This is a genomic window from Croceibacterium selenioxidans (genome assembly GCF_018599195.1).
Taxonomy (GTDB): domain Bacteria; phylum Pseudomonadota; class Alphaproteobacteria; order Sphingomonadales; family Sphingomonadaceae; genus Croceibacterium_A; species Croceibacterium_A selenioxidans.
The window spans coordinates 279,209-394,551 of sequence record NZ_JAHFVK010000001.1 but is presented as its reverse complement, the minus strand read 5'-3'; the positions used below and the strand labels follow the sequence as shown (position 1 = coordinate 394,551).

Here is a 115,343-nt window from a genome sequence, read left to right as displayed (position 1 = left end):
TCGAGCAAGTCGGGCGGAAAGTTCGCGTTGAAGCGGTGATGCCTCCAGCTGTCGGCGACATCGTCCGGCGAGAACCCTCCGGCCTTCGCTACCAGCCGCTTGGCCTTGGCCGGATCGGCGTTTATCTGCGCCGTGGCGTCGATCACTGCGCGCACGAAGCGGACGATCTTCGCGCGCCTGGCCGGATCGGCGAGATGGGCCTCCGTTGTGTTGAGGTTGAACAGCTCCCGATAAACACCATCACCATGGAACTCGATCAGGTCGGCGCCCAGCACCTGGGCCGAATTCTCGCTTTCCGGCTCCCAGATCACCACGGCATCGACCTCTCCTTTGCGCAGGGCTTGCGTCATGGCGGAAAGTGGGGCGATCGGCACCGCCACTATATCGGCGAAGCTCAGCCCCTCTTCCGCCAGCATGCGGTGCAGGAAGTAGCCCGAGCTGGTTTGGGCAATCGTGGCAACGCGCTTGCCCTTGAGGTCGGCGACGCTCTCAATCCCTGCGGAGCGCCGCGCGACAATTCGGTAGAGCCCTTCGCTGACGTTGAGGATGATGCGCAAGTCGGGGTGCCGAACCGAGTAGCGCAGCGCCTGGGTTTCGGCATGAGTGGCGACATCGGCCACGCCTTCCTCGCCAAAACCCGGCACGATCGGCTCGCCGACGAGGTTCGGGATGCCGCCCATCTTCACCGTCGCGACATCGGGATAAAATTCGTCCGCCGCGTAGAGAACGGGCGCGATCTCGAATGTCTGCATGTTGCCATGGATGGCGATGGGCCCGGGAGAACCTTGGGCAAGGGCGGGCGCGGCGACGGTCAGCATGAGCCCGGCCAGCAGCGCCCCTATCATCCTCATGACGGCCCCTCCCCGTTCGTCGCGAGCTTGCGGTTCGACGAGCTCACCCCGAACGGAAGGTGTAGCGGTTGGTTCGATGGGGGCAATCCCCAAGCGGCAGGAAGGGCGCGCGGCTTTGCCGGGCGCGCGAAGCGGCTCGTTCATGAATGTCTCCGTCGATGTGAGGGTGCGCGAGTAGCAGGGGCACTATCGCGATGCTCATCATTTGTGCCATATTAGCGTTTCGATGTCAAGGCTTTTCACCCACTTGGTACATTGCCGGATCTCCACGCAGAACTTGTCTAAGGGAGGATTTCGGGAGTCCTTGCCGCATCGCCCAACGCAGCCTAGCCTCCGCCCATGACCCCGACCGCCTCTCTCGACGACGCCAGCTGGACTTCCGCCGGCCTGGCCCGGCGCGAGGCGGTGCGGGAGTGGCAGGAGTGGGCCGCCCGCACGATCGCCCCGATCGACGTCTGCGTGTTCGATACCGAAAGCTTCGCCGCGCGCTGGTCCAGCCACGGTGTCGGCCAGTTGCGCTTGCTGCGCCTGGAAGCGCCGGCCCAGCGCGTGGTTCATTGCGGCAACGAGGGCAACGCCGGGAAAGCCACGCCCTCGATCCAGTTGGTCTACGCCCGCAGTGGCGCGCTCAAGACCCGGATGGGCGGGAAGCGATTTACCGTCCAGCCGGGGGAGTTCGTGCTGCTCGACAACACCCGCTTCTACCAGATGGAGATGGACACCGCGCACGAGGCGGTCGACCTGATGATGCCGCTCGGCTGGCTCGACCGCTACTTGCCCGATCCGGGCGCGCTGCTGGGGCGTCCGGTGAGCGCGCGCGAAGGCTGGGGCGCGCCGCTCGGCAGTCTGCTCGAGACGATGGCCGAAGGGATCGACCAGACGCCTCTTCCGCGGCCGATGATCGCCGAGCAGGTCGGCGCCCTGCTAACCCTCGCCACAGGCTTCCACGAACCCGCCACCGAAAGCCGGCATCGCGGCCAGCTGGCCCGGCAGATCCTGCGCCGCATCGAAACCGACTTCGCCGACCCCGACCTTTCGCCCGAGGGGCTGGCGGCGGAACTCGGTATCTCCAAGCGCTACCTGCAGACGCTGCTGGCGGGCAGCGGGACCAGCTTCGTGCAGGAACTGACCGCCACCCGCCTCGACCGCGCGAGCGACATGCTGACCGACCCGCGCGCCGGTGGGCTGAGCGTGGGGGAGATCGCCTTCCGCTGCGGCTTCCTCGACCCCGGCTACTTCGCGCGGGCATTCCGCAAACGCTTTGGCAGGACGCCGAGCGAGTGGCGGTTGGCGACGCGAGGGTGAAGATCCTCCCCGAGCTGGCTCGGGGAGGATTGTGACCCAGATCAAATCCCCTCGCTCCCACTCGGTTGTATCCTCGGCCCCACCCCTGCTAAGCAAAGACTACCGGAGAAGGAGCCCCCCATGCCCGATACCGCCGCCGCCAAGGCCAACCTCGAAGCCCAGCTTGCCGAGCTGCAAGGGCGGCTCGATCGCATCGAAACCGACCTCGCCGAACCGCTCAACCCCGACTTGCCCGAACAGGCGACGGAGATGCAGGACGACGATTCGCTCGGTGGCCAGGCCGAACTCGCCGCCCGCCAGATCGCCTCGATCGAGCGCGCGCTGGAGCGGATCGACGAGGGAACTTACGGGGTCTGCGTGCAGTGCGGCGCCGACATTGCCGAAGGCCGTCTGGAAGCCCGGCCCGAAGCGGCGCTGTGCATCGATTGCGCCAGGGGCCAGTAGGACGCGCTCACTGCGCGATAATCCCACCCCTCTTGCGCGGGAATCCTCACATTCAGTTGCGGGCAAGGGCTAGACCTGCAACCCTTCGAAGATGCCCGCCATTCTAGAGACCGCAAAGGTCCGGTGGGCGCTTCCGCGAGAGAGGTTTGCCCACGATGCCCGAAGCCAAGTCCTTCCCCCTGCCCAGCGATCTCAAGGTCGTTCCCGGAACCGAGGCGGCCCAGGCCTCCTATCCCTACTACACCCAGTTCGTGCCCGAAGATGACCAGAAGTTCTGGTTCTATAACTCGATGCACTTCCCAGAGCCGATGCATCACTTCGACATGATCACGGCAGAGGCCGCCTATGTCGCGCTGGGGGCGTTCAACACCCGCGTCCATGTGCTGCCGACCGCAAAGGGTATCGAGCACCGGGTGATCAACGGCCGGGTCTACATCGGCGGCGTCGCGGTGACCGATCCGGCCGAGATCGGCGAGCGGGTCGAGCAGTTCCAGCAGCGCGCGTTCTACTACTACGAGCACTGGGAGAAGCTCTACGACCAGTGGAAGGTCAAGATGAAGACGCTGATCGCAGACGCCCAGGCGCTGCCCAAGCCTTCGCTGCCCGACTACGAACCGATCGAGACGACCCACACCGGCAAGGGCGTCGCCAGCAATCACGCGCTGCTCGACATTTACCAGAAGCAGGTCGAAGGGTACCACCGGATGTGGCACCACCACTTCGAGTTCCTGCTGCTCGGCTACGGCGCCTACATGACCTTCTTCGACTTCTGCAAGAAGGCCTTCCCCGAGATCAGCGACCAGGCGATCAGCCGCATGGTGGCGGGCATGGAAGCCGAGATCTTCCGTCCGGACGAGGAAGTGAAGCGCCTCGCCCGCCGCGCAGTGGAGCTGGGCGTCGACCGGCATTTCACCGACGGCATGAACATCGACCAGGTCCTGGCCGAACTCGAGGCGGTCGGCAACGCGGGCAAGGAATGGCTCGGCGAGCTGGAGACCAGCCGCAATCCGTGGTTCAACGTCAGCAGCGGTGACGGGTTTTACCACTATCACCGAAGCTGGAACGACGACCTCTCACTGCCGTTCGCCGCGCTCCCGGGCTACATCGACAAGATCAAGTCCGGCGCCAACATCGAGAGGCCGACCGAGCAGCTCATTTCCGAGCGCGAGCAGCTGGTGGCCGATTACCGCGAACTGCTCGACACCGACGAGGATCGCGCGACTTACGACCAGCTCATCGGCCTGGCGCACCGCGTGTTCCCCTACGTCGAAGGGCACAAGTTCTACTGCGAGCACTGGTATACCAACCTCTTCTTCAACAAGATCCGCGAGTTCGGCGCCCTGTTGCGCGACCACGGGTTCTGGGAGCGGGAGGAGGACGTGTTCCACCTCACCCAGTACGAAGTCGAAAGCGCGATCATCGACCTGATGCTGAGCTGGGGGATCGGTGCCCCGCCACGCGGGCCGCAGCACTGGCCGGCGATCGTCGCCCAGCGCAAGGCGGCCATCGAGGAATGGGGCAAGCACCCGACTTCGCCCGCGCTCGGCGCCGTACCCGACGTGATCGACGATCCGGCGATCGTCATGCTGTGGGGCATTACCCGCGACAACCTCGATTCCTGGCTGTCCGACGGCGACGAGGACTCCAACGAGCTTAAGGGTTTTGCCGCCTGCTCGGGCGTGGTCGAAGGCACCGCGCGTATCGTCAAGTCGGTCGAGGAGATCGGCCGCTTGCAGCAGGGTGATATCCTGGTCTGCCAGGTGACCAATCCCACCTGGTCACCGATCTTCCAGAAGATCAGCGCCGCGGTGTCCGACATCGGCGGATCGATGAGCCACATGGCCATCGTCGCTCGCGAATACGGGCTGCCAGCGGTGGTGGGCACCGGCAAGGCGACACAGCGGATCAAGGATGGCCAGCGCATCCGCGTCGATGGCGGACGCGGGGTGGTGACGATCCTCGAAGACGAGCCGGTACTGGAAGAAGTGTAATGTCGACCAAGCGCAACTATTCCCCCCTCCCGCTTGCCGGAGGGGCCGGGGGTGGGCCTGTCAGGCCAAACGCCCCGCTATCCCGCACGCACCCACCCCTAACCCCTCCCGCAAGCGGGAGGGGGATGTGACCGCCGTTTCCTGGTTCCGCGAGGTCGGCATCGCCGATCGCCCCACCGTCGGCGGCAAGGGCGGCTCGCTGGGCGAACTGACCAACGCCGGCATCGCCGTGCCGCCGGGGTTCGTGGTCACCACTCACGGGTTCGAGCTATTCCTGGAAGCTCTTGAGGCGCGCGAGCCCGTGCGGTCCAAGGTCGAAGCGCTCGACCCGCACGACCTCGGAGCGGCGACCAAACTGTCCGAAGAACTGCGCCGCCGGGTTATCGAGGAACCGATGCCCGCCGATGTCGAGCAAGCGATCCGCGCCGCCCACGCCGAGCTGTGCCCGAATGCCGAGCCCGTCGCGGTTCGCTCTTCCGCCACCACCGAAGACGCCGAGGACGCGAGCTTCGCCGGTTTGCAGGACACCTTCCTCTGGGTTCTCGATGCCGACCAGATGGTCGCCAAGGTGCGCGAGTGCTGGGGCAGCCTCTACTCGGTCGAGTCCATGACCTACCGCCTCAAGCATTCGTTCCCCGAAGCGGGCGTCGCGATGGCTGTGGTCGTCCAGCAGATGGTCGATGCCATGTGCGCCGGGGTCATGTTCACCCGCAGCCCGACGACCGGCGACAAGTCGGTCATCACCATCGAGGGCGCCTGGGGCCTCGGTAGCGCTGTCGTTTCGGGCGAAGTCACGCCCGACCGCTGGGTGCTGGGCAAGATCACCGGCGAGATCTCGGTTCGCGACATCTCCGACAAGCATGCGCGGCAGGTCCCTGCGCCGGGCGGCGGGATCGAGGAGATCGCCAACGAGGCGGTCATCGCCAACCAGCCTTGCCTCACTGACGACCAGCTCATGGCCCTGCGCGAAGTCGGGCGAAAGATCGAGCGGCACTATGGCAAGCCGCAGGACATCGAATGGGCGCTCGACGAGCACGGCAACGTCTTCCTGCTGCAGAGCCGCCCCGAAACCGTGTGGTCGGCCAAGGATGCCGCCGCGCCGGTCAAGCCGACCGAGGACAACCCGCTCAAGCACGTGATGAGCATTTTCGGGGGCCGCAAGTGAGCCTGACGGCCCGGGACATTGCCGAAATCGCGAAGCTGCTCGACACCTCGCATTTTTCCTCGCTCGATCTGACGGTCGGGGAGTTCAAGCTGCGTATCCGCCGTGATGGAGGCTGGTCGGGACGCGATCTCGACGACGAACCTGTTCGTCCCGCCGAGCAACAAAAGTCACCCTCTTCTGAGCCGCCCCCGCCGCCCTTGGGGCAGGAGGCCGGCGCCGCCCGTGTCGGCGAGGTCGATGTGCCCGCCCCCTTGCTCGGCAATTTCTACACCGCGCCGCGCCCGGGCGACCCGCCGTTCGTGAATGTCGGCGACGCCGTCGATGAAGAGACCGTGGTCGGCATCATCGAGGTGATGAAGCTGATGAACCCGATCCGCGCCGGCGTCTCCGGCACGGTCGTTGCGATCCTGGCCGAGAACGGCACCGCGGTCGAGGAAGACCAGCCGCTGCTCCGCGTCCGGCTGAAGGGGTGAGAATGCAGATGCTGATCCCAGCCGTGCCCGTTCGTGGTGAGCTTGTCGAACCACCACACGGTGCGTCAGCGTCCTTCGACAAGCTCAGGACGAACGGAGCTTGGGAACAGGGTTCGGTTTTCCATCCCTCCTTTCCATTCGTGGTGAGCTTGTCGAACCACCACCCACAGCGCCAGCGTCCTTCGACAAGCTCAGGACGAACGGAAGTGGGGAGGCAAATTTAGATCATGGCCAACATCCAGATCGTCGAAACCTCACTGCGCGACGGCAATCAGTGCCTGTGGGGTGCGCTGGGCGTCACCACCGCGAACACGCTGACCATCGCGCCCGCGATGGAGCGGGCCGGTTATCGCGCGATCGACTTCACCACCTCCACCCACATGGGCGTGGCCGTGCGCTACAAGCAGGAGGATCCCTGGGAGCGGATCCGGGCCATGGCGGACATCTGCCGCAACACCCCGCTGCAGTTCCTTTCGACCGGCTTCCGCTTCATCGCCTGGGAAACCGCGAGCCCCGAGTTCATGGAGCTCGCCTTCCGCACCCTCGCCCGCAACGGCATTCGCCGTTTCGCGCTGGCGGACCCGATGAACGATGCAGCCTCCAATGTCGAAGTGGCGAGGCTGGTCAAGCGCAACGGCGGCGAGCAGGTCGTTGGCGCGCTGGTCTACACCATCAGCCCGATCCACGACGATGCGCACTATGCCGAAGCCGCGCGGATCATGGCGGCGAGCCCGGATATCGAGTCGCTCTACATCAAGGATCCAGGCGGCCTGCTGACGGCCCGGCGCGCCCGCACGCTGATCCCGGCGATCCTGGCCGAGATTGGCGACAAGCCGCTCGAACTGCACAACCACTGCACCATCGGCCTGGCCGAGCCGGCCTGCCTTGAGGGCGCGGAGCTGGGTCTGGCGGCGGTGCAGTGCGCCAGCGGCGGAGCGGCGGACGGGACCTCCAACCCACCGATCCAGCGGATGATCGCCAACTTGCGCTCACTCGGCCATACCGTCGACATCGATGACGAGGCGGTGGCAGAGGTCGCGCAGTACTTCACCGCCCTTGCCGAGGCCGAGGGCCTACCCACGGGGCACCCGATGGCCTTCGACGCCGCCTACCTCCAGCACCAGCTCCCCGGCGGCATGGTCGGCACCATGCGCCGCCATCTGGCCGACCATGGCGTGCCGCACCTCGAAGGCGCGGTGATCGAGGAGATGGGCCGGGTGCGAGAGGAACTGGGCTGGCCAATCGTGATGACCCCGTTCGCGCAGATGCTGCAGACCCAGGCGGTGCTCAACGTCACCGGCAAGGAACGCTACGGCGTGATCCCCGACGAGATCATCCGCTACGCCATCGGCCGCTTCGGACGACCCAACGTGCCGATCGAAGGCGAGGTGCTGGACCGCATCATGGCCAACCCGCGCACCAAGGAACTGGACGCCGAGCCGGGCATGGCCGAACTCTCGGATCTCAGAAGGCGCATCGGGCCGAACCTGTCCGACGAGGAATTCCTCCTGAGGGCGACCATGCCCGCGAACCTCGTCGATGCGATGCAGGCCGCCGGACCCGCTGAGCGCGAGTACGATCCCGCTACCGTGCCGGTGATGAATCTCCTGCGCGAGGTGCTGAAGCGCACGGACGTAACCCAACTCACGGTCGAAAAGGCCGGATTCAAACTGGAAGTCGAAGCATGACGCTGGACCGCCGCCCGAAGGGCTTCATGTTCGACCTCGACGGGACGCTGATCCTCTCCGACCGCAAGCTGGGCGGCTACACCGTCATTCCCGGCGCGGCCGAGGCGCTGGCCGCTCTCGACGAGCGCGGCATCCCCTGGATCGCGATGACCAATGGCAGCGCCTACCCGGCCTCGGTCCAGGCCCCGCGCCTGCGCGCCGTCGGTCTGCCTGTGGCGGACGAGCGATTGTTCACGCCCAACAGCGTGGCCGGAAAGGTCATGCTCCAGCGCGGCTATGCACGCGTGCTGGTGCTGGGCACCCAAGGCGTGGTCGATGCCCTCGAGGAAATGGGTGTGGCCTGCTGCCTGACCGGCTCGCCCGAGGCGGAAAGCGCCGATGCGGTCTATGTCGCCTGGCACCCGGAGTGCACGATGGACCACATCCACGCCGCCTGCTCGCGCGTGCTCGACGGGGCGGCCTTCCTCACCGCCTCGGACGTCCCCTACTTCGCCACCAAGGATGGCCGCTCGTTCGGCTATTCCTGCGCCATCAACGGCGCGATCGCCCGCGTGACGGGCCACGAACCGGAACCCTGCGGCAAGCCGAGCGCGCTGGCTTTGGAGTTGATCGCCGAGGAACTTGGCCTGGCCGAACAGGACGTTGGTGTAGTGGGGGACGATGCCGTCGCGGAAATGCAGATGGCCCGCGCGGGCGGCGCCATCGGCATTGCCGTCACCAGCGGCTCGACCGATCGTGCGCAATGGGCCGCGCAGCCGCCGGAGCGCGCGCCGCATGCGGTGATCGACAACGTCGGGGGTTTGCTGGCGGACGGACTTATCGGCTAGAAGCCGGGCATGAAGCTCGGCCGTCTCAATCACGTGGGCGTGGCGACGCCCGATATCGAGGCCGCCATCGCCTTCTGGCGCGACACGATGGGTGCCACCGCTATCTCCGACCCCTTCGACATGCCGACACAGGGCGTGCGGGTGTGCTTCGTCGATACGCCGAACGCCAATGGACTCTGGGGCACCCAGATCGAGCTGATCGCCCCGCTGGACGAAAGCTCACCGCTGACCGGCTTCCTCGAACGCAACCCGCTCGGCGGGCAGCATCATGTCGCCTTCGAAGTGCCAAGCATCGAGACCGCCCGCACCGATTTCGAAGCCGCAGGCAAGCGCATCCTCGGCCCGACGCGGATCGGGGCGCACGGCACGCCGGTGTTCTTCGTCCACCCGAAGGACATGAACGGCATGCTCACCGAGATCATGGAAACGCCAAGTCATGGCTGACCGCAAGGACTGGCAGGACAAGGCGGCCAAGGAACTCAAGGGCCGCGATGCCGCCTGGCATGTGCCCGAGGGTTTCACCGTCCAGCCGCTCTATACCGCCGAGGACTTGCCGCCCGATCCAGGCCTCCCCGGCTTCGCACCGTTCACTCGCGGCCCCTACGCGAGCATGTACACCGGCCGCCCCTGGACCCTCCGCCAGTACGCCGGGTTCTCGACCGCCGAGGAATCGAACGCTTTCTACCGCCGCAATCTCGCCGCCGGGCAGAAGGGGCTTTCGGTCGCCTTCGACCTCGCCACCCACCGCGGCTACGACAGCGATCACCCGCGCGTGGTGGGCGACGTCGGCAAGGCGGGCGTGGCGATCGATACCGTGCGTGACATGGAGATCCTGTTCGACGGCATCCCGCTCGACCAGATGTCGGTCTCCATGACCATGAACGGCGCGGTGCTGCCGGTGCTGGCGTTCTACATCGTCGCGGCGGAGCGCCAGGGCGTCGCGCAGGACCAGCTTTCGGGGACCATCCAGAACGACATCCTTAAGGAGTTCATGGTCCGCAACACCTACATCTACCCGCCCGAACCGAGCATGCGGATCGTCTCCGACATTATCGCCTATTGCTCGGCGAACATGCCGAAGTTCAACAGCATCTCGATTTCCGGCTATCACATGCACGAGGCCGGGGCGACGGCGGTGCAGGAGCTGGCTTTCACCATCGCCGACGGCAAGGAGTACGTGCGGCGCGCCATCGCCGCCGGGCTGAGCATCGACGCCTTCGCGCCCCGGCTGTCGTTCTTTTTCGGGATCGGCATGAACTTCTTCATGGAAGTCGCCAAGCTACGGGCCGCGCGAACCTTGTGGTTCAAGGTGATGGACGGCCTTGGGGCGAAGGACGAACGCTCAAAGGTCCTGCGCACCCATTGCCAGACCAGCGGCGTGAGCCTGCAGGAGCAGGATCCCTACAACAACGTCATCCGCACCACGGTGGAGGCGCTGGCGGCTGTCCTTGGCGGGACGCAGAGCCTGCACACCAATGCGCTCGACGAGGCGCTGGCCCTGCCGACCGACTTCTCCGCCCGCATCGCCCGCAACACCCAACTGGTTCTCGCCGAGGAGACCGGCGTGACACGGGTGATCGATCCGCTCGGCGGCTCCTATTACGTCGAGGCCCTGACCGCGAAGCTGGTCGAGGAAGCCGAAGCGCTGATGACCGAGGTCGACGGCCTTGGCGGCATGACGGCAGCCGTGGCGAGCGGCATGCCCAAGCGGCTGATCGAAGAAGCGGCGGCCGCCCGGCAAGCGCGTGTCGACCGCGGCGAGGACGCCGTGATCGGGGTCAACCGCTACCCCCTCGACGAACATGCGCGGATCGACACGCTCGAGGTCGACAACCACAAAGTGCGCGACGGGCAGATCGCGCGGATCGGGCGCGTGCGGTCCGGGCGCGACGAGGCGCGCTTAAAATCCGCGTTGGAAGCGCTGACCAAAGGCGCTGAATCTAACGACAATCTCCTCGCCCTCGCGGTCGAAGCAGCCCGCGCCGACGCCACTTTAGGCGAAATCTCAAGCTCCCTTGAGGTTGTCTTCGGACGCTACGGAACGACCCCAGAACCGGTTGCGGGAGTGTACTCGCAGTCCTACGCCGGCGATGCCCGCTACGCCCAGGTCGTGGCGGGCGTCGAGGCCGTCACCCGCCGCCTTGGACGGCCTCCTCGCCTGCTCGTCGCCAAGATGGGTCAGGACGGTCACGACCGCGGTGCCAACGTCATCGCCAGCGCCTTTGCCGACATGGGTTTCCATGTGATCCCCGGCCCGCTTTTCCAGACACCGGGCGAAGCGGCCAATCTCGCCATCGCCGAGGAGGTCGACGCCGTCGGCGCCTCAAGCCTGGCAGGCGGACACAAGACTTTGATCCCCGAACTGGTCCAGGCGCTCAAGGCCGCCGACAAGGCCGACATCAAGGTCGTCGCCGGAGGGGTGATCCCACCGCAGGACTATCAGTTCCTGCGTGACGCGGGCGTGCAGGGAATCTACGGCCCTGGCTCGAACGTGGTCGAATGCGCGGCGGACTTGCTGCGCTTGCTCGGCCACAACATGCCGCCTGCGGGCGAAGGATTGGAAGAGGCTGCGGAATGAGCACTATGAAGTCCCCCTCCCGCTTGCGTGAGGGGTTAGGGGTGGGCCAGAGCGCAGCACCCGGACAGACCCACCCCCAACCCCTCCCGCAAGCGGGAGGGGAGATCGTTGGCGCCCTCCCGCAAGCGGGAGGGGAGATCCGCACCGACTGGACCCGCGAAGAGATCGCCACCCTTTTCGCCCTGCCCTTCACCGAGCTCGTTTTCCGCGCCGCCGAGGTCCACCGCGCCCATCACCGCGCGGGTGAGGTGCAGCTTTGCACGCTGCTCAGCATCAAGACAGGCGGATGCCCGGAGGATTGCGGCTATTGCTCGCAGTCGACCTCCGCCGACAGCGGGGTGAAGGCGACCAAGTTGCTCGACGTGCAGGAAGTGCTCCAGCGCGCGGCACAGGCGAAGGACGCGGGCAGCCAGCGCTTCTGCATGGGCGCCGCCTGGCGCAACCCCAAGGACCGTGACATGCCGGCGATCGTCGAGATCGTGAAAGGCGTGCGGGCGATGGGGCTGGAGACCTGCATGACCCTCGGCATGCTGACCCCCCAGCAGGCCGGACAGCTCGCCGAGGCGGGCCTCGACTACTACAACCACAATATCGACAGCAGCCCCGAATACTACGAACGCGTCATCACCACCCGCACGATGGGCGACCGCCTGGAGACTCTGGCCAATGTCCGAGCGGCGGGGATCAACGTCTGCTCGGGCGGCATCGTCGGCATGGGGGAGACGCGCGAGGACCGCGTCGGCTTCATCCACACCCTCGCCACCCTGCCGCAGCATCCCGAAAGCGTACCGGTCAACGCGCTGGTGCCGGTCAAGGGAACGGTGCTCGGCGACATGCTGGCCGACACCCCGCTCGCCAAGATCGATGACATCGAGTTCGTCCGCACCGTGGCGGCCGCGCGGATCACCATGCCGCTTTCGATGGTACGCCTTTCCGCCGGGCGCGAGGCAATGAGCGAGGCCACGCAGGCGCTATGCTTCCTCGCGGGCGCGAATTCGATCTTCACCGGCGACAAGCTGCTCACCGCGCCCAACGCGGGCGACGATGCGGACGGGGCTCTTTTCGCGAAGCTGGGCCTGGTGCCACTCGCGGGTGAAGAGCCGATGCGGGCTTGCGCGAGGGTCGAGGCGGCGGAGTGATCGCGGCACTGCTCCTGCTTCTTACCCAACCGGACGCGAGCGCCGCGGCGGATAGCGAAGCGCTCGATGACTGCGCCGACCCACAAGCCCAGCAGGACATGAACCGCTGCGCCTATCAGGACTTTCAAAGCGCCGACGCCGCGCTCAACGAGGAATGGGCCACTACCGTCGCCGCGATGAAGGCCGCCGACGCCGAGATCGACCGCGAGCACGACCAGCAGCCCGGCCACTACGAAACTCTGCTCGAAGGCCAGCGCGCCTGGCTCAAATACCGCGACGCGCAGTGCCTGATGGAGAGCTTCGAAGCGCGCGGCGGTTCGATGCAGCCGATGCTCGAAAACTTCTGCAAGACTTATATGACCGAGCTGCGCATCCAGCAGCTGCGGCTGATGACGGCGGGGCCGGAATAACCGATGTTCTCCAAGATCCTCATCGCCAATCGTGGAGAAATCGCCTGCCGGGTGATCCGCACCGCGCGGCGTATGGGGATCGCGACAGTGGCGGTCTATTCGGACGCTGACGCGCGCAGCCCGCATGTGAAGATGGCCGACGAGGCGGTTCATATCGGCCCCTCGCCGGCCGCGGAAAGCTACCTGCGCGCCGACAAGATCGTCGAAGCCTGCAAAGCCACTGGCGCCCAGGCCGTACACCCGGGCTACGGGTTCCTCTCCGAACGGGCGAGCTTCGTCGAAGCGCTTGAGGCGGAGGGTATCGCTTTCATCGGCCCGCCCGCTTCTGCCATCGCGGCAATGGGCGACAAGATCGAGAGCAAGAAGCTGGCGCTCACCGCCGGGGTCAATGTGGTGCCCGGCTTCGTGGGCGAGATCACCGACACCGGGCACGCAGTAAGCATCGCCGCCGAGATCGGTTACCCCGTGATGATGAAGGCCAGCGCCGGGGGCGGTGGTAAGGGAATGCGGCTTGCGTGGTCCGAACAGGATGTGCGCGAAGGCTTCGAAAGCGTGCGACGCGAAGGCCTCAACTCCTTCGGCGACGACCGGGTGTTCATCGAGAAGTTCATCGAGGACCCGCGCCACATCGAAATCCAGCTGCTCGGGGACAAGCACGGCAACCTTGTCTACCTCAACGAGCGCGAATGCTCGATCCAGCGGCGGCACCAGAAGGTGGTCGAGGAAGCGCCCAGCCCCTTCGTAACGCCGGACATGCGAGCGCGGATGGGCGAGCAAGCCATCGCCCTCGCGCAGGCCGTCGGGTATTTTTCCGCCGGTACCGTCGAGCTGATCGTCAGCGGCGCCGATCCGACGGGCGAGAGCTTCTACTTCCTTGAGATGAACACACGCCTCCAGGTGGAGCATCCGGTGACCGAAGCGGTGACCGGGATCGATCTTGTGGAGCAGATGATCCGCGTCGCCGCCGGTGAGCGTCTTCCGTTCAGACAGGAAGACATCGGCCTCAACGGTTGGGCGATCGAGACGCGCGTCTATGCCGAGGATCCCTATCGCGGTTTCCTGCCGAGTATCGGGCGACTGGTGCGCTACAAGTCCCCCTCCCGTTGGCGGGAGGGGTTAGGAGTGGGCCAGAGCGCTAGCTCCACACTCACCCACCCCCAGCCCCTTCCGCAAACGGGAGGGGAGTATATCCGCGTCGATGACGGCGTGGCCGAGGGCGGCGAGGTTTCGATCTTCTACGATCCGATGATCGCCAAGCTCATCACCTGGGCCGGAACGCGCGAGGCGGCGGCGGACCTGCAAGTCGAAGCGCTCGACGACTTCGAGATCGAAGGCCCCGGCCACAACATCGATTTCCTCAGCGCATTGATGCAGCACCCGCGCTTCCGCGCGGGCGACCTCACGACCGGCTTCATCGCCGAGGAATATCCGGACGGTTTCCACGGCGCCCCGGCCGACGAGGAGCGGCGGCGGCTGATCGCCGCCATCGCGGCAGGCAACAGCTTCAGCCGCATGGGGCTGGCCCGCCGAACCTCCGGCCAGATAAACGGCCCCCCTCCGGTCCCCTGCGACTGGACCGTGCGGATCGAGGGGCACGACTACGAGGTCGCCCTGGGCGATGGCCACGCGATGGTCGACCAGCATCGCATCGAGGGCACTTGCGACTGGATGCCCGGCATGCGCACCGCAACCGCCACCGGGCAAGGCGTCCGCCTGGGCCTCAAGGTCGCGCGCGAGGGTTTGGACTGGATCATCACCACGCACGGGCGGCGCCACCGCGCCCGCGCGCTGCCGGCCCGTCTTGCCCCGCTCGCGGCGCTCATGAAGGAAAAGGTCCCGCCCGACCTCTCGCGCCTGCTGCTGAGCCCGATGCCGGGCCTGCTGGTCAGGCTTCACGTGGCGCAGGGTGACAAGGTCGTGACGGGGCAGCCGCTCGCCACGGTCGAGGCGATGAAGATGGAGAATATCCTGCGCGCGCAGAGAAATGGCACCGTCAAGGCCATCGCCGCCGAAGTCGGCATTAGCCTCGCCACCGACGCGGTCATCCTCGAACTGGAGTGACGATGGACTACGCCGAGTACGAACGGGTCTTCAACACTGGCGACGACGAGTTGCTGGTCGAGCGGTTCTTCTGTGACGACGTGAAGTTCTCCGCCGGGTCGGGCGATCGCTCGGGCAAGGACGGATTGCTCGCCTTTCTCCGCTGGGCACACGACGGCGTGCGCGAGGTGATGCGGCCGCAAAGCTGGGTGCTGCAGGGCGACCATCTATTCGCCGAAGTCGACATGGATTTTCACGCGAGCAAGGAGCGGCCGGACTTCCCATTCGGCCACCTGCATCCGGGCGACACGGTGACGGTGAAGTTCCTCGTCCACTACACTCTGCGCGACGGCAAGGTTGCGGCGCTCAAGTCCATGACCTGGCCGCCCGGCAAAGGAGTGACCACCCTGCCCCTTCTCGGCCCACACCCCAGCCAGATGGCCGCCTACGGGGCTTATACCTCCGCCTTCTCGAACGGCGATCCCGAGAGGTACACGCGGTTCTACACCGCTGATGTCGAGTTGCTGCTGGGCTCGGTGCCGCCAATGAAGGGCAAGCAGGCGATCGCCGCTTTCTACACCGCGATGTTCCAGCGCGTGCGCGAGAGCCTGACGGTGCACTCGATCACGGCCACCGAGCAGGAGATCGTCAGCGACACCACCAGCCGCTTCACCGCCATTGCCGATGCGCCGGACTTCGTCGTGGGGCCGCTTAGCAAGGGCGACTACATCGAGGTGCGGGTGATCGTGACCTACACCTTGCGCGATGGCCTGATCGAGCGGATCGCGGTCCAGCGCGCGGGGGAGCCTGTCACGGTGCGGGCCTAGGTCGAAGGACCCGCGCGACCTTTGCCAGACCCTCCACCGTATCCACGTCGAGTAAGGCTCCGGGAGGCGCCTCCCACAGAGAAGCACCGGTGAGCAGCGGTCCCGCACCGCGGTCTCCTGAGAGTGCCATGGCTTGCGCGATCAACGTCCGGTCGAGCAATGCAGGGACGCCGGGCCGCCCGTCATCCTGCCTAGTGGCAGCGGGCGCCGGGGCCGAGGCCAGGCCGCGCAGAAAATCCGGGTCAATCAACGGCATGTCGGCCAGCAGGACGAGCAACGCCTCGTCCCCAGCCTCGAACGCGGCGCGCGCGGCCAGCGCCAGCGAGGAACCGAGCCCGGCTTCCGGCTCGCGATTGACCAGCGCCCGCCAACCCGCGGCAAAGCTAACGCCTTCCGGCCCGGTGACGATCAGGCCCGGCTCGAGCCCGGCCTGCTCCACCGCTTCGATCACCCATCGGCCCAGCGGCTTCCCGGCGCAATCGGTCTCAAGCTTGCCGCCGCCGAACCGCCTGCCGCGACCTGCCGCCAGCACCGCGACCAGCGGCCTAGCCATGCGGGTGAAGTGCCTCGTATTCACCGACGACCCCAGCAAGCACGGATAGGGCCAGCACTCCTGGTTCGCGGCTGTGTGTAATCACGCCCACCGGGCTGCGGATACGGCCGCGCTGCTCGGCCGGCACCCCGGTCGTGGCCAGCCGCTCCAGACGCGTCCGGCGAGCCTCGAAACCGCCCTGGGCGCCAATGTAGAACGCGGGCGTACCGAGGGCCCATTCGAGGATCGCCTGCTCCCACTCATGGTCGTGAAACAGCAGGACCGCGGCCGTCCAGGCGTCGGCTGACAGGCCCGCCGGGCGCCGTCCGAGCGACAGGGCGTCCTTGCCGTGGGCCGACACCTCGATGCCCGCCGCGTCCGCCAGAGACACCAGCGCCTCCAATTCCGGCCCCTCTCCGAACAACTGCAAGCGCAGCGCCGGAATATAGCGCCGGGTGTGCAAGTCACTCGTCATGACCGGCAATTCGAGCGAGGCCGATTGCCGATCGTCCAACAGCGCGATCGCCGCCCTGCAAGCCTCGCGATCGGGCTCCGGATCGATCAGCACGTCGAGCCCGCTTCCGCACGGCAAGCGGAAGTCGATCAGTTCCGACCCGCTCCCAAACCGCTTGACCACCGGTCCGCTCGCTTGGGCAACCTCGCTCGATAACTGCCGTTCGAGGCAGCCATCGGCGAGGCTGCCGGTGATCCTGCCGTCGGGATGCACCGCCAGTTGCGCGCCCAGTCGACGCGAGAAGCTGCCCTCGATACCGACGATCGTGCACAGCCCGACCCCCGGCTCGCAAGCGGCACGCAAGGCCGCGCGGTCGTCAGCCCAGGCGGGTGTACGATCCGCGCGCGCGAGCATCAGCTTTGCGTGGAACCGGCGGCGATAGTGACCGTGCACTGGAAGCTCGCCGGATCGTTCGGGTCGCCCTGCCCCTTGTACTGGGCGAAGGCGGGCCAGGCGCAGAGCGGCCGGGTCATCGGCTCGCGCGGCGGGCCGGCAGGAGCGCCCGGAGGGCCGCCAGCCGCTGTCGGGCGCGTCGCGATGATCTGGTTCGGCGCCTTGCCCGACGTCGCCCACTCGTCAATCACGCCGAGGGTGTCGAAGTCGCTCGGCCCCTCGCCGCCCGAGCAGTGATCCATGCCCGGCGCCATGAACAAGCGGAACTGGTTGCTCGCCTGCTCTGAGGTGAGTGTGGGGCGGAGCCGGTCGTAGAAACCGAGCGAGTTGGTCGCCGGAATCAGCCCGTCGCTCCAGCCGTGGCTCATCAGCAGCTTGCCGCCGCGCGCGAAAAAGGCCTTCAACCCGTCCGCCGGAACGTTGAGAATATCCGCCCCGTATTCGCGCGATCGCTGCATGTCCCGCTGATAGTCGAAGGTCTTCCAGTCCCATCCCTGCTGGTCGCCGAACACCAGCATCGAGAAGTAGGTCAACGCCACCGGGAACGGTTGCGGCCCCTGCGTCAAAGCACCGAGCTGCATCTCGCTGCCAGCGGGCCAGCCCGGCAATCCCGGAGGGCCGTGGTAGATCGCGCGCATGGTCTCCACTTGCGGCGCGGTCAGGCACTGGTCGTTGTCGGCACCGGTGCACTGGATCGTGGCGGGATCGAACTTGCAGGCATCGGGCCGTCCGATCACGCCATCTTCGAGCCCATCGAGCTTGTCGCACTGCGCAACGGCGGCGCGATGCACGGCGGCCATCTTGGGAACCGATACCTTTGCGCCAGGATCCCGATTGGGCTGCCAGCCCGCCCACATCGACTGGGTCATGAGGTCGGTCATGGGATTGGCCGGAGCCATCGCGCTGATCGCGTCGAAATCGTCCGGATAGCGGTGAGCCGCCATCAGGCCCTGGCGTCCGCCGGTCGAGCACGAGTTCCAGTACGAGAGCTTCGGTCCGCTGCCATAGAAGGTGGCGATCGACTTCTTGGCCGTGACCACCATCTGGTGCACCGCGCGATGACCGAAATCGACCAGCTTTTCGGGATGACCGATAGCCCAATCGGCGGTCATGCCGCTGCCGGTGTGCCCGGTGTCGGTCGTCGCCACGGCATAGCCGCGCTTGAGCGGGTCGGCGAGCTGCGAATAGCTGAGTTGCCCGGCCCAGATGCCGTTGCCGATGCCGACGAACTTGCCGTTCCAACCCTTTGCCGGCAGCCAGACTTCGACCTTGATGTCGGAATCGCTGGTCGGAGTGAGCGTCGCCTGTACGCGGCAGAACTGCGGCAGGTCGCGATAGGCGGCATTGGCCACGCCTGGCGGCAGGTTGCCCGGCAGGCCTGGCTGCTGGAATGCGCCCGGTGCGACCAGCTCGGCCGAAGTGACCTTGCCCCCGTCGAGCGCCATCTTGGCCAGGTCACCACAATCCGCCGCCGCGGCGGGTGCTGCGGCCGTCAGCGCAGCTACGGCGCCTCCGCTCAGCAATCCCCGCAACAGTCCCGTGCCCAAAAGCGTTCTCCGCATAGCCGATCCTCCCCTCATTCGGTTTTGGGGATCGTAATAGTCGGGTTTGCCGCGAAGGCCAGAAGCGCGTTTGTCGCAAAATGTCCGTGGGCTTGCTCCGCTCGCCATCTGGCCGCAAAGTCTGTCCCGAAGCCGGCGGTGACCGGAGACAGGGAGAGAGGGGATTTCCGAGATGATGAAACTCAAGCTGCTTGCAGGCGCCGCGGCCATGGCTCTGGCCTTGCCTGCCACCGCCCAGGCGCAGGATTGCGACCGGGCCTGCCTCATCGCCATGGCTGATAACTATGCCGCCGCTCTCGTGGCGCACGACCCGTCGAGGGCCCCGCTCGCCAGCAACGTCGTGACGGTCGAGAACATCAAGAAGATCGGCAGCGGCGAAGGCCTGTGGCGCACGGCGACCGGTGGGCCGACCGAATTTCAGATCCACGTGGCTGACCCGGTCTCGCAGCAGGTGGGCCTACTGGCGATGATGGAAGTCGAGGGCAAGCCGGCGCTTGTCGGCATCCGGCTCAAGCGCGAGGGCGGCAAGATCGTCGAGGCCGAACACATGGTCGCGGGCAACCTCAGCGAGGGGCAGCTTGCCAACTTGCGCACGCCACGTCCGGCGATCATGCGCCCCGTGTCCGAGGAATACGCGGATTCGCGCGGGCGGCTGATCCACATCGGCAAGAGCTATTACGACTCGCTCGACAACAACAACGGCAGCCTGACGCCCTTCTCCGACGACTGCGAGCGGCGCGAGAACGGCTTCCAGACCGCACGCAACCCGATGGTCCGCAACACACCCGGCGGCAACGGCCAGACCGACCCGGCCTTCGCCTACCTCGGTGGGCTTGGTTGCGAGGCGCAGATGGACACCAACATGTGGGAGTACATCGACACCATCGAAAACCGCCGGGTCGATATCGCCGATACGGAGACCGGCCTGGTCTGGGGCATGAGTCACTTCCACCACGACATGAAGGAAGAGCGCTATCGCCTGCTCGGCGTGCCGGGCACCGAGTACCGGGTCATCCGGGCCTCGACCGGGGCAGGCTTCGATATGCCGGCGATCCACATCTACAAGATCTGGGGCGGCCAGATGCACGAGATCGAGGCGATAGGGATCGTCACGCCCTACATGTCGCCGACCGGTTGGGAGAAGTGAGTTAGCTCCCCTCCCGCTTGCGGGAAGGCTGGGGGTGGGCTTGTCAGGCCAAGCGCCGCCTCACCCTACACTCACCCACCCCTACCCCTCCCGCAAGCGGGAGGGGGCTTCCAGTCCTCCGCGAGACAAGCTCGGGGAGGAACTGGTTACGCAAACAGCTTGGTATCGATCGGCAGGCTGCGCACCCGCTTGCCGGTCAGCTTGAACAGCGCGTTTGTCAGTGCCGGGATTACCGGCGGCAGGGCGGGTTCGCCCATGCCGGTCGGCGCGTTGTCGGTGATGACGAACTCTGTGTGGATCTTCGGCGTGATCGGCATGCGCGGTAACTGGTAGTCGTGGAAGTTCGACTGCTTGGCGCCGCCATTTTCGATCTGGACCGCAAGGCCCATCGCCTGGCCGATGCCATCGATGATCGAACCTTCGACCTGGTTGAGCGCGCCGAACGGGTTGATGATGTGGCTGCCCACGTCGCCTGCGGCCCAGACGTTGTGCACCTGGACTTGCTTGCGATCGGACAGGCTCGCTTCGACCACTTCGGCGAAGTAGCCCATGTGGCTGAAGTAGAAGCCGAAGCCGAGCGCATGGCCATCGGCCACGGGCTTGCCCCAGTTGGCCATCGCCATCGCCTTCGTGATGACGCCGCGCATGCGGTCCGGGTTGAAGCCCGGCGACACGCCCATGAAGCCGCGCTCGTCGGGTTCCTTCTCGCGTCCGTCGATCATCTCGAGCAGCAGGGTCGGCAAGTCCTTCCCGGTCTCGACCGCAACCTCGTCAAGGAAGCTCTGCATGACATAGGCCAGTGCGTTCGACGACGGGGCGCGCAGCGCGCCCATCGGCACCCGCGTTTCCATCTGCGTCTGCGCGTAGCGGAGGTTCGGCACATACTTGGCCGGGAAGATGTCCGGCGCCATCGCTGCCGGGTTGTAGGCCCCGGCGCCGGGCAGCGAGAAGGTGACGAAGTGGTCGTCGAACCCGGTGAGCTTGCCGTCGGCGTCGATGGCCGCACGCAGGCGGTGCCAACCGGCGGGGCGATAGAAGTCGCTGCGGACGTCGTCCTCGCGGCTCCAGATAAGCTGGACCGGAGTGCCCGGCACCTTCTGCGCGATGGCCGCGGCCTGATGCATGAAGTCGTTGGTCAGCCGCCGGCCGAAACCGCCACCCATGCGGGTGATATGCAGCCTGACCTTGTCCGGCGTGATCCCGAGCATCTGCGCCACCGAGCCCTGCCCAGCCTGCGGGTTCTGCGTCGGCGCCCAGAACTCGATCGCGCCGTCATCGTGCATCAGCGCGGTGCAGTTCTGCGGCTCCATCGGCACGTGGGCCAGGAACGGATAGAAATACTCCTGGTCGAGCACCTTGGCCGCCGAAGCGAACGCCGCGTCGACATCGCCATGCGAGACGATCGGTTCCTGCGGCTTGCCCGAAGCCATCGCCGCGCGGGCGGTTTCGTCATAGCGCTGGCTCGAATGGTCACCCCACGGGCCGTTGTCCCACTCGATGGTGAGCTTCTCGCGCGCCTTGTTGGCGAGCCACCAGTTGTTCGACAGGATTGCGACACCGTCGACGAGCTGCTCGGCATTGCCGTTGCCCTCGATCACGAAGGCATCGATCACGCCCGGTTCGGCCTTCACCGCATCGAGGTTGGCCGACTTGAGCTTGGCCCCGAACACATGCGAGCGTTCGAACGCGGCATAGACCATGCCGGGAAGCTGGGTATCGACGCCGAAGATCGGCTCGCCCTTCACAACCCGCGGCGAATCGACGCCGCCGATGGCGCGGCCGATGATGTGGAATGCCTTCGGGTCCTTGAGCGTGACCGTGGCAGGGTCCGGCGGCGACAGCTTGGCTGCGTCGCTGGCGAGTTCGCCATAAGTGGCGGAGCGGCCCGACGACACCTCGATGACCTTGCCGAGTTCGGTCTTGAGGCCCTTGGCATCGACGCCCCAGCGCTGCGCGGCGGCGGCCAGCATCATCTGGCGCGTGGCGGCGCCGACCTGGCGCATCGGCATCCAGTTCATCGGCGTCGCAAAGCTGCCCCCGGCGAGCTGCGGGCCGAACCTGGCCGCATCGCTTTCGGCCTGGGTGACGCGCACCTGGTTCCAGTCGGCATCGAGCTCATCGGCGATCAGCATCGGCAGCATGGTCTTGATACCCTGGCCGATCTCGGGATTCTTGCCCACGATGGTGATCGTGTTGTCCGGTGCGATCGAGACGAAGGCGTTGAGCGTCGCCTCGGCGGGTCCGCCCGCGGCCGCCGTCGCCGCGCGGGCGACCATCGGGATCGAGGCGGTCAGCACCAGGCCACCGCCCGCCAGGGCGCTGGCTTTCAGCAGCGTGCGGCGTGAAAGGGTCGCTTGCTCAGACATTGGCCGTCCCCTTTTCCGCGACCACGGCAATCGCATCGCGAATGCGGGTGTAGCAGGCGCAGCGGCAGATGTTGCCGGCCATCGCGGAGTCGATCTGGCTGGCGCTGGGCTTCGGATTGCGGGCGAGAAGCGCGCTGGCGTTCATCAGCTGGCCGGCCTGGCAATACCCGCACTGCATCACGTCTTCTTCGAGCCAGGCCTGTTGCAGCGCGCGGCCGATCTCGGTCTTCTCCAGCGCCTCGATCGTCGTGACCTTGCTGTCCGCACCGATCGAGCCGACCGGGAGCGAGCAAGAACGTTGCGCCACGCCGTCGACGTGGACGGTGCAGGCACCGCACAGCGCCTTGCCGCAACCGAACTTGGTGCCGACCATGCCGAGCTCGTTACGCAGTGCCCAAAGCAGCGGCATGTCTTCCGGAACGTCCAGCTCGCGGACCTCGCCGTTGATGTTGACCCTGTAGGTCATCGAAAAATCTCCCCAAATCGCCGCGTCCCACCAGTACGCTGGACAAAGTCAATCGCTTGTAGCTCAGGACAATTGTTCGGGAAAGCTTGCTCTCTAAGAGAGTGCATTGCTTGACAAGCGGCCCGGGTATCCGGAAGCCATGCATCATGACGAAAGTCACACAGGCTACAACCGTCCTCGCTTCGGATCCCGAAGGCTCGAGTTTCGAGATTTATCGCCATGGCGGTACCACGCGTGAGATCCGCTTGACGGTACATCTTGTGCTGGCGGCGCGGCGGTGGCGCTCGTTGCTGGACGAACAGTTGCGCCTGATCGGCCAGAGCTCCGCCCGCATGGAAGCGCTGGCCGCGATCATCAATTCGCCCTCGCTCAGCGCGCAGGTCGATATCGCCAAGCGCCTGCGGATCGAAGGTCCGACGATGACGCGGATGCTCGACACGCTGGAGAAGGACGGGTTGGTCGAGCGCCTGCCCGACCCGAGCGATCGCCGCAGCAAGTTGCTGCGCCTCACGCACCAGGGCGAGGCGGCGCTGAAGGATATCTTCGAAATCGCCGACACCTTGCGCACGCGGCTGCTCGAAGGCCTGCCTGCCGACAAGGTCGACGAGCTCGATGGATTTCTCGAGCTCTTGATAGGTCGCTTGGACGCCGGGTTACCCTCGCAGGCTGGCTAAGCAATCCTCCCCATCGCTATGCGACAGGGAGGATTTTCTTACTCGCTCCGCCCCCAGTCCTCGTTCGCCCGGGCGATCAGATAATTGTGGATCGCTTCGACATCCTCCTTCTTCAAGAGGTCGGCGAAGCTCGCCATCCCCTTGTCGAGGTAGAGCCCCTCCAGGACGATCTGGTTGAACTTGCTGTGAGTGTCGGCTGTCATGTGCCGCAGGTCCTTGACCCCGCCTATGGCGTTCTGGCCGTGACACACGGCGCAAGTCTGGGCGAACAACTGGGCTCCCGCCTGAATCTGCGCTTCGGACGCCCGCAATGGCGGCGGAGGAGGCACGGCTGCCGTAGCGGCCAAAGGCGGAAGCTGCTTCGTCCCGCCGAGCTTGAACACCAGGAGCCGAGCCTTGGCACGAGGCAGCTCCGTGCCCGATGACTGTTCGATCTGAGCGGCTCCGCCGCCCCAGCCCGCGTTCACCGCCACGTATTGCTCGCCGTCGAGCATGTAGGTGATGCCGCCCGCCACCGGAGCACTCTGGGTCGGGAACTCCCATAGCGTCTTCCCGGTCCGCGCATCGAACGCGGCGAAAGTTTGCTTGGTCGTGCCTTCGAAAACCAGGTCGCTGGCCGTCACGAACACACCGCCGTTGCCATGGCGCGGCAGCTCAACTTGCCAGGCGGCCTGCTGCTTGACCGGATCCCAGGCGGTCAGCCAGGCCTTTTCGATCTTGTTGGCCTCCTCCATCAGCTTCATCCGCTGCTGCAGCACCGGGCCGGAGAACCCGCCCCAGCCGCTGTTCGAGCGCATCGGCTGCGGCTTCCAGTCGGGCTGGAGCGCGTAGACGAAGCCCGACTGGTAGGACGGGAAGTACGCGAGCCCCGTCCGCGGACTATAGGCCATCGGGAACCAGTTATGCGCCCCGCCCGGCCCCGGCATCACCAGCTTGGGGTCAAAGCCGTAGCGCACTGCTTCATTCACGATCGGCCGGCCCTTGTCGTCGAAGCCGGCGTTCCAGTTCTGGATCACATGCGCGGCGGCGCTGATGAACTCGCCCGTCTTGCGGTCGAGCACGTAGAAGAAGCCGTTCTTCGGCGCCTGCATCAACACCTTGCGCGGCTTGCCGTCGATCTGGAGATCGGCGCTGATGATCGAGGCGGTGCAGGTCCAGTCCCACTCCTCCCCCGGGTTCATCTGGTAGTGCCAGGCGTACTCGCCGGTATCGGCCTTGAGCGCCACGATCGAACAGACGAACAGATTGTCGCCCTTGTTCTCCGACCGGTAGAAACGCGCATGCGGCGTCGAGTTGCCAGTGCCGACATAGACCAGGTTGAGCTCGGGGTCGTAGGCGATCGAATCCCATGGGTTGGCCCCGCCGCCAAGCTCCCAGTACTTGTTGCCGAACCAGGTCTCGCGCACCCAGCTCATCACGCCGTCCGACGCCTCTCCGTCCGGCCCGTTGGCCGGATTCCCGGGGGTGAGGAAGAACTTCCACTTCTTTGCCCCGGTTTCGATGTCGTAGGCCGCCACGAATCCGCGCACGCCGAAGTCGCCCCCGGACTGGCCGACAACGACCTTGTCACCGAACACGCGCGGCGCGCCCGTGATCGAATAGGGGAACTCCTTGCCGAAGGTCTGCGTGGTCCAGATCGGCTTGCCGCTGGTCTTGTCGAGCGCGATCAGGCGGCCATCGAGTGTAGCGATGATGACCTTGTTGCCGGACATGGCGAGTCCGCGCGAAACGGGTTCGCAGCAGGCATAGCGGGCCATCTCGCGCGGCACTTGCGGATCGTAAGTCCACAGCCGCTCGCCGGTCTTGGCGTCGTAGGCGATGGTCACGTTGAACGGCAGGATGTTGTAGAGCACCCCGTCCGAATAGATCGGTGTCGCCTCGACCCCGCGGTAGGTGTCGAGATCGTCGTACCAGGCGAGCCCGAGCTTGCTCACGTTCGAAGCGTCGATTTGCGTCAGCGGGCTGTAGCGCTGCGCCGAATAGTCGCGCCCATCGCTCGGCCACTCCCCGGCCTCGGGCGCCGCGAGCGGATCGCTAGCTGCCGCGGTGCTGGCGAAGGTTAGCGAAGCCAGGGAAGCAAGCGCCGCCAGGGCGCCGAGCCAGGCGGCGGGACGATGTCTCAACGGGGTCATGTCAATCTTTCGGAGGTTCGGCGATCGGTTGCGTGCCGTCTGCAAGACGGCCGACCGTGAGCGATTGCTGCTGTTCAGGAGTTCCCGGCGGACGGTGATAGGCCCCGACCTGACCGGTGTCGGGGACCATCGCATGGCCCGTCACCGGGTTCGGATAGTGGAAGGGCACGATGTAGTAGGCCGGATAGGTCAGGTAGACCGTCGAGGGTGGCAGGTCCGGCGGCGGATCGAACTTGTCGGGCCAGGTGTTGTTGAGGGCGTTTTTGCCCCAGCCTTCCCAGTTGGTGTACATCGTGAAGGGCCCGCTGAGGCGGCTGATCCGCCACACGCCGTCCTCGCCCTTCTTGTACTCGTTCTCATAGAGCGGGAGGCCCCAGCCCGCGTTGCTCATCACATAGGCGCGTGAGCGGACCCAGCCGGTCTTGCCGTCGGCCGAGATGTCGGGAATCGGCTGGAACTGCATGTGATTGGCCAGCACGCCTTCCTTCGCGCCGTCCGGACCGAAGGCGGTCTGCATGTATTCGAGCACGCGGTGCTTGCCGAGGAACAGGCCCTTGCCGCCGATCTCCAGCGTGGCGTCGTCGGTGAACAGCTCGCTGAGCTGGGTCCACTGGCCCTTGTCGACGAAGTAGCCGTAGGCCTTCTGCAACCGCTCGATGGCGTTCATGTCTTCCAGCCGCGCGATGCGCGCGTCGAGCTGGTCGAGCTTGTCCTCCGTCGACTGGGCGAGAGCGGGGGCGGCGACCGCGCAAAGCAGGGCGGCAGCCAGGGTCAGCTTCAGAGTCATGGGCGCCCCACCACGTTGTCGGCCGGTTGCTTGATGTCCTTCAGTGACTGGCCGGTCACCGGATGAACGTAGCTGAACGGCGGTATGTAGGCCGAAGGGAAGGTCCGATAGACTTCGGTCGGTGGCCTGTCCGGCGGGAACAGCGCGCTCGGTCCGTCCATCCGCAGGGCGGAGCGCATGAAGCCGAGGTCGTAATCGGTCAGCGCGACGGGATAGAAATGCAGCTTGGAAATCTTCCACGTGCCGCGGTCCTTGACGTACTCGTTTTCGTAAATCCCCACGCCCCACACACCATTGGCGCCAGGCTCGGCGAGCTGAATCATCCCCTGCCAGCGCGCCGTCGCGGTCTTCCCATCCGGCGCGACCGAAATGATCGACTGAAGCTGCATGTGGTTGTTGAGCCGCCCCTGCGCGAGCCCTTCCGGGCCGAACAAGAGCAGCGCGCGACGGATGCGGTCCTGCCCGAGGTAGACCCCGCGCTGGCCGTATTCGAAGCTGCCGTTTGCGGAGAAAAGGTCGGCGACCTCGTTCCACAGGCCCTTGTCGAAGTAGTAGCCGTAGTACGCCTGAAGGTTTTCGATGGCGTCCTGGTCTTCCAGCCGTTCGACGCGTTCACGGTAGGAGGCGAGGCGGGATTCGACCGACTGGGCCTGCGCGCTCACCGGCACGACAGCGGCGCAGAGCGAGAGGGCGGCGGCGCTGGCCAAGGTCAAAGCGCGCATTACCGGACCTCCCTTACTGCGCGGCCCGTCACCGGGTTCGGCGCCTGGAAGGGTGGACGCTGAACGTCCGGGAACGAGGCTAGCGTCGCCGTCGGTCCGCGATCGGGCGGGAACGCCTTCGAGGCTTCGCTCTGCGCCACGCCTTCCCCCTGCCGCAGCCGAGCCCAGCCCTTTTCATAGGGCGCGACGAAGTTGACGTAGAGGTGCATGGACTTGATTTTCCACACCCCGTCTTCCTTGACGTAGGTGTTCTCGTAAATCCCGTCACGCCATTCGGCGTGCTTCTTGTACTGACCGGTCATGCCAAGGTCGCGCCAGCGCGCCGTGGCACTGCGGCCATCAGCGCCCATGTCGACAGCGGGCTGCAAGGTCACCCACTCGTTGAGCTGGCCATAGATCAGGCCCTGCTGGCCGCCGTGCAGCCGCTCGAGGTATTCGCCGATGCGCGCCTTGCCCGCGTAGACGCCGTCGACACCGATCTCGATCGTGCCGTCCTCGGTGAACAGATCTGCCGCCTCGCCCCACAAGCCCCGGTCGACGTAGTAGCCGAAAGCGCGCTGCAGCTTCTTGATGGCGCGCGTGCCTTCGAGCTTTTCCACCCGCTGCGTCAGCGCGGCGATCTCGCTATCGGGGTCGGCCGCTTGCGCGGGCGCCGCCAGCATGAGGACCGCGCACAGCGGTATCGGCCACAGGCCCTTTAGCCGCACGGTGTGCATCCCTCTTCCTCCCCGTTCACCCACTTGTTTGCGCTCATCATAGGCGGCGCGTCCGAGGTGAAAAGCCACAAACGACCAGAGCGCAACAACTTTGAGGAGGTGAATACCGATGGGCGCGTAAGATTCCCGGCTCTGAGACCACTAATCCTTGATCGAGGGTATGCTGCTTGTCGGCAACGGTGGGCCACTGGTCGATTGCGACAAAATCCGACTGGTTCTTGCTTCTGCTGATGTGTATTAATACAGCAAGACAGGTTGATGGGGGCATTGGCTGTGACGATTGGCGCGGTGAGCGAACCCACGAGGGGAGTGCATCAAATTCGCCGTAGCCCTTTGGGCCCGCGTCGCTGCATAAACCGCTTGATGAGTGAGCGCTCACTCACTATCCTTCCGAGCATGAACCGCGCTTCGCCCCTTCCAGCTGCCGAACGGCGCGCCGCAATCGTAGCGGTGACGGAGCGACTGCTGATCGCCAAGGGTGGGGCTGTCAGTACCCGGGAAATCGCCGAGGCTGCGGGAATTGCGGAAGGCACGATCTTTCGGGTCTTCCCGACTAAGGACGCGATCATCGACGCGATCTTCGCGGACGCCTTCGACCAGGAGGCGGCGCGCGCGGAACTGGCGGGGATCGATTGCGGTGGCGACCTCGAATCATGCCTCGTCCAACTCGTCACTTCGCTGCAAAGGCGGATCAAGCGGGTCCTCGCGCTCATTGCCGCCGTCGGATTCCATCAGCCAGAGGGGACCGACAAGGAAAAGTTCCAGGAACAACGCAAGCTCGGGTACGAAGCCGTCGCCGCGCTGCTCCGGCCCCATGCGGATCGGCTGCGGATCGCCCCAGAGGACGCCGCCCGGCATCTCCACGGGCTGGTTCTGGCGATGACACACCCGATGCTCACCGACCGGCCCATTGGCGATCCGGCGGCGATCGTGGACATTGCGCTCAACGGCATCGGCCGGCGGCCATCAGAACCGGAAACCAGAGGATCATGACCCGCTTGTCTCGAAGCTCTTTCCGTCTCCGTCCGCGCAGGACTGCCGCTTTGCTGACGGTGGCGATGAGTTCGCTGGCCCTCGCCAGCTGCGCCCGGCCGGACATCGCTTCGCCCGAGGCTGGCATTTCTGTGCCACAAAACTGGGTCGAGACCGAGCACGGCCAGGCCTCGCTCGACCTCTCGCAATATTGGCAGCTTCTCGACGATCCGCTCCTGACCCAGTTCGTCGAGGCGGCCGTCGCCAACAACCTCGACCTCGCACAGAGCGCGGCACGGCTTGAACAAGCTCGCGCGCAGTTAGCAGGCTCGCGATCCAGCTACTTCCCCTACGTTTCGGCAAGCGGATCGGGGCGGCGTAATTTCAACGACGGCTTGCCCGACGCGAGCGCTTACTCGATCGGGGCGGACGCTTCGTGGGAGATTGACCTGTTCGGTCGCATCGGCGCTGACGTGGCCGCGTCCGAGGCAGACCTCGCGGCTGCGGGTTACTCGCTCGCCGATCTCGAGCGCCTGATCACCGGCCAAGTTGCCCTCGCGACCATCTCGGCGCGAGCGACGGCAATGCAGCTCGCGATCGCGCGCGACAGCCTTCAATCGCAGGATGACAACCTGCAAATCGCCCGCTGGCGGGCCCAGGCGGGGCTCGTCTCTACGCTCGATGTCGAACAAGCCCGGAGCCAGCGAGCCGCAACGGCAGCCAGCATCCCGCAACTTGAAAGCAGCCTCGCCGCGACGGCCAACGCTATCTCGACCCTTATCGGTGAACCGCCGGGCCGGGTTCTGCAGTTGCTCGTGGACTCCGACTTCGTCCCTGTCCCGCCCGATTTGGCGGGTTTCGAGGCACCGGCCGAGGTCCTGCGCCGCCGGCCCGACGTGCGCCAGGCGGAGGCCAATCTGGTCGCCAGCACCGCCCGCATCGAAGGCGCCAAGGCGCAACTCTATCCGCTGATCCAGCTCGGCGGCACGATATCGTCTTCGGCCATCGGCTTCGGCAACTTGTTCGATTTGGTTTCGGGAGGCCTGTTCGGTTCGGTCAGCCAGTTGATCTTCGACGGCGGCCGCACCCAGTCGCAGATCGACAGTTCCAAAGCCGCCGCGGAAGGCTCGCTCGCAGCCTGGCGGCTGTCGATCCTCGGCGCGCTGGAGGACGTGGAGAGTTCGGCCGTCGATCTCGAGAAGTCGCGCGAACGGGTGGTGATCTTCGGGGAAGCCGTGGACGCCGCAAACAATTCGGCCATCCTCGCCCGCAGCCAGTACCAGGCCGGCCTGACCGATTTTCAGAACTTGCTAACTTCTGAGCTACAGCTACGCACCGCCCGCAACGCGGAAGTCGCTTCGCAGGCCGAGCGGGCGAGCGCTTTCGTGCGCCTGACCCAGGCGCTCGGCGGTGGCTGGTCGCCCAGGGAATATCCGCTGCCCGTCAGTGACAGGATCCAATGATGACCGAAATGACCGCAAATCCGACGGCCGGGGCCACGATGTCAGTGGACGAATTCCTCGGAACGACCGAACGCCCCCGTTGGCGTCGTTGGGCCAAGTTCTGGATCCCAGGCGTGATCGTGCTGCTGGTGGCGCTCTACTTCGTCAACCGCGACGAGAAGAAGCCCGAGTATATCACCGAGAAAGTTGTCGAACGCTCCCTCGACATCGAGGTGACGGCAACTGGTAACCTGCGCCCCACCAACCAGGTTGAGGTCGGCTCCGAAGTCTCGGGCCGCATCGACCGGGTCTACGTCGACGTGAACGACCGCGTGTCGCGCGGCCAGGTCCTGGCGCAGATCAATACCGACGTGATCGAGGACCAGATCAAGCAGAGCCAGGCCAATCTCCAGGCCTCGCGCGCCCAGGTCGCCCAGGCCCGCGCGACGCTTGACGTCGATAGCGCCCAGCTGGCGCGCCTGCAGGACGTCTATCGCCTGTCGGACGGCAAGGTCCCCTCGAAGACCGAGATGGAAGCTGCCGAGGCCAATGTCGCCCGCAGCAAGGCCTCGCTCAATTCCGCGCAGGCCAATGTCACCTCGGCCCAGGCGCAGCTTTCTTCGAGCCTGACCAACCGCGACCGGGCGCTGATCCGCTCTCCCGTCTCGGGCGTGGTCCTGGCCCGCCAGGTCGAACCCGGTCAGACCGTGGCGGCCAGCTTCAACACGCCGACCCTGTTCGTCCTCGCCGAAGACCTGTCGCAAATGCAGCTGCGCGTCTCGGTCGACGAAGCGGACGTCGGTGAAGTGAAGCAGGGCCAGAAGGCCACCTTCACCGTCGACGCCTATCCCGGCCGCCAATTCCCGGCGACGGTCGAACGCGTGAACCTGGCGTCGAACAACACCGCGCAGTCCAGCCAGCAACAGCAGCAGGGCCAGCAAGGCAATGCCGTCATCAGCTACGAAGCACGGCTCACGGTCGACAACGCCAACGGCCTCCTGCGCCCGGGCATGACGGCCACGGCCAACATCGCCACCCAGCAGACCGGCAAGCGCATGCTCGTTCCCAACGGCGCCCTGCGGTTCGAGCCCCCGAAGGCAGAGGCCACCGGCGGCGTCCAGCTCAACAACGGCGACGACTTCGGCCTCGAACGCGAGGAAGAGCGCGCCACGATCGGCCGCGGCAGCCGCCAGACCGTGCACATCCTGCAGGCCGATGGCACGCTCAAACCGATCGAGGTCGTCACCGGCCAGAGCGACGGCCGCTTCACGGTCGTCACCTCGAACGAGCTGAAGCCCGGCATGACGGTCGTGACCTCGCTCAAGGCGGACAAGAAGTGACGGGACAGGCGATCATCGAACTGAAGGGGATAACCAAGACCTTCGGCCAAGGGATCGCTGCGTTCCAGGCCCTGAAAGGGGTCGACCTGACCATCGAGCGCGGCGATTTCGTCGCGGTCATGGGACCCTCGGGCTCGGGCAAGTCCACCACGATGAATATCCTCGGCTGCCTGGACTCGCCGACTTCGGGGGTGTTCAAGTTCCTGGGGACCGAGGTGCAGTCGCTGACCAATGACCAGCGCTCACTCCTGCGCCGCAGGTACCTCGGGTTCGTGTTCCAGGGCTTCAACCTGCTCGCCCGTACCAGCGCGCTCGAAAACGTCGAGCTGCCGCTGCTCTATCGCGGTGAGCGCAAGGAACAACGGCGCGAGGCCGCGATGCGTGCGCTCGACCGCGTCGGCCTGGGGCCCTGGGCCGACCACACTCCGGCCGAGCTTTCCGGCGGCCAGCAGCAGCGCGTTGCCATCGCCCGCGCGCTGGTAACCGATCCCGAAGTGCTGCTGGCGGACGAGCCGACCGGCAACCTCGACTCCGAACGCTCAATCGAAATCATGGAATTCCTCACCGAACTCAACGCCACGGGCATCACCATCCTGATGGTCACTCACGAGGCCGAGATGGCGGCTTATGCAAAGACCGTTGTCCACTTCAAGGACGGGCTGGTCGAGCGGATCGAGGCCAACCACCGCCAGGGTGCGCCGGTGGAGGCGAACTGATGTTCGGCACCACGCTTCTCCTCGCGTTCCGCGAGATCCGCCGCCACATCCTGCGCAGCTTCCTGACGACGCTCGGCATCATCATCGGCGTGGGCGCGGTTATCACTATGGTGACCCTGGGCAAGGGCGTCACTGCCGACATCGAAGAGCAGATCAGCTCGCTCGGTTCCAACGTGTTCTTCGTCTTCCCGATCCAGACCGACCGCGGCCAGATCCGTCCGTTCGACGAGCGCGACGTGCAGGCCGTGCGCGAACAGGTGGCGGGGGTGAACTTCGTCGCGGGTCAGGTCGAACGCAATGTCTCCGCGATCCACAACGGCCAGGACTGGCAGACCAAGGTCGAGGGCGTCGGCAACGAGTTCCTCGACGCGCGCGGGATCGAGATCGAGGAAGGCCGCCGCTTCACTGCCGCCGAGCAAACTGCGGGCGCTAACGTCTGCATCATCGGCCCGACCGTGCGCGACGAAATCTTCCTCGCCAACCAGAGCCCCGTCGGCGAGCGCATGCGCCTTAACGACGTGTCCTGCCAAGTGATCGGGGTCTTCGCCACGCGCGGCAGTGTCGGCGGCGGTGGGGATGACGACAACTCGATCTTCATGCCGCTGACCAACGTGCAGCGCCGTTTCACCGGCGATGACAACATCGGCTACATGGTCGTCGCCTACGACGCCTCCTACGACAGCAAGACGATGATCAACGCCATCGTCAAGCTGATGCGCGAGCGCCGGGTGCTGCTGGAAGGACAGCAGAACGACTTCGATATCGTCGATACGGCGCAGATCAACGAGACGGTTGCCGCCACAGTCGGCACGATGACAGTCATGGTCGCCGCGATCGCCGCAATCAGCCTGATCGTAGGCGGCGTCGGGATCATGAACATCATGCTCGTGTCGGTGACCGAGCGAACGCGGGAGATCGGCATCCGCCTCGCCATCGGTGCGCTGGCGCGAGAAGTGCAGTTGCAGTTCCTGACCGAAGCGGTCGTGCTGTGCTGCTTCGGCGGGATCGTCGGCATTCTGCTAGGCTTCGCGCTCTCGTTCGGTCTCTCGACCGCGCTGGGCATCGCCTACGTATTCGACCCGTTCATCAACGTTCTCAGCTTCGTGATCTCGGCCCTGATCGGAATCATCTTCGGCTACTTCCCGGCGCGAAGGGCCTCGAAGCTCGATCCGATCGAGGCGCTGCGGCACGAATGACCGGCCTCATCCAATCGATGTAACGGCATGTAACGAAGGAATTACGGTAATTAACTCCCCTCTCGACAGGGGAGGCCTACAAGGACAGGCGCGGGTTGAGCTGTCACGCCGTCAACTCCGCGGCGTGAAGATCTTCCATACCTCGCGCCACGTCCGGACTGCCTCCCCAAGACGGCCGGACGTGGCGCTTCCTTTTCCCCACACGATGGCCTAGTGCGCCGCCCGTGCAATCCCTGCGATCCTTCCTGCATACGCGTTGGTGGCTGGCCCTGCTCCTGCTGGCAGCCGCGCTCGCGCCGCGTTGGGCGATCCCACAGGGTTACATGGTCGATACCGGCAAGACGCTGACGGTGTCGATCTGCTCGCCCACCGGACATTCGGCCGCGACGGTCGAGATTCCGATCAAGGGCAAGCAGGACAAGAAGGCCGGCGACACCGCTCCTTCTTGCGCCTTCGGCACACTCGGCCAAGGCATGCTCGGCGGCGCGGACCCGATCCTGCTCGCCACCGCGCTTGCCTTCCTGATCGCGCTGGGCTTCGCGCCTTACCATGCGGCGCTGCTGAGCCAGCCGGCCGGTATCCGGCCCCCTTCGAGAGCGCCACCCCGCACCGCCTGATCCTTTGATGGCCGCCGCAGCAACCATGCCGCGGCATTCCTTCATCACGCGCCCTCACCCGGCGCGATGTTCAGGTAGATCCCCGTGTCCGTTTCCCGCATCGCGCTCGCCGCAGCGCTATCCCTAGCCGCCATTCCTGCCCATGCCGAGGACACCGAGAGCCAGCTGATCCTGGTCGTCGGCCAGCGTGACGCGCCGATCTCGATCGATCCCAGAGGGCTTTCGGTCAGCCTCGGCCACGAGCAGTTCGACGGCATAAACGCCCAGAATGTCGAAGACCTGATGAAGTACGCGCCCGACTTCTTCGTACGCAAACGCTACGCGGGCGATTCCAACGGAGTGCCCGGCTTCCGCGGCACCCACTCGAGCCAGAGCGCCCGCGCACTGGTGATGGTCGACGGTTTCGTCGTTTCTAATTTCCTCGGCAACTCGTTCAACTTCGCACCGAAGTGGGGTGTGGTCGGCCCGGGCGAGGTCGAGCAGTTCGACATCGTCTATGGCCCATACTCGTCGCGCTATTCGGGCAACTCGATGGGCGGGATCGTCAACATCACAACCCGTGCGCCCGAACGGACCGAAGCCTTCGCTACGGTGCAGGGCTTTGCCCAGCCTTACGATCAGTATGCTACGCACGACACTTATCTCGGCTGGTCGGGAGAGGCCGGGCTCGGCTGGCGGCAGAAGGACGGGCCCTGGTCCGCGCGTCTCTCTGCCCGTCACTTCCGCAACGATGGCCAGCCGATGAGCTGGTACGGGCTCGCCCCTGCGATCGGCACAGCGCAGGGTACTCCCGTCACCGGCGCGATCGTCGACGCCGGCCAGGCGATCCCCAACGCTCCGGGCACCGCGAGCAACCCGATCTTCGCCGCGCAATCGCCCGCCGCGATCACGCAGGACCAGGCAAAGCTCCGGCTCGGCTATGACGGCAGTGCCGTTACCGGCGAGGCGCTGTTCGCCTATTGGCACAACGTCGACCGGCAGGAGGCGCCCGACTGTTACTTACGCAACCCGGCCGGCGACCCCGTATGCGAAGGGCGGGTCACGACGCTCGGCACGGCCTGGAACGCCAGCGGAGCGCGCTGGTCGCAAACCGTGCGCGACGAGTATCTCGCGGGCCTGAAGCTCGCCGCTCCGTTGAGTGACGCGGTCACGGCGTCATTCAACGTCTCGACCTATCAGATCGCCCGCTCCGACGGTTTCACCTCGGCCAGCTACGCCGCCGGGGAGGACGACGGCCCCGGAACTCTCGCCCGGCAAGGACCGACCGGCTGGTACACCGGCGACCTCACGTTCGAGGGCCGATGGGGCGACTTTGAGCTGGCGGCCGGCGCAACCGGGAATCTCTATCGCACCGACCTGACCAACTACGCCTTGCCGAACTGGCGCGACGATGCGGGCGCGACGTTCTCGTCGCAGACCTTTGGCAAGACCCGCCTTCTCTCCGGCTGGGCCGAGGGCCGCTACATCCTGAGCCAGTGGACGCTCACCTTAGGAGCGCGATACGAAGATTGGCGGGCGTTCGACGGCGGCCTCGGCCGGCTTGGCACCAACACGCAGCCGGTATTCAACACCTACGCCGCGCGAGGCGATAGCGCGTTCGATCCCAAGGCTTCGCTCGAATGGCGCAATGGCGCCACCAGCGTACAACTCACCCTGGCCGAGGCGACGCGCTTCCCGACCGTGGGGGAGCTCTTTCAGGGCAGCCTCAATGGCGACGGGAGCTTCAATCCCGACAGCTTCGACCCGAACCTGAAGCCCGAACGCTCGCGCGACGCCAACCTGCTGGTCGCGCGCGACTTCGGCGTGCTTAAGCTCACCGGCTCGCTGTTCTGGCAACGGGTGCAGGATACGATCTTCAGCTTCGTCGGCTTCAACCAGAACGGGGTTACAACCTCCAACTACAAGAACATCGACCTGACCCGGCAATATGGCGCCGAGCTTATCGCCGAAGCCCGCGATGTGGGGCTCTCCGGGCTCGACATCGACGCCAACGTGGCCTGGATCGATTCCGAGACCGTACGCAACGACAGCGCCCCGTCGGCCGAGGGTGTGCAATTCCCACGCATCCCGCGCTGGCGCATCAACGCCAACGCCCGTTACGCGATCACGGCCGACGTCCTCGCGTCGGTCGGAATGCGTTATGCCTCGCGTCCCAACACCGACTTGTTCGGTCTCCAGCGCGGCGACACCTTCGGCTACACGTCCGAGCTGTTCGTCCTCGATGCGCGGGTGAACTGGCGGGCAACCGACCACTTCCGCTTCAGTGCCGGGATCGACAACATCACCAACAACAAGGCCTGGGTTTACCACCCCTACCCGCAACGCAGCTTCACCATCGAAGCGGGGTGGACGCTATGAGCACCGCCCCTCGCTACGAGCGCTGGTATCTCGCGGTCTGGCGCTGGCATTTCTACGCCGGCCTGTTCTGCGTGCCCTTCATCCTTTGGCTTTCGGTCACGGGCGGGATCTACCTGTTCAAGCCGCAGATCGAGAGCCTGCTCTACGCTCCCTATCGCGGCGTGGTGGTGGAGAGCGGTCCGCTGCTCACTCCCGCTCGGATCGTAGAGGCAGGCACTGCGGCAGTCCCTGGCTCGGTGCTGCACAAGTACGTGCTTCCGGAAGACCCGGCCGACGCCGTTCAGCTCCTCGTTGGGGCGGGAGAGCGAGAGACCCGCGTCTGGGTCCACCCGCAGAGCGGCGAGGTGCTCCACAAGGTCGCGGAAGAGGACCGCCTGATGCGCGTCGTGTTCCGGCTTCATGGCGAGCTGCTGGCGGGCAAGTGGGGCTCGGCGCTGGTCGAAATCGCCGCGTGCTGGACGATTGTGATGATCCTCACCGGCCTGTTCCTGTGGTGGCCGCGCGGAGGGGCTGGTCTTGCAGGCGTGGTTTGGCCGCGCCTGCGCCGTGGCAAGCGTGTGTTCTGGCGGGACATCCACGCGGTCACCGGCCTGTGGGTCTCGATCGGGGCCGTATTCCTGATTGCATCGGGTTTGCCCTGGGCGACCAACTGGAGCGCCTACTTGCGCGAAGTGCGCGCGGTTACCGGCACGTCTGCGCTAAAGCAGGATTGGTCGAGCGGATCGGAGGCCGACGCCGCCGCCCGCGCGCAGCTCGACATGGGCGCCCGCGCGATGCTCGACGAACATGCCGGGCATCACGGCGTGACCATGGTACATGAGAAACCGACCGACCGGGCGCTCAACCATGTGATCCCGCAGGCGGCTGAGCTAGGTCTTGCCGCACCGGTGGAGATCAGCCCGCCCACGGCTCCAAACGGCTACTGGCTGGCGCAGTCGCAAGCCGCCAACCGGCCCGAACGCGGCGAAGCGGAGCTGGACGACAGCGGGGCTTTGATCGGCCGCCAGACGTTCGACCAGCGCCACTGGATCGACCGCGTCGTTGGTTATGGCGTCGCGGTGCACGAAGGCGCCTGGCTCGGCCTCGCCAATCAACTGCTCAACCTGGCGATCCTGCTCGGCCTCGTGACGCTGGCGCTATCCAGCGTCGTCCTGTGGTGGCGAAGGCGGCCCGCGGGCAAGCTGGGCACCCCGCCCGCCAGCGCCCCTCTCCGGCACAGCTGGGCGCTGGTCGGCGCTACCGTGGGTCTCGCCCTGCTGATGCCTCTGTTCGGACTGACGCTGGCCCTGGTGGCGTTTGCGGGGCGGGTTCTGCCTCGCGTGGCACCGGGCGCGGCGAACTGGGCTGGGATACGGCGTTAGCGGATCAGCAAGTTCCGCAGCCAAGCCGCGCCCGACCTGGAAGCTTCGCGCCAATCGGTGTCGTGCTCGCTGTCCGGCTCGAAACGCGCCGGATCCATAACCTTGACCCGCCCGGCGCGATACGTCCGCGGCTCACTGGTGACGAGCGTGAGGTTGTGAACCAGCGCGGTAGCGGCAAGGAGTCCTTCGCGATCCTCCGCATAGGGAATTTGCGCGCGCCGTCGGACGACGGCTGCGTCGATCGCAAGGATGCGCCCCTCGAAAGCCTGCGCGACTTGTCGGTCGAGCCAGTCACGCCATGCTAGACCGGCATCCTTTCCGCGCCGCGCGGTTACCGCCACGGCGTTCTCCAGTTCCAGCAGCGAGAGCGCCGACAAGAACATCTGTTGCGCAGAGGTGCGCTCTGCCCAAGCCACCAAAGCCGGTTCGCCTCCGGACCGGCGAGCCTCACGCAGGTCGAGCAGCATCTTAGTATCGAGAAGAAACATCAGCGCGCGGCCTTGCCGCCCAGGTCTGCCTGCGGATCCAGCGGCGCCACGGGAGCGCTATCAGGGTCCGCCCCGATCAGGTCGAGGATACTCTGCCGGTCGCCACTGAGTTTCCGGTAGGCGCCGATGCTTAAAAGCACATGGGTCGGGCGCCCCCGATCGGTCACGAATACGGGCTCACTAACCGCGAATCGCTTCGCCTTGCTGATGTCTTGATTGAATTCCCGCGCCGTGACGATCTTCATGCAGGGCCCCCAATTTCGAGCCTGAAGCGCCAAAAATGGTACCGCTCCCATGTAGGTACATTACTACAATGTAGCGCCATGGCAACAAGTCGGACCGGATGGCTGAAAATCGACAATCGGCTGATCGATTTTAGGTTGCAGCCGTCCCGCGGATTCGATGCTCTTCCCTTATCCCGCACAGACGGGGACTGGGACCTGGGGGAAAAATCATGGCTACCGACTTGGTGAGTCAGTTTCTTGCGGCAGCAGCTGACGTGTTCAACGCACACGGACCCGCCGTTCAAGCCGAGGCGAGCTTTTCGCCAACCGACTTTTCAATCCGCTTCTTTCTGCAACTGGCGATTATCATCGCCACCTGCCGCATTGTCGGCTGGTTGGGACAGAAGCTGCTCGCTCAACCGCAAGTCGTCGGCGAGATGATCGCCGGCGTCGTTCTGGGCCCCTCCCTGCTCGGGCTCTTTTTCCCGGATTTGCAAGCCGCCATCTTTCCCAAGGAAACGAAGAGCGTCCTCTATGCCGGGGCCCAGTTCGGCGTGGGCCTGTACATGTTCCTGGTCGGTGCGACGCTGCGGCTCGATCACTTCCAGACCAAGGCCAGGAGCGCGGTGGGTGTTTCGATCGCGGGGATCGCCACTCCGTTTCTGATGGCGTTCCTGATCACCCCCTTCCTGCTCGATATCCCGGGCCTGTTCGCCGAAGGGATCAGCCGCTTCAACGCCACGCTCTTCATGGGCGCCTGCATCGCGCTGACCGCCTTCCCGATGCTGGCCCGCATCATCAACGAGCGCGGACTGGCCAACACCTCCCTCGGTACCCTGTCGCTAACGGCCGGGGCGTTCGACGATGCGATGTCCTGGTGCGTGCTCGCGATCGTGCTCGCCACTTTCGGGGCCGGAGCGGGAGTCGCCTTGCTCGCCATCTTCAGTGGCCTGGCCTATGCCGCTTTCCTGTTTTTCTTCGGCAAGCGCCTCCTCGCCCCGCTTGGCCGCGCGGTCGAGAGAAGCGGCGAGATGAGCAACACCGTGCTCGGCATCACCTTGTGCCTGTTCTGCCTCTCGGCCTTCCTGATGGATGCAGCCGGCCTGCATGCGGTGTTCGGCGGCTTCCTGCTTGGAGCCTGCATGCCGCGCGGAAAGTTCGTGGAGGAGCTTCGGCGCAAGGTCGAACCCTTCGCTGTCGTTGTGTTGCTGCCGATGTTCTTCACCTACTCCGGACTCAACACCCGGATGGACATGGTCAACTCGGTCGAGCTGCTGGCGATTGCCCTCGGCATCCTTGTGGTGTCGATCCTGGCCAAGTTCGGCGCCTGCTGGGCCGCGGCGCGGCTTTCGGGCGAGGACAACCGCACTGCGCTCGGCATCGGCGCGCTGATGAACTCGCGCGGCTTGATGGAGCTGATCATCATCAACATTGGCCTGCAACAGGGCGTGATCGGCCCGGCGCTGTTTTCGATGATGGTGCTTATGGCGATCGTCACGACGATGATGGCCGGTCCCCTGTTCGAGGCGGTCTACGGCAAGAAGGCCCGCGAAAGCGGCGAACTCGGCGCCATTCAAGGCGAGGCAGCGCCCAGCGCCGCCTAGGGGCCTCTACGAGGCTCACGTCCGAAGGCCCCGCTCCTGCACGCCCTTGGGAGCGGGGCCTCTTTTTTGGGGGATCCTTCATGAAACTCTGGCCGCTGGTGCCCGCTGTCGCATTGTGCGCTACGGCTGTGCAGGCTGAAGACCTGCAATTGACGCCCTCTGTCGATGCTCGGTTGCGTTACGAGAATGTCGAGCAGGACGGCCTGCCGGGGGATGCCGACGCCCTGACCCTCAGAGCGCGGCCCGGCCTAACAGCAAAGAGTGGTGAATGGTCGGCGCTGGTCGAGGCGGAAGCGACCGTGGCACTCTCGACCGGATACAACGACGGCCTCAACGGCAAGACGCAGTTTCCGCTGGTCGCCGATCCGAGCAACCTTGAGATCAACCGGGCGCAGATACGCTACTCCAGTTTGAGCGGGATGACAGCGACCGCCGGGCGCCAGCGGATCGAACTTGCCGATCAGCGCTTTGTCGGCCCCGCCGCGTTCCGCCAGAATGAACAGACTTTCGACGCGCTGCGGGTGCAATGGACCAGAGGCCGCCTCAGCGCGGACCTGACTTACGCTGGCAGTGTCCGGACCGTGAACGGATCGCGCGGCGCCGGCGCGCGGCCGAGCGCCATCGATGGCGACAACATCTTCGCTCTGTTGGGGTACCGGTCCGATATCGGTACGCTCGCCGGCTTCGCCTACCTCGTCGATCAGGACGATGTCGCCGTTCAGGGCTTCAGGCTCTCAAGCCAGACTTACGGCGTACGCCTAAACGGCAGCCTCGACATCGCGGCGGGCGCTAAGCTTGGCTACACCGCCAGCTGGGCCCGGCAAAGCGACTACCATCGCAACCCCAACGACTATTCCGCAGAATACTGGTTGGGGGAAGCCACCCTCAACTACAGCGGCTTCAATGCCTCACTCGGCTACGAAGTGCTTGGAGCCGATGACGGGACTCCGCTCACCAGCGTCCAGACACCGCTTGCGTCCTTCTTCAGGTGGAACGGCTGGGCCGGGAAGTTCAGCACCATTCCGCCCGATGGGCTGCACGATCTCTACGCCACGGTCGGCCACACCTTGAAAAAGGTCGGTCCGTTACAGGCCATCAATCTCGCCGCCACCTGGCACCGCTTCGACAGCGATCGCCTCGACCGCCGGTATGGCCATGAGCTGGACCTGGTGCTGAGCGCCCGTCACGGTCCGTTCGGCGCCTCCCTCCGCTACGCCGGTTATCGCGCGGACACTCTCGCGACCGACACGGACAAGCTGTGGCTGACGCTGGAATGGGCCGTGTGACGAGCCGTCGGGCCGTCAGGAACCCACAGTCGCGGCGGGCTCGCCGGCCTGAATTCGTTCGATCAGCGCCCGGTGCGATGGCAGATCGCGCGCCGCAAGATCACCGAAATGACGGATACGCTCGAAGATTTTCTCCGCCTCGTCGGTGTGCGGAAACTCGTCCCGGACCGGCGATAGGTCGGTGCGAAAACCCATGCCGTAGAGAATGTACTGGTAGTTGAAGAACGCGAAGCTTTCGTGATCGAGCACGAAGTCGAACCGGCTCGGCGGGCGATAGCTCCACTGTTCGAGCAGATCCCGCAACTGGTCGGGTATCGACGAGGCCGCGGTGTTGTCGCGCCAGAACGGCTCGACTCGTTGGCTTAGGCAGTAGTGGAGCTTGAGGAACTTGATGATGCTCTCGTAGCGGGCAACCATCAGTTCGTTGAAACGCCGGGCTGGTCCATCGGCAGGGCCATAGTGCGGAAACAGCTCCGCTATCATCGCCGCTGCGGCCTCGATCATCACTACGCCGGTCGATTCCAGCGGTTCGAGAAACCCTCCGGCCAACCCGACGGCGACGCAATTCTTCTCCCACGGACGGGTGCGATAACCAGCGCGGAATGGAATCTGTCGTGAGCTCACCTCAAGACTGCGGCCACCGGTATATCGCTCCAAGGTCCGAGCGGCGGCGTCATCCGACATGTGCGCGCTGGAATAGACGCACCCAACTCCATGCGCGCCCGAAAGGCCGATGTCCCAGATCCATCCGGCCTCGTGAGCGGAAGCGACTGTGTAGCTCCGCAGCGGCGAGCCCTCTTGGTCATAGGGCAACTTGCAGGCGAGCGCCCGGTCAGTGAACAGCACGTCGCCCACTTCCTTGAACGGCACGCCCAGCGCCCCATCGATGAGCTCGGCTCGAAAACCGGAACAGTCGACATAAAGGTCGGCCTTCAGGTTGCCGTGCTCGCGCGTCACGACATGATCGATCGCGCCGGTCTCGGGATCGAGCTCCACCCCGGTCATCAGGCCTTGCAGGTGATGCACGCCTGAGGCGCGAGCGTGATCCGAGAGTACCTCGGCGACTCGCGCCGCATCGAAATGATAGGCGTAGTTGAGCGGACCGGCGAAATCGCCCTCGTCCGCACCCTTGGGGGCCCGTCCTGCCTCAGCCACGCGGTTCTGGATCGACATTGCTTCTGCGAACGGAACGCGAGTCCGCTCATCCTGCAGCAGCCAGTAGGAGACCAGGCTGTAGCCCTCGGCATGGAATGGAGCCTCGAAGGGATGGAGGAAGTGTTCCTCCCGCCCGGCCGCAGGTGTCTGCACCCAGTTATCGAAGCGAATGCCTTGCTTGAAGGTGGCGGATGTCGTGCGGACGAATTGGGATTCATCGATGCCGATATAACGCAGGGTGTTTCGGATCGTCGGGAAAGTGCCCTCGCCGACGCCGATGATTCCGATCTCCGGCGACTCCAGCACGGTGACCCGAATCCGCGGATTGCGCGCCACATCGAAGAACCGCGCCAGATAGGCTGCCGTCAGCCACCCCGCGGTTCCGCCGCCCACGACAAGGATCGAGCGCTCTGCCATTGGGCTAGACATAGACTTGCCGCGTTCGTGGCGACAAGCAATCGTCGGCGCTTATCCTCGCAGGACTTGCAAGCAAGCAATGCCGGGATTGCTGAGATCAGGCATCGATACCGACCCTGCCGCAAAGTCTTTAGTGGGCACCAGACCCAATCCGCCGACCAACAAAGAAGCTTGCGCCAGCACTATTAGCCTCTGGCTCCCTACCGTCACCGGCACGGGCAAACACTGTTTCACGCTTTACTATGATCCAGTTCTGACCAAGGCCGCGCCTTCTGGACTCGAGAATTCTGTGAACTTCTGGATTGAATGAATATCTATTTTCGGTGTTCATGAGATGGTTAATAATATCTGATGTTGGAAAATCATTAGGTAATTTCACTTAAAGGGCACGATTTTCTGACCAATTTAACTGTTGATTAAGTTCGGTTTGAGTTTGACTTGGGCATTCCATTGCTTGGGCCAATATCGAATTTTGCCCGAGCGCCCTTCTGATTCGCTCATCGCTTGCGCAAACGGCTGATTCACGGCATTATTGTGAACTACAGCAAGAGGATGCGCCGCATGAACTGGAAGGTGCAAACGGTGCTGGCCGGCGTTATGGCCGCACTTGGGCTTTATGTGCTGTTCAACCCGGTAACCGTAACCGGCCTTGTGTTCGGTGTCGTTCCCTGGTTGCTGCTTGGGGCGGGGGCGATTTACCTGCTCGGCGTGATCTTTCGAAAGCGGCGGCGCCCCATTACAATGATCCTGCCGGGGCTGGTGGGCGTGTTCCTGGTCTATGCCGGGCTCAGCATGAAACTGGGCGACCCGCGCACAGTCGGGCCTGTGGACGTATCCTTCATTCTCTCGCTGCTGCTGGTCGGCGGCGGCATCGCCAAGCTGGCTTCGATCGCGGAGGTGCGTAAATCGCGCTACTTTCCCGCCTTCCTGGGTTCGGGCGTTCTCTCGATCGTGATGGGCCTGGTCGTGCTATTCAACTGGGCCGCGGTATCGGATGGCTTCCTTGGCGTCGTTCTGGGGCTGGAACTGATCGCAGACGCAGCGTTCCTTGGCGCTTTCGCTTTCCGGGACAAGGACAACGAAGAACACAAGGAAGCGCTCGGGCTGACCCCGGGCGGCTGAAACCCGGCTCAGTGGCCGCGGGCCCGCCGGTTCTCACTTGCGCAAAAGACCGGGGAAACCCCGATAGACAGCGCGCCTCTTCAGGTGCCCTATTTCCGCGTCGAATAACTCGGGAAAGCCGAGTGTTTGTGCGGACTTCGCCGCACCGGTTAAGGGAAGGAGCGGGCTATGCGCGTCGTTGTTGGAACCCTACTTGCGATGTTGGTCATGCTACCGGCCGCGAGCGCCCAGCAACAAGTGGAGCCGCTGCAAACGCCGGAAGAGATGCGCAACCGCCCGCCGCAGCAAGGCGGGCTCGAGGCGATCGTCCATCGCGACACCTTCTTCAGCGGGCCGTTCCTGTCAGTGAGAGCGTCCACCCCTGACTTGCGGCCCGGTTGGGACATCCGTTCAATTCGTGTGCGCAGCGGCGAATGGCAGATCTGCACTGGCCGCAACTTCACCGGCACCTGCCGCACGATCGACCGCGACTTGCCGACAATCCCCAACCAGTTCCGCACTATCCAGTCGATGCGTCCAACCGGCGGCTTCGGCACCGGCGTCGGCAATTCGTTGCGTGGAGCTACCGCCGAATTCTTCCCCGCCCCGTTGCGCAACGGCGAGCGCATTCCGTGCAACAACTCGAGCTGCGCCCGCACCCAAGCGAACCAGTTCTGTCGCTCGGTCGGCTGGATCATCTCGCGCAGCCAGGCCCTCGACAACATCGGCGGACGCACCGTGGTCGCGGACGTGCTCTGTGCGCGGAATGTGTTTTAGAGGTTCGGTTTCGTAGCTCGCATGCCCCAAGGATCGAAGTCACGAGCTCTAATCCAGCGGGTACAGACCCACTTCTCGCCTGTCTCGACGGGCAAGCCGGCATGGCGACTTGCCTGGTCGACCAAATCACCAACAGTGTTCGCGATGACGATGGCATCGCCGACTCTTCCTTTGAACTCAATGTCTGCGCCGGGGAAACGAGTTCTCCCGCCCGCATAGCCATCATTGAGGTAGACAATCACGGTAAGAACGCGCTGATTGGACTCGCCCGGCAAGCAGTCATGATGGAGCCGGTATTGCTGCCCGGGCGCGTAACGCAGGACCCCAAGCGGCTCGCCCTGCTCTGGCGATGTGCGGGTCACGGTCGCAATCCGACGGTTTAGCGCTTCAATCACGAGGTCTTGCTGTATGGGTCCCAGCACCGCTCCATCCGAGGTGCGGATGGGGTGCTGCATCATTCGCCCCGTTGTGGAATCTACGACGACAGACGGCGCGAGGCGCGGCTGAGCAAGTGACGCGACATGCGCGCACTCCACATTACTGAAGAGGTTGCGAATTACTTCAACGTGAGGACGCCGCGAGAGGGGCCTAACCTCTGGTACGAACTTCGGCGTGCCGATCCTGGTGAGTGGCATTGCGTCCAGCAATGAGATTTGGGCGGCGGCAGCCCGATCGGTCCTGGCGGCAGCGCGTAACAAGTCGACAGCGCGCGACCAGTCTGGTGGAAGCCCGCCCGCGCCGAGAGCGACGAAAACGGCGTGGATGATCGCGGAAGCGGAGTGACCGGAAGTTCCCGCAAGCTCGAAAAGCCGGCGTGCGACGCCGAAATCGCGTGAAAGCGGCTCACCATAGACGTGCCAGAGTGCGAGTTGGTGCATCGCATGAACGTCACCGCGCCGCGCAGCCGCCGCCACGAGCCCGACCGCTTCCTTCACCGAACCGACCGCAAGAAGGTCTGCACCTTGCGCTACCGCGGCAGAGTAATTTTTCACCGGGCCTGTCCGTTCACTGATCATCTCAAAAGGAAGGGGGCCGGATGATCCCCGCCCCCCCTCTTTTCTGTCAGACGTTAGAAGGTCGCCTTGAAGCCGGTATAGAATGTGCGGCCCCGGAAATCGTAAATCGCACTGCCTGCCCCGGTGGCCGTCGAACCAAGCGGCGGACGCGTGTTGAGGAAGTTATCGACGCCGAGATAGTACTTCAGGTCGCCACCGCCGACGCCCTTCGCGACTTCGATATCAACACGAATATCGTGATAGAACACCGCTTGGTACTTCTGGATATCGGCATAGTCCGCATCCTGAGGAGGACGACCCTGCAAGCTGTTGAAATCCTCAAAGTAATTGACCCACATTGGCCCAATGTAGCTCATCTGATAGCCAAGCGTGAAAGGTCCGCTGCTGACGTCGACGTTCCACCGGAACTCATCTTGGGGATCACCCAATTCACCTAGGAGACGATTTTCGAATTTAGAATCTGTCGGGTTCTGGAAGTTGCTGCTCTTCAACTGATGCGAGTAGAGAAACCGTGTCTTCAGCCTGGCGTCATCGGTAAAACTCGTCACGTAAGTGAGGTCGAAATCGATTCCACGGCGGACCCGCCTGGCAAAATTGAAGGGCGCAGAATTGAGCGAATTGCCCAGGACTTGCCCGGCCACTTCGCCGAAGGGTCCAGCACCAGTTCCTCGGTAGCGCTGAAACACGGCGCATAGAGGGTTGTCCATTGTCGGCTGGTCATAACAGCCGTTGACTATCTGCTGAGCGGTGAGCGAGGTGATCACACCGTTCACGGCGATGTCGTAGTAGTCGACGGTCAGCGACAGACCAGGCACAAACCCTGGCTGAATCACCGCACCAAACGTCCAGGAATCTGACGTCTCGGGCTTCAGGTTTGGATTGCTGCCGCTCAAGATGGGCAACGAATAAGATCCGGTCGGGATATTCGCCAGGAGCGAGCCTAGATCAGCTTCGCAATTGGTCGCGCGATACTGCGAACCCGAACCGATGTTGTTGACATTGCAGGGATCCAGGAAGCCGGGAGCGAAATTCGCCGTCACCGGTGAGCCACTTTCCGCGACGTTCGGTGCACGGACCGCGCGCCCGTAGCCGCCACGAAAACGTATATCGCGCACCGGCGCCCATTCCGCGCCCGCGTTATAGGCCCAGACCGTGCCGACAAGTCCCTTGTAGTCGGCAACGCGAGCGGCGCCATTGAGCGAAAGGTCGTGGAAGAAAGGCTTGTCGCTCAGGATCGGGAGTTGGAGTTCCCCAAAGGCCTCCTTGACCACGAACGACGGTGGCTCGAAGGTCGGTATGACGACCGCATTGGTCGCTCCTGACTCCACAAATGGGTCCTGCTGGAAGAACGCATTTTCACGTCTGTATTCAGCACCCAAGGCAAAACGAATGGGACCGCCGGGGAGCTCGAATACTTGGCTGGAATCGCCTGTGACGAAGCCATTGAAGACCAGTTGATCTATCGAGCCCGTGTGCCGGGCGTTGTAGCTAAAGTAGTTGACCGACTTACTGTTATCGGCGGCACCAAACGGGTTGTAGGGGACGCACGCAGCAACGTCGGCGGCAAGACGTGCGACGTTCTCCGGAGTGTTGGGATAGGGCACTGCCGCAGCCGGATCAAATTGCGCGCGGCATACGATCTGACCGCTTACAGGATCGACACCTCCATCGAGCGCCAACATGAAGCGCTGCCGATCAAGGAATCCGTAAGTAGAGGTTTTTTCCTTCATCTTGCCGTAGTTGGCGGAGACTTCGTACTGCCAGTCATCATTGAAGGTCCCGCGAAGACCACCGACGATCCGATACGTATCCCTCTGAAAATCTTCGTCTCGGATGCCGACATCAAGAAGATTCCGTCCGAGGACGAAGCGATAGCTGCCGTCTGCAATTCCCGCTATCTGATCTGAAGTGAGTTCGTTACGCGCCGAAAAGCTCGTATCGTATCCCGACGATAGGATCGCGTTGGCGAGTGTCAGGCGATCTTCGGGGCGCAGGAACGGGTTGTCGAGCCGGATGCGCTCACGCTCGTCGAATTGGACGCGCTGCCCTTGGATGAACGATGCCCCGGCGTTGGACCCCCTCGCGTTAACGCGGACATATTTTGCTTCGACGAACGCGTCCGCAGCTTCACTGAATTCGTAGTGGGCGAGAAGGTTGGTGTTGTAGCGCTGCATCTCCGGCAGGACTGACAGGAGCCGCCCCTCACGGCCCGTCTGGCCGTTGCCGCCAATGATGCCTCCAATAATTCCCGATCCGTAACGCGTGCCGGTCTGCGGCACCATCTCCCCCTCCGGCGTAAAGAGATAGGAACAGTTGTAGGGCGAGCCAGGGATCACTCCATTGCTAATCCCAGTACCGCAAAGTCCGCCATCTGGCTGAACGACCGGAACGAGACCGAAGCGATTGATGGAGGCACTGCGCAGATCGCGAATGAGAACACGATCGGGCATGCCATCGCTGCCGTTAGCAAGCCCGGGCGGATCAATATCGACCGTACCTAAGCCGTCAGCACGACGTAAACCGGCAATCTCGGAAGCGAAGACACGCTCCTGATTGGCGAATTCGGCGTGAATGGTAATGTTGCCCCGGCCGTCAGCAAAGTTCGTGCCCCCAAGGGTTGAAATGTACTGGTTCTCCCCGAATCCACCCTGGGATATGCCAGCACTACCGCGGACCTGAAGACCTTCGTAGTCCTTCTTCAAGATGAAGTTGACCACCCCCGCGATTGCGTCTGATCCGTAAACGGCGGAGTTGGCGCCCGTCACAACGTCAACGCGCTCGATCAGGTCGTTCGGGATGGTATTGACGTCGGTGGAAACGGCATACTCGTTGAGGTCACCGGCCACATGCCGGCGACCATTGACCAACACGAGAGTGCGCTGGGTACCAAGCCCGCGCAGATCGAGGAGATTGAGCCCTGCAATGCCGATGCCCAGACCGGGATTCTGCTGGGCATAGGTCGACCGAAACTGCGGAAGTTGATTCAGCGTATCGCCGATATTGGTCTGCGCTTGCTGAAAAAGGTCTTCGCCGTTGATGATCGTCACCGGCACCGGTGTATCAAGGTTTGGTCGACCAATCCGCGACCCCGTTACGATGATCACCTCACCCTCATCCTCACCCTGGCTCAGGTCGATTTCTTGCCCGAACGCGGGCTGCGACACGAGTGCGGCCAGGCTCAGAACTGCCGTGCCCGCGAGAAAAGAATGCAATGACCTCATGGTATTCAGTCCCTGTCTTCGGCGGCCCAATTCGTCCGCTCTCACAGGGCCAAAAGGCCGCTGGTATCCTGCGAAACAATACGTAGAGTCCGCATAGCGCGGAGGGGTGGACGGCTTCTCTGAGGGAGCTTGTGACCCGCAGGTTACTGTTTCGATTGACGTTTCATCCGCCCCCGTGGCCAAGATGCAACTGCGGGGCGAGCTTGGACTACCTGACCGGCCGCACCTCGCCCAGCTGGACAATCTCGGCGTCGGCTGGAATCTCGATCTCGTAGGCCGCGCCCTCCTCTCCAACCAGCTCGATGCGCCAGGGGCCGGGCGCCAGGCCGACGAGGCCGAAGCGACCGTCGCGGTTGGTGAACAGGGCGAGCGGTTCGCGGTCGAGATGGTCGAGCTCGCGCGCGGTGCCCGACACGAGCGAAACCGGTTGGCCCGCCGCGTCGAGCAAGCGGCCCGTGGCACTGACGTTGTAGTCGGAACCGACGGTCAGCAGGTAACCGGCGCGGTAAGGTGGGAACAGTCGGAAGGCGCCTTGCCCGAGGTCGAGATTGATCGCGGCCTCGGGGGCCGAAATGATCAGCGAGCGGTCGCTGTAGCTGCTTAGCGAGGGTTGCAGCGCCGTACCCAGAGCGCCGGTGCTGGCGGCAGCGGAGTCGCCGGTGGGGTCGACCAGGATCTCGTTGTCCCGGATCGCGCGGTGGGCTTTGACCAGCGCGAAAGCGTCGTAGATTGGGCGGCCCACAGTGACCGCGCCGTCGGCCACGGCCAGCGAGGTACCGAACCGCAACGAGCTGCGCTGGCCGGTCGAGGCGCCCAGGTCGCGTTCGAAGATGCCGAAGTGGCTGAAGCCCAGCTCGGCGCGGTTGCCGTAGTAGTTGGCGTTGACGCTCGCCCCGGTGCCGATGTCGCTGTGCTCGACGTCGGCGTTGAGGGTGTAGGAGACGAGCCCGGTGCCGCCAAAGGTCTGGTAGGAGACTCTCGCGCGGTCGTAGCGGCTGTCGAAATCGCTCCGCAGGCTCGAACGCCGGCCAAGGCGGTAGGTGAGGGAAAGCAAGGTGCCGAGATTGGTGCCGCGACTATCCTTCTCGTAAGTCAGGTCGCCGGTGAAACTGAGGTTGGGTGCAATGTTCCAGCTGACCATGCCGCGCAGGCTCTGAACGTCGGGCTCGTCGCCGCGGCCCTGGGAGTACCGGGCGTCGATCCCGGCGTAGAGGTCGTAGGTAAGCGAGCGGCCGTAGCTAGCGCCGACAATCAGCGAGTAGGGATTTTCCGGCACGCGAATGCCGATCGGGGCGAAGTCCTTGCTCCGCGCCTCGACCGAGAGCGTGAGCGTGTCGGCCGAAATGCCGCCGCTCGCGAACGTGCGCTGGAAGTTGAGCAGACCCGCCCAGCCGCCGCCGACGTCCTCGACATGCGAGGCCGAGGCGAGGCCGGCGAGCGAGCCGAAGGGTGTCGCCAGCACCACCTCGCCGCCGCCCATCCAGCCGTGGGTGTCGACCTGGAGGTTGGCTCCAAGCGTAAGGCGATCGCTGATCCCACGGCGGTAGAAGCCGCTGAACGCCGGGGTGTCGCTGTAGACGGGGCCATGGAAGCCCAGCGGGGCCAGGGCGCCGGCGTAGAAGGCGAATTCGCTCAGCCCCTCGGCGAGCTGGGCCTGATCGAGAAAAATGTTGAAATTCGCCCGTTCGGTGCGGCCCGAGTCGTCGGTGATTGTGAGTTCGACGTTGTTCGCGCCTTGGGCAAAGGGAAAATCCTGCAGGTCGAAAGTGCCCGGGTCGAGCTCGATGCGCCGGACGAGCTGGCCGTTGATCCGCACCTCGACCATCGAGCGGCGGTCGAGCTGGAAGCTGCGGCTGCCCCGCGGGCGGATCACGGTCTGGGGGTCGAGGATCGAATAGCGGCGGCTGACCCCCAGGCCCGCTATTTCGGGCGCGGACTGGAAGCCGTAGGCGACGGTCAGCTGGTCGCCCGCGGACCAGCGCACCAGGTGCTTGCGGTCGTCGTAGACCAGGCGCGTGCCGCGTCGTTGGTAGTCGGCGCCGGGCGCGTCGGGCTGGAGGTTCAGCTCGCCTTCGAGCACGACACCTTTCCAGCGAGCCGCGCCGTCGATGAACATGACCGGGGCGGAGACGCCCTCGTCTGCGTCGTCCTCTCCCTGCTGGACCCAATCGACCGAGCCGCGGACGTTGAGGTAGGCGCTGAACCTGGCGGGCTCCATATAGTTCACCGTCCGCCCCAGCGCCGCACCGAGGCCGATGACGCTGGCCGCGCGGCTCGAAGGGGCGATGTCCATTTCCACCTGCAGGGTCCGCGGATTGTAACGGATCGTGATCCCGGCACCGGCCAGGTCGGTGCTGGTCAGGCGGCCGTTGGCTGCGAGCCGACTGAGGAGCATCTCATCCGCCTGGGCAGTCAGGCGCGGCTCGAGGAGCGCGAGCAGGCGGGCGGCCGAAAAGCTGGCGCTGCCGTCGGCGCCGAGGGTGAGAGTTGCGTCACCGAGATAGACCTCGCCATCCATGATCGGCGCGGTGAGGACGACGGACCGGCCGGAGGGATTGATCTGGTTGGCCGGCAGTTCGGGCACGATCAGGATCAAGCTTTCGCCGGTGCGCGGACTGCTCTCCTGCGCTTGCGCGACTTGACCAGCGAAGGCGCCGGCTAGAACAACTATCCCGCCCGTCCAGAACCGAAGCCCCCGCACGACGTCAGGCGTCTGGGGTATACCGGACCGTGACCGTCCCATCGGCGGAGGGAAGAGGCTCCGGCAGCACGACGCGGCGACTTTGCATTCCACCAATCAGACCGTAGCCGAGCGACTGCTGGATCTGCGGGCCGGTCAACTCCTTGCGGAACAATTCCTGCCCGGCCGCGCTGCGCTGCACGATTTCGAGGCGACCTCGGGAGAGGTAGCCGTGCGCGACCGAGGAATTGCTGGCGACGATGACCGGCACGGGCTGCCCTTCGGCATTGCGGCCGATCTCCGCGGAAGAGATGGTGATCGAGGGTTGGGCATCGCCAGGCGCGACGCTGACCAGGACCTGGAAGTTGTAGAGCAGCTGAATGTTCGCCCCACCCTCGTCCGTCTGCACAGGCAATTGTGAGACGGTGACGTAGAAGTGCTTGCTCTTGGCCAGCACGGGATCGCCGACGTACTGCACCCGGAAGTTCTGGCGCTCGCCCGGCTGGATCACGGCCTGAGGCGGGAATACCGCCAGTTCCTGCGTGTCCTGTCCGGTGGCGTGAACACCGTCTTCGGTGAGTTCGAGCGATTGCATGGTCAATTCGACAGCCAGCGGCCGGTCGAACGTGTTTTCGACGATGATGACTTCGCTCATCGCCCGGCCCGCGGTGGCCAGGTCGATCACGACCGGCTGGACCGTCATGGCTTCGGCAGTGATGGGAGCAACCAGGCTTGCCATCGCGGCCAGACCCAGTGCCAGGGAACGCATTTTACGGTTCATCGCGCGCATGGCTTCCCTCCAGTTCCCCCTCTGCCCACGGCTGAATAATGCCGTAGTGTGCGGCTTGTGCCCCTACTTAGGCAACTTAACGGAGAAGCCGCGGGTTTTATCCGCAAGCCCGGAACGGGCAGACGCTTCGTATTCCTCTGCAAGGTACAGAAGGTCCGCTCGTTCCGGGATATCTGCCACCGCAGCACGCTCGCGGAGTTCCGCGGCGAGCTGCAGGAGCATGTGCGGGGTCATCGGTCGGCAGTCCTTACGGAGCGGCCGTGATGATGATGTCGACGCTGCCGGTGTAGCTACCGGCCTCGAGGATCGCGGTGGAGTTCGAGGTGATACCGTCGAGGATGGTCAGCGTGACGTTGTTCGCTTCGGCGGCCAGACGGTCGCCGATGCGGCCGGTGGTGGCGCCGCTGTTGAGCGACAGGTCGGTGATCGCGGTGGTCGTGCCTTTGGCGCCCTTGGCAGCCAGCTTGGCCGAGTAATCGACCGTGTTGGTGTAGCCGTTCGGCGAGTTGGTCGCGGCGGTGTTCACCAGCGAGCGCGCTTCAACCGACAGGTTGGGGTTGGTGCCGTTGCAGCGAACGGTGAAATTGCGGCTCAGGCCATTGGTCGCGCCGGCAAAGGCTTTGTCGACGGTGCCGTCAGCCTTGGCGAGTTCGCCCAGGTTGATCGTGCCACTGATCGGATCGGTGGCGCTGCACTTCGCGGCGACAGTGCCGTTCACGACAACAGTGCCGCTGGCCGACTGAGCCATGGCAGGGGTGCCGACGATCGCGGCAGCGGCGAAAATAAGGGTAGCAACAGACTTCTTCATTACCGATCTCCAATGACCCCTACGGGTCCGCTATTGGTGATCCGGTAATACGCGGCGGGTCGGGGACCCACTATCTAGCCGCCAGCGAATTCGGCGCTAACCGGCGGCGGCAAACGCTATATCGTCCGATATACCCCAGCCGTCACAACCCGGCGCACGACTGCGCACCAGAAGCCATGATGATCGGTGTAAAGGTGATCGTGACCGTGTCGGCATAGTCGGAGGACGGCGTCTTTCCGGCCCCCCCTTCGGTCAGCTTCGCGCGGATCGGCAGAACTCCTGAGGTTCCGGCCACGCCTGCCCTCGCGCAAGTCTTGGTGCCAAAACTGGCGTTGGAGGCGGTGTCCTGGCCCAGGAAGCGCACGCTGTAACGGATCGTGTCGGACGAGCTGGCCAGGTTGCCGCCGGGGAAGGTGAGGCGGAAGTCGTTATCCGAACGAAGGCGCACCTCGAACGGGCCGGAACTGCGCACGCGCAGGGAATTGCTCGCCGAAGTGGTAAAGCTCGCCGGGTTCGCGAGAACTTGTGCGGTAGTGACGTCCCCGATCTCCCCAAAATCCAGCGTCGATCCTGCATAGTAGGCCTGCAGCGCGCTCACAGTGTTGACGTTGACGCGAACCGCGCGGATTTCGCGTGTAGGGGAAGAAACGCTCTGCATCCCTCCTGCGCCTGAGCAGATGTAGAGGATGTCGAAGTAGATCGATTCCCCTGCCGAGAGGTCGGTCCCCGGTGGCACCGTGACGCGCAGGTTGAGCGCCGTCGACAGATCGGTGGCCGAACTTCCACCGAAGGTATAGCGGATTTCGCCCGCGGCCCCTGCCCCGCCGTCCTTCGAGTTGAGCGAGCGAGGACGGCCTGCCGTGCTGCCTTCCTGGTAGAGGACACTCTGCCCCTGATACGTCACCTGCAGCGGGGGAGTGCCGGCGGGCGCGACGAGGACGAGGCTCACTTCGGAGGTGCGGCCGGTCTGGGTGTTGCGGTTCCGTTGTAGGATCAGCGGTATCGTGGCTTGCGACAGCCCGCCGGGCGAAAACGGATCGTAAGTGATTGTGGTCGGCGCGGTCGCGTAACCGGTGACGCCGCAGACCGGGGAGTACTGGACCTGGGCGGAGGCCTCGCTCGGCAGCGCGGCAACGGCAAGCATGGCCGTGGCAGCGGCTGCAAGACGCCAGGTCAGGATCTGGGCGATACCGTTACGCGGACCTGTGGGCGGGCGCCGTGCTGAGCGGAGCCCGGATGCTCCGTCCGCTCGACCCGAACCGAGGCCGAGCTGTTCGAGCACCGGATGGGATTTCGCTCGCTCGATGCCGATGCTTCCGACGCAACGAAGGCGGGAATGGCCCAGCAGCGTGGCGAGACATATCCCGAGACCGTAACCCGCTGACTGGCCTGGGCCGTCGCCTGGCCCGCCGGTATGGCGAACGAGATCGCCAGCGCGGAGGCGCAGCATGCTTCGCCGTAGAGCACAAGTCGCCAGGAGAGTCCGTTTCTCATGCCACATGGATTACGGCTCCACTGGTAAAGATGTTCCCACCGTCAGGGTGCGATACTAATCGTAATTGTGAGGGTATCGGAATAGCTTCCTGCCAACAGAGGCTTGCTGTCGGTGTAAGGCTGGGCAGATACCCGCAGATAGGACCCGTTAGCCTTGGTCGAAGCTGCACCCAGCCGGAGGCCGTTGCTCGTGCTGGCGTTGCCGCCGAAAGCGCATCCTGCCCCCGACTTGAGAAGGGCGGCAGAGCAGGTGGCGCTGGCGTTTGTGCCGTTATCGGCGACCATCTTGAGCTCGACGTTGTAGGGCGCGCTCGAGGCATATCCGGTCACGGTCTCACCTTGGGCCAGCCCGCCGTTCAGAGAACTCACAGCGATGCGTGAGGCGCTCGTGCAATTGAGGCGGATCGTGAAGTCCTTGCTGAAGCCGGTTCGGTCGAACTCCGTCTGGCTGATCGTTCCCGACGGAGCCCCATCGGTGGCAAAGCCGCAGCGGTCACGCACCGAAGCGTGCACGTCGATGCCCACCTCGATACGGTTCACCGAGCCCTGGCCGGCGGCATAAGCCGTGTGCGCGGCTGCGGGTGCGGAAATCGCACCTGCCAGCAACGCCAGAACGGGAAGAACCAGAACCCTGAGGGATACCATATGCCGTGTGCCTGCGGCGGACACAGGCCCGCCAATTCACGGTGGCTTCTGGCGGTTTGCGGGCTGGGCGAATATTCATCGAGAGGCGAGAAACACCTTATCCCTTGGCGCCGCCGACTATATCCTTCGCCATAGTGATCACTCTTCACGGGCCGTGGCGAGAAGGATCAATTCGGTCCGGCTCTGCAGCCGAAGCTTCTCGAAAATCTTGTGGAGATGGACCTTTACGGTGCCCTCGGTGAGACCCAGCTCATCGGCGATTTCCTTGTTCCGCAGCCCGCGCTGCACCAGAGCCGCGATGCCGCGCTCGCGCGGAGAAAGCGGACCGAGCGGGTCGCGCTCGGCCTCGGGTGACGAGACGAAGTCCATTGCGCGTTGCATCACCTCCTGGTCGAACCAGCGGCGCCCGCTGGCGACCGCGTCGAGGCAGGCCAGCAGGTCCCTGGGGGCTGTGCCCTTGATGACCAATCCATTGACCCCGAGGCTCATCGCCTCTTTCACATCCTGGTCCTTGATGCTGCCGGTGAGCAGGACGATGGGCCGGTGATCTCCGCGCCCCCGCAAAGTCCGCAGGACATCGAGACCGCTGCGCTCCGGCATCTTGATATCGAGGACAAGGATGTCCGGCCGGGCGCTGGCCAGGATTTCGAGCACCTCGGAGCCAGATCTTACACTGGAAACGACCTCGAATAGCGATCCGGCAAGCAAGACCTCGATACCCGCAGCCGTCAGAGGATCGTCGTCCGCCACTAAAACTCTAGTCATTTCAAGAACATATCCCCACCCTGTTCGGTTCTGCGCCATGAGCGGTTACTGTCAATCGCCCAACAGGTTCCCGATGCCGCAGGCCAACGTGAGATTTCGATGACCCAATTCGAACAGAGAATGGAGGTTCTTCGAGCCCGCTTCATCGCGCGGTGCCGAACCGAAGTGTCTGAATTGAGGGGAGCTTTTCAGCAGGATGATCTGACGACCTTGCGTCGGATAGGGCACAGTCTGGCCGGCAATGCCGGGCTGTTCGGCTTTCCGCGGCTCAGTGTCCGGGCCCGAGAGCTAGAGGATGCCATCGATCGAGCCCGGTCGGCCGAAGACGTCCGGGCGAACCTGGACGCGGTCATTGCGGAAATGCCAGATGAACCAGATCGAGGCCCGAACGTTCTTGAGCCATGACACCATCGGCGGACGGTAATTCCGGAGCTCTCCCGAACGATAGGGTAGCTGATAGCGCATACGGCGGTCGCTCGATGTTCGACCGCGCCGACTTCAACAATCATCCCTGGAATGACACTTCGCTCGGACCTTGTGCAGAGTGGCCCAGGCAATTGCACTTCATGTGCGATCTCATCCTGGGTTCCAAGCAGCCCATGTTCATGCTGTGGGGGTCCGATCGCGCGTTCATCTACAATGCCGCGTATCAGGCCATCTGGGGCAGGACTTCCCTCGACACGCTGGGCCGGCCGATCCAGGATGTCGCCGGTCCGATATGGCAAAAGCTGCGGCAGGACGTGGAGCGCGTCTTCCAAGGCCATTCGTTCACGCTGTCGAACTTCGGCATTCGGGCCCGGGAAGACGAACCGACGCGCTACTTCGATTTCAGCTATACGCCGATCCCAGACTACGACGGGACGTCTGATACCGTCGTCGGCGTCCTGTGCATTTCGACCGACGTTACCGAACGCATCGTCGCCGCCGAAGAAACAAGGGAAGACCGCGAGGTCCTGGCCCTGACCATGGACAACGTCACCGAAGGTGTCGCACTGGTCGAGTTCGACTTCACCCTGGTACTGTGGAATCACCAGTTCGGCGTTCATTTCGGCTACGAGCCCGAACAGATCAGGGCGGGCATGAATGCGCGGGAGCTAATGCTCATCACGGCCGGCAGAGGCGATCTTGGCGAGGGTGATCCCGAAGTCATCGTCGACGCTCTCATCCAGGCCATCCAGCAGAGCGAAAGCGGGCGGATGGAAGTCCAGCGCAGCGACGGTACCGTGCTCAGCCTTTACCGCCGGGCGGTCAGCGCCGGAAGGTACCTACTCGTATCGCAGGACGTCACCGAAGCGCGGACCGCCGCGCGCCTCAAGGACGAGCTCGTTTCCACGGTGAGCCACGAACTGAGAACGCCGCTGACGGCCATCTCGGGCGCGCTAGGAATAGTCAGCGCGGGTGCTGCGGGGGAGCTGTCGGCGAAGGCCGAAAGGCTGATCGACATAGCCCAGCGCAACAGTGAGCGACTCATCGTGTTGGTCAACGACCTGCTCGACATCGACAAGCTGCGGTCCGGCCGGATGGAGTTCCATCTGGAAAGGCTCGACCTTGCCGAACTGATCGGCCTGGGGGTGGACCAGAACATGCCCTTTGCTGAAAAGGGCGGCGTCGACCTGAAAGCGGACCTGACCGATCAACCGGTGGTCGTCATGGGGGATCGCCACAGACTGCTCCAGGTCCTCGCCAACCTGATCTCCAATGCGGTCAAGTTCTCGTCGAGCGGGGGGATTGTCACGGTACGGCTGCGGACGATCGGGCAGCGGGCCCGCCTCAGCGTGATCGACCATGGCATGGGCGTGGCGGAATCATTTCGTGACCGCCTGTTCAATCGGTTCTCTCAATTCGACTCCTCCTCGAGCCGGGTTCAGCAAGGCACCGGGCTCGGCCTGGCCATCTGCAAAAGCATCGTGGACCAACTGGGAGGCACGATCTGGCTCGACACCGGAGTCTCGAGCGGCGCAACGTTCCACGTCGAATTGCCACTTGTGGAGCGCGGAAAGCTGGCAGCTACGAAAGGTGATGAATGAGCTGGCGGATCCTCTACGTCGATGACGAACCCGATCTGCGCGAAGTGGCGCAGATCAGCCTGGAACTCGATCCGGAACTGGTGGTGCGTTGCAGCGCGTCGGGCGCCGAAGCCATCGAAGCCCTGCCCGATTGGCGTCCGGATCTCGTACTCCTCGACGTCATGATGCCCGAAATGGACGGGCCCGCGACGCTCGAACGCATCCGCCAGTCACCGGGAGGCGGTCCGCCCGTTGTCTTCATCACCGCACGCGCAGGTGACAACGATGCCGCGCGCCTGATGGCGCTCGGCGCGGCAGGAGTGATCGGCAAGCCGTTCGATCCGTTGCAACTCGCCGTCCAGGTTCGCCGCTACCTGGAAAGTTGACCGGGCGCGCAGCTCAGAACCGCCGCTCGCGAACCGTTGGCCCGACCGCAGACTTGTAAGTAACCTCGGTTTCGAACGGCAACGTCTGTTCCCAGACGGCACCAGGGTAGAGCCGCTTTGACGGAAGCTCCTGGCAGTTGCTCCCGCTCGCGTCGCATTGTTTTCCGTCGAACAGCTCCTGCGCGGTGTTGCCGTCGTTCACCAATCTGAGCGTGCGTCCGGCACGCTGGCCATCGACGTCGCCCGTGAATTCTTCCGGCCGAAAGATCACTAAGGTGTCATAGCCGACAAAGACCTTCAGCGCGCTGACGTCAGCCGTGATCGGCCCACCGACAGGTTTGATCGCCACGCGAAACACGCGGTCGGCCGCGGCGCGATCGCCGATCGAGGCGACCCTGATCGTGCGGCGCTCGCCGGGTTCCAGGACCAGGCGTTGCGGAGCGACGAGGATACCGGATTCCTCGGGGACCCCAGCGGGAACGCGTTCCTCTGCCGAAGTCCCCGCCGCGCGGATTTCGAAGGGTTGCGCCGAAACATACATCCGTTCCTCGCCATCGTTCCAGACCTCGATGTCTTCACGCGGCGGCTTCCCGGGCAGCAAGTCGACTATCACCTGGCTCAACACCATTTCCGCCTGCGCGGTTGAGCCTCCACACAGGGCCGCGCCTGCAGCCAGTGTCCACATGAGCGTTGTGAGTTTCACTTTGATCCTCCGTTGGCGGGGCCAGGCAGTTCTCCCAGAGACCCGAGCTGGATTTCAGATTCAGTGCAGCAGACGATCGCGCCGAGCCGCGCGATACCGGAGCGAATTTCACCGGCCGGAAGCGTCATCGCGTACGTCCGGCCATCATTGAGGGTGACTTCCAGTTCGGCGTCGTCGGGAGCCTCGATCTGGAAATACCCGTTGTCGTCAGTTTGGCTCCAGATGCCCTTGCCCGTGATCGAGGCGCCCGGAAGCGGTGCCCCACCAGGGGCCGTCAGGCGGCCGAATTTGATCGTGATCCGCGAAACGGCCCAGTCGAGATTGGAGACCGTTCCGGGATAGAGGCTGACCTTGCGCGGCGAGCTGTCGTAGGCCAGCAGCCCCTCTCCGGTCGGCCGGATGCGGACGTCGTAGGCGCGATAGGGCGGCAAGGAGAGCGTGAACGGCTCGGCACCGGTGATCGAACCAGCCACCTGATCGTCGACATAGATATCGAAGCGATCGTCCTGGCTGGCGCCCTTCACGCGGGCGACGATCATGCTTTCCGTGGTTGTCTTGCCCGCGACCTGTACTGCGCCAGCCCCGGCAATAAGGGTAGTCTGCAGCCCAAGGCTGTATTGCGTGACGGAAGAACCTTGTCCCTGACTGTGAACCAGATCGCCCGAGACCGTTCCAAGGCGATGCCGAAACTCCGTCGATCCAACGATATTATCGCGGTCGGGCTGGTGATCGAAACCGGCTCCGAGAGCCAACTCGCCCTCTGAAAGTGCCGGACTCCAGGCGGCGGAGAGCGCCCCAGCCGGACCTTCACCCAGGTCATCGCCGGTGATGGTCGAGGCCCTGGCGCCGCCAAGTCCGGTGAGCGACGCGCGGGAGCCGAGGAAGCGCAAGGAAAGGCCCGCGAAGCCGGATGTGCCACGCTCCGTGGCGGTCGCATCCCCGCGCATTGTCAGCGTGAACGGCCCCTTGTTCAGCACGTCCCACTCCACCGCCGGGCCAATGCTGTATCGGGCATCCCGCATGGGGTCGTCGCGATAGAAAAAGGTACCCAGGAAGCGGACGGTGGCCAGGCTGAACGAGACGACGCCACCGACCTGGGAATAGCTCCCGCCCTGCCAGAACGAACCTGGGAGGCCCGCAGGGGCGTCCGGGGGTACGATTGCGCCCGCATCGAACTCGTCAGCTTCGATCCGGCGGAGATCAAAGTTGAAGTTCAGGCGCGAGTAGCCGCCGGACATGATTTGCAGCACGCCGCCGTAGGTTCCTGCAATATTGGCGACTGCTGCCGCCCGCAGCTGGACGATGTCGCTGAGGAAGATCGCCGCAACCTCGGCCGAGGCGGTCTCGTCCGTTGCTTCTACGCCGCCTTCGATAACCCAGCTCTTGTTCAGTCTGTGAGCCACCCCGCCTTGGAAATAGGGACGGTCAGAGACGTTCAGAGAGTGGCTTTCGGATGCGTCGACCAGCATGCCGCCAAAAGCGAAGAAGTCGGTCCGCCCTTCCGATGGCACGCGGCGGCTCTTGTTGAAGAACCGCCGCTCCTCCCGCGCGGGTTGCCCCGGCTCCTCAATCCGCAGGATGATGTCGTATGCCCCGTCGGGCAGCGAAGAAGTGTCGAGTTGCTGGTTCCCCGCCTCGTAGATGGCCGAACTGAGCACCCGCCCGTCGCGCACGATATCGACGCGCGCCCGCTGTTGCAGATAGACAACCACGGGGCTGCCGGTCAGCACGTCCTTGTCGAGCCGGGTATCGATCTGCGTTTCGATTCCTGCCCCGACCAGCTTGCGGCGACCGGAAATGTCGTTGCCCGGTGCCCAGATGGCCCCGGCCGAGTACCGCAAGCCCGGTCGATCCCATTCAAGGGCGATCCGTTCGGCTCCAAACCCGAGCTCGCTGGCATAGGACAAGTCCGCACGCACGCGCCGCACTCCGTTGCCGACGACGATGCTATCCTGGAAATTGTAGTAGTTTGACCCTTCGCCCAATCTTCCCGACATTATCGCGCCGATTGAGTTGATCATCGCCAGGCCACCTTCCGGCTCGGGCAGGTACTCGTCTGCGATCGACTCGCGCACGGCGACGAAGCGGGGGTTCAAGAAGATATCCAGACGAAAGTGGTTCCTGTCGAAGATCACTCCGACCACGTCGGGATTGAGCTTTCCGCACTGAGCCGGGTCGGTATTGTCCGAACACGCTAGAGCCGCGTTCGCCGGAAGGCTTCCTGCGGCAAGGGCTGCCTCGACTGCCGCCCTATCGGAGAGCTCCGGAAGCAGCGCGAGAGCGGCGGACGGTTCGACGAAGCTGATCGCACCGGGTACGGTGTTGATCTTCGCCTCTCCCCTGCGCACGCCTCCGAAGTAGACGTCGACCAGCAGGACCTGGCTCTCGGTCAGGTCGGAAAACCCTTCGGGCTCCCCGACCAGGATCGCCAGGCTGTGGGCTTCTTTCGCGTGCGCCGGCTGAAACACCGTCCCGGCCGAAAGGATCGTGCAGCCCAAGGCCAGTCCTCGTAACGAAGCCCGGGCACCGAGCGAATGAAGCCTGGCCACGGCTAGCACCGGCTCACTGTGGCACGATCGTGATGTGCAGAGTTCCCGAATAGTTGCCCGCTGTGGCAGCGGCAGCCTGGGTCCCGCGGATGATCACGATCAGGGTGGCAGTGCCATTGGTCTGGAAAGTGCAGCCGTTGAACAGGGCGCTATTGTCGTATCCGGTAGAGAGCACATTCGCCGTGAGCTGCGTGCCCGCGGTCTGGTTGGCCGCATCGGCCCATTGCACCTCGTAGGCGAGCGTCCTGGCGCCATTGGCGATCGTAAACGCGCTGCCCGCCCCGCTGCCGGTGGCCCGGACTCCATAGCTGAGCGCCGTGAAGCCCTGCCTGGCGTAGGCGCAGACGTTTTGCCTGACGGTCTGATCGGCAGCGGCGCTGAGCGTCCCGAAGTTGACGTCGGCAAGCATGCTGATCCGAGCATCCGCATGCGCCGGCGCTTCCGCCAACAAGGCGATCAGGGCGACTGCCAATGCCCCCGCACTAAGGGTTTTCCCCAAGACCATGGTTAACGATATGGAGAAACATGGTAAAATTTCGGTTACTGAATAAGAAAAACCCGCCCCGAACTTTGAGTGTTCGGAGCGGGTCAGGAAGTTGTTATTGAACGATTATTGAGGTGTGACGAGGAGCGTCAACGTACCGTTGTAGGCAGTACCGGCGGACATCGTCAGAAGGTCGGTGCTGGCGATCGTTATGATCAGGCTGGCGGTAGCAGTCGGCGCCACCGAGCAAGTCTGATTGAGCGCACCAGAGGTCATCGTAGCCGAGGCCGTGCCTGCCGTGAGTGCGGTGCCGGTCGTCTGGCCCGAGGTAGCGGCCCACTGCACAGTGTACGGGACTGGAGTGCCGGTACCCAGCGTGAAGGCCGACCCACTCCCCCCGCTGCCGGTGGCCGTGATCGTATAGGCCTTGGTCGCCGTATTGCTCCACACGCAGACGCTCTGATTGGCTGAAGCGTTGGCGGACGGATCCACGTTGCTGAAGGTCACGTCGGCAAGCCCGGTGATGCGGGCCCTGTTCGCCACGGAGGCGGAGATATTGATGATGCCGGTCGAGGTGGCACCGAGAGTGCCCTGTGTGGGAGCTGCCGAAGCGGCAGTGCCCAGGAAGGCAGAGGCAAGAGCACCTAGCACCACGAGATGCTTGCCGGCGCGCGCCTTATGGAACTGAATGATCATGCTATTGGTCCCCTAACCATCTTCTACGTAATACTACGCAAGGGGTTTCTACGTAGATTGGGTTAATAACCCGTTTGTCATGATCAAGATGCTCACTCGACCGTCCTGGCGTGGAGGTCATTTGGAGCGGCTGCACCCCGAACTACGCCCACTCGGGATCCTCGGTGAAGACGATCGTCAGCCATTGATGCGGGCCATCCCCGCCGATGGCCTCGCCAATCTCGTCTCTTAGGGCATCCCATTCGGCCATGGCGCGAGGCGGTCCGCCAGGCTTCAGGATAAAATAGACCTCGATGTTATGCGAGCGGCCGACTTTCGCGACGTAGGCGCGATAGGTGAGAAAGCCCTGTTCGGTCACGAACCGCGCGGCAATTTCATCGACCCGCTGCTTGAGGTCCACCGGTGTGACGAGGAGGATATCGGACAGCGCCCTTCGCACGCTCGATATCGGCAAAGGAATGACCACCAGGCAAATCAGCGCGAGGGCTGCCGGGTCGATATAGGGGGAAAGCCATTGATACTGGGTCCCCTGGACCGTCAGGCCGATGGCGAAGGCGAACAGCAGGGCGGCTGCAATGCAGCCCGACATGATCCAGGACCTGACATCGAGCCGAATGAACTCCGAGCCAAGGTGGCGGTTAGCCCGTGTCTCGATGGTCGCAACGGTGACGCAGATCATCAGCGTGATCGCGGCATAAAGAATGGCCAGGCCGAACTGCAGGTCGCGGCCGCCTTCTAGCAGGCTGCTCACGGCGTTGAACAAGGCGTATACGGCGACCCCCATCAGCAGCAGGCCGTTCATGGCCAGCACGATCGGCTCGAGGTGCCAGAAGCCCATCGTGAACCGCTCGCGCAGGCGCGGTGGAAGGTCGGTCGATTGGGCGTAGGCGGTGATTAGGTTAACGACGACCAGCGAAAGCAGGCTCATCCCCGCATCGACGATCGCATAAATCCCCTCGAACATGATCGAGAACGAACCCGATGCGAGGCCCAAAATGATGCCCACGGCCGCGACGGTTAGCGTGGCCGCGATCGAGGCCCGCAGAACATTACCCTCGTGGCGGAAGTCGAAAATTGGGGAGGTTCGCCTCATTGCGCTCCTACACAACCATGACTTTGATCGCTCGGGGATCGGGAAAACTCCCGAGAGGAGCACTTGTTTCGGCGAAGAGTTCGAACGAGGCCGGATCAAGGCAGATCCGAAAGCTATCCCAAGAACGACCAAGGCCATCCCCGCCATCATTCGCAGGAGCTGCAGTGCTCAAGAACGAGCCCTCCCGTGAAGGAGGGCTCGGGTGTCTTGAGGCTTGCCGTCGATCAGAAGCGCGCGCTGGCACCCAGGTAGAAACGGCGTCCGTTGGTGTCGTAATAGCCCGACGAGAACGATCCCCCTCTCAGCGCACCAGTGGTCTCCGGGCGGTTGTTGGCGGGATTGTAATTGGTCAGGGGCGGCGCCTTGTTGAACAGGTTGTCCACTCCGAAGCGGATGTTGAGTTCATCGGTCAGGGCATAGCTGCCATTGAGATGGAAGAGGTTATACGACGGAGCACCGACCGTCTTTGTGGGGAAGTGGGCCTCTGACGTGTCATCCAGAGCCGGGAGGTGTTGCCACTGCAACCCGATGCCGACCTTGCCCACGGAGTAATTCAGTTTAGCCAGGATTCGGTATTCGTAAGCCCCTGGGTTGAGCCCGTTCTCGGTTGTACCGAAAGTGCCGACATAGTCGACCATCCGCAGGGTCGGCAAAGCGGCGCTTTTGTACTTCAGTAGGTAGTTGACGACGACGTTGGCACTCAGTTGTCCGGGCCCGACGTCCATGCCCCAGTCGAGCTGGGTGTCGATGCCCTGGACGTTGAACCGGCCACTGTTCGTGTAGGTGGTATACACCGTACCAAGACCGCCGGTCTGGTTGCGATTGACGTTTTGACAGAAAGCCGTGTTCGCGGCCTGGTATGCGTCGGTCAGAACCAGGGGATTGAATTCGGGATTGAGGCACTGCTGCAGGGCGGCCGCCACGGTAAGCGGCGCAATCGCATCCTTCACCGAAATGTCGAACCAGTCGACCGATAGCTTGAGGCGGGAGAGCGCCGGGCTCGAAAACGGCGAGTTGATGACAAAGCCAGCCGTCCAGGTGTCCGCCCTCTCGGGCCGCAGGCCTGCGTTGCCAACCAGTGTGGGCCACGCGAAGCCCGAGGTCGAGGCAGACTGGACCGCGCTGTAAAACTGCGTCTTCGCCGTTGGATTGCCCGAGCGATCCATCAGGACCTCGCAGAGGGCCCGAACGGCATTGCCGTTGGCATTGGCAGGATTGGCCGACCAGGACATGGGGTTCTTCAGCGAGCAGGGATCACCGGCCGTATTGGGGGCGAAGGTCTCCTGCGAGGACAGGAAGAGTTCGCCGATGTTGGGGGCGCGCTCGGCGCGGTTGTACCCGCCACGGAAGCGCAGCCAGTCGGTCACCTCCCAATCGCCCAGTAGCTTGTAGGTGTAGCTCGTGCCGGTGGTACTATAGTCGGAGAGGCGCCCGCCCAGCTCGAGGTTGAACTGCTGTATGAACGGAATATCCGACAGGACCGGAACCAGCAGTTCGCCATAAGCCTCCCTCACGTCGAAACGACCAAAGGAGTCGGCGCTCGGGTAAATGCCAAGGGCCTGGTCGAGGAACGAAGCGCCCTGCGTGGTGAGCGTGTCGTTGATGAACTCGTACTGCTGCTCTCGGTAGGTCGCGCCGAATGCCCCGCGAACATCACCCGCCGGAAGGGTGAGCAGCTTGCCCTGGGCATTGGCCTCTGCGATCGTCTGGCGAAGCTTGGACCGGTTCTTCAGCTCCGCGCTAATGGCCTCGAGGCAATCCCGCGAATAGCCGCCTGCGGGCGGGATGAAGAAGTTGAGCCCGCTCGTACACGTCGCCGTGCTGGCACCGAACCCACCGTTCGTGGGATTGCCCGTCTGCGAAAAGCCCTGACCGAAATTCCCGGAGTTCAAGACAGCCCGCAAGCGCTCGAGCGAATAGATCCCCGTCTGCCGAGAGAAAGTCACCGTTTCGCCGTGACTGACGTAAGCCTCCCAGGTCCAGTCCGTGTCCGGGACGCTGCCCTGGAGGCCAGCCAGCATATTGTAAGTCGAGACATCGGTGAACGTCTCCCGGTTGGCCGGCATCAGGGTGGTCATCTCGAACTGGGCATCGGGATCCGGCCGGCTGTCGAGCAAGTCCCACATCTCTCCGGGCAATTGGTCTCGATCGAGTTTGGTGGGATCGATGAATACGCTCCAGCCCGAGGTGATCGGGCCTGGCTCCTGGCGAGTGCGGGTCTTCACCGTGTTGTAGCGGGCCTGACCAAAGACCCCGATCCAATCGTTGATCTCATAGTTGCCGCGAGCGAAGAAGTTGTACCGGGTAAGCGGCAGGATCAGGAGGGTATCGGTATTGTTTCGCGCCAAGGTGCCTGCATTGGTGAGCTTGTGGTTGAAGCCATCAATGTCGCCGTTGAAGCCTTCAAAGTACGAATAATACGTATTCTCCGGACCGATGGTGCCATTGGCATCGACCCAGGATCCGCTCACGAACGGCGTGCCATCGGCATTCGTGCGGACAGTGACGCCACCGTCGGGAAAGGTCGAGTTCGGGAACATCGAGTTCAGGGCCGTGGGCAGGTTGGCGAACCCGAAGTTGATGCCAGGCTGGTCGAGGAAGAACCCAGTCCCGCCAGCGTCCGGATCGGCCCAAAGATCGCGGTACCATCTGCGGTCGCGTTGATAACTGGCCTCGCGGTTGTTCATCGACATCGCCAGGCTGACATTGCCGCGGCCGTCCGCGAAGCCGGTCCCCATGATCCCCGACAGTTGATATTCGAAACCATCTGCTTCCTGGGTCATGCCCACCTGGGCGTCGAGCTCGAGACCCTGGACATTCTTCTTCAGAATGAAGTTGGTCACGCCCGCAACCGCGTCGGCGCCGTAAGTCGCCGAAGCACCGCCCGAGATGATTTCAACGCGCTCGATCGCGGCACTCGGAATAGTGGAAATATCGACTACGCCAGAGGCATTGCTCGGTGTGCTGCGCCGACCATCGAGGAGAACGAGGTTGCGATTGGCGCCGATACCGCGGAGCGAGACCGTCGCGGCGCCCGGCGTGTTGGTCGCGGTTGGCTGGATGTCGCCACCCGCCGTTGGAGTCTGCGCGGGGGCGAATTGCGGTAGTTTGTTGAGGTTCACCTCAAGAGCCGCGGTTGATGAATCCTGCAGCAGCGAATCATTCACCGTCACGATCGGGCTGTTGGCTTCGAAGTCTTGCCGCACAATGCGCGAACCGGTGACGAGGATGTCTCCACCGCCGGCCACGCCATCCTCGCGGTCTTGCGCGGCCGCCGGCATCGCTATCGCAAACGCGCCCGCACAGCCAGTCAGCAGCAGAACCTTGCACGCCCTCATGTTATGAAACCCCCTCACCTTTAACTCCACAAATAATATTATGCCAATCTTCAATTAGATTTCGTATTGGCTAGCACATACCTTCAATAGATGATCACTTGACCATGATATTTATGAGTCATGTTAACGCCTATGCCTGATTATACGCGAACCAATTCGTTTACTATTGCCTGACTCGCCAGAGCTTTGTGCAAACAACAGCTTGACGACCCATGGAAACTTCTCCATGAAATCCAACATCTCAATACGTATGTTTGCTTAGCGCCGGAAATCCGTGGCGCTTATGTTGCTGATTTCCCTCAGCAGACGCGCTCGAAGGTGGCCCCGCAACGGGAGGCCACCTCGCAAGTCAACGGCCCGCCTTGTCTAGGCCGGGCCCGACACCTATTCTTTCGATGTGCCTGAATGGCGCGAACCAAAGCATCCGGCGCACACGGCGCAAGAGATGCAAAAACAAAAGAACGGGCGCCCAGAGCGTCCCGCGCAGGAGAAGATGCCATGAAGATTGTTGGAGCCGCGATTGCGGCCGCTGGTTTGCTTGTCTCTACCGCAGCCATCGCCAATGTGCGTGACGACCAGATGTCGGTTTCTGTGTCACGTCCAGCCGAAGGCGGGCGGGAGCAGGTTGCGCTTCAGGTGTCGACCGAGGGTCTCAACCTCGCCACCGTCGATGGTACGGCAAAGCTGCGCAAGCGCGTCAGCCGTGCGATCGCCCTGGCCTGCAATCCTGGCGACCGCCTCGATGCCGACCTGGCGCCGGACTTCCAGTGCCGTCGCGAGATGGCCGCGAGCGCCGAGCCGGCGCTGCTCGACGCCTCGCGCCAGGCGGTGACTTACAACTGATCGATTGAAGCGGGTCGGTGGCCGGGTGCACCCTCACCCGGCCACCTCCTCGCTCCCCCAGGCTCAAGCTGCCAGTGCGCGCTGGTGCAGACGCGTGACCGCGTCGAGCGAGGATAGCAGGGCGCCTTCCATCCAGCACCCGTAGTAAGAGGCATGCTCGCCCGCGAGCACGATGCGGCCGTCGAGCGAGACGAGGTCCTGATAATGCGCCTCGCGGGTCTGGTCGGTCCAGGTGGCGCAGCAGCCGAGGATCCATGGCATGCGGCTCCAGGCCACCGAGGCGCCGTTGCGGAATTCGCGGCGGTATTCGTCCGGATGAAAGACCGAGCCCTGGGCGAGCGCCGCCTCGATCCGCGCCTCGGGCGTCATGCCCGCGAACTGGTATCCACCCGCCCCGCTGGCGAATGCGCCGAGCAGGACCGCGGGACCGTCCTTGAACATGTTGTTGTTCGGGTAGGAGATCAGCCCGATCGCCTGGTCGGTGAAGCTATGCCCGCCGTAGATCGAATATTTGTCCTCCCAGAAGCGGCTGGCCATTTCGAGCCCGATCTTGACCTGGCCGGAGTAGGGCAGCGCCTTGATCGCGGCCTTCTTGGCATCGCTGACCTGGATATCCATCTGCGCCAGGATCGAGGCCGGGATGGTGCAAACGCAATAGTCGGCCTGGGCATCGCCGGTCCGGCCCGTCTTGGTATCTTCCCAGCTGACGGTCACGCCGCTGTCGCTCTGCGCGATCTTGGTGACCTTGGTGTCGTAGCGGATCACGTTGCCGAGCTGTTTCACGAAGCCCTTGCCGATCATGTCCATCCCGCCCTTGGGCTGGAACATGGTCGTCTGCATCACATAGCCGAAGTAGAAGCCCATCTGCGACCAGACATGCGACGAGAGGACGTCGCCAAGGCCATTAACTTGCGACATCGTCGGCGCGCCGTCGACACCGCCGCCAGGAGCCTTGTCGAATCCGCGCTGGCCGGACACTTTCAGCGACGAGGAGTACTTCATGTTCCCGTCGAGAGCGCCCCATTCGCGCATGGCGACGAGCAGCTTCTCCTTGTCTTCCGCGGTGACCGCATCGTCGAGCGAGCCCGCGTTGAGCGCCTTCCCCAGCAGCTCCGAGACGTGGCCTTTGAAGTCGACCGCGACCTCCTTGTAGCGCTGCGGCTTGCCGCCGAACGCGTCGGAGCGGTGGACGAAGGCGTTGTGGTTGAGCTGGATGAAGGGCTCGAGCTCGACCCCGAACTGCTTGCAGTAGTGCAGCAGAGTGCGGTGGTGATGCGGGATGCGCCACGGGCCGGGATTGAGGTAGTTGCCCGGCGCGAAGCCGACTGTCTGGGTGGCGCCGCCGACTTCGACGATCTTGTCGCCTCCGCGCACCGAGTAGTTCCGGCCACCCGGACGATCCTGGTATTCGAGGATCTGCACCGAGTAGCCGGCACGCGTTAGCTCATAGGCGGCGAGCAGGCCGGCCAGACCCGCGCCGAGAACCAGCACCTTGGACCCTGGCCGTGCGCCCGAGAGATTGGGCGGGCCGGTGAACTGGGTTTCGGCCGCGTGGCCAAGCGCGGTCATCGCCTGGTACATGGCCAGGCCGCCCCCGACCTTGCCGATCATCGCCAGGAGTTCGCGGCGGCTCTGCGGAGTGAAATTCATGGGCAGTCCTTTCTGGCTGCGCGCTCAGCGGCAGCTTGAGCAATCGGGAGTGGGAGCTTCGGTGGCGGCGATGACGCGCTTCACGTCTGCCTCGGTGACCGGTTCGGGATAGTCATTGAGATCGCTGCGCACGTAGGTCAGCACGGCCGCCATCTGCCCGGGGGTGAGGATGTCAGTGAACCAAGGCATGCCGCCCCGACCCTTCACCAGTATTCCGACGCCGAAGGCTGGATCGGCCAGGTTCGGGTTTCCGGCGAGCGCAGGGATCGAGGCACCAGCCCCGCCGCCGCCCTTGCCGTCGGCCATGTGGCAGGCCTGGCATATCTGTTCGTAGACTTCGCGGCCTTCCTCGGAGACCTCGACCGAGGTCGTGCCGCCGGGCGCATCCTGCGCTCGGGCGACGAAGGAGGTGACGAGCGCAAAGCCGGCCACGCCGATCGCCAAGCGCGATAATGTGAGTTTCATTGGGGTGACTCCCGATTGCGACTTTTCGGGGTTGCGAGGTTCACTTGGCAGCGATCGCTTCGATCTCGACGTACATCGTTGGGCGGCCGAGCGCGGCGACCTGAATGGTCGAGCGGGTCGGCGAATTGGGTTGCTCGGCGGTGCCGAAGAAGGTGCGAAACACCTCGTTCATGGCCGCCGAGTCCATCTTGCCCTCCTTCTCCGGCACACCGACGAGGAACACGGTCATCTTGACCACGTCGCCCATGCCTAGACCCATCGCTTCGAGCTGGGCCTTGATCTTGGTGAGCACGCTGAGCGTCTGCGCCCGGGTGTCGCCGAGCTCTTCCGGCTTGGCGGGGTCAAGCGGTGACGGCGTGGTCCCCGAGATGAAGTGGAGCGTCGTCCCCGGTGGAACGGTCGCCGTGCTGGCGATAGGGGATTCCGGGTTGTTCTTGGTCCGCGTCACTTGCGCCTGGGCGGGCGCGGTCGACGCGGCGACACTGAACGCGAAGGCCAGTGCGGGCAGCATTTTGAGGGTCATTGTATCGGCTCTCCGTAACTCATCGTGAGTGGGGCCGGACGCCTTCCAGCGCCCGGCCGGAAGGTCAGAAGTTGAAATCGAGGCGAGCGTAATAGTACCCGCCGTTGCTGCCGTACGAGCCGTGGCCATACCGCGAGTTGATCGTGGTCGTGCCGTTGACGTAGGGCGAGGTGCCCGACGCCACCGCAACCGGCAGCAGTTCGGGGATTTCAGGCTTCTTGTTGAACAGGTTGTTCGCGCCGATGGAGAACTTCATCCAGTCGGTGAACTCGTAGCCGACTTCGAGGTCGGTCAGCGGCGTTGCCTCGACCACGCCCTCGTAGGGCCCGTATCCGCTGATGGCTGGGAACACGAGGATGGTGGACTTGCCCTGGTAGGACTGGCGCAAGTTGATGCTGAAGGCGTCCTTGGTGAACAGGACGCCGAGCGTCGCCTTGTACTTGGGCTGCGCGGTTTCGAGGTAGCTCTCCGCCTGCGCGGTGAACAGGGCCTCACCCAACCGGTTCTCGGTGACCTTGGTTTCGTTGTAGTTGGCGTTGAGCGAGAGATCGAGTTCACCGAAGGCGAGATCGACCGGATAGCGCGCCGAGAAGTCCAGGCCCCAGGTCCGGGTGTCGATGCCGTTGGTGAATGTCTGCACGCTGACCGTGGGCACGTTGTCGATCACCGTGCCCCGGGCCGCGATCGCCGCCATGACCGCATCGTAGGCGGGGATGCCATTGATGAGGTTGGTCTGCGGTACGCCATTGACGAGGCCGCGGATGGCGGAGGTACCGGCGATGCGATCCTTGATCGTGATGTAGTAGCCGTCGAGGGAGACCACGAGCCTGTCCGCCGGACGCAGCACCACACCCGCCGAGTAGTTCTTCGACTTCTCGGGCTTGAGCGGGGAGAAGCCGAGCAAGGCCGCGGCCTCAGAGTTCGGCGGCAACTGGACGCTCGCGCTGGTCGGCGCGACGTTGGTGGCCGAGTAGTAGGATTCGCCCATGGTCGGAGCGCGGAAACCCGTGCTGACCGTGCCGCGTACCGCGATCTCGTCGGTGAAATCGTAGCGGGTGGTCAGCTTGCCGATCACCGTGTCGCCGAAGTCGCTGTAATCCTCGTAACGGCCTGCGATATCGACCACCCATCCTTCGACCGGATTGGTGATGAAGTTGAGGTAGGCCGACTTAGAATCCCGGCTGTAGTCGCCGGCGTCGGTCAACGAGTAGCCCGGGAAGGACTGCCCGCCCTCCTTGTAGCGCGAGCCGTAGTCGCCGGGGCTGATGCCGTAGGTTTCCTCGCGGTATTCGGCACCGAAGGCGATGGTCAGGGGTTCGGCCAGGCCGATCTCGACGTCATGCTGGATGTCGAGGGTATTGGTCCACTGGGTCAGCGAGAACGAACCGTTGTAGAAGTCGGTCGGAGTGAACCCGGTGTCGATGAACAGCGAGCGGTTGGCCGACTCGATCGTGAAGATGTCGTTCCCGTCCGAGCCGTAAGTGCTCGAGAGATCCCATTCCCACCCACCGATGTCGCCGCGGAAGCCGCCGGTGACCGAGTACTGGTCCTGGACCACCTTCTGCAGCGGCACCATGCCGGTCGTTCCGGTGTCGGCGAAGCAGGTGGTCGGGTCCGACGAACTGGTGCAGATGCGGTTCGGGACGCGATAGCCTTGGTATGCCTCGCCTTCGCGTCGCGCGACGTTGCCGAACGAGTAGAACTCGAAGTCGCCAAAGTCGTAACCCGCATTGTAGAACGCGATGTTGAGATCAGACTTGGCCTGGCCGCCATTGATGTTTTTCAGGTCTAGCGCGTCGTAGATCGGCACGAAGGCGGCCGGGATGTTGGTCGCCAGGTTGCCGTCGATGTCGCGGACCGAAGTCTGGCCGTCGCCCTGGAAGGTGTGGCCGTTGCGGCGGTGGAACAGGGTCAGGTTGAGGAACCCGTTGTCCCCGATCGGGAAACCGAGGTTGCCGCTGACGCTGAGCGTTTCGCCCTCGCTGTCGTAGTACTGGCCACCGGTCACCTTGGCGGTGCCGCCCTGGTCGTTACTCTTGAGGATGATGTTGACGACGCCAGCGATGGCGTCCGAACCGTAGACCGCGGCGGCGCCTTCCTGGAATACCTCAATGCGCTGGACGGCATCAGGTGGGATGAGGTCAATGCTCGGAGCCGCCGAGCCCTGGAACGGGCCGGCGATGACCTGAAGGATCGCCGAACCATGGCGGCGCTTGCCGTTGACCAAAACCAGGGTGTGGTTCGGGTTCAGGCCGCGCAGCCTCGCACTAAGCGAGAAGTTCGACATGTCGGTACCCTGCGTCTGCGCCGAGAACGAAGGCACGAGTTGCGTGAGCGCCTGGTTGAGGTTGGGCTGGCCAACGCGGCCCAGCTCCTCGGCTCCCAACAGCCTGATCGGCGAGGCGCTGTCGGCTGCCTGCTGGCCGGTGGCACGGGTGCCGGTGACCATGATGACGTTCTCGTCAGCTGGGGCAGCTTCGTCGAGCGTGGGCTCGGCTTGTGTGGTCTGGGCATGGGCAGCGGAGAACGTGCTCGAAGCCAGAAGAATGGAAATGAAAGTCCGTGAAACGCGCGACATTGGATAGCCCCCAAACTGGTTGCGGACCTCCCCCGGATTGCCCGGGCGCACACTCGCGATTTTCAGCCGTTTGGCCCTTATCGTTCATGCGACCCGTACAGGTCTTTTGTTTTGTTTCAGGTCGTTGGGTTGGCTTTTCAGTGAGAACCCCAACCACCCGTCACCGCCATGACAAACGAAAACCGCGCGGTTGGACATACGCCGATATGCGTACGTCCGATCACAGCGCTGTCCCTACTATGCGGTCCCGGATTCGACGGGCGGCGGGCGCCGCCTGGGACCAGGAGACCTTGATGCTGAACCGATATTTGGTAGCTGCCGCCGCGACCGCCGCATTTGCCCTGCCTGCTGCCGCTTCGGCGCAAGTCACGCGAGTGCAGAGCAACCCGCAGGCGCTGATCCTCGATGCGGCCGAAGTCAGCGCGGGGGCCGACATGATCTACCTCTCGGGTCAGCTCCCCTCACCGATCGACCCGGCCAAGCCGATGAACGCGGTGACCTCGCTGGAAGAGATGGGTGACACCAAGACTCAGACGATCAGCACGCTTTCGAAGGTCAAGGCCATCCTCGAATCGCGCGGTTACTCCATGAGTGACGTGATCAAGCTCACCCTGTTCGTTGCCGCCGATCCGCGCCTCGGAAAAATGGACTTCACCGGCGTCAACGAGGGGTTCCGCGAGTTCTTCAAGACCGACGAGAACCCCAACACCGTGGCCCGCTCGACCTTCCAGGTCGCAGGGCTGGTCGGCCCGCACTTCCTTATCGAGATCGAAGCGATCGCCGCCAAGGCGCCAGCCAGATAGCCTACTGGCCGAGCACCTTGATCGCCATCGCCGCGGCTGCCGAGCGCGTCTCCACGCCTAGCTTCTCGTAGATGCGCTCGAGGTGCTTCTGCACCGTGCGCGGGCTGATCGTCAGGACTTCGCTAATGTCCGAATTGGACTTGCCGTAGCTGATCCACAGCATGACTTCGGCTTCGCGCTGGGTCAGGCCCAGTTGCGCCTGCAGCTTCTGGGCATCGCGCTCGGGATTGAGCTCGGTTAGCCGGATCAGCACCTCGTTGCTGCGGTAGTGCTCGATAATGGCCAGCTCCAGCGAACAGTTCGGACGCTCGACGCGGGCGCTGCCCCCCTTTGCGTCCGAACGCGAAAGCAGCCGCTCGATGGCACCGCGTATTTCCGCCGGGAGGTTCGCTTCGCGTCGGTCCCAGCCGGGCAGGGTTCGGGCGATGAGGCGCTCGGCCTTGGGGGTGCACCACAGAAGCTCCCCCGCGGTGTCCGTCGCCATCATCATGCGTCCGGTGGCGTCGAGGCTGGCGGTGCTCGCATGAACGGCCCGGCCGTGCGCCATGTGCAGCCTGACCCGGGCCAGGAGTTCATCGAGATTTACCGGTTTGCGGACGTAATCGACCCCGCCGACCTCGAACGCCTCGATCACGTGCTCACTTTCGGTAAGACCGGTCATGAAGATCACCGGGACGTGCGACAGCGCGGGGTTCTGCTTGATCTTGAGGGTGGTTTCGAACCCGTCGAGGCCTGGCATGATTGCGTCCACCACCACGAGGTCTGGAACCGTCCGGCTCAGGATGTCGAGGCCCGCCCGGCCCGAATTGGCGACGAGCGCGATTATCTGCGCCGATTCCAACATACTAGCTACCGTTCGCAGCGACTCCGGATCGTCGTCCACCACGAGAACAGTATCGGCATGCAATGCGGCCACTTCAGTAAGCCTCCAGCTTCCGCGCCATCGCGGCTAGGTCGAACCGGTCGAGCTTTTCTAGGAGGAAGGCGACCAGATCCGAGGCCTCCGGGACGTCCTCCGCCAGTTCGCCCAGTGCGCTTTCGACGCCCCGATAGTGCCCGATGCTCAGGAATTCGCGAATCCGGGTGATGTGCGGAAGCGCCCGCGGGTTTGCCCCCTCGGACTTGTGGAGTGCCGGGAGTTTGCCAGGCATTGGCGCTGGCCGACAGGCGATCTCAAGCAGCTCGCCCACCGCTTCCAGCAAGGCGTTAAATTCGACCGGTTTGGCCAGGAACCTGTCGTGAATGGGCTCCTCGACGGAGCCTTTAGGGGCTTCCTGCAAATTGCCCGAGAGCATTAAAATGCGGATATCCCGGCCAAGCAATTCACGAACCCGATGGCCGGTCTCCCAGCCCGAGATGCCCGGCAAGTTTATGTCGAGCATCGCCAGGTCGAAGGAAGCCTGGCGGCATAGGCAGACAGCCGTTTCTCCGTCTGGCACCGCCGTCACGGCAAAGCCCTGTGCCGCGAGCAGCGCCTTCATAAACGACAGCTGCTGCGGGTCGTCATCGACCAGCAGGATCGAGCGGCCTCTGCCGTCGAGTGCCAGAGCGGTCACCGGGGTAGCGGGACGCAATGCCGCATTGGCGAAGGCGCCCGCCACTTCACCAAGCATCAAAGTCACCCGGAAACAGGTACCGATGCCGGGTTCGCTTTCGACCTCGATCTGCCCGCCGAGAATCTCGACGATGGCCTTGGTAATCGGCAGTCCGAGGCCCACACCGGGCCGCCGTTGCTGGTCTTCCGCCTCACCGCGCTCGAAGGGAATGAAGATGCGCTCGCGGTCCGCCGTCTGAATCCCGGGCCCGGTATCAAAGACTTCAAACACCGCGATCTGGTTCGAGTAGCGGACCTTCAGAGTGACCGAGCCACGGTCGGTAAACTTGATCGCATTCGAGAGCAGATTGATCAGCACCTGACGCAGGCGGCTTTGATCCGTCCGAACCAGTTCGGGAATCCGCCCCGTCAGCTCGACGCGGAAATCGAGATCTTTCGCCTGGGCGTCAGGGCGCATCATCCAGCAGGTCTGGTCGATGAACTCGCGCAAACTGACTTGATCGCTCCTGATACGCATCATGCCGTTTTCAAGCAGCGAGATGTCGAGCAGGCCTTCGATCAAGGTGATCAGATGCTCGGTGCTGCGCTTGATGACGCGCGCGGCTTCGCGGGCGTTTTGGTTGTCGCTGCGCTCGATGAGCTGGGCATAGCCGTAGATGGCGTTGAGCGGCGAGCGGATTTCGTGGCTGACGTTAGCGAGGTAGCGGCTCTTGGCAGCATTGGCCGTCTCGGCTGCCAAGCTCCGGTGAGACTGAGTTGCGGCCTCCAGCGAAGCCGCTTCAGCCTCCCGGCCTTTCTTGATGGCAACCAGTCCGAATCCCGCTGCGGTGCACCAACCGGCGATCGCAAGGGCCAGCATCGGGAGCTGCTCGGCCTCTCTATCACTCAGATCGAAGGCAATCAGCGCCGCCATGGTAGCCACCGCGAGACGCAAGATCGATTCCGGGGCCCACCCCTTCAGCGAAGCCGATGATTCGGCGGCAGGGCCCGGCGGATACGCTTGGGCCGGGTCTCTCTCCGCCTGGAGACCACGACCGACGATTGCCCACCCCCCCGGGCAGTTTTCATCATTCACAACGCGACCCTCATCGGCGCTGGCAGCTAAACAGATGCGCCGACACTCATGCTGCAACGCAAAGTTAGTTTAGGCAAGTATCTGTTGCACTGCACAAACGCTAACCTCGGGGGGGTGCTCATTTCGCCACATTGACCCGGCTAGTGAGCCGTTTGCGCCAGCCGGTTGACCAGCCGTTCGGCGACAGAATTGCGGATGGCCATGCCCTTGCGCAGCTTGGCCCAGGTGTTGAGGCTGATCCCGAAATGGTGCTGGATCACGTCGGCCTTGTGGCAAGAGACCATCGTTTCCATCTGTTGCACCACCGAGCGATCTACCACCGTCATTCTCTGCACGACCCATTCTCCATTGCTTTTGTGAGAGAAAAGCTAGGAGAGCCTCTTTTCCGTCTGAATACGCCATTCGCCGTATTGGCGGCCCTTCGGGGCGTCCCCTCACGGAGGGGTGAAATCGAACTTGCCCCTTGACTAGCGCGCCGATCGTCCGAGGGTACCGCCGGGACGCAAGGGGGAGGAACGGTATGGTTATCCTGACATCGCGAAGCCTGAAGATCGGCACCATCATCGACAAGACGCTCGGCGTCGTCGAACACGGTATGAAGCCGACCTTGATCTACGTCGTCGGCCTGACGCTCATCAACGCCGCGATCGGATACTACACGGTGGGAATGACCGCACCGATGGATCAGGTGGTCATCGGCCTGGGCAAGTTCGTCGTTGGTGTCGTCACCGCCTACGTATTATTTGACGCCCTGCTGCGCAGGACCGGCCTAATCTCGCGAACCGAAGGTGACGTCTTCCTGCCGTATGTCGGACTTTCGATCCTCTACACGCTGGGTGTCGTGGCTGGGATGATCGCCATAGTCATTCCGGGTTTGGTAATCATGGCCCGCTGGATGATCGCCCAACCCTTGCTGATAGGTCGAGGTTACGGCGTACGGCAGGCACTGGGAGAGAGCTGGGAACGGACCAGGGGTTCCGAATTCACGATCCTCGGCGCCTGGTTCGCACTGGCGCTTCCGTTGCTCGCTGTCGTCATCGCCTGTGCCATCCTGTTCGACCCGGCCGATCCGATCGGTATCGTCATCACCCAGCTGGCCTCTAGCGCGATGAGCGTGGTGTCGCTGGCCATGGGCGTTGCCGTCTATGGCCTTATCGTAGGCAAGGAATCCCAGGCAGCCGCCTTCGCTTGACGAGGGGTCCCTGACCGGCGGGCGATCGCAAGCGGTTCGCTTGCCCTTTCCAATATCGCCGAGCCCTACTACTTCGGCGCACGAACCGAGGATTGTTGGGATTGTCCGCCGATCGTTCTAGCGCCGGTCTTGAGGCCGCATACCTTGAGCATCGTGACCGCCTGCTGCGCTTCCTGGTCGCACGCGGGGCGGGAGAGGCTGCCGAAGACCTGCTGCAAGAGATCTGGCTGAAATTGGCGAAAGGAACCTCGGGCCCGGTTGCCTCTCCCATGTCCTATCTGTTCCGCATGGCGGACACGCTGATGATCGACCGTTATCGCGCGGCGAGCCAGGCCCTCCGACGAGACCATGCGTGGAGTGAAGCCCAGGACGGTGCCGTGCCCGGTGTTTCGGATGCTCCTTCGGTGGAGCGGCACCTGATCGGTCACCAACAGGCTCGGCTTGTCGCACAAGCCCTGGCCGCCCTGGGCGATCGGCCTTCCGCCATTTTTCGCCGGCACCGGGTCGATGGAATTCCGCAGCGCCAGGTGGCCGAGGAATTCGGTGTGAGCCTGAGCACGGTCGAGAGCGATCTCCGGCGAGCTTATGCGGCGCTGACGCAGCTGAAAGAACAGATCGATGAGGCTTGAACCCCACGACTCCGTCCTTGCCTGCAGGAGACACGGCGAATGACGGCGGACGAAAAGATGCGTGACCAAGCAATCGCCTGGGCCATAAGAACCGGAGATCCGGAGTTCGACGACTGGGACGGCTTCACAAGCTGGCTCGAGGCCGATCCGGCCCACTCGGTCGCGTACGACCAGGTCGTGGCGGCCGTTGGCGAAGCGGTGGAAGTCTTGCCTCCCACGCCAAAGGCGGAAAACGACGACCTGCCGGTTCAAGGAGCCACGCGGCGCCGGTGGATCAGCGGCGCAGCAGCGATGACCCTGGCTCTGGTGGCGGCTTTCGGCGCCTGGCAATTCAGGGGCGGGAGCTACACCGTGGAGACCGCGCCGGGCCAGGTCCAACTGGTCAAGCTGGAGGATGGCAGCCAGATTGCGCTCGCCGGTGGCTCGCGGATCGTACTCGACCGGAGCGACCCCCGCGTAGCCTCACTCGAACAGGGACAGGCCCTGTTCACCGTCATTCACGATACCTCGGCACCGTTCAGAGTGACCGTGGGGAACGAGACGCTGGTAGACGTCGGGACGATCTTCGACGTTAAGCGAGCTCGGAATGCCCTGTCCGTCGCCGTGTCGGAAGGTGCCGTCGTGCTCAATCCCCAAAGCCAGAACGTGCAGGTCTCGCGCGGGCAAGTCCTGTCGCTGGACACCGCTTCCGGCCACTATCGCGTGGGCGAGATCGTCACCGCAGAGGTAGGCGAATGGCGCGAGGGACGATTGACGTATCACGACGCCAGTCTGGCAGACGTCGCTGCGGACTTGACTCGGGCCACCGGCCTGACGTTTGAGGTCGCGCCAGACTCCGTCACCCATCGTGTATCGGGTAGCATTCTGGTGGATCCGATTCGCGCCGATCCGCAAACACTCGGTCCGCTGCTCGGGCTGTCGGTGCGCCGTGATGGCGAGGTCTGGGAGATCAAAGCTAACTAGTCATGCGTGCGGGGAGGTGGATCTGTCTTGCAGCCTGCGTGGCGAGCGCACCGGCCTATGCCGAAGAGGTGACCGTGAGCGCCCCGGCCGGCCAAGCCGAGCAAGCCGCGATCGTCATTGCTCGCCAGACCGGAACCAGCATCGTCATCACCGACCGAGTGATAGCGAAGCGCACTGTCACTGCGATCCGGGGCAAGTTCTCCGCGCAGGAGGCCGTCGCTCGCCTGGCACGCGCCGCAGGCGCCCGCGCTGTACCGGCCGGGTCTAGCGGCTGGCGATTGGTGGCGGCCCAGGCAGCCGCGCCCCGGCGGGCTCCGGCACCCACCTCTCGTCCCATGCCGACAGCGAGCGAAGCACCGCCGGCCGAGCCTTCGGAGATCGTGGTCATCGGAAGCAAGCGCGAAGTGACGCTGGCGAACTACGCGGGCCAAGTGGAGCTTCTCGATGGAGAGGAGCTGGAATTTGGCGGCGTCGGTGGAACCGAGAAGATCATGCAGCGCGTGCCGACGGTCTCGTCGACCTATCTCGGGAGCGGCCGAAACAAGCTGTTCGTGCGCGGGATCGCGGATTCGAGCTTTACCGGGCCGACCCAGTCGACGGTCGGCCAGTATCTCGGTGACTTGCGTCTGAGCTACAACTCGCCTGATCCGGACTTGCGGCTATCCGATATGAAGCGGGTCGAAGTTCTCGAGGGTCCTCAGGGTACCCTCTATGGCGCAGGTTCGCTCGGCGGCATCATTCGCTTGGTCCCGAACGAGCCGGAAATGGGCGTATCAAGTGGATCGGCTATGATCGGCGGCAGCGCGACCCAACACGGGGCGATCGGTGCCGATGCCAGCGCCACGGCGAACCTGCCGCTGGCCGGCGAGCGGGCCGCGCTGCGCTTCACCGTCAACCTGGAAACCCAAGGCGGCTACATCGACAAGCCCTTACTCGGCGAGGAAGATGTCAACCGCACCCAAATCTACAGCGGTCGGGCCATGGCCCGCCTGGCGCTCGGCGGCGACTGGACTGTCGACCTTCTCGGAGTTGCGCAGCAGATCGAAGGCCGGGACAGCCAGTATGCCGACCGCGATGGCCCGCCACTGAGCCGGTCGGCCTCCGTTACCGAAGGCTTCGATACCGATTTTGCCCAAGGCCAACTGGTGCTGACGGGCCGTCTGGGCGACGTGCAGTTCAAGTCCTCAACCGGCATCACCGGACAAAATCTCGAAGAGCGCTACGACGCCACGGCGCCGGGAGAGAATCCGCGCCTTTTTGTCCAGCACAACGACACCCAGATGATCGCGAACGAGACACGGCTGTGGCAGCCGATCGAAGATCGTTTCGGATGGCTTCTGGGAGTAAGCTATACCCACAACCGCACTCGGTTGACGCGCACGCTCGGCGCGCCGAATACGTCGGGCGCCGTCACTGGCGTCACCAACGTCATCGATGAATTCACAGGTTACGGCGAAGGAAGTGTTCGTCTGCTGGATGGCCTGATCGCGACCGCGGGAGGGCGCTACACCAGCTCGCGCCTGAGTGGCGAAGGCGAAGACGTCGCCGCCGCGTTGGCCTTGTCGATGGCCGCAATCACCTCTTCGCGCACGGAGGAGGTGTTCCTGCCGTCCGCATCGCTGGTCGCCGAGGTATTGCCCGACACCGCGCTCTACTTGCGCTACCAGGAGGGCTTCCGACCTGGTGGACTGGCCATTGCGGGTGATTTCGTCAGTCGCTTCCGCAACGACCGGATCGCCACGCTCGAATTGGGCGCGCGTCATGGCCGTCCCGGCAGCGGCCCGTTCGATCTCGCGGCAAACGTGGCCTATACTCGTTGGCAGGACATTCAGGCCGATTTCATTGACAGCGCGGGGCTGCCGAGCACCGCTAATATCGGTGACGGCAGGATTTGGTCCGCGACCGTCATAGCCGGTGTCGCCGTAACCCCCGAACTCAGGATCGACGCGGGCCTTACCTACAACGACGGCCGGATCGACGAACCGTCCGAGATGTTGTTTGCGCGCCTCACGCAGATCCTCAACTTCCCCAACTTTTCAGGCCGCCTCGATGAGTTGCCTGACGCTGTACTCGAGAATATCACGGAAATACCGAACGTGGCGCGCTTCTCGGGCCGGATTGGGTTCGATTATCGGAGACCCATCGGGAGCAACCTCGAACTCGCCGCGCAGGGTTGGGCGAACTACGTTGGGCGCTCGCGCCTTGGGGTGGGGCCCGAACTTGGCGAGACGCAAGGGGACTATCTCGATACCGGCCTCACCGTGCGGCTCGGACGGGATGATCTCGGAGTTTCGGTCGGTCTGACCAACCTCACTGACGAGGAAGGCAACCGTTTCGCACTGGGAACGCCCTTCGCCGTGGGTCGCGACCAGATCACGCCGCTACGTCCCCGCACGATCCGTCTCGGGGTCGACGCCAACTTCTGAACTTTTTTCCGCCCGCGACAAGGTTCGGGCCAACCGTCTCCGTCTCTCAGTTCGACAACCGACCTGAGGGGACTCCATGTACCGCTACCTGCTAGCCAGCGCTGCCGTTCTTGCGCTCGCCGCGCCCGCTGCCGCCGAAACGATCTCGAATGCCAGGACCCAGCCTGTTCGCACCTCGACGGTGAAGAACGGTACGCCCGATTCAATCACGATCGCCGCCGCCGGCTCGGTCAAGCCAACCTCGGGCACGGCCGTGACGATGGACAGCAATCACGCCGTCACCAACAACGGCGCGATCGCGATCAGCAACGCCAACGGCGCTATCGGAATACTGGCCGCGGCCGGAACCACCGGGGACATCGTAAATTCGGGCACGATCACGATCGACGAACCCTACACGCCCACGGACAGCAATAATGACGGCGACCTCGACGGGCCCTTTGCGCTCGGTTCCAACCGGTTCGGGATCCGTACCGCCGGGGCCCATTCCGGCCAAATCGCCAATAGCGGCACGATCAAGGTCGAAGGCAACGATTCGGCGGGCATCTGGCTAGGCGGCCCGCTGACCGGCGCTTTCACTCATAACGGTACCACCAACGTCCTGGGCGACCGTAGCGTCGCCGTTCATGCCGAAGCGATTACCGGAAACGTCCGGCTGGCCGGTACCGTGACCGCCCAGGGCAAGGACGCCATCGGCGCCCACTTTGCGGGCGACGTGACGGGTGCCATGGTCGTGCAAGGCAACGTCGGCTCGACCGGCTATCGCTACACGACCTCCCCGGCCAACCCTGCCAGTCTCGATGCCGACGACTTGCTGCAAGGCGGCCCTGCCCTGCTGATCGAGGGCAACGTCACCGGAGGCATCGTCCTGGCCGTCGCCCCCAAGGATAACGACAAGAACGACGCCGACGAGGATGATGACGGAATCGAAGATGCCAAGGAGGGCTCGGCCTCGGTCATCTCCGTCGGCGCTGCTCCGGGCATGGTGATCGGCGCGACCAATCGCGACATCGCCATCGGTCCGGTAGCCGGCACTGCCTCGAAGTTTGGCCTCATCGTCGATGGTACGATCGCTGGTAATGGCCTCTATTCCGGTGTGAATGCCACCGGCCTCCAGATCGGCGGGCGTGGCGGCGCGGTAAGTATCGCCAACGGCATGAGCATTTCCGGCACGGTTTCGGCGAAATCCAATGGCGCCAGTGCGACGGCGATACGCTTCGGCGACGGCGCATCCGTGCCGGACGTGCGCATCTCGGGTACGGTAGAAGCAGTCGGCGGCAATGCCGCGACAGCCCATGCCACGGCGATCCTGATCGATCAGGGTGCTTCGGTGCCGGTGATCCGCAACAATGGCACGATCAAAGCTACGGCATCGGGAACCAGCGGTTCGGCAACGGCCATTCTCGATCGCAGTGGCGGCTTGACCCTGATCGAGAACAGCGGAGCGATTTCGGCCAGCGGCGCAGCCACCGATTCCATTCGCAACATCGCCATCGACCTGTCCGCCAACACCAGCGGTGCAACCGTCAAGCAGACGCCCGTCGCGGCGGGAATCACAGCCCCGTCGATCACCGGGGACATTCGCTTCGGCACCGGCAACGACACGCTCGACGTCGCTGACGGGACGGTGAAGGGAAACGTCTACTTCGGCAATGGCAACGATGCGCTGAAACTGTCCGGCGACGCTGTGCAGACAGGCAAGGTGTTCTTCGGAGCGGGTAGCAACACCATGAGCCTCGGCGGCACGTCGAAGTTCGAAGGCATCGCCGACTTCGGTGGCGGGGCGGGAACGCTGACGCTGTCCAGCAAGGCTACTTTCATCGGCGGCCTCGTCAATTCCGGCAACCTCGCAGTCAATGTAACCGGGGGCATCCTGAATGCGACTCAGGCCTCCGCGATCGGATCGCTTGCCGTCGGGGCGGACGGCGTGCTGCTCGCCACCCTCGACAAGAGCCTCGGCAACGGCGCGCTCATCACGGTCGGCGGGACGACGAGCTTCGCCGATGGCGCGACACTGGCGGTGAAGATCGCGGACGTGGAGGATGCCGAGGGGCGCTACCTTGTGCTGCAGTCGGGCTCGATCACTGGCCTTTCGGATATCGAGTTCAATACCGACCTTGTCCCCTTCCTGTTCAAGGCCACCCTCGCGACCAATGCCGGCCCGAACGCAATCGCGGTCGACATCGCCAAGCGGTCTGCTCAGGAGCTGGGTCTCAACCAGTCCCAGTCCGCCGCATACAACGCGGTTTTCGCGGCTCTTAACAACGACGACAAGATCGAAGACGTGTTCCTCGGGATCACGACTGGCGAGCAGTTCCGCGCCACTCTTGGCCAGATGTTGCCCGATCATGCCGGCGGCGCGTTCGAGGGCGTCAGCCTCGGCTCGCGCACATTGGCACGGCAAGTGTTCCAGCCGGCCAACCCGGTCTACTCGCTGGGTGGTCTCGACATCATCCTGAGCACCGCCGGCTGGACCAGCAGCAAGGACATCGGCGTGACCGCCGCCTACGACGTGGGTGGCATGGGCTTCTCTGCGGCCGGCGAGATCGACACGGGTCTTGGCAGCTTCGGTGCTTCGGCAGCCTGGTTCTGGAGTGTCCATGACGATGGCGACCTGCGCGAAGTTGAGTCGCGTAATTGGGAACTGGCGGGCTACTGGCGCGGAAACTGGGGCGACTTCAGCGCGTTTTCCCGCGCGTCCATCGGTCTTTCCAACTTCAGCGGAAGCCGTACTTTCAGTGGCACCGCCAATGGCGAGGCTGTGACAAAGACCGCGAAGGGCGAATGGGACGGCACGGTCTTCACCCTGAGCGGCGGCGCTTCCTACGAAGGTCACGCCGGGAAGTTCTTCTTCCGACCTTCGGTAACGGCCGACTACATCAAGCTTGATGAAGAGGGTTACACCGAGACGGGCGGGGGCAAGGGCTTCGACCTCATCGTCGATGACCGCGACAGCGACCAGTTGGCAGTGAACGGCGGCCTTGCGGTCGGCCTCGACTTCGTCGGCCGCGGCGGTGGCGGGCTGTGGCGTGCGCCGAGCCATGACAATCGTTGGTTCCGCGTCGAAGCCGAAGGCGGCTGGCGGGAAATAGCTGGTGGCACCCTCGGTGCGACGACCGCGCGCTTCGAGGGTGGCACCCCCTTCACGTTGCAGCCGGAACAGTACGACAGCGGCTGGTTTGCGCGCGCCCGGATGATGGGCGGGACAGACCGTTTCGAAATGGACGGGGAGGTCGGCGTGGAAGACCGCAACGGCAACACCGCCCTATCCCTGCTCGGCACGCTGCGCATCGGTTTCTAGGACCCCCCCCCGCCTCTCCGTGGCGACGGCCACGGAGAGGCGAAACCCGCTGGGTTTCACTGGGCTCTACACCGCGGTCGTGTGGACGGAGACCTCCATGCGGTCGAACGCATTCGCCGGGCCTGCCCACGCTCCGGAAACAGGACAGGCCTTCTCCTGTTCGCGGGCTACCGCAACGGGGATGTGCTCACTCCCGACCATCTTGTTGTTGGTGGGATCGAACCCGTGCCAGCCGGCGCCGGGTATGTAGATCTCGGTCCACGCGTGCGAGGCACCGTGCTGACCTTCGCTTAACTGGATGTAGCCGGTGACAAAACGCGCGCCAAAGCCCCAATACCGCGCCGCCTCCATCATCAGCACCGCAAAGTCGCGGCAGGATCCCGTGCCAAGCGAGAGCGTTTCGCAGGGCGGCTGAGTTCCGTGTTCTTCGCGGTTCATGTATTTGAACGAGCTGTAGATATGCGAGTTGAGCATGCCGAGAAGATCGAACGTCTCCATAATCTCGCCGCTGCCGTGACGGTAAAGATCCTCCAGCCAATCGTGCAGCACCGTGCCGTCGTAGGGATAGCTGGGTAGGCGATACTGGATCAGTTCGATCTGCTCTTCGGGTGCATATTGGAATGGGAAAAGACGCGCGTAGGGCTCGATCAGGCATTCGATGGGACTATCGCGCAGGTAGTCGATCTCCGCTTCGCCCATGATGCTCAACTTGTCCGACGGCTCCATGAACGTAAGGATGGCGATGGAGTTGTTGTAGATGTCGCGCAACCAACGCACGGTCGCTTCCGGCTCAACTTCGAGACGGCCATCGACGATGCGGATGTCGTGTCCCTCACGCGGGCGCATCATGATGCGATGCGGTCCGAATGAAACCGGGGTGTTATAGAAATACTCTGTCTTGTGAGAAATCTTGAGACGTTTCACGACATCTCGCCTCTTGACTGGGGCCCCATGCAGCCGGCCGCGCCTATAGGCTCGTCACGCCAACACCTGGCCTCGAAGCTTCGTGAATTCTTCCGCATTGATCACGCCGGATGCCTTGAGCTTTTCCAGCTTCTCCAACTCATCCGCCCGACTGTAACCGACAAATTCGCGCAACTCGGTGCGGGCCTGACTTCGCTGGAGGTCATTGCGTTCCGCCATGCCTCTCGACTGCGTCAACAAATAGAGAAATACGCCCAGGAATGGCGTGATGAAGAGCAGGATGACCCACAGCACTTTCTTGAACCCGCCTGCATCACCCCGGCGGATGAGATCGCCAATCACCGTGATCAAAAGCCAGAACCACATGACGAACGCGAAAATGATAGTAACACTCACGAGGAACGACCAAAGATTTTGCCACATCAGACTTCCCTTTCGGCTGATGAGACAATGAATATCGCGCGCCCTTCCAATTGATTATCGGGATAAACCCGAACGAGCGGTCGGGTTCTGTCTGAGGCATCTCAAGGGCTCAAAACAAACCGGTGTCAGGGCAAGCGATTCTTTTGTCTCGCTCCGTACTAGCCGGAGGATCCTGCATCAGCCGGGGCAGCCCTGATGGGGGTCCATGGGGTTCGGATAACACATCTTTCCGCCCGATGCGCTGCGATTGAAGTCGTCCAACCCGCGCTTGTTCCTTGTGTTGAAATCACGCCACTCCGCAGCAGTCAGGCAAATTCTGGTGCGGCGAGTAAGTGAGCCTGTCATCTTTTCGGAACGACAGATCTTCTTCTCTTGTTTTGCAGTGTCGGCAGTCGCCTCTTGTGCCGCTTCCTGCGCAGTCGCGGGAACCGCGATCATTGCCAGTACTATGGCGGTTGTGAAGACGTTCTTCATCCCCTACCCCGGCTCTATTATCGGTCATTCCATCTTTAACCGAAATAATATAATTGCTTCCCATCAGTAGCAACGCGCCTGGGCGGAAAGCTAAGGCTATTTCGATACCGGCAAGACCAACACCGGGCATCCGACCTCGCTGATTAGCCGCTCGGTCGTGCTGCCCCTGATGGCATCGAGGAATCCGTTGCGCCCCTCCGTGGGCATGGCGATCAAATTCACGCTGTCGGCTTCCAGCACGAGAGCTTCGACCACCGAGCCCTCGACTGTGCGAACGGGCAGGGGCGCTCCGTTACCATCCTCTACCCGAGGCGCGTCCGTGCCCACGTGCACAAAGTCGAACGTCACCTCCAGCGCGCTCGTCAGCGACTGCAGTTTGGCGATCGCGCCGTTGGGCGAAGGACGGTGATCGACAGGGACCAAAACGATTCCGACCTCCATCACGCCAGAGTCCGAGGCCACAAAAGGACGCGCCTCCGGGCCCAGAACCAGCGTCGGAACCAGCGTTTCCCTCAAGATCTCGGCGGAAACGGATCCCTTTAGCCACCTCTCGAGACCGGCATGCCCACGGCTGGCCATCACCAGCAGGTCGGGCCGATGTTCGTGCAGATAGTTGGATAACCCGTCGCCCGCGTCGCCATCCCGGATATCGACCTTGCGCACTTCGACACCGGTGGTCGCCAGGATGTCCTCCACCGGCGCATCCTCAGCCAGGTAGTTCCATCGATGCAGCACTTCGCGAACGCGCGGAAACGCCTGCCATCTGGGAGGCTCTTCCGGATGGCGCACATGCAGCAGGTCGAGGCGGCTGCGGTTGAGCATCGCCAATCTCAGCGCGTGTTCGAACGCAGTCGTGCCAGCGTCCGAGAAGTCGGTCGGAAGGGCGATGGAATTGATCATGGGGCGGTTCGTCCCGTTGATGGTGCCACCCAATATGCTGAGGATGAACCCGCCTGTATCTCCGGGATTTTGCTGAGTTCGACGAACTCTAGCTACCGAAACCAATTCCCCGCAAAGTCGCCTCGTCGCCGGTCAGCGACTGTCCTGGTTGGAACCCGTTGGCCTGCAGCAAGTAGGCCACCACCGCGAGGTATTCCGTCTCGGGCAGCGATCCCCCGGCACCCGGGGGCATTGTGGTGCGCACGAGGGTGACAAAATCAGCCATGGTCCGCCCGCGCCAGTTGGCGAGGAAGGCGGCGCCCTGGACTGGAGGCGCACCGGGCCCGGGCGTGAAGGTTGCGCCGTGACAGGCGGCGCAACGGGTTTCGTAGACCGCCTTGCCGGCCGTGGCCTGGGCGAAACCGAACACGCCGTCGCTCACGTTCCGCGACGGTGCCACATCTAGCGCGGGATCGTTGGTGGTCACCCTCGCCGCGGGATCGATCGGGGCCTTCACCGGACCACGATGACCTATTCCCGCGTCCGGCAAGGCAAAAACGTAAAGCGTGTTCTGTCCGCCGTGGATCAGTTCGGGCGTGAATACATCGCTGAGCCAGCGCCCGGTGGAGACGGCGAGGTATTGGTGCCCATCGACCTCGAACGTTGCCGGATAGCCGGTGACGGAAGAGCCGAGATTGACCTCCCACAGGATCGCGCCGCTCCGGTCGTCCATGGCCCGGAAGCGCCCGCCGGCGTCCCCGGCGAAGACGAGTCCGCCGCCAGTGGTCATCAGCGACTGCATTCCAGCCCGCTGCGCGTATGTCCATTCGGTCAGGCCGGTGACGGCATTGACCGCATGGATCACTCCGACATTGCCGTCGGCTCCCGGTGCAAGCTGGGCCCGCGCCGCCATACCGTAGACACCGGCCCCGTCTGGGCTGGGCGCCACGGCGGAGACCATGGCGCAGGTGTTCTGCGCCGGGAAGTACAGCGTCTTCGTCAGCGGGCTGTAGGCCGGAGCCTGGTAGTTCGCGCCACCGGAGGCGGAAGGACAGACGAGGGCCGCCTTGCCATATTCGGTGAACACCGTGGCGGGATTGACCGTGACGCGACCTGACTTGCCGTCGATCGCCTGGACCACGTTCTGGTAGATCGTCGGCCGGGCCCAGAGGAACTCGCCGGTCTCGCGGTCGAGGGTGTATACCACCCCGGTCTTGCCCGGCACGCCAGTCAAGACCTTGTAAGTCTTGCCGCGCTTGATCTTCGGATTGATCCAGTTGACCTCGGCCGGATCGGGCGCGACTTCCTCGTCCATAAGCATGCGTGGAAACGGGTGGTCGAGGTCCCAGTGATCGACGATATGCTGGTAATGCCAGACGATCTTCCCGGTCTTCACGTCGAGCGCCAGGGTCGAGTTGTGGTACAGGTAGTCGAAGTCGTTGCCCGCAAGCGAAATCTTGGGCGCCGGGGCGCTGACAGATGTGCCCATGTAGACCAGCTTGAGCTGCGGGTCGTAGCTGGCGATCATCCAGGCGCCGACTTGCTGGCGCTTCTCTTCCGGCACACTGCCCCATGTCGCGCTGTTTGGATCCGTGCCGCGAGCGATCGTGCTGGTGCGCCAGACTTCGCGACCGGTGAGCGCATCATGCGCGGTGATGACGCAAGCGTCCGGCCCGCCTTCGGGTTCGCACGAGCGCCCCGTGATCGCCAGGCCATCGGCGATGATCGGGCCCGAAGACTGTTTGGCACCGCGCTTGTAATCGAGGATTTTCGTCTCCCAGACCTGCTCGCCGGTGCGCGCGTCGAGGGCGTAGATGAAGTCGTCGGAGCTGCTGGCGATGATCAGGTTGCCGTATATAGCGATGTTGCGCTTGGTATCCGGCACGGTGAGGAACTGGCGGACATCCTCCGGTACGGCCCGGCGGTGCTCCCACAGCACGTCGCCGGACTTCGCGTCGATTGCGGCGATCACGTCGCCTGGCTCCGGGAAGTAGAGAACGCCGTCGTGGACCAGCGGCGTGCCCTCTTGTGAGCCGGCGTTGAGCGGCCGTGCCCAGACCAGGCGCAGCTGATTGACGTTCGCGCGGTCGATCTGGTCGAGCGGGCTGTAGCCCCAGGAATCGAGTGTGCGCCGCCAGCTCAGCCAGTCCTTGGGGTCGGGCTGCTGGATCATCGCGTCGGTGACGGGCTCGAACGTAGCACCGGATTGCCCGACGGCTTGCGCGAAAGCCATTGACGCCAGAGCCAATCCCACGACCGCCTTTGCGGCCATGCGCTTCGCTATCATCCCGTCCCTCCCCGACATGTTTGCGGCGAGACTAGCACGGATTGGCTGCGGCTCTAGTATGCGCGAAAGCTAGCCGGCCCTGCCAACCAGGACGCGGATGCTCGCCTGCTCGTTGCCGGATATCTCCAGGGTGTAGTCGCCCGGCTCGAGCTGGAAGCTGACGACCTTGCGGATGCCCGTGCATTCTGGGCCATGGCCGAACGTCGAGGTCTTCTGCGGCACCCCATTCCGGACCACGTCTACCCAGGCGAACGCGCCCAGGCCGACGGAGTACAGCCCGGCCTCGGTCACTGAGAAGCGGGCCATGCCCCCGAACGATTTTGCTTCCCCCGCGCCTTGCGGCAGGGTCTGGTAGGCCACCTCGCCATCAGGGTGCAGCTGCAGTTCGACAGCTTCCCCCGCCGCGAAGTGTGCCTGCTCCAGGTCTTCGGCCTTGGTCACTGACGGCAGTGCGCGTGGCTCCGACCAGCTCGAGAAATGCGGTGGTGGCGCGGTGGGCGCAGGCGGACAGGCTTCGGGCTCCGCTGCCGTCGTGCCGGTTGCGGTCAAGAGCGCAAACGCAGCCAAAATAATTCTCATCGAACCCCCTTCACATACTATATCTTGCTGAATATAGCGCGCGCCATATTCGTCAGAATACAGCATTGCAAGCCGCAACGCTGATATCCGTAAAAGGGAGGAATTTCGTGCGTTTACGCCTGCTGCCCGCTGCTGCCTGTGCCGTTAGCCTTTTGCCCATCGTCGCTCATGCCCAAGAGGCGTCCGCGGATGACACCGCCTTCGGTCTCGGCCAGATCATCGTGCGCGCTCCCGCCCGGGAAGACGCGGTGATCGGCAGTGAGACCATCGACCAGGAAGCGATCGAGAGCTTTTATCGCAATACGCTCGACGAAGCCGCCAGCCTCCTGCCCGGCGTCAACGCCTCGAACTCGGGCGGATCGCGCAACGAGCGGCTGCTGTTCGTCCGCGGCTTCGACCGTTTCCAGGTGCCACTCTCGATCGACGGCATCCGGGTCTATCTCCCGGCCGACAACCGGCTCGATTACGGCCGCTTTCTCACCCCCGACCTTGCCGAGATCCAGGTGGCCAAGGGCTATGCTTCGGTTCTCGACGGCCCAGGTGCCATGGGCGGCGCGGTCAACCTGGTGACCCGCAAGCCTACCCAGGAATTCGAAGCTGAGGCCCGCGGATCGCTCGACCTCGACCGCGACCTGGGATACGCCGGTTACACGGCCTTCGCTCTGGTCGGCACCCGTCAGGATAAGTGGTACGCCCAGGCGAGCTATACCCGGAACGAGCAAGACCACTGGGACTTGCCAGGCAGCTTCGCCCCGACAGCCAGCGAAGATGGCGGCGAGCGCGATTTCTCGCAGACCGAAGACTGGCGTTTCAACGCCAAGGTCGCCTTCACCCCCAACGCAACCGATGAGTACTCGATCAGCTACACCCGCCAGGAAGGTTCCAAGAACGCCCCGCTCCACGTGTCCGACACGGTCGCGAGCCAGCGCAACTGGAGCTGGCCGTACTGGAATATCGACAGCATCTACTGGCTCTCGACCACGGCGATTACCGATCAGCTTACGCTCAAGACCCGCGCCTATCGCAACGGGTTCGACAACCTGCTGAGCGCGTTCGACGACGCGACCCAGACCACCCAGACCCGTCCACGCGCGTTCAATTCGTACTATGAGGACGAAGCTTGGGGAGGTTCGGCCGAGCTTGGTTATGCCTTCAGCGACACCGACTTGCTCAGCATCGCCTTGCACTACCGGAGCGACGAGCACGTCGAATTCCAGCAGTCCTTCCCGAGTGGAGCGGTGGAGCCGCCCCAGACCAACAAGGAAGACACCTAGAGCATCGCCGGTGAGTATTCAGGCCAGTTGGCACCCGCCTTCACCCTCACGGTCGGGGCGAGCTACGACTGGCGAAATCTCAAGCGGGCGGAAGAGTACGGCACAGTGCCGGGCGGCGGCTCGACGCCGGTGCTGTTCGATTATCCCATCCGCGATGCCGATGCCTACAACGTGCAGGGCCGCCTGGAATGGCAGGCGAACGAAACCACATCGCTCTACGCCAGCATTTCCTCCCGATCCCGCTTCCCGACGATCTTCGAACGCTTCAGCTCGCGCTTTGGCGGCGCCGTGTCCAACCCCGATCTCGAAGCCGAGCGGGCGGTGAACTACGAAATAGGCGCAACGACCGACGTCGGTAAGGTCCATGCCGAAGGCGCGTTGTTCTACTCGGACATCTCGAACGCGATCGTGTCTTTCCCGTTCATTTACGAAGGTCAGGCCGTCTCGCAGAGCCGAAACGTGGGTAGCGCCGAGTACTACGGGCTCGAGCTGTCGCTCGACGCTCGCATCGCCGCCTCGCTCACCGCGGGTGCCAACTATACCTTCATCAAGCGAGACTACGAGGACCCTTCGAACGCCGCGTTCGAGCCGACCGGTGTGCCGACCCACAAGGGTATCGTCTACGTCGAATGGCAGCCAGTCGAAGGGCTCCACGTCCTGCCGAACGTGGAGTTGGCCTCGGACCGCTGGACGGTGAATACCGCGGGCACGACCTACTATCGCACCGGCGGTTATGTGCTGGCGAACTTCCGTGTCGACTACGACGTGACCGACAAGGTCACTCTAGGCGCTGGAGTACGCAATGCGTTCGACGAGCTTTACTATCTGACCGATGGGTTTCCGGAGCCGGGTCGCCGGTTCTACCTGACGGCGCGCGTCCGGACCTGACGGCAAAAAATCGGGGGGCGGCTCTGCGCGGCCGCCCCCGACCCCCCATTGTAGATCGTACAGTCCTCTCCCTATGGAAGAGGCGTTCTTCAATCCAACCCCAGGGCCGCTTTGACTGCGGCCCAGGAGACCAGCTTGAAGTTTTGCGCGGCAGGCTGGTTGTGGCCGTCCTGCGCGATGAAAAGGCCGTCGGGAAAGTCAGGCCCGAAGCTTCCGCCAGCAAGTTCGATACCGTCGGTTTCCTCGACCGATCCGACCCGACCGCCAGCAATCTTGAACCGACCGAGCGGCGTCATCTCGGGAAGCGCAAAGACGGCGTAGGCATTGTCGCCCTGGCTGGAAGCTACCAGCACTGCCCGATTCTGGGTGCGAAGCAGAGCCAGGCCTTCGACATCGGCAACGAGGTATTTGTTGTCGATCGGCGCGACCAGGGCACCCTCGGTCGAACCGGGAGCGAACTTCCAGATACCGACGTCCTCCTCACCCACGTAGAGGGTCCCATCGGAGGGATCCGCCACGCACCCTTCGGTCTGGGTGGCGAGTTTCATCGTCCGCTGCGGCTCACCCGTGGGCGCGCCATTGAGGTTGATCCGCACTTCGTGGATCGTGCCCTCCTTGAGCACGGAATAGGCAATCAGGTCGTCGCCATTCCGCCAGAGGCAAACGCCATAGCCTTCACCGGTGCCGCCCGACACCGCGCCGAGCGGTTCGAGACGCGCATTGGCCGTATCCAGCCGCCAGATGCGCAACTTGGCGTTCATCGGATCGTTGCGGTCGCTCGCGACGACGATGACTCGGCCGTCGGGCATGGTGGCCAGGTCGACGTTGTTGAGCAGGCCCGAATTGTCGGTGAAGCGAGTCCGGCCGCTGAGGTCGTAGACCAGGAGGCCGGACTTCTTGTCGGTAGCGACGATGAGGCTCGCCGACGGGTCTGTCGCATTGCGCCAGATCGCCGGGTCGTCAGCCGCGTCGGCATTTGCGGTTCCGACCGGCTCGGTCTCAGTCACCGCCGTGACGGCGACCGGCGGCAGGCCTGCGGGCGGCGTGGTGGCACATCCGGCGAGCACGAGGCTCGCCGGAAGGGCCGCGATGACCAGGCCGCGCATCAGAACGCGTACCGGCCGACGAGCTGGAACACCGGTCCCGCCCGTTCGCTCTCAAGTTCGTATTCGTCGAAGGCGCGTACCACCTGGTCTTCGATCGAGTCGAACTTGTTGAAGGCTTCCTTCTTCTTACCGTCGAGCAGGTTCGAACCCACCGCACGGATGGTAAAGCTGTCACCGACGCGCTTCTCGACGAAGATCTCCAGATCCGCCCCGTAAGTGGTAGTCACTTCCTCGGTCAGGACGCGGCCGAAGGCTGAGCCTTGCTTGCGGTAAGTCGCGCCGAACGCAACGCCCACCTTCGGCAGGTTCTGGATCACGCCGAAGTTGTACACCAGGTCCGACTGGTCATTGAAACGACGTTCCCCGAAGACGTCCTCGACCGAGCTGTCGAGCACCGAGAGGTTGCCGAACACACCGGTGTTGGGAAGGCCGATGAAGCCCAGATCTGCCGAAAGGTCGAACTCGATGCCGTAAACCTCGCCGCTGCCAACGTTCTGCGGCTGAAGGACGATGCCGCCCTCTTGGCCGGGAACGGGAACGCCATCCTCGTCGAACACGGTCGCCAGTTCGACCAGATCTTCAACCTTTCGGTAGAACACGTTTACCCCGATTACTCCGGTACGGCCCAGGTGGTGCTCGTAGCCGAAATCAGCGCCCCAAGCCTTCTCTGGCAGAAGTAGCGGATTGCCCTGGAAATCGTTGTCGCCGATTTCCTCCACCAACACCGCGGGCGTAAGATAGTCGAACTGGGGCCGGCGAACGGTACGGGCGCCAGAGAGCGTAAAGCGCCCCATGCCGATGTCGTACTTGAGCGAGGCCGACGGCAGGAAGTGATCGTAATCGTTTTCGACCACGGCATTCTCGATGAGATCCGTGATGCGGGTCCTGGTGCTTTCCCAGCGAACACCGGCTTCCCAACTCACCACGCCATGATCGCCTTCGAACAGCGCGTAAAGGTCGCGCCGCTTCTCGCTGATGGAACTGAGGTCTTCAGCTTCAGGATCGTCGAACGAACCGATGAGGTCGACCGGAGAGTCCGTAAACTGATCCCAGTCGCGGTTATCGAGTCCGCCTTTCTGCTTCGTCTCGGCGATGTTGGTATCGCGATCTTTGTCCTGCAGGAAACCGCCCACCACGAAGTTGATGTCCATCGACACCGGGATCTCGTGATCCAACGCGAATGACAGCTCCTGGTCATCGTTATGCTGAGCGGTGAGTTTGCTCTCCCATTCGGGATCATCGCCCTCTTCAGTGTCGAACGCGAGTTCGGTCTCGGTCGAGTCGACATTGTCGTCGAAGCGCGCGAGGTTCGCCTTGAACGTGGTCTTGCCGAGCGACCATTCATGGGCGAGCTTTGCCGCAAATGCCCAGTTCTCCTGATCGATATCTTCGAGCTGGTGGGCGTCGGTCAGAAGGCCCGGGTTATTGTCGTCTTCGGACTCGACCGGCCCCGGGGTGCCGGAAATGACGTTATACTCGAAGCTGCGCTCGGTCTCTGCACGGTCCGTGCGGACATAGTTGCCGCTGAACTCGACCGTGGTCGTGTCCGACTCAAGAATATAGCTACCGTTGAAGGCGTAGTCGGTGCCGTCGCGAATATCGCTCTGGTCTTCTCGGTTGTCGAAGACGGGCTGGTTTTCACCGTCGTTAGAGTAGCGCAGGCTTAGCTTCTCCTTGGGATTATAGCGTCCCTGCAGGTTTGCGCCGACAAGCACCCGGCCCGGCCCGAGCGCGCCGCCATAGTACAGGCCGAGGGTCGGCTTCAGTTCGCCATCATCGAACAGGATCCCTCCGCCCTTGATATAGCCGCCGTCGAGCGCCAGCGCGTCGCGCAGCTTGATGTTAATCGTGCCAGCCACCGCGTCGCCCGTGCGGCGGGCCGAAGAGGAGCGGACGATCTCGACCTGCTCGATAAGCTCAGCGGGAATACGGTCGAGGAAGAACGAACGGTCTGGATTGGGGCCGGGAACCCTCTCGCCGTTGATCAGGATCTGGGTGTAACCCGGATCGAGGCCGCGTAGGCGCGGGCCGTCGCTCTCGATGACGTCCGAGAGGAAAGTGACCGAGGGAACGCGCTTGAGCGCATCACCGGCGGTCAGCGGCTCGAAGCGCTGGAAGTAATCCTCGTCATAAACGAGAACCGGCTCGGCGCCCTCGCTGCGATTGCGGAAGCCGATGTCGGCCTGAACCACGATCTGGCTGCTGGTCTGCGGCTGCGAAGTTTCGCTCACATCCTCGTCGGCGCTATCAGCGACTTGCGCCTGTGCGGGCAGCGTAAACGCAAGTGCGATCGCGGTGAATGCTGCACCGTTCGAAAGGTGCCCCCAAAGTCTCATTAGTGTCCTCCGTCCATGTGACGAAGGGCCCTCTAGGGACGGCTAATGACGCTTTACGGTCGGTTCGATTGCAGGACTATGACGGTCGACGTTGTGCCTTTTCGGCAACAGCCGTGCCGCCACCGCGTCAGTCCGCTTCCGGTGCTTCCGAGTTAAGCTGGATGTAGTTCTGCAGCCCCATCCGCTCGATCATGTCGAACTGGGTTTCGAGGAAGTCGATGTGCTCTTCCTCACTTTCGAGGATGCGTTCGAATATCTCGCGACTGACGTAGTCTCGCACGGTTTCTGAGTGAGCGATCGCGTCCTTGAGCAATGGGACGGCCTCATACTCTAGCGCCAGATCGGCCTTGAGGATTTCCTCGACCGTCTCGCCCACCTTGATCTTGTGCAGAGCCTGGAAGTTGGGGAGCCCATCGAGAAACAGGATTCGCTCCGCCAAGGTGTCGGCGTGCTTCATCTCGTCGATCGATTCGTGCCGCTCGTACTCCGCGAGCTTCTTCACGCCCCAGTGGTTCAGCGTGCGATAGTGCAGCCAATACTGGTTGATCGCCGTCAGCTCGTTGGTGAGCGCCTTGTTCAGGTAGTCGATGACCTGCGGATCACCTTTCATCGCGCATTCTCCTGCATGCGCGCATTATCCGCCAGCGACACCCCAGGAGGCAACCCTAAACTGGCAGAAAACCCCAGAAATCCTGAGGTTTGCGAATGATTGTCAGGATCGAATCACGCGGCTGCGAGTGCGAGTTGCGAACTGCACAGTCGCTCTTCGAAAATGATCTCGTCAGCCTCTTCAAGGCACTGGCCGCATTGCGGGCGTTTGCCGAGAGTTTCATAGACTCGCTCGGCATTTCCGCAGCTGCGCTGGGCGGCGCGGCGGAGTTCACATTCCCGAACGGCATTGCAAACGCAGATGTACATGACGCGCCCGAACTAATGCGAATGGATCGCAGTAGCAAGCCTTATTTGCGAATGGGCATCAATTTCCAATACGTCAGGCAGCGCCACAACCATTCCAGTGGGCCGTAACGGAAATGTGCGAGCCAGGGCTTGGACCATGCGAGCATCAAAACCCAAGCTAGAAGGACCAATGGCAACATCCCGATTCGATGTAACTGCCCAAACAAGCCGCCCGCCCATCCCTGGAAGACCAGCATCATCAGCATCGAACCACCGAGGTAATTGCTGAACGCCATTCGTCCCGCCGCAACCACCCGGTCACCGAGCCAACCCCGCGCCGCGGTCCGGGACCAAAGCGAGAGCAAGGCGGTGAGCCCCAGAACCATGGGCAAGTGGAGGAACGCAGACAGGCCATTGAATGCAAACTGGGTCAGTAACACGGGGAACCCCGCCCACATCACCCACAGCCCGATCGGTAGGGTCAAGACGGCTCCACCGATAAAGCCGATCCATCCCCAGCGTCGCATCCTCGCCTGATCGAGCCGTCCGTCGAACAAGCCCAGGCGATAAAGGGCCATGCCCACGAGCATGAGCGGTATGGTTTCGACCAAGGCGAAGAACACCAATTCAAAGGGTAGCTCCGGCCCCTCTTCAGTGAGACGCCAGGCTACCAGCTTCGGCCAACTACCGGCCTGCGTCACTTCGATTTCCTCGTTCGCATCCTTGACGAAGCTGGCGGCGCCTTGCTGGGCTTGTTCGTGGGAGATCGGCGTCGGATCGGGAATTCCGGGGAAGCCTTCCGCGGTGACGGCGGTCCCGATCGCTGCCGAGAAGATCAGAGCTCCGGCCAGGAACCAGGCCACCCCGATCCGGAACTGTGTTCGCCCATCCCAACCCGTCATCAGAAGGGCGCCAAATCCGGCGACAGCGTAGAGCAGGAGGATATCGCCGGTCCAAACTAGAAAAGTGTGCGCGAGCCCGAAGACCCCCAGCCACGCGAGCCGCCTGATTTGCAGCTCCGGACCACCGCCCCGCGCCTCCACACGATCGAGGAACAGGATCAAACCGGCACCGAAGAGCAGCGTGAAGACGCCGCGCAGCTTTCCGTCGATCAGGACGAACTGGATCAGCCACACGTACCGGTCGAACGCCGTTGACCCGCCCGGCAGGCCCTCGGGCCAATAGTACGCCAACATGGGATGCCCGTAGGCGACGATGTTGGGGAACAGGATGCCGAGCACTGCGATACCGCGAATGAAGTCGAGCGCCACAATACGCTCAGCCGCACTGACTGGCTGGCTGGGTGTCACGCTCTCGACTTCCAACTCGCTCATGGACTTCCCCGACGGAAGGGGGAGCCATAGGGTGCTTCAGCTCCGGGTCACAAGGCAATCCTGGCCCGAACGTTGGAGCGAGCGGCACGCCTCGTCGGCGGCGGCGCGAGTGGGAAAGCCGCCAGCTTGGAGCTTGGTGACCCGGCCTGAGGGAACCATCAGTCTCTCCGTGCCCTTGAGTTCGGACCGGCTGCTCAACTTGCCCCAAAGCTTCTCCGCATTGCCGGCAACCGAGAACGCGCCCAATTGCACGCGCCATGGGCCGGTGGCGGCCTGAGCGGACTCGCGCGCAGCTCCGGGAGAAACGCTACGTTCTTGGGCCCGTGCCGGCCTTGCTGCGGGGGCATGAGCCTCGATCGACGCCACGACGACGGGTTCTGCTTCCCGCACGTCGGTTCCGCCCGGTGCACTCGCGACTCCATCGGCGCTGCCAAGCGCGAAGTTCGCTCCGGCCTCTGCAGGATTTTCCATGCCCGTTGCGAGGATCGCGTCGTCGAGCGCCGAGCGGGATGCGCTTGCGGGCGGCGACACGGTAGAGACCGCCGAAGGCCCGGCACTAGCCAGCGATGGACCGAGTTCGGCCGCGGTCAGTTCGGTTGCTCGGGCGAGCTGCGCTTCCTCACGCAGTTGCATCGCAAGACCGGCGCCCTGCTGGCGTTGATCGAGCGGGATGGCCTGGTCCATCTCCGAGAGAGCGACAGCCGCTTGAGGCAACCCTGATCCATTGGCCAGAGTGAGAAGGGCATAGGCACGCACCCAGTCGCGGTCCAGCCCGTCCCCGTTGAAGTGCGCCACCCCAAGCAGATATTGCGCGCGCGGGTCCCCGCGTCGGGCCGCTGCCTGCACGTAAGGCAGCGCTGCTTCCCTGCGGCCCTCCTGGAACAGCATCAGGCCATAAGTGTCCGCCGCCCGAATGTGCCCAGCCTCTGCGGCGCGAGCATAGAGTGACTCCGCACGAGCAAAGTCGACGGGCACTCCGCGTCCGAGCCGATAAGCCTGAGCCAGATTGAACATAGCATCGGCATCGCCGTTGGCGGCAGGCGCTTCCCATTCGCGCACGGCCAGGGCGAAATCTCCCCGGCTCCAGGCGTCTACCCCCGCCCTCACGTCGGCCAAGGCGGGCACTGCGCCCAATACGGCGAGCGCCACGGCGGCGGCGCGGACCGGCTTCTTCAGGTCAGGTAACATAAGGCGGCTTACCCAGGCTCCGTTAGTCGGTTCGAACCACAGGATAGTAAATGAGCCATTAGCAAATGCTTTATGCCGCTCGATTTTCTGTGAATCGGGATGGCCGGCGGCAATTTCCGAAAGCGCCGCCGAGTTAACCCAAAATTTAGGGTGTTCTGCGATCTCCACTGTCGAATGGGCCGGAAACGCCTTGTCTCCGGCGTCGAATTAGGGGGAATTGGTCTTGCGCGTATTGGCATTGGCTTCGCAGAAAGGCGGGTCGGGCAAGACCACGCTCTCGGGTCACCTGGCGGTCCAGGCCCAGCGTGCGGGGGCGGGTCCCGTGGTCCTGATCGACATCGATCCCCAAGGCTCTCTCGCTGACTGGTGGAACGAACGAGAGGCCGATTACCCGGCGTTTGCGCAGACCACCGTCGCGCGGCTTGCCAACGACCTGGCTATCCTCCGCCAGCAAGGTTTCAAGCTCGCCGTGATCGACACGCCGCCGGCCATCACGATGGCGATCCAGTCAGTCATCTCCGTGGCAGAACTGATCGTCGTCCCGACTCGCCCGTCCCCGCACGACTTGCGCGCTGTTGGCGCCACGGTCGACCTTTGCGAACGAGCGGGCAAGCCGCTGATTTTCGTCGTCAACGCCGCGACTCCCAAGGCCAAGATTACGTCCGAAGCCGCCGTGGCGCTATCGCAGCACGGCACGGTCGCCCCGATCACCTTGCACCATCGCACCGATTACGCGGCCTCAATGATCGATGGCCGGACGGTCATGGAAGTCGAACCCGAGGGGCGTAGCGCGCAGGAAGTCGTGGCGCTGTGGCACTACATCGCCGACCGGCTCGAAAAGAACTTCCGCCGGACCGTCTTCGCTGCTCCCGGCACTGCGGTTCAAAACCCTGGCAATTATCGCCCGCAAGGCGGCTTCGGCCGCCGCGTCGCCCAGTAAGAAGGGGACGCAACGATGAGCGAACCAAAGAATTTCGCTTCGCTCGGTCCCTCGCTTCTGGCCCGCAAGGGCGGCGCGAAACCGGCGATGCGGCCGCAGATGGCGTCGCTCGGCGGCGCGCAGACCGCGCAGGCCCTGGCCCAGGATCTCGAAGACCTGGGTTGGAACGACATGGGCCAGGAAGACGATTTTCCCGCTCCCATGCATAAGGCCGAGATCTACTCGCTGACGCCCGCAGCGGCGTCCGGCTCGTTCAGCGAAGAGGAGCTTGGCGAGGAAGAAGAATTTGAGGACGAGGCCGATTATCCGGCCCTCGTTACTCCCGCGGAAGGGGCTGACTATCCCAGCTTCACCGCGCCCGAACCCGAGGTGTTGCGTCAAAGGCGAGCTGTCGAAACGGCAGTCACCGCTGAGCCGCAGCGCCCCGAGTCCCGACGCCGCAGTGCCACCGACGCGGGCCGTCGTGCAGCTTTCACGCTGCGCCTCGATGGCAAGCGTCACCTTAAGCTGCGTCTTGCGAGCACGGTCATGAACCGCAGCGCACAGCAGCTGGTCACGGCGGCGTTGGACAAGTTCCTGTCAGAGATTCCGGAGGTCGAGGTACTCGCTGTGCAGGTGGAGCGTGACTTACAGCAACGGATATAGAGGCCAATGACCATGAACCGCACGATCGCCAACAAGCGCGGGATCAACCTCGCCCTGACGACCACTCTGGCCGGGACGCTCCTGGCAAGTTGTGCGACCGGCACCCCGCCGTCCGCGGCCGTTTCGGCCAGCATGGCACAAGAGGCCCTTGCCCAGGGCAAGCAGGACAAGGCGATCACCCACGCCGAGGCCGCAGTCCTGGCAGAGCCGCGCAACGCCGACTTCCGCGCTACTCTGGCTTCGGCTTATCTGGATGCCGGGCGGTTCGATTCCGCCGCGGCCACTTTCAGTGACGCGATGGAACTCGGCAAGAGCTCGCCCCGTGTGGTGCTCGGACGCGCTCTGGCGCTCGCCGGAGCCGGGAAGCATGCCGAGGCCGCAGCGCTACTGAACACGCACGAGAGCGACATTACCACTGCCGACTTGGGCCTGGCGCTGGCGATTTCGGGACAGCAACAGCGCGGCATCATGCTGATGTCGAACGCCATCCGCCGCGGCGAGAACACCGCCAAGATGCGGCAGAACCTGGCCTACTCCTACGCCCTCGCCGGTCAATGGCGCGAAGCCCGCCTTATGGCGCAGCAGGACGTTCCGGCCGACAAGGTCGGCGACCGCATGACCGAGTGGGCCATGATGGCGCAACCGGAAGCCTGGCAGCAGCGCGTCGCCACCCTGCTGGACGTGCCATCAGGTGTGCGCGACACCGGTCAGCCCACTCAACTCGCACTGGCGAACAATCCGGCCGTCGAGCAGCTCTTCGCCGAAGCCGCCGTTCCGACCGCCGAGCCCGCCTTCACCGACATCGCCGAACCGTCTCGGGAACTTCCGGCTCTCGCTTCGATCGATCCCAACGCGGGAATCGAGACAATTGAGCGCCCTGCCCTCCAGCAGGTCAGCGCTACTCACGTCGCGGCCCCGGTTGTTCAGGTGGCACAGGCCGCCCCGAGCGCCGCTCCGCAACCGGCTGCTCGTCGCGCTCCGGCTCGCCCCGCGACTGCTTCCGCTCAGCAGGCCAACGGCACACACCGCGTGCAGCTCGGCAGCTTCCTCAGTGAAGCGAGCGCCCGGCGCGCCTGGAACATTTATGCCCGTAAGTACCCCGAGCTCTCCGGACACCAGATGGTGATCACCGAGGCGGTGGTCAGGGGCAAGCGTTACTGGCGGGTTTCCGCCGCGGGCTTTGCCAAGGCCTCATCGGCGGCCATGTGTGGCCGGGTTCGCGCTTCTGGGAATACCTGCTTCGCTTACGACCAGAGCCGCCCGCTTCCAGGGGCTGTCGAAACCGGCACGCAACTCGCGCGCCGCTGACCTTTCACTTTGCAGGTCGAGTACCCAGGACCCCTCCCCTAACCGGGAGGGGTTTTTGTTTTCGTCCCGTCACCACGGTGGGCGAGCGCCAAGTTGTCCCTTAGGGGTGACGGGGTGACACGGTTCGTGGGAAAACTGTCAACTTGCCGCTCCAAGAACTGTCAACTTGCTGAATTTTCCCGGAACTCGGCGGAATAATGTGTCAACTTGGGCGGGAAAAGTGTCAACTTGCGAAGCCGGCTTACGGGCCGGAGGAGTGAGCGGCAAAGCCCCGCAGATGACAAACTTACAATGTAAAAGAGCCGCCAGGGCCCTGAACCGCTTCGGGCTTTGTAGGAAAGTTTTTTCTTTCAATTTCAGCCCGTTCGCTGCCCCAGAATGCGGGCCTCGCGCACGTAGCCAAAGTCGCCCTCGCCCGACCAGGCCCGGCCGTCAGGATAACGGAGCTCGATGCCCACCAGGTCGTTTTCGTCCGCCAGCCGCAGGTTGACGCCAGCCAGGCTATTTCCAAATCGGGAAACGGCGCTCTCGGTCAAGGTAAAGTGGGTTGTCGAACCGCATCGAGGGCAGAAATGTATCTCTGCGCCCGCATCGTCCTTGTCATCCCTGACATAGCTGCTCGACGCCCCTTCGACGGCGACTTCAGACGGGTGGAAATAGCCCCAGCGGGCACCCGTCTTGCAGCACAGCGAGCAATTGCACTCGTTGACGTAGTCAGGGCGCTTATTGAGGTCGATGCGGATCTGACCGCAGTGGCAGGAGAGCTTCATTCCCGCGCCATAAAGCGAAAGACGCGGGCCCGGTAGCCGTCGAAACTAACCGACAGGCACCCCACCCTTCCACAGTCCGGTCACACGGCCCTGGACCGGCTGACGGTCGAACGGCGTGTTTCCAGCCGTCGCGGCCATCTTCGCCGAATCGACGATCCACGGCTTCGCCGGATCGATCAGGGCGAGGTCGGCCTCGGCCCCAACGCGCAATTCGCCGGCCTGCACCCCGATCAGCGAAGCGGGATTGCGGGCAACGAGGTCGAAGGCCCGTTCCATCGGGATCACCCCATCGCGCACCAGCGTCAGCACCAGGGCCAACAGCGTTTCGGCCCCGGCCATTCCGGGAGTGGCATCCGCGAATGGCAGGCGCTTGTCCTCCGGACCGCGGGGATCGTGGCCGGACGCGATGACGTCGATCGTGCCATCGCCGATCGCCTCTATCACCGCCTGCCGGTCCGCTTCTTCACGCAACGGCGGCGAGAGACGGGCGAATGTCCTGAAGCCCTGTAGCGCCAGGTCCGACAGCATGAAATGCGCTGGCGTAACGCCCGCCGTCACAGCCACCCCCCGGCTCTTTGCTGCGCGGACGAGGTCGAGCGCAGCGCGTGTCGTGACCTGACGTAGATGCAGGCGGGCGCCGGTCATCTCGGCAAGCGCGATATCGCGCGCGACAGCGAGCGCTTCAGCTTCCGCTGGCGCGCTGGGCAGCCCCAGGCGAGTGGCCATTTCACCGGCCGTCGCGGTAGCGGTGCCGGCTATGCCGCCATCCTCGGCGTGGGTGACGACCACCAGGCCGAGCATTGCCGCGTATTGCAGCAAGCGCAGCATGACGCCGCTATCGGCGATCCACGACCGGCCAGTGGCCACGGCCCGTGCCCCGGCCTCGCGCATCAACGCCAGCTCAGCCAGGTGCTCGCCCTCCAGCGCCACGGTGGCGGCGGCCAGCGGGTGAACCCAGAGGTCGGGCTTGCCGCTCGAAGCGGCGAACCGCACCCTGGCGGGGTGGTCGAGCGGCGGCGACTCGTCGGGCATCAACGCGGCGCGGGTAATGCCGCCGAAATGGAATGCCGGCTTGTCGATCGCAAAGACGCCGAAGTCGACCAGCCCGGGGGCGACAATTTGTCCGCCTGCGTCGACATGCTCGTCACCGTCTTGGGGCCGAGCTTCGCCCACAGCTTCGATCATGCCCTGGACGCAACGGATCGTGCCTCCCTTTACGCCCGAGGGAGTGACCAGCAGGCCGCCGGTGATCGTGAGTGGGCGCGACGGCTTCATGCCCAACCCTCCACACCGCGGGCTCGTCGCGTCAGCACGTCGAGGCAGGCCATGCGGATGGCAACACCCATTTCGACCTGGTCGGTGATGATCGAACGGCCGGCGAGATCCGCCACGGTGCTGTCGATCTCGACTCCGCGGTTCATCGGTCCCGGGTGCATGACGATGGCATCGGGCGCGGCGCGGGCCAGCCGCTCGGCGGTGAGGCCGTAGAGATGGCGGTACTCGCGCGGACTGGGAATGAACTGGCCCTGCATCCGCTCGTTCTGCAACCGCAGCATCATCACCACCTCGGCGCCTTCGAGCGCGGCATTGAAGTCGTGGAACGTCTCCACCCCCATGGCCTCGATCCCGGAGGGCATCAGCGCGGGCGGGGCACAGACTCGCACGACGGCGCCCAGCGCCTGCAGGCACAGGATATTCGAGCGGGCTACGCGGCTGTGCAGGATGTCGCCGCAGATCGTCACCACGAGGCCATTGAATTCCTGCCGGCCTCGCGCACGCAAGGCGTGACGCAAGGCCAGGGCATCGAGCAGGCCCTGGGTGGGGTGTTCGTGCTGCCCATCCCCGGCGTTGAGAACTGGACAATCGACTTGCTCGGCAATGAGCTGGACCGCGCCCGAGCTGCCGTGGCGGATCACGATCGCATCCACGCGCATCGCGTTGAGAGTCATCGCAGTGTCGATCAGCGTTTCGCCCTTCTTCACGCTCGACTGCGCGGCGTGCATGTTGACCACGTCGGCGCCTAGGCGCTTGCCGGCAATCTCGAAGCTCAGCAGCGTGCGCGTCGAATTTTCGAAGAAGGCGTTGATGATGGTGAGACCGGCAAGCCTGTCAGTATGTTTCTTCGATTGCCGGTTAAGCTCAACCCACTGTTCCGCCTCGTCCAGCAGGTAGTGGATCTGGTGGGTTTCGAGCTGGCCGATGCCCAGCAGGCTGCGGTGCGGAAAGGCCAGCGCACCGGCCGGATAGCGGCCTGCGAAAGGTGGGGTGTTCGCCGATGTCATTAAAGCCGAGCCCTTAGGGCCTGCCCCCCGCACTGGCAAGTCGCCTCGGCGGGCAAAACACGGTTTCGACTGGAACCGGAGCGCCAGGCCCCCTAGATTGCGGTTCAACGGAAGATTTGCGGAAACAGGGGCATAGGATGAGTTTTGCAGGCAAAGTCTGGCGGTTGCTCGTCGGCATCAAGGACGCGCTCGCCTTACTGTTCCTGCTGCTGTTCTTCGCCGCGATCTTCGCCATCCTCAATTCTCGCCCCAGCCCCGGCGTGGTGCGCGAAGGGGCGCTGCTGCTCGACCTCGACGGCGCAGTGGTGGAGGAAGTCTCGCCGGTCGACCCGCTGACCTTGCTCCTCTCCTCCGCCGTGCCAACGCGTGAATTTGCGGCGCGCGACGTGGTGCGCGCGATCGATGAGGCGGCAAAGGACAAGCGGATCAAGGCGATAGCTCTCGACCTTTCGACCTTCCTTGGCGGCGGCCACGTCCATATGCAGGAAATCGGCGAGGCGCTCGACCGCTTCCGGACGACCAAGAAGCCGGTGCTCGCCTACGCAGTCGCCTATAGCGACGATTCGATGATGCTCGCTGCGCATGCCAGCGAAGTCTGGGTCGATCCGATGGGTGGCGCGGCGATCACCGGACCCGGAGGTGAGCGGCTCTACTACGCCGGCCTGCTGGAACGGCTGAAGGTCAACGCGCACGTTTTCCGCGTCGGCACTTACAAGAGCGCGGTCGAACCTTACCTGCTCGGCGGGATGTCACCCGCGGCGCGCGAGAACTACGAGCAGCTCTACGGCTCGCTGTGGCAGGAATGGCAGGCCAACGTCCGCCAGGCGCGGCCGCAGGCCAACATCGCCATGGCCACCACCGACATTCCCGCCTGGCTCACCGCGAGCAAGGGCGACCTCGCGGCGGCGGCAGTGGCCGCGGGCCTGGTCGATCGCACCGGCACTCGCACCGAATGGGGCGAGCGCGTGGCGCAGATCGTGGGCGAGGACGATTGGGACGATACGCCCGGCGCCTTCGCCAATACTGACTTCGATGCGTGGCACGCCTCGATCGAACCCAAGACCCCGGGCGCGAAGATCGGCGTCATCACTATCGCCGGAGAAATCAGCGACGGGATGGCCGGCCCTGGAGAGGCAGGGGCGGAGCGGATCGTCGAACTGCTCGACGACGCTTTGGACGACGATCTCAAAGCGCTGGTGGTGCGGGTCGATTCACCCGGCGGCACGGTCACCGGTTCCGAGGCCATCCGGCGCGCCATCCTGCGCCACAAGGCCAGGAACATTCCGGTCGTGGTGTCGATGGGCAATGTCGCGGCGAGCGGAGGGTACTGGGTTTCGACCCCGGCCGATCGCATCTTTGCAGAGCCAGAGACGATCACCGGGTCCATCGGCATCTTTGGCGTTCTCCCGACATTCGAAGACGCTCTCGCCGAATTCGGCGTGACCACCGACGGCGTCAAGACGACTGGTCTTTCGGGCCAGCCAGACCTCTTCGCCGGGCTTACACCCGAGGCAGAGGCCGTGCTGCAGGCGACTGTCGAATCCGGTTACGAGCGTTTCCTTTCGCTAGTGGCCGAGTCCCGCGGCATCTCCCGCGCGCGGGCTGACGAGCTTGGCCAGGGCCGCGTATGGGACGGCGGCTCGGCCCGGCAGCTTGGCCTGGTCGATCAGTTCGGCGACTTGGACGCGGCCATCGAATGGGCGGCGAAGCAGGCCCAGCTCAAGAAGGGTAACTGGCACGCGGACTACCTCGGCAGGGACGTGGATCCGTTCGCCTCGGTGATCGAGCGGATCCTGCAAGCCGAAGGCAGCGAAGCGAAAGGCAGCGACATGTTCGCCTTCTTCGCTCGCAACGATCGCCAGCTCGGGGCGCGGATCATGTCTGATTTGCATGGACTGCTCAAGGTTCGCGGCGCCCAGGCCCGGTGCCTCGAATGCCCGGCACCCGCCGCTCCGCTCCGGCGAGTGTCGCTCGATGGCGGAACACCGACCGTGTATGGCTGGCTCGCCCGGTATTTGCTCGACTGACGGCTTGCAAGCGGCGGGCGCGCGTGGCAAAGGCGCGCCCCTGCCGCGGGGTCATGTCCCCACGTGCGGGCGCGTAGCTCAGTGGTAGAGCACACCCTTCACACGGGTGGGGTCGCAGGTTCAATCCCTGCCGCGCCCACCAGGCTTCGGTCCTGCGACTCATCCTGGCGCAAGCGCTTTCTCGCTATCGCGGCCTCCGCGGTCTGTTCCCAGGCGGTCACGATGGGACCGGGCGTGAAACGCTCGGCCGATCGCCGCGCCTCCGCCGCCAGGCGTTCACGCAAGGCGGGGTCGTCCATCATCTTGGAAAGCGCGGCCGCCAGCGCGGGAACTTCTTCCGCGCGGACCAGCAATCCGTTGACGCCGTCCTTGACCATCTCGCGCGGGCCCCAGGGACAATCGAACGAGATCGAGGGAATACCAGCCGCCAGCGCCTCGAGCAGCACATTGCCCCAACCTTCGTAACGCGACGACATGACGAACAAGTCCGCGCCGCTCGCCCAGCCTCCTGGCTGCGCGGTAATGCCCGGCAAGCTGGCCCGGCCCTCGAGGCCGAGCCGAGCGATCTCCTGCTCTAGCGCGGGGCGTTCTTCGCCCTCGCCCCAGATCACCAGGTTCCAGTCGGGGTGGCTGGCGGCAATTCGTGCGAAGGCCCGCAACAGCAAGTCGAAGCCTTTTTGCCGGACCAGTCGGCCCACCGCCACCACCGTCCTGGTGTCGGACGGTTCCGCCCGGGCTTGCACGACGGGGGGCATGACCGGATTGGGAATTACCCACCCACGGCGCCGCATCTTCTCGGGAAAGAAGTCCATCGCGTGGGGCGTCATCGTGACGAGGCCGAACGCCGAGGGGTAGAGTTTGGCGCGCAGAACCGACCATATCCGGCCGAAGTTCTGGACCTCCGGGTTGTTGCGTTCGGAGACCACCACGGGAATGTCCATTCCGATCGTGGCGAGCAAGGCAACCACGTTGGTGCGGGTGAGGAAGCTCAGGACCACGTCGGGCCGCAAGCGATCCAGCGCCCGCCGCAGAACGTGAATACGGGTTACCGTGCGCAGCGTCCGTTCGATCGCCGGTCGTCGGGCTGGCGCGTAGCCGAGGCTGACGATCTCCACGGCCGGATCGTAGTCGTAATAAGACCGAGACGCCGGTTCGTCGAACGCAAGGACTGTCACACGCCAGCCCCGCTTCACCATGGCGTTTGCGATAATGCTGACGACGCGCTCTGCCCCGCCAGCGCCCAGACCGGGCAGCGCGAATGCCACGTGGCCTCGCGCAGCACCTCGGACCGGGTCGCCCGCGACGCCTCCTGACGGCCCAGACTGGCCCTTCACAGACACCCCAGCTTTGACAGCAGTCGCCCCTTGATCTTTCACCCCCAGGGCGAAGACTGACATAGCCATTTCGCTATTTCAAATGGGCGAAGGGGGTAGGCCCGAGGGATATTGGCCCAGCGGTCGGCGCGAAACTCGCTCTCCACTGGACAATATCCGGGGGCAACGGGCATAGGCCGCGACCATGCATGATCTACGCGCCATTCGCGAAAACCCGCAGGCTTTCGATGCCGGCCTTGCCCGACGCGGAGTGGAGCCGATTGCGGCCCGCATCCTCGAGCTGGACGAACGTCGCCGCTCGGTAACAACCCGGGTGCAGGAGTCCCAGGCTCGCCGCAACGAAGCCTCGAAGGCCATCGGTGCCGCCATGGGCAAGGGTGACACCGCCACCGCCGAAGCGCTCAAGGCCGAAGTGGCGCAGCTGAAGGACACTCTGCCGGCGCTGGAAGACGAAGACCGGGCGCTGGGCGCGGAGCTCGACGAACTGCTTGCCGCGATCCCCAACATCCCGGCCGAGGACATACCCGACGGCGAAGACGAGACGGGCAATCTCGAAGTCGCGCGATGGGGCGAGCAACGCAACTTCGCCTTCGAACCCCAGGAGCATGCCGACCTCGGCCCCCCGCTGGGCCTGGATTTCGAGACCGGTGCTGCGATGAGCGGGGCGCGCTTCACATTCCTGCGCGGATCGATGGCGCGGCTGCACCGGGCGCTCGCCCAGTTCATGCTCGACTTCCACACTGCCCAAAGGGGTTATGTCGAGTGCGCCCCACCGCTGCTGGTGCGCGATGAAACCGTCTTCGGGACCGGCCAGCTGCCCAAGTTCGCCGATGACTTGTTTCGAACGACCGATGGCCGCTGGCTGATCCCGACGGCCGAGGTCAGTTTGACCAACTCGGTGCGCGAACAGATCCTCGACGACCTGTCGCAACCGATCCGCCTCACCGCCCTCACCCCGTGCTTCCGCTCGGAGGCAGGCGCCGCGGGCAAGGATACGCGCGGCTTCATCCGCCAGCACCAGTTCGAAAAGGTGGAGCTGGTCACGATCTGCCGTCCCGAAGACTGGCAGGCCGAACACGGTCACATGGTCGAATCCGCCGAAGCGATCCTGGAGACGCTCGGCTTGCCTTATCGCAAGATGCTGCTCTGCGCGGGCGACATGGGCGCGGGGGCCAAGAAGACGTTCGACCTCGAAGTCTGGTTGCCGGGGCAGGACGCCTATCGCGAGATCAGCTCGATCAGCTGGTGCGGCGACTATCAGGCGCGGCGCATGAACGCGCGCTACCGGCCCGAAGGGCAGAAGGGGACCGCCTTCGTACATACGCTCAATGGCTCAGGCCTGGCGGTAGGCCGGACGCTGGTGGCGGTGCTGGAAAACTACCAGCAAGAGGACGGCACAGTCGCCGTTCCCGCGGCGCTCACCGCCTATATGGGAGGGGTCGACAAGCTCGTCCCAGCCACCTGATGCGCATCCTCCTCACCAACGACGATGGCATCAACGCCCCAGGGTTCGAGGTGCTGGAGGCCATCGCCCGCAAACTGTCGGACGATGTCTGGGTCTGCGCTCCAGCAGAGGAGAACTCCGGCGCCGGACACTCGCTGACGTTGCACCTGCCAGTCAGGCTGCGCGAACATGGCAAGCAGCGCTATTCGGTGACAGGCACACCAACGGACTCGGTGAACCTGGCGCTGCGCAAGCTGTTTCCCGATCGCCCGCCCGACCTGGTGATCTCAGGCGTCAACAATGGCGAGAACCTCGCCGACGACGTGACGTACTCCGGCACGATCTCCGCTGCGATGGAAGCGGCGCTCGCCGGTATTCCCGCCGTGGCGCTGAGCCAGGTCATGCGTGATGCCGGGCACGGGTTCGCAGCGGCCGAGGGATGGGCCCAGAAGGTACTTGCCCCCCTGCTAGACCTGCAGATGGCCAAGCGCACGGTGATCAACGTGAACTTTCCCGCGCTCGCCGCTGCGGACGTGAAGGGCATTCGCGTCGTGCGGCAGGGCTTCCACGACTACGCGCGCGGTCTGTTGCTCGAGGGGACCGACCCGCGCGGGCGGCCCTACTACTGGTTCGGGCTTGAGGACATCGAGCATACGCTCGACCACGGGACGGATCTCGAAGCGGTGTCGGAGGGTTATGTCTCGGTGACCCCGCTCCATGTCGACCTTACCCATTACGCCTCCCTCGGTTCGCTGGCGGAGAGCTACGCGGCATGATCGAGCGGCCCAATCCGACGGAGCAGAAACACACTCAGTCGGTAAGGGCCCGCAAGTTCACCCCGTTGCGCCGGGCGGTCAAGGTGCCGGTCTGGGCCGACGCCAGCCTGCGTCTCGGCGCGGCGCTGGCCCTCGTGTTCATCGTGGTGCTGATCCACTGGATCGGCCGGGATGGACTCGTGGACAGCCACGACGGTCATGTCAGCTTCCTCGACGTGTTCTATTTCACGATGATCTCGATCACCACGACGGGGTTTGGCGACATCGCCCCGGTCAGCAACAGCGCACGGCTGGTGGAAGCGGTGATCGTCACTCCGATCCGCGTGGCAGTGCTCTTCATCTTCGTTGGCGCGGCTTATAATTTCGTCATCAAGCATGGTTGGGAGAAATGGCGCATGGCTCGCATCCAGGAACAGCTTTCGGACCACATCGTCGTGCTCGGCTACGGCATCTCCGGCGCCGAGGCGGTGGCTGAGCTGATCGCCCGGGGGACGGATCCCGAATGCATTGTCGTCATGGACACCGACCCCGAACGGCTCGAAGCGGCCGAAGAACTGGGCTGCAACGTGATCGAGGCCGATGCCACGCGCGACGAGCATCTCATTGCCGTGCAGATCGCCAAGGCGCGCTCCGTGCTGGTCTCAGCCGGGCGAGACGATGCCTCGATCCTGATCGTGCTGACCGCCCGTCATCTTGCACCGGGCGTGCCGATCAGCGTCGTCATCCGCGCCACCGACAACGAGATTCTCGCGATACAGGCCGGCGCCGACAATGTGATCAACCCCGTCCGCTTCACCGGCTTGCTGCTCGCGGGCAGTTCGCAAGGGGCGCATGTCGCCGAATATCTCGCCGATCTCGCCTCGGTCAGCGGCAAGGTCCAACTGGTCGAGCGACCGGTGCATCCGGAGGAGGTCGGCAAGTCGCTCCACAATCTCGCCACGGGCGGCCAAGGCCTCCGGCTCTACCGTGACGGCAAACCCTACGGTTTCTGGGAGGCCGAGGCCCGATCGCTCCAGGCCGGGGACCTCGTGGTCGAGATCAAGCCGACCGAAGCGACCGAGTGTGAGACCACGCCATAGCGGCTCCCCTCCCGCAAGCGGGAACGGAAGCCCTGGCGGGTTAGCTCAAAAACACGTGCACCGCGCCCATCGCCGCCGTGCCGACGATGAAGTGGCCGGCATCGATCAGGAACAGCTTCAGCGAGCGGTTCTGGTAAAGGTAGTTGATCCCGATCGCGGGCGTCATGAGGAACGCGCCGAACCCCACCGCGAACATCATGATCACGTGAGGCGAAGGACTGGTGCGGGCGACCAGGTGCCCCAGCATCCACGACACGATCAGCTCCAGCACCAGGGTCAAGCCCATGATCGTGACGAAGTGACTAGCGCCTTTGGCCTGGGCGGCAGCTTTCTCCGCCTCGCCCATGCCGACTTCGCGCTGCCAGGCCTTGCTGAACAGAAAGCTGTACCAGACCGCCCCAACCGCGAAAAACGCCACTGCGCCGAGTACGACCGCGAGCCAATTGACGGGTCCCATATTCCCCTCCGGATCCTTAGTCGCGCTATCGCCTTCGGCTACTTGAGCGCGGTACCTTTCACCACCCTAGCGCAAACCGCGGTTTGGGTGTAGGGGCGCGGCCATCGTGGCATCAGCAACTCCAGACGTTCGCTCCATTCCGGAGGCGAAGAAGATCGGCATGGTCAGCCTTGGCTGTCCCAAGGCCCTGGTCGATTCCGAGCGCATCCTCACGCGCCTACGCGCCGATGGCTATGCCATGAGCCCCGATTACGAGGGCGCCGACGTGGTCGTGGTCAACACCTGCGGCTTCCTCGATTCCGCCAAGGAGGAAAGCCTCGAGGCGATCGGCGAAGCCATTGCCGAGAACGGCCGCGTGATCGTGACTGGCTGCATGGGTGACGAGGCCGACGTGATCCGCGCTCGCTTCCCCGAAGTGCTCGCCGTGACCGGCGCCCACCAGTACGAACAGGTGGTCGAAGCCGTCCACGAGGCGGCGCCGCCGACCCAGGGCCCGTTCGTCGACCTGATCCCGCAACCCGATGAAGGGGGGATCAAGCTCACCCCGCGTCACTACAGCTACCTCAAGATTTCCGAGGGCTGTAATCACTCCTGCGCCTTCTGCATCATCCCGCACCTGCGCGGGAAGCTAGCCAGCCGACGCATCGATGCCGTGCTACGCGAGGCCGAAAAGCTGGTCGCGGCCGGCACCAAGGAGCTGCTGGTCATCAGCCAGGACACCAGTGCCTATGGCGTCGACATTCGCCACCAGGAGCAGATGTGGAAGGGCAGCCCGGTCCGCGCCCACATGACCGACCTCGCCCGCGAGCTCGGACAGCTCCGCACTCCGCAGGGCGAAACGCCGTGGGTGCGGATGCACTACGTCTACCCCTACCCTCACGTCGACGCGGTCATTCCGCTGATGGCAGAGGGGTTGCTGACTCCTTACCTCGACATCCCGTTCCAGCACGCGAGCCCCAAGGTGCTCAAGGCGATGAAGCGCCCGGCCAACGAGGCCAAGGTGCTTGAGCGGATCAAGGCCTGGCGCCAGATCGTGCCCGACCTCACGATCCGCAGCAGCTTTGTCGTCGGCTTCCCCGGAGAGACCGAGGAAGACTTCGAATACTTGCTCGACTGGCTCGACCACGCTCAGCTGGACCGCGTGGGCGCCTTCCGTTTCGAACCCGTGGCCGGCGCGGCCGCCAACGACTTGCCGGACCAGGTGCCCGAAGCGCTCAAGGAAGAGCGCTACGCCCGGATCATGGAAGTGACCGAGCGGATCAGCGCTGCCAAGCTCCAGGCCAAGATCGGCCGCACCCTGCCGGTAATCATCGACGAAGTCGGGGAGCCCGATGAAGATGGTGACATCGGCGCCACCGGCCGCAGCCAGGCCGATGCGCCTGAGATCGACGGTGCGGTCTACCTCCGCAACGTGCCGGTCACGCTGCAGCCGGGCGACATCGTGCAGGTCACCGTCGAGGATGCCGACGCGCACGACCTCTTCGGGGTGATCGGCTGATCCAGCCCCTGCGCAGGCGACGGTCAGCGCAAGTGCTTCGCCAGGAAGTCCACAAAGACTCGGACGCGCGCCGGTATCGCGGCGCCGCCGACGAACACCGCGTGGATCAGCTCGACGTCGCCGGGGTTGAATTCCTCGAGAACGCGGACGAGTTGTCCGCGGCTCAACTCCTCAGCCACGCTGAAGCAGCCGACCCGCGCCAGGCCGACACCTGATGCTGCCAATTGGCCCAGGGTCTCGCCGTTGTTCGCTTCGATATTGCCCTTGACCGACAGGGCCAGGTCCTGCCCGTCAACGCGGAACGGCCACACCGGCTCGACGCGGCGAAAATTGAAATTGAGGCAATTGTGTCCATGTAGATCGTCCGGCACCCGCGGGGTGCCATGCCGCGCAAGATAGTCGGGCGAAGCGACGATCACCCGGCGGTTCTCGCCGAGCTTGCGAGCCGTGAGCGTGCTGTCCGCGAGCGGACCGAAGCGGATCGCTACGTCGGCCTCGCCCGCCGCGACGTTCACCAGGGTATCGGTCAGCGCGATATCGATAAGGATCTCCGGGTAGAGCGCGGCGAACTCACCCAGGAGAGGCACCACGCAAAGTCGGCCATGCGCGAGCGCCGCGTTGACGCGCAGCCGGCCACGCGGCGTGCCCCGATCCGCAATCTGCTGCTCGGCGTCGTCGAGATCGGCAAGGATGCGCCGGGCGGCCTGGAGATAA

At 64.0% G+C, this 115,343-nt stretch carries 99 protein-coding genes and 1 tRNA gene (2 of these 100 running past the window's edge); 49 read left to right on the top strand and 51 right to left on the bottom strand.

Annotated elements, in window-relative coordinates; genetic code table 11:
- On the bottom strand, positions 1-851 hold the 5' portion of the coding sequence (locus KK137_RS01885) for an ABC transporter substrate-binding protein (protein WP_214534358.1). Its footprint begins 136 nt before the window's first position; 851 of the gene's 987 nt are visible here — the first part of the coding sequence; it begins with the start codon at positions 849-851; its stop codon lies beyond the left edge, outside the window.
- Between the two features lie 339 nt (positions 852-1,190).
- On the opposite strand from KK137_RS01885, the gene KK137_RS16530 reads away from it, so the two are divergent.
- From KK137_RS16530 to KK137_RS01820, 13 genes are all read left to right on the top strand, one after another.
- Positions 1,191-2,156: a helix-turn-helix domain-containing protein gene (locus tag KK137_RS16530; protein ID WP_250893548.1), complete on the top strand. Its 966-nt coding sequence runs from the start codon at positions 1,191-1,193 to the stop codon at positions 2,154-2,156.
- 120 nt (positions 2,157-2,276) lie between these two features.
- Positions 2,277-2,600 carry a TraR/DksA family transcriptional regulator gene (locus KK137_RS01875; protein ID WP_214534357.1) on the top strand — a complete coding sequence of 108 codons (324 nt, stop codon included), beginning with the start codon at positions 2,277-2,279 and terminating at the stop codon, positions 2,598-2,600.
- 155 nt (positions 2,601-2,755) lie between these two features.
- Entirely contained in the window at positions 2,756-4,591 is a 1,836-nt protein-coding gene (locus KK137_RS01870; RefSeq protein WP_214534356.1) for a PEP-utilizing enzyme, read from the top strand.
- A 127-nt stretch (positions 4,592-4,718) separates the two neighbouring features.
- Positions 4,719-5,756 carry a PEP/pyruvate-binding domain-containing protein gene (locus KK137_RS01865; RefSeq protein WP_214534355.1) on the top strand — a complete coding sequence of 346 codons (1,038 nt, stop codon included), beginning with the start codon at positions 4,719-4,721 and terminating at the stop codon, positions 5,754-5,756.
- Entirely contained in the window at positions 5,753-6,229 is a 477-nt protein-coding gene (locus KK137_RS01860) for an acetyl-CoA carboxylase biotin carboxyl carrier protein (protein WP_214534354.1), read from the top strand. The genes KK137_RS01865 and KK137_RS01860 overlap by 4 nt, the downstream gene beginning before the upstream one ends.
- A gap of 227 nt (positions 6,230-6,456) precedes the next feature.
- Entirely contained in the window at positions 6,457-7,917 is a 1,461-nt protein-coding gene (locus KK137_RS01855; RefSeq protein WP_214534353.1) for a biotin carboxyl carrier protein, read from the top strand.
- Positions 7,914-8,744: an HAD-IIA family hydrolase gene (locus KK137_RS01850; RefSeq protein ID WP_214534352.1), complete on the top strand. Its 831-nt coding sequence runs from the start codon at positions 7,914-7,916 to the stop codon at positions 8,742-8,744. Before KK137_RS01855 ends, KK137_RS01850 begins: the two co-directional genes overlap by 4 nt.
- Positions 8,745-8,753: 9 nt before the next feature.
- Positions 8,754-9,188, top strand: a complete 435-nt coding sequence (gene mce / locus KK137_RS01845; protein WP_214534351.1) for a methylmalonyl-CoA epimerase — start codon at positions 8,754-8,756, stop codon at positions 9,186-9,188.
- A complete protein-coding gene (scpA, locus tag KK137_RS01840) occupies positions 9,181-11,322 on the top strand; it encodes a methylmalonyl-CoA mutase (RefSeq protein ID WP_214534350.1) in 2,142 nt (713 codons plus the stop codon). The genes mce and scpA overlap by 8 nt, the downstream gene beginning before the upstream one ends.
- The gene (gene bioB, locus KK137_RS01835; RefSeq protein WP_250893547.1) at positions 11,319-12,461 is read left to right on the top strand and encodes a biotin synthase BioB; all 1,143 of its coding nucleotides are present in this window, start codon (positions 11,319-11,321) and stop codon (positions 12,459-12,461) included. The genes scpA and bioB overlap by 4 nt, the downstream gene beginning before the upstream one ends.
- Positions 12,458-12,871, top strand: coding sequence for a lysozyme inhibitor LprI family protein (locus KK137_RS01830; RefSeq protein WP_214534349.1), 414 nt, complete (start codon positions 12,458-12,460; stop codon positions 12,869-12,871). Before bioB ends, KK137_RS01830 begins: the two co-directional genes overlap by 4 nt.
- 3 nt (positions 12,872-12,874) lie before the next feature.
- Positions 12,875-14,932 carry an acetyl-CoA carboxylase biotin carboxylase subunit gene (locus tag KK137_RS01825; protein WP_214534348.1) on the top strand — a complete coding sequence of 686 codons (2,058 nt, stop codon included), beginning with the start codon at positions 12,875-12,877 and terminating at the stop codon, positions 14,930-14,932.
- Positions 14,933-14,934: 2 nt separating this feature from the next.
- Entirely contained in the window at positions 14,935-15,738 is an 804-nt protein-coding gene (locus KK137_RS01820) for a nuclear transport factor 2 family protein (protein WP_214534347.1), read from the top strand.
- On the opposite strand, the gene KK137_RS01815 is transcribed toward KK137_RS01820, so the two are convergent.
- The 3 genes from KK137_RS01815 to KK137_RS01805 are packed head-to-tail and all read right to left on the bottom strand — an operon-like array spanning position 15,722 to position 18,739.
- Positions 15,722-16,291, bottom strand: a complete 570-nt coding sequence (locus KK137_RS01815) for a nucleotidyltransferase family protein (RefSeq protein WP_214534346.1) — start codon at positions 16,289-16,291, stop codon at positions 15,722-15,724. The two genes, KK137_RS01820 and KK137_RS01815, sit on opposite strands and share 17 nt — an antisense overlap.
- Complete coding sequence (locus tag KK137_RS01810; RefSeq protein WP_214534345.1) at positions 16,284-17,138, bottom strand: XdhC family protein; 855 nt, start codon at positions 17,136-17,138, stop codon at positions 16,284-16,286. Before KK137_RS01810 ends, KK137_RS01815 begins: the two co-directional genes overlap by 8 nt.
- Positions 17,138-18,739: a tannase/feruloyl esterase family alpha/beta hydrolase gene (locus KK137_RS01805; RefSeq protein WP_214534344.1), complete on the bottom strand. Its 1,602-nt coding sequence runs from the start codon at positions 18,737-18,739 to the stop codon at positions 17,138-17,140. The genes KK137_RS01810 and KK137_RS01805 overlap by 1 nt, the downstream gene beginning before the upstream one ends.
- A 175-nt stretch (positions 18,740-18,914) precedes the next feature.
- Here KK137_RS01805 and KK137_RS01800 point away from each other — a divergent pair, with 175 nt between their 5' ends.
- Positions 18,915-19,886 (top strand): DUF8021 domain-containing protein, encoded by a 972-nt coding sequence (locus tag KK137_RS01800; RefSeq protein ID WP_214534343.1) that lies wholly within the window; start codon positions 18,915-18,917, stop codon positions 19,884-19,886.
- Between the two features lie 146 nt (positions 19,887-20,032).
- On the opposite strand, the gene KK137_RS01795 is transcribed toward KK137_RS01800, so the two are convergent.
- The gene (locus KK137_RS01795) at positions 20,033-22,252 is read right to left on the bottom strand and encodes a xanthine dehydrogenase family protein molybdopterin-binding subunit (RefSeq protein WP_214534342.1); all 2,220 of its coding nucleotides are present in this window, start codon (positions 22,250-22,252) and stop codon (positions 20,033-20,035) included.
- Positions 22,245-22,718 (bottom strand): (2Fe-2S)-binding protein, encoded by a 474-nt coding sequence (locus KK137_RS01790; RefSeq protein ID WP_214534341.1) that lies wholly within the window; start codon positions 22,716-22,718, stop codon positions 22,245-22,247. The genes KK137_RS01795 and KK137_RS01790 overlap by 8 nt, the downstream gene beginning before the upstream one ends.
- A gap of 146 nt (positions 22,719-22,864) precedes the next feature.
- On the opposite strand from KK137_RS01790, the gene KK137_RS16720 reads away from it, so the two are divergent.
- A complete protein-coding gene (locus tag KK137_RS16720; protein WP_275950671.1) occupies positions 22,865-23,392 on the top strand; it encodes a MarR family winged helix-turn-helix transcriptional regulator in 528 nt (175 codons plus the stop codon).
- A gap of 38 nt (positions 23,393-23,430) precedes the next feature.
- On the opposite strand, the gene KK137_RS01780 is transcribed toward KK137_RS16720, so the two are convergent.
- From KK137_RS01780 to KK137_RS01765, 4 genes are read right to left on the bottom strand one after another with little or no spacing between them, the layout of a single operon-like run.
- On the bottom strand, positions 23,431-25,524 hold the full coding sequence (locus KK137_RS01780; protein ID WP_214534340.1) for a PQQ-dependent dehydrogenase, methanol/ethanol family: 2,094 nt from the start codon (positions 25,522-25,524) through the stop codon (positions 23,431-23,433).
- Position 25,525: 1 nt separating this feature from the next.
- A complete protein-coding gene (locus KK137_RS01775; RefSeq protein WP_214534339.1) occupies positions 25,526-26,311 on the bottom strand; it encodes a nuclear transport factor 2 family protein in 786 nt (261 codons plus the stop codon).
- Complete coding sequence (locus tag KK137_RS01770) at positions 26,308-27,033, bottom strand: nuclear transport factor 2 family protein (protein ID WP_214534338.1); 726 nt, start codon at positions 27,031-27,033, stop codon at positions 26,308-26,310. Before KK137_RS01770 ends, KK137_RS01775 begins: the two co-directional genes overlap by 4 nt.
- Entirely contained in the window at positions 27,033-27,749 is a 717-nt protein-coding gene (locus tag KK137_RS01765) for a nuclear transport factor 2 family protein (RefSeq protein ID WP_214534337.1), read from the bottom strand. The genes KK137_RS01770 and KK137_RS01765 overlap by 1 nt, the downstream gene beginning before the upstream one ends.
- A 396-nt stretch (positions 27,750-28,145) precedes the next feature.
- Between KK137_RS01765 and KK137_RS01760 the strand changes: the two genes are divergently transcribed.
- From KK137_RS01760 to KK137_RS01725, 8 genes are all read left to right on the top strand, one after another.
- Complete coding sequence (locus tag KK137_RS01760; protein WP_214534336.1) at positions 28,146-28,742, top strand: TetR/AcrR family transcriptional regulator; 597 nt, start codon at positions 28,146-28,148, stop codon at positions 28,740-28,742.
- Between the two features lie 65 nt (positions 28,743-28,807).
- Positions 28,808-30,184 carry an efflux transporter outer membrane subunit gene (locus tag KK137_RS01755; protein WP_250893546.1) on the top strand — a complete coding sequence of 459 codons (1,377 nt, stop codon included), beginning with the start codon at positions 28,808-28,810 and terminating at the stop codon, positions 30,182-30,184.
- Positions 30,184-31,503: an efflux RND transporter periplasmic adaptor subunit gene (locus KK137_RS01750; RefSeq protein WP_250893545.1), complete on the top strand. Its 1,320-nt coding sequence runs from the start codon at positions 30,184-30,186 to the stop codon at positions 31,501-31,503. Before KK137_RS01755 ends, KK137_RS01750 begins: the two co-directional genes overlap by 1 nt.
- Complete coding sequence (locus KK137_RS01745; RefSeq protein WP_214534334.1) at positions 31,500-32,219, top strand: ABC transporter ATP-binding protein; 720 nt, start codon at positions 31,500-31,502, stop codon at positions 32,217-32,219. Before KK137_RS01750 ends, KK137_RS01745 begins: the two co-directional genes overlap by 4 nt.
- A complete protein-coding gene (locus KK137_RS01740) occupies positions 32,219-33,415 on the top strand; it encodes an ABC transporter permease (protein ID WP_214534333.1) in 1,197 nt (398 codons plus the stop codon). Before KK137_RS01745 ends, KK137_RS01740 begins: the two co-directional genes overlap by 1 nt.
- A gap of 224 nt (positions 33,416-33,639) precedes the next feature.
- The gene (locus KK137_RS01735; protein ID WP_214534332.1) at positions 33,640-34,032 is read left to right on the top strand and encodes a DUF2946 family protein; all 393 of its coding nucleotides are present in this window, start codon (positions 33,640-33,642) and stop codon (positions 34,030-34,032) included.
- Positions 34,033-34,116: 84 nt separating this feature from the next.
- On the top strand, positions 34,117-36,390 hold the full coding sequence (locus KK137_RS01730) for a TonB-dependent receptor (RefSeq protein ID WP_214534331.1): 2,274 nt from the start codon (positions 34,117-34,119) through the stop codon (positions 36,388-36,390).
- A complete protein-coding gene (locus KK137_RS01725; RefSeq protein ID WP_214534330.1) occupies positions 36,387-37,751 on the top strand; it encodes a PepSY-associated TM helix domain-containing protein in 1,365 nt (454 codons plus the stop codon). The genes KK137_RS01730 and KK137_RS01725 overlap by 4 nt, the downstream gene beginning before the upstream one ends.
- Here KK137_RS01725 and KK137_RS01720 read toward each other — a convergent pair.
- Both KK137_RS01720 and KK137_RS01715 read right to left on the bottom strand, forming a co-directional pair.
- Positions 37,748-38,239 carry a PIN domain-containing protein gene (locus tag KK137_RS01720; RefSeq protein WP_214534329.1) on the bottom strand — a complete coding sequence of 164 codons (492 nt, stop codon included), beginning with the start codon at positions 38,237-38,239 and terminating at the stop codon, positions 37,748-37,750. The genes KK137_RS01725 and KK137_RS01720 overlap by 4 nt on opposite strands.
- Positions 38,239-38,484 (bottom strand): type II toxin-antitoxin system Phd/YefM family antitoxin, encoded by a 246-nt coding sequence (locus KK137_RS01715; protein ID WP_214534328.1) that lies wholly within the window; start codon positions 38,482-38,484, stop codon positions 38,239-38,241. The genes KK137_RS01720 and KK137_RS01715 overlap by 1 nt, the downstream gene beginning before the upstream one ends.
- Before the next feature lie 209 nt (positions 38,485-38,693).
- Between KK137_RS01715 and KK137_RS01710 the strand changes: the two genes are divergently transcribed.
- On the top strand, positions 38,694-40,067 hold the full coding sequence (locus KK137_RS01710) for a cation:proton antiporter (RefSeq protein ID WP_214534327.1): 1,374 nt from the start codon (positions 38,694-38,696) through the stop codon (positions 40,065-40,067).
- 80 nt (positions 40,068-40,147) lie between these two features.
- Complete coding sequence (locus tag KK137_RS01705) at positions 40,148-41,353, top strand: alginate export family protein (protein ID WP_214534326.1); 1,206 nt, start codon at positions 40,148-40,150, stop codon at positions 41,351-41,353.
- 15 nt (positions 41,354-41,368) lie between these two features.
- On the opposite strand, the gene KK137_RS01700 is transcribed toward KK137_RS01705, so the two are convergent.
- Complete coding sequence (locus tag KK137_RS01700) at positions 41,369-42,925, bottom strand: tryptophan halogenase family protein (RefSeq protein WP_214534325.1); 1,557 nt, start codon at positions 42,923-42,925, stop codon at positions 41,369-41,371.
- Positions 42,926-43,486: 561 nt separating this feature from the next.
- On the opposite strand from KK137_RS01700, the gene KK137_RS01695 reads away from it, so the two are divergent.
- On the top strand, positions 43,487-44,047 hold the full coding sequence (locus tag KK137_RS01695) for a DUF308 domain-containing protein (RefSeq protein WP_214534324.1): 561 nt from the start codon (positions 43,487-43,489) through the stop codon (positions 44,045-44,047).
- A 168-nt stretch (positions 44,048-44,215) separates the two neighbouring features.
- Positions 44,216-44,803 carry a hypothetical protein gene (locus tag KK137_RS01690; protein WP_214534323.1) on the top strand — a complete coding sequence of 196 codons (588 nt, stop codon included), beginning with the start codon at positions 44,216-44,218 and terminating at the stop codon, positions 44,801-44,803.
- On the opposite strand, the gene KK137_RS16795 is transcribed toward KK137_RS01690, so the two are convergent.
- From KK137_RS16795 to KK137_RS01650, 8 genes are all read right to left on the bottom strand, one after another.
- Positions 44,800-45,738 carry a 2OG-Fe(II) oxygenase gene (locus KK137_RS16795; RefSeq protein WP_214534322.1) on the bottom strand — a complete coding sequence of 313 codons (939 nt, stop codon included), beginning with the start codon at positions 45,736-45,738 and terminating at the stop codon, positions 44,800-44,802. The genes KK137_RS01690 and KK137_RS16795 overlap by 4 nt on opposite strands.
- A 134-nt stretch (positions 45,739-45,872) precedes the next feature.
- A complete protein-coding gene (locus KK137_RS01680; RefSeq protein WP_214534321.1) occupies positions 45,873-49,040 on the bottom strand; it encodes a TonB-dependent receptor domain-containing protein in 3,168 nt (1,055 codons plus the stop codon).
- A 208-nt stretch (positions 49,041-49,248) separates the two neighbouring features.
- Entirely contained in the window at positions 49,249-51,783 is a 2,535-nt protein-coding gene (locus KK137_RS01675; protein ID WP_214534319.1) for a fimbria/pilus outer membrane usher protein, read from the bottom strand.
- Positions 51,746-52,489: a fimbria/pilus periplasmic chaperone gene (locus tag KK137_RS01670; RefSeq protein WP_250893544.1), complete on the bottom strand. Its 744-nt coding sequence runs from the start codon at positions 52,487-52,489 to the stop codon at positions 51,746-51,748. The genes KK137_RS01675 and KK137_RS01670 overlap by 38 nt, the downstream gene beginning before the upstream one ends.
- A 268-nt stretch (positions 52,490-52,757) precedes the next feature.
- Positions 52,758-53,318 (bottom strand): hypothetical protein, encoded by a 561-nt coding sequence (locus KK137_RS01665; protein ID WP_214534317.1) that lies wholly within the window; start codon positions 53,316-53,318, stop codon positions 52,758-52,760.
- A gap of 142 nt (positions 53,319-53,460) precedes the next feature.
- On the bottom strand, positions 53,461-54,768 hold the full coding sequence (locus KK137_RS01660; protein ID WP_214534316.1) for a hypothetical protein: 1,308 nt from the start codon (positions 54,766-54,768) through the stop codon (positions 53,461-53,463).
- An 86-nt stretch (positions 54,769-54,854) separates the two neighbouring features.
- On the bottom strand, positions 54,855-55,457 hold the full coding sequence (locus tag KK137_RS01655; protein WP_214534315.1) for a hypothetical protein: 603 nt from the start codon (positions 55,455-55,457) through the stop codon (positions 54,855-54,857).
- Positions 55,458-55,595: 138 nt separating this feature from the next.
- Positions 55,596-56,222, bottom strand: coding sequence for a response regulator (locus KK137_RS01650; protein ID WP_214534314.1), 627 nt, complete (start codon positions 56,220-56,222; stop codon positions 55,596-55,598).
- Positions 56,223-56,321: 99 nt separating this feature from the next.
- On the opposite strand from KK137_RS01650, the gene KK137_RS16875 reads away from it, so the two are divergent.
- From KK137_RS16875 to KK137_RS01635, 3 genes are all read left to right on the top strand, one after another.
- Positions 56,322-56,627: an Hpt domain-containing protein gene (locus KK137_RS16875; protein ID WP_214534313.1), complete on the top strand. Its 306-nt coding sequence runs from the start codon at positions 56,322-56,324 to the stop codon at positions 56,625-56,627.
- A 74-nt stretch (positions 56,628-56,701) separates the two neighbouring features.
- On the top strand, positions 56,702-58,249 hold the full coding sequence (locus KK137_RS01640) for a PAS domain-containing sensor histidine kinase (RefSeq protein ID WP_214534312.1): 1,548 nt from the start codon (positions 56,702-56,704) through the stop codon (positions 58,247-58,249).
- Entirely contained in the window at positions 58,246-58,614 is a 369-nt protein-coding gene (locus KK137_RS01635; protein WP_214534310.1) for a response regulator, read from the top strand. The genes KK137_RS01640 and KK137_RS01635 overlap by 4 nt, the downstream gene beginning before the upstream one ends.
- 13 nt (positions 58,615-58,627) lie before the next feature.
- Here KK137_RS01635 and KK137_RS01630 read toward each other — a convergent pair whose 3' ends face one another.
- From KK137_RS01630 to KK137_RS01605, 6 genes are all read right to left on the bottom strand, one after another.
- Positions 58,628-59,317, bottom strand: a complete 690-nt coding sequence (locus tag KK137_RS01630) for a fimbrial biogenesis chaperone (protein WP_214534308.1) — start codon at positions 59,315-59,317, stop codon at positions 58,628-58,630.
- Positions 59,314-61,866: a TcfC E-set like domain-containing protein gene (locus KK137_RS01625; protein WP_214534306.1), complete on the bottom strand. Its 2,553-nt coding sequence runs from the start codon at positions 61,864-61,866 to the stop codon at positions 59,314-59,316. Before KK137_RS01625 ends, KK137_RS01630 begins: the two co-directional genes overlap by 4 nt.
- Positions 61,867-61,879: 13 nt before the next feature.
- Positions 61,880-62,338, bottom strand: a complete 459-nt coding sequence (locus KK137_RS01620; RefSeq protein WP_214534304.1) for a hypothetical protein — start codon at positions 62,336-62,338, stop codon at positions 61,880-61,882.
- Positions 62,339-62,476: 138 nt separating this feature from the next.
- Positions 62,477-63,046 (bottom strand): hypothetical protein, encoded by a 570-nt coding sequence (locus tag KK137_RS01615; RefSeq protein ID WP_214534302.1) that lies wholly within the window; start codon positions 63,044-63,046, stop codon positions 62,477-62,479.
- Positions 63,047-63,188: 142 nt separating this feature from the next.
- Complete coding sequence (locus KK137_RS01610) at positions 63,189-64,139, bottom strand: cation diffusion facilitator family transporter (RefSeq protein ID WP_214534300.1); 951 nt, start codon at positions 64,137-64,139, stop codon at positions 63,189-63,191.
- A 224-nt stretch (positions 64,140-64,363) separates the two neighbouring features.
- Positions 64,364-67,477 carry a TonB-dependent receptor domain-containing protein gene (locus tag KK137_RS01605; protein ID WP_214534299.1) on the bottom strand — a complete coding sequence of 1,038 codons (3,114 nt, stop codon included), beginning with the start codon at positions 67,475-67,477 and terminating at the stop codon, positions 64,364-64,366.
- 498 nt (positions 67,478-67,975) lie between these two features.
- On the opposite strand from KK137_RS01605, the gene KK137_RS01600 reads away from it, so the two are divergent.
- Positions 67,976-68,320 (top strand): UrcA family protein, encoded by a 345-nt coding sequence (locus KK137_RS01600; RefSeq protein WP_214534297.1) that lies wholly within the window; start codon positions 67,976-67,978, stop codon positions 68,318-68,320.
- A gap of 63 nt (positions 68,321-68,383) precedes the next feature.
- On the opposite strand, the gene KK137_RS01595 is transcribed toward KK137_RS01600, so the two are convergent.
- The 4 genes from KK137_RS01595 to KK137_RS01580 form a co-directional block, all read right to left on the bottom strand.
- On the bottom strand, positions 68,384-69,970 hold the full coding sequence (locus KK137_RS01595) for a flavin monoamine oxidase family protein (protein ID WP_214534296.1): 1,587 nt from the start codon (positions 69,968-69,970) through the stop codon (positions 68,384-68,386).
- A 24-nt stretch (positions 69,971-69,994) separates the two neighbouring features.
- On the bottom strand, positions 69,995-70,435 hold the full coding sequence (locus KK137_RS01590) for a c-type cytochrome (protein WP_214534294.1): 441 nt from the start codon (positions 70,433-70,435) through the stop codon (positions 69,995-69,997).
- Between the two features lie 40 nt (positions 70,436-70,475).
- Complete coding sequence (locus KK137_RS01585; protein ID WP_214534292.1) at positions 70,476-70,958, bottom strand: Rid family hydrolase; 483 nt, start codon at positions 70,956-70,958, stop codon at positions 70,476-70,478.
- A gap of 64 nt (positions 70,959-71,022) precedes the next feature.
- Positions 71,023-73,536 carry a TonB-dependent receptor plug domain-containing protein gene (locus KK137_RS01580; RefSeq protein WP_214534291.1) on the bottom strand — a complete coding sequence of 838 codons (2,514 nt, stop codon included), beginning with the start codon at positions 73,534-73,536 and terminating at the stop codon, positions 71,023-71,025.
- Between the two features lie 293 nt (positions 73,537-73,829).
- Between KK137_RS01580 and KK137_RS01575 the strand changes: the two genes are divergently transcribed.
- Positions 73,830-74,339, top strand: coding sequence for a RidA family protein (locus KK137_RS01575; RefSeq protein WP_214534288.1), 510 nt, complete (start codon positions 73,830-73,832; stop codon positions 74,337-74,339).
- A 1-nt stretch (position 74,340) separates the two neighbouring features.
- Here the strand turns inward: KK137_RS01575 and KK137_RS01570 are convergent, their stop codons facing one another.
- The 3 genes from KK137_RS01570 to KK137_RS01560 all read right to left on the bottom strand — a co-directional run bounded on the left by KK137_RS01570 (position 74,341) and on the right by KK137_RS01560 (position 77,295).
- Positions 74,341-75,255 (bottom strand): response regulator, encoded by a 915-nt coding sequence (locus KK137_RS01570; protein ID WP_214534287.1) that lies wholly within the window; start codon positions 75,253-75,255, stop codon positions 74,341-74,343.
- A gap of 1 nt (position 75,256) precedes the next feature.
- Positions 75,257-76,807 carry an ATP-binding response regulator gene (locus tag KK137_RS01565; RefSeq protein WP_250893657.1) on the bottom strand — a complete coding sequence of 517 codons (1,551 nt, stop codon included), beginning with the start codon at positions 76,805-76,807 and terminating at the stop codon, positions 75,257-75,259.
- Positions 76,808-77,109: 302 nt separating this feature from the next.
- On the bottom strand, positions 77,110-77,295 hold the full coding sequence (locus tag KK137_RS01560) for a hypothetical protein (RefSeq protein ID WP_214534283.1): 186 nt from the start codon (positions 77,293-77,295) through the stop codon (positions 77,110-77,112).
- A 194-nt stretch (positions 77,296-77,489) separates the two neighbouring features.
- Here KK137_RS01560 and KK137_RS01555 point away from each other — a divergent pair, with 194 nt between their 5' ends.
- The 5 genes from KK137_RS01555 to KK137_RS01535 all read left to right on the top strand — a co-directional run bounded on the left by KK137_RS01555 (position 77,490) and on the right by KK137_RS01535 (position 85,480).
- Positions 77,490-78,161: a hypothetical protein gene (locus KK137_RS01555; RefSeq protein ID WP_214534282.1), complete on the top strand. Its 672-nt coding sequence runs from the start codon at positions 77,490-77,492 to the stop codon at positions 78,159-78,161.
- A 101-nt stretch (positions 78,162-78,262) separates the two neighbouring features.
- Positions 78,263-78,790, top strand: coding sequence for an RNA polymerase sigma factor (locus tag KK137_RS01550; protein ID WP_214534280.1), 528 nt, complete (start codon positions 78,263-78,265; stop codon positions 78,788-78,790).
- 57 nt (positions 78,791-78,847) lie between these two features.
- Positions 78,848-79,753, top strand: a complete 906-nt coding sequence (locus tag KK137_RS01545) for a FecR family protein (RefSeq protein WP_250893542.1) — start codon at positions 78,848-78,850, stop codon at positions 79,751-79,753.
- 38 nt (positions 79,754-79,791) lie between these two features.
- The gene (locus KK137_RS01540; RefSeq protein WP_338027921.1) at positions 79,792-82,179 is read left to right on the top strand and encodes a TonB-dependent receptor; all 2,388 of its coding nucleotides are present in this window, start codon (positions 79,792-79,794) and stop codon (positions 82,177-82,179) included.
- Positions 82,180-82,255: 76 nt separating this feature from the next.
- Positions 82,256-85,480 carry an autotransporter outer membrane beta-barrel domain-containing protein gene (locus KK137_RS01535; protein ID WP_214534275.1) on the top strand — a complete coding sequence of 1,075 codons (3,225 nt, stop codon included), beginning with the start codon at positions 82,256-82,258 and terminating at the stop codon, positions 85,478-85,480.
- Positions 85,481-85,546: 66 nt separating this feature from the next.
- Here KK137_RS01535 and KK137_RS01530 read toward each other — a convergent pair whose 3' ends face one another.
- The 6 genes from KK137_RS01530 to KK137_RS01505 all read right to left on the bottom strand — a co-directional run bounded on the left by KK137_RS01530 (position 85,547) and on the right by KK137_RS01505 (position 91,046).
- A complete protein-coding gene (locus tag KK137_RS01530; RefSeq protein ID WP_214534266.1) occupies positions 85,547-86,404 on the bottom strand; it encodes a transglutaminase family protein in 858 nt (285 codons plus the stop codon).
- A gap of 54 nt (positions 86,405-86,458) precedes the next feature.
- Positions 86,459-86,827 (bottom strand): SHOCT domain-containing protein, encoded by a 369-nt coding sequence (locus tag KK137_RS01525; protein ID WP_214535882.1) that lies wholly within the window; start codon positions 86,825-86,827, stop codon positions 86,459-86,461.
- A 177-nt stretch (positions 86,828-87,004) separates the two neighbouring features.
- The gene (locus KK137_RS01520; protein WP_214534264.1) at positions 87,005-87,301 is read right to left on the bottom strand and encodes a hypothetical protein; all 297 of its coding nucleotides are present in this window, start codon (positions 87,299-87,301) and stop codon (positions 87,005-87,007) included.
- A gap of 96 nt (positions 87,302-87,397) precedes the next feature.
- Positions 87,398-88,201 (bottom strand): universal stress protein, encoded by an 804-nt coding sequence (locus tag KK137_RS01515; protein ID WP_214534263.1) that lies wholly within the window; start codon positions 88,199-88,201, stop codon positions 87,398-87,400.
- An 88-nt stretch (positions 88,202-88,289) separates the two neighbouring features.
- Entirely contained in the window at positions 88,290-90,467 is a 2,178-nt protein-coding gene (locus KK137_RS01510) for an outer membrane protein assembly factor BamB family protein (RefSeq protein ID WP_214534261.1), read from the bottom strand.
- A gap of 69 nt (positions 90,468-90,536) precedes the next feature.
- On the bottom strand, positions 90,537-91,046 hold the full coding sequence (locus tag KK137_RS01505) for a homogentisate 1,2-dioxygenase (RefSeq protein ID WP_214534259.1): 510 nt from the start codon (positions 91,044-91,046) through the stop codon (positions 90,537-90,539).
- A 107-nt stretch (positions 91,047-91,153) separates the two neighbouring features.
- Here KK137_RS01505 and KK137_RS16515 point away from each other — a divergent pair, with 107 nt between their 5' ends.
- Positions 91,154-92,320 carry a TonB-dependent receptor plug domain-containing protein gene (locus KK137_RS16515; RefSeq protein ID WP_338027914.1) on the top strand — a complete coding sequence of 389 codons (1,167 nt, stop codon included), beginning with the start codon at positions 91,154-91,156 and terminating at the stop codon, positions 92,318-92,320.
- Between the two features lie 27 nt (positions 92,321-92,347).
- Positions 92,348-93,208 carry a TonB-dependent receptor gene (locus KK137_RS16510; protein WP_250893541.1) on the top strand — a complete coding sequence of 287 codons (861 nt, stop codon included), beginning with the start codon at positions 92,348-92,350 and terminating at the stop codon, positions 93,206-93,208.
- A gap of 89 nt (positions 93,209-93,297) precedes the next feature.
- Here KK137_RS16510 and KK137_RS01495 read toward each other — a convergent pair whose 3' ends face one another.
- From KK137_RS01495 to bfr, 3 genes are all read right to left on the bottom strand, one after another.
- Positions 93,298-94,314 (bottom strand): phytase, encoded by a 1,017-nt coding sequence (locus tag KK137_RS01495; RefSeq protein WP_214534257.1) that lies wholly within the window; start codon positions 94,312-94,314, stop codon positions 93,298-93,300.
- Positions 94,314-96,650, bottom strand: coding sequence for a TonB-dependent receptor plug domain-containing protein (locus KK137_RS01490; RefSeq protein WP_214534256.1), 2,337 nt, complete (start codon positions 96,648-96,650; stop codon positions 94,314-94,316). Before KK137_RS01490 ends, KK137_RS01495 begins: the two co-directional genes overlap by 1 nt.
- A 127-nt stretch (positions 96,651-96,777) precedes the next feature.
- Positions 96,778-97,260: a bacterioferritin gene (gene bfr, locus KK137_RS01485; RefSeq protein WP_214534254.1), complete on the bottom strand. Its 483-nt coding sequence runs from the start codon at positions 97,258-97,260 to the stop codon at positions 96,778-96,780.
- A gap of 95 nt (positions 97,261-97,355) precedes the next feature.
- Between bfr and KK137_RS16905 the strand changes: the two genes are divergently transcribed.
- Complete coding sequence (locus KK137_RS16905; protein WP_476695912.1) at positions 97,356-97,676, top strand: hypothetical protein; 321 nt, start codon at positions 97,356-97,358, stop codon at positions 97,674-97,676.
- Here the strand turns inward: KK137_RS16905 and KK137_RS01475 are convergent.
- Positions 97,610-98,881: a DUF418 domain-containing protein gene (locus KK137_RS01475; protein WP_214534247.1), complete on the bottom strand. Its 1,272-nt coding sequence runs from the start codon at positions 98,879-98,881 to the stop codon at positions 97,610-97,612. The two genes, KK137_RS16905 and KK137_RS01475, sit on opposite strands and share 67 nt — an antisense overlap.
- 36 nt (positions 98,882-98,917) lie before the next feature.
- Entirely contained in the window at positions 98,918-100,069 is a 1,152-nt protein-coding gene (locus KK137_RS01470; RefSeq protein ID WP_214534245.1) for an SPOR domain-containing protein, read from the bottom strand.
- Between the two features lie 223 nt (positions 100,070-100,292).
- Between KK137_RS01470 and KK137_RS01465 the strand changes: the two genes are divergently transcribed.
- From KK137_RS01465 to KK137_RS01455, 3 genes are read left to right on the top strand one after another with little or no spacing between them, the layout of a single operon-like run.
- The gene (locus KK137_RS01465) at positions 100,293-101,009 is read left to right on the top strand and encodes a ParA family protein (RefSeq protein ID WP_214534238.1); all 717 of its coding nucleotides are present in this window, start codon (positions 100,293-100,295) and stop codon (positions 101,007-101,009) included.
- 15 nt (positions 101,010-101,024) lie between these two features.
- Complete coding sequence (locus KK137_RS01460) at positions 101,025-101,654, top strand: hypothetical protein (protein WP_214534236.1); 630 nt, start codon at positions 101,025-101,027, stop codon at positions 101,652-101,654.
- A gap of 6 nt (positions 101,655-101,660) precedes the next feature.
- Positions 101,661-102,962: an SPOR domain-containing protein gene (locus KK137_RS01455; RefSeq protein ID WP_214534234.1), complete on the top strand. Its 1,302-nt coding sequence runs from the start codon at positions 101,661-101,663 to the stop codon at positions 102,960-102,962.
- A gap of 356 nt (positions 102,963-103,318) precedes the next feature.
- On the opposite strand, the gene KK137_RS01450 is transcribed toward KK137_RS01455, so the two are convergent.
- From KK137_RS01450 to KK137_RS01440, 3 genes are read right to left on the bottom strand one after another with little or no spacing between them, the layout of a single operon-like run.
- Positions 103,319-103,732 carry a GFA family protein gene (locus tag KK137_RS01450; protein WP_214534232.1) on the bottom strand — a complete coding sequence of 138 codons (414 nt, stop codon included), beginning with the start codon at positions 103,730-103,732 and terminating at the stop codon, positions 103,319-103,321.
- A 45-nt stretch (positions 103,733-103,777) separates the two neighbouring features.
- Entirely contained in the window at positions 103,778-105,007 is a 1,230-nt protein-coding gene (locus KK137_RS01445) for a dihydroorotase (RefSeq protein ID WP_214534230.1), read from the bottom strand.
- Complete coding sequence (locus KK137_RS01440; RefSeq protein WP_214534228.1) at positions 105,004-106,014, bottom strand: aspartate carbamoyltransferase catalytic subunit; 1,011 nt, start codon at positions 106,012-106,014, stop codon at positions 105,004-105,006. The genes KK137_RS01445 and KK137_RS01440 overlap by 4 nt, the downstream gene beginning before the upstream one ends.
- A 137-nt stretch (positions 106,015-106,151) precedes the next feature.
- Between KK137_RS01440 and sppA the strand changes: the two genes are divergently transcribed.
- Entirely contained in the window at positions 106,152-108,041 is a 1,890-nt protein-coding gene (sppA, locus tag KK137_RS01435; RefSeq protein WP_214534227.1) for a signal peptide peptidase SppA, read from the top strand.
- A 67-nt stretch (positions 108,042-108,108) separates the two neighbouring features.
- Positions 108,109-108,183: transfer RNA gene (locus tag KK137_RS01430), tRNA-Val, on the top strand.
- Here the strand turns inward: KK137_RS01430 and KK137_RS16870 are convergent.
- Positions 108,140-109,237 carry a glycosyltransferase family 4 protein gene (locus KK137_RS16870; protein WP_420829319.1) on the bottom strand — a complete coding sequence of 366 codons (1,098 nt, stop codon included), beginning with the start codon at positions 109,235-109,237 and terminating at the stop codon, positions 108,140-108,142. The two genes, KK137_RS01430 and KK137_RS16870, sit on opposite strands and share 44 nt — an antisense overlap.
- A gap of 322 nt (positions 109,238-109,559) precedes the next feature.
- Here KK137_RS16870 and serS point away from each other — a divergent pair, with 322 nt between their 5' ends.
- The 3 genes from serS to KK137_RS01405 are packed head-to-tail and all read left to right on the top strand — an operon-like array spanning position 109,560 to position 112,674.
- Positions 109,560-110,840 (top strand): serine--tRNA ligase, encoded by a 1,281-nt coding sequence (gene serS, locus KK137_RS01415; protein WP_214534225.1) that lies wholly within the window; start codon positions 109,560-109,562, stop codon positions 110,838-110,840.
- On the top strand, positions 110,840-111,595 hold the full coding sequence (surE, locus tag KK137_RS01410) for a 5'/3'-nucleotidase SurE (RefSeq protein WP_214534224.1): 756 nt from the start codon (positions 110,840-110,842) through the stop codon (positions 111,593-111,595). The genes serS and surE overlap by 1 nt, the downstream gene beginning before the upstream one ends.
- Positions 111,592-112,674 (top strand): potassium channel family protein, encoded by a 1,083-nt coding sequence (locus KK137_RS01405; RefSeq protein ID WP_214534223.1) that lies wholly within the window; start codon positions 111,592-111,594, stop codon positions 112,672-112,674. Before surE ends, KK137_RS01405 begins: the two co-directional genes overlap by 4 nt.
- Before the next feature lie 40 nt (positions 112,675-112,714).
- On the opposite strand, the gene KK137_RS01400 is transcribed toward KK137_RS01405, so the two are convergent.
- Positions 112,715-113,131, bottom strand: a complete 417-nt coding sequence (locus KK137_RS01400; RefSeq protein ID WP_214534222.1) for a DUF1761 domain-containing protein — start codon at positions 113,129-113,131, stop codon at positions 112,715-112,717.
- A 160-nt stretch (positions 113,132-113,291) separates the two neighbouring features.
- Here KK137_RS01400 and rimO point away from each other — a divergent pair, with 160 nt between their 5' ends.
- Positions 113,292-114,629, top strand: coding sequence for a 30S ribosomal protein S12 methylthiotransferase RimO (rimO, locus tag KK137_RS01395; protein WP_214535878.1), 1,338 nt, complete (start codon positions 113,292-113,294; stop codon positions 114,627-114,629).
- 23 nt (positions 114,630-114,652) lie between these two features.
- On the opposite strand, the gene KK137_RS01390 is transcribed toward rimO, so the two are convergent.
- On the bottom strand, positions 114,653-115,343 hold the 3' portion of the coding sequence (locus KK137_RS01390; protein WP_214534221.1) for a LysR substrate-binding domain-containing protein. It continues 215 nt past the right edge of the window; the window shows 691 of its 906 coding nt (coding positions 216-906); the start codon falls outside the window, past its right edge; it ends in the stop codon at positions 114,653-114,655.

What these genes read in the sequence shown, in the direction of transcription:
- KK137_RS16530 (WP_250893548.1), top strand. Translation starts at nt 1,191, where the DNA reads ATGACCCCGACCGCCTCTCTCGACGACGCCAGCTGGACTTCCGCCGGC.
- KK137_RS01875 (WP_214534357.1), top strand. Translation starts at nt 2,277, where the DNA reads ATGCCCGATACCGCCGCCGCCAAGGCCAACCTCGAAGCCCAGCTTGCC.
- KK137_RS01870 (WP_214534356.1), top strand. Translation starts at nt 2,756, where the DNA reads ATGCCCGAAGCCAAGTCCTTCCCCCTGCCCAGCGATCTCAAGGTCGTT.
- KK137_RS01855 (WP_214534353.1), top strand. Translation starts at nt 6,457, where the DNA reads ATGGCCAACATCCAGATCGTCGAAACCTCACTGCGCGACGGCAATCAG.
- KK137_RS01850 (WP_214534352.1), top strand. Translation starts at nt 7,914, where the DNA reads ATGACGCTGGACCGCCGCCCGAAGGGCTTCATGTTCGACCTCGACGGG.
- mce (WP_214534351.1), top strand. Translation starts at nt 8,754, where the DNA reads ATGAAGCTCGGCCGTCTCAATCACGTGGGCGTGGCGACGCCCGATATC.
- scpA (WP_214534350.1), top strand. Translation starts at nt 9,181, where the DNA reads ATGGCTGACCGCAAGGACTGGCAGGACAAGGCGGCCAAGGAACTCAAG.
- bioB (WP_250893547.1), top strand. Translation starts at nt 11,319, where the DNA reads ATGAGCACTATGAAGTCCCCCTCCCGCTTGCGTGAGGGGTTAGGGGTG.
- KK137_RS01825 (WP_214534348.1), top strand. Translation starts at nt 12,875, where the DNA reads ATGTTCTCCAAGATCCTCATCGCCAATCGTGGAGAAATCGCCTGCCGG.
- KK137_RS01820 (WP_214534347.1), top strand. Translation starts at nt 14,935, where the DNA reads ATGGACTACGCCGAGTACGAACGGGTCTTCAACACTGGCGACGACGAG.
- KK137_RS01815 (WP_214534346.1), bottom strand. Translation starts at nt 16,291, where the DNA reads ATGGCTAGGCCGCTGGTCGCGGTGCTGGCGGCAGGTCGCGGCAGGCGG.
- KK137_RS01810 (WP_214534345.1), bottom strand. Translation starts at nt 17,138, where the DNA reads ATGCTCGCGCGCGCGGATCGTACACCCGCCTGGGCTGACGACCGCGCG.
- KK137_RS01805 (WP_214534344.1), bottom strand. Translation starts at nt 18,739, where the DNA reads ATGCGGAGAACGCTTTTGGGCACGGGACTGTTGCGGGGATTGCTGAGC.
- KK137_RS01800 (WP_214534343.1), top strand. Translation starts at nt 18,915, where the DNA reads ATGAAACTCAAGCTGCTTGCAGGCGCCGCGGCCATGGCTCTGGCCTTG.
- KK137_RS01795 (WP_214534342.1), bottom strand. Translation starts at nt 22,252, where the DNA reads ATGTCTGAGCAAGCGACCCTTTCACGCCGCACGCTGCTGAAAGCCAGC.
- KK137_RS01790 (WP_214534341.1), bottom strand. Translation starts at nt 22,718, where the DNA reads ATGACCTACAGGGTCAACATCAACGGCGAGGTCCGCGAGCTGGACGTT.
- KK137_RS16720 (WP_275950671.1), top strand. Translation starts at nt 22,865, where the DNA reads ATGACGAAAGTCACACAGGCTACAACCGTCCTCGCTTCGGATCCCGAA.
- KK137_RS01780 (WP_214534340.1), bottom strand. Translation starts at nt 25,524, where the DNA reads ATGACCCCGTTGAGACATCGTCCCGCCGCCTGGCTCGGCGCCCTGGCG.
- KK137_RS01775 (WP_214534339.1), bottom strand. Translation starts at nt 26,311, where the DNA reads ATGACTCTGAAGCTGACCCTGGCTGCCGCCCTGCTTTGCGCGGTCGCC.
- KK137_RS01770 (WP_214534338.1), bottom strand. Translation starts at nt 27,033, where the DNA reads ATGCGCGCTTTGACCTTGGCCAGCGCCGCCGCCCTCTCGCTCTGCGCC.
- KK137_RS01765 (WP_214534337.1), bottom strand. Translation starts at nt 27,749, where the DNA reads ATGCACACCGTGCGGCTAAAGGGCCTGTGGCCGATACCGCTGTGCGCG.
- KK137_RS01760 (WP_214534336.1), top strand. Translation starts at nt 28,146, where the DNA reads ATGAACCGCGCTTCGCCCCTTCCAGCTGCCGAACGGCGCGCCGCAATC.
- KK137_RS01755 (WP_250893546.1), top strand. Translation starts at nt 28,808, where the DNA reads ATGAGTTCGCTGGCCCTCGCCAGCTGCGCCCGGCCGGACATCGCTTCG.
- KK137_RS01750 (WP_250893545.1), top strand. Translation starts at nt 30,184, where the DNA reads ATGACCGAAATGACCGCAAATCCGACGGCCGGGGCCACGATGTCAGTG.
- KK137_RS01740 (WP_214534333.1), top strand. Translation starts at nt 32,219, where the DNA reads ATGTTCGGCACCACGCTTCTCCTCGCGTTCCGCGAGATCCGCCGCCAC.
- KK137_RS01725 (WP_214534330.1), top strand. Translation starts at nt 36,387, where the DNA reads ATGAGCACCGCCCCTCGCTACGAGCGCTGGTATCTCGCGGTCTGGCGC.
- KK137_RS01720 (WP_214534329.1), bottom strand. Translation starts at nt 38,239, where the DNA reads ATGTTTCTTCTCGATACTAAGATGCTGCTCGACCTGCGTGAGGCTCGC.
- KK137_RS01715 (WP_214534328.1), bottom strand. Translation starts at nt 38,484, where the DNA reads ATGAAGATCGTCACGGCGCGGGAATTCAATCAAGACATCAGCAAGGCG.
- KK137_RS01710 (WP_214534327.1), top strand. Translation starts at nt 38,694, where the DNA reads ATGGCTACCGACTTGGTGAGTCAGTTTCTTGCGGCAGCAGCTGACGTG.
- KK137_RS01705 (WP_214534326.1), top strand. Translation starts at nt 40,148, where the DNA reads ATGAAACTCTGGCCGCTGGTGCCCGCTGTCGCATTGTGCGCTACGGCT.
- KK137_RS01700 (WP_214534325.1), bottom strand. Translation starts at nt 42,925, where the DNA reads ATGGCAGAGCGCTCGATCCTTGTCGTGGGCGGCGGAACCGCGGGGTGG.
- KK137_RS01695 (WP_214534324.1), top strand. Translation starts at nt 43,487, where the DNA reads ATGAACTGGAAGGTGCAAACGGTGCTGGCCGGCGTTATGGCCGCACTT.
- KK137_RS01690 (WP_214534323.1), top strand. Translation starts at nt 44,216, where the DNA reads ATGCGCGTCGTTGTTGGAACCCTACTTGCGATGTTGGTCATGCTACCG.
- KK137_RS01680 (WP_214534321.1), bottom strand. Translation starts at nt 49,040, where the DNA reads ATGAGGTCATTGCATTCTTTTCTCGCGGGCACGGCAGTTCTGAGCCTG.
- KK137_RS01675 (WP_214534319.1), bottom strand. Translation starts at nt 51,783, where the DNA reads ATGGGACGGTCACGGTCCGGTATACCCCAGACGCCTGACGTCGTGCGG.
- KK137_RS01670 (WP_250893544.1), bottom strand. Translation starts at nt 52,489, where the DNA reads ATGCGTTCCCTGGCACTGGGTCTGGCCGCGATGGCAAGCCTGGTTGCT.
- KK137_RS01665 (WP_214534317.1), bottom strand. Translation starts at nt 53,318, where the DNA reads ATGAAGAAGTCTGTTGCTACCCTTATTTTCGCCGCTGCCGCGATCGTC.
- KK137_RS01660 (WP_214534316.1), bottom strand. Translation starts at nt 54,768, where the DNA reads ATGCTGCGCCTCCGCGCTGGCGATCTCGTTCGCCATACCGGCGGGCCA.
- KK137_RS01655 (WP_214534315.1), bottom strand. Translation starts at nt 55,457, where the DNA reads ATGGTATCCCTCAGGGTTCTGGTTCTTCCCGTTCTGGCGTTGCTGGCA.
- KK137_RS01650 (WP_214534314.1), bottom strand. Translation starts at nt 56,222, where the DNA reads ATGACTAGAGTTTTAGTGGCGGACGACGATCCTCTGACGGCTGCGGGT.
- KK137_RS16875 (WP_214534313.1), top strand. Translation starts at nt 56,322, where the DNA reads ATGACCCAATTCGAACAGAGAATGGAGGTTCTTCGAGCCCGCTTCATC.
- KK137_RS01640 (WP_214534312.1), top strand. Translation starts at nt 56,702, where the DNA reads ATGTTCGACCGCGCCGACTTCAACAATCATCCCTGGAATGACACTTCG.
- KK137_RS01635 (WP_214534310.1), top strand. Translation starts at nt 58,246, where the DNA reads ATGAGCTGGCGGATCCTCTACGTCGATGACGAACCCGATCTGCGCGAA.
- KK137_RS01615 (WP_214534302.1), bottom strand. Translation starts at nt 63,046, where the DNA reads ATGATCATTCAGTTCCATAAGGCGCGCGCCGGCAAGCATCTCGTGGTG.
- KK137_RS01610 (WP_214534300.1), bottom strand. Translation starts at nt 64,139, where the DNA reads ATGAGGCGAACCTCCCCAATTTTCGACTTCCGCCACGAGGGTAATGTT.
- KK137_RS01605 (WP_214534299.1), bottom strand. Translation starts at nt 67,477, where the DNA reads ATGAGGGCGTGCAAGGTTCTGCTGCTGACTGGCTGTGCGGGCGCGTTT.
- KK137_RS01600 (WP_214534297.1), top strand. Translation starts at nt 67,976, where the DNA reads ATGAAGATTGTTGGAGCCGCGATTGCGGCCGCTGGTTTGCTTGTCTCT.
- KK137_RS01595 (WP_214534296.1), bottom strand. Translation starts at nt 69,970, where the DNA reads ATGAATTTCACTCCGCAGAGCCGCCGCGAACTCCTGGCGATGATCGGC.
- KK137_RS01590 (WP_214534294.1), bottom strand. Translation starts at nt 70,435, where the DNA reads ATGAAACTCACATTATCGCGCTTGGCGATCGGCGTGGCCGGCTTTGCG.
- KK137_RS01585 (WP_214534292.1), bottom strand. Translation starts at nt 70,958, where the DNA reads ATGACCCTCAAAATGCTGCCCGCACTGGCCTTCGCGTTCAGTGTCGCC.
- KK137_RS01580 (WP_214534291.1), bottom strand. Translation starts at nt 73,536, where the DNA reads ATGTCGCGCGTTTCACGGACTTTCATTTCCATTCTTCTGGCTTCGAGC.
- KK137_RS01575 (WP_214534288.1), top strand. Translation starts at nt 73,830, where the DNA reads ATGCTGAACCGATATTTGGTAGCTGCCGCCGCGACCGCCGCATTTGCC.
- KK137_RS01565 (WP_250893657.1), bottom strand. Translation starts at nt 76,807, where the DNA reads ATGGCGGCGCTGATTGCCTTCGATCTGAGTGATAGAGAGGCCGAGCAG.
- KK137_RS01560 (WP_214534283.1), bottom strand. Translation starts at nt 77,295, where the DNA reads ATGACGGTGGTAGATCGCTCGGTGGTGCAACAGATGGAAACGATGGTC.
- KK137_RS01555 (WP_214534282.1), top strand. Translation starts at nt 77,490, where the DNA reads ATGGTTATCCTGACATCGCGAAGCCTGAAGATCGGCACCATCATCGAC.
- KK137_RS01545 (WP_250893542.1), top strand. Translation starts at nt 78,848, where the DNA reads ATGCGTGACCAAGCAATCGCCTGGGCCATAAGAACCGGAGATCCGGAG.
- KK137_RS01535 (WP_214534275.1), top strand. Translation starts at nt 82,256, where the DNA reads ATGTACCGCTACCTGCTAGCCAGCGCTGCCGTTCTTGCGCTCGCCGCG.
- KK137_RS01525 (WP_214535882.1), bottom strand. Translation starts at nt 86,827, where the DNA reads ATGTGGCAAAATCTTTGGTCGTTCCTCGTGAGTGTTACTATCATTTTC.
- KK137_RS01520 (WP_214534264.1), bottom strand. Translation starts at nt 87,301, where the DNA reads ATGAAGAACGTCTTCACAACCGCCATAGTACTGGCAATGATCGCGGTT.
- KK137_RS01515 (WP_214534263.1), bottom strand. Translation starts at nt 88,201, where the DNA reads ATGATCAATTCCATCGCCCTTCCGACCGACTTCTCGGACGCTGGCACG.
- KK137_RS01510 (WP_214534261.1), bottom strand. Translation starts at nt 90,467, where the DNA reads ATGATAGCGAAGCGCATGGCCGCAAAGGCGGTCGTGGGATTGGCTCTG.
- KK137_RS01505 (WP_214534259.1), bottom strand. Translation starts at nt 91,046, where the DNA reads ATGAGAATTATTTTGGCTGCGTTTGCGCTCTTGACCGCAACCGGCACG.
- KK137_RS01495 (WP_214534257.1), bottom strand. Translation starts at nt 94,314, where the DNA reads ATGCGCGGCCTGGTCATCGCGGCCCTTCCGGCGAGCCTCGTGCTCGCC.
- KK137_RS01490 (WP_214534256.1), bottom strand. Translation starts at nt 96,650, where the DNA reads ATGAGACTTTGGGGGCACCTTTCGAACGGTGCAGCATTCACCGCGATC.
- bfr (WP_214534254.1), bottom strand. Translation starts at nt 97,260, where the DNA reads ATGAAAGGTGATCCGCAGGTCATCGACTACCTGAACAAGGCGCTCACC.
- KK137_RS16905 (WP_476695912.1), top strand. Translation starts at nt 97,356, where the DNA reads ATGATTGTCAGGATCGAATCACGCGGCTGCGAGTGCGAGTTGCGAACT.
- KK137_RS01475 (WP_214534247.1), bottom strand. Translation starts at nt 98,881, where the DNA reads ATGAGCGAGTTGGAAGTCGAGAGCGTGACACCCAGCCAGCCAGTCAGT.
- KK137_RS01470 (WP_214534245.1), bottom strand. Translation starts at nt 100,069, where the DNA reads ATGTTACCTGACCTGAAGAAGCCGGTCCGCGCCGCCGCCGTGGCGCTC.
- KK137_RS01460 (WP_214534236.1), top strand. Translation starts at nt 101,025, where the DNA reads ATGAGCGAACCAAAGAATTTCGCTTCGCTCGGTCCCTCGCTTCTGGCC.
- KK137_RS01455 (WP_214534234.1), top strand. Translation starts at nt 101,661, where the DNA reads ATGACCATGAACCGCACGATCGCCAACAAGCGCGGGATCAACCTCGCC.
- KK137_RS01450 (WP_214534232.1), bottom strand. Translation starts at nt 103,732, where the DNA reads ATGAAGCTCTCCTGCCACTGCGGTCAGATCCGCATCGACCTCAATAAG.
- KK137_RS01445 (WP_214534230.1), bottom strand. Translation starts at nt 105,007, where the DNA reads ATGAAGCCGTCGCGCCCACTCACGATCACCGGCGGCCTGCTGGTCACT.
- KK137_RS01440 (WP_214534228.1), bottom strand. Translation starts at nt 106,014, where the DNA reads ATGACATCGGCGAACACCCCACCTTTCGCAGGCCGCTATCCGGCCGGT.
- sppA (WP_214534227.1), top strand. Translation starts at nt 106,152, where the DNA reads ATGAGTTTTGCAGGCAAAGTCTGGCGGTTGCTCGTCGGCATCAAGGAC.
- KK137_RS16870 (WP_420829319.1), bottom strand. Translation starts at nt 109,237, where the DNA reads ATGGTGAAGCGGGGCTGGCGTGTGACAGTCCTTGCGTTCGACGAACCG.
- serS (WP_214534225.1), top strand. Translation starts at nt 109,560, where the DNA reads ATGCATGATCTACGCGCCATTCGCGAAAACCCGCAGGCTTTCGATGCC.
- surE (WP_214534224.1), top strand. Translation starts at nt 110,840, where the DNA reads ATGCGCATCCTCCTCACCAACGACGATGGCATCAACGCCCCAGGGTTC.
- KK137_RS01405 (WP_214534223.1), top strand. Translation starts at nt 111,592, where the DNA reads ATGATCGAGCGGCCCAATCCGACGGAGCAGAAACACACTCAGTCGGTA.
- KK137_RS01400 (WP_214534222.1), bottom strand. Translation starts at nt 113,131, where the DNA reads ATGGGACCCGTCAATTGGCTCGCGGTCGTACTCGGCGCAGTGGCGTTT.
- rimO (WP_214535878.1), top strand. Translation starts at nt 113,292, where the DNA reads ATGGTCAGCCTTGGCTGTCCCAAGGCCCTGGTCGATTCCGAGCGCATC.